This is a genomic window from Streptomyces sp. NPDC048565 (assembly GCF_040650935.1).
GTDB lineage: Bacteria > Actinomycetota > Actinomycetes > Streptomycetales > Streptomycetaceae > Streptomyces.
On record NZ_JBEZIH010000001.1, the window covers coordinates 1 to 115,343 of the forward strand.

General features: G+C 71.0%; 94 protein-coding genes, 3 tRNA genes and 2 pseudogenes (1 of these 99 running past the window's edge). 51 read left to right on the forward strand and 48 right to left on the reverse strand.

All coding sequences use genetic code 11. The features are described 5' to 3' along the window. Window positions 1-55: 55 nt before the first annotated feature. The 5 genes from clpX to AB0C75_RS00025 form a co-directional block, all read right to left on the reverse strand. Window positions 56-1,357, reverse strand: a complete 1,302-nt coding sequence (gene clpX, locus AB0C75_RS00005; protein ID WP_362885475.1) for an ATP-dependent Clp protease ATP-binding subunit ClpX — start codon at window positions 1,355-1,357, stop codon at window positions 56-58. Between the two features lie 156 nt (window positions 1,358-1,513). Next, on the reverse strand, window positions 1,514-2,197 hold the full coding sequence (locus tag AB0C75_RS00010) for an ATP-dependent Clp protease proteolytic subunit (protein ID WP_362886120.1): 684 nt from the start codon (window positions 2,195-2,197) through the stop codon (window positions 1,514-1,516). Between the two features lie 67 nt (window positions 2,198-2,264). Continuing rightward, window positions 2,265-2,870, reverse strand: a complete 606-nt coding sequence (locus AB0C75_RS00015) for an ATP-dependent Clp protease proteolytic subunit (protein WP_362886122.1) — start codon at window positions 2,868-2,870, stop codon at window positions 2,265-2,267. A gap of 273 nt (window positions 2,871-3,143) precedes the next feature. Continuing rightward, entirely contained in the window at window positions 3,144-4,577 is a 1,434-nt protein-coding gene (tig, locus tag AB0C75_RS00020; protein ID WP_362885476.1) for a trigger factor, read from the reverse strand. A 150-nt stretch (window positions 4,578-4,727) separates the two neighbouring features. Continuing rightward, a tRNA-Pro gene (locus AB0C75_RS00025) sits at window positions 4,728-4,804 on the reverse strand. Window positions 4,805-4,971: 167 nt separating this feature from the next. On the opposite strand from AB0C75_RS00025, the gene AB0C75_RS00030 reads away from it, so the two are divergent. Then, a tRNA-Gly gene (locus tag AB0C75_RS00030) sits at window positions 4,972-5,045 on the forward strand. Window positions 5,046-5,212: 167 nt separating this feature from the next. On the opposite strand, the gene AB0C75_RS00035 is transcribed toward AB0C75_RS00030, so the two are convergent. Continuing rightward, on the reverse strand, window positions 5,213-5,407 hold the full coding sequence (locus AB0C75_RS00035) for a hypothetical protein (protein ID WP_124276493.1): 195 nt from the start codon (window positions 5,405-5,407) through the stop codon (window positions 5,213-5,215). A 492-nt stretch (window positions 5,408-5,899) separates the two neighbouring features. Here AB0C75_RS00035 and AB0C75_RS00040 point away from each other — a divergent pair, with 492 nt between their 5' ends. Next, the gene (locus tag AB0C75_RS00040) at window positions 5,900-7,063 is read left to right on the forward strand and encodes an acyltransferase family protein (RefSeq protein ID WP_362885477.1); all 1,164 of its coding nucleotides are present in this window, start codon (window positions 5,900-5,902) and stop codon (window positions 7,061-7,063) included. A 48-nt stretch (window positions 7,064-7,111) separates the two neighbouring features. Here AB0C75_RS00040 and AB0C75_RS00045 read toward each other — a convergent pair whose 3' ends face one another. Beyond that, on the reverse strand, window positions 7,112-7,612 hold the full coding sequence (locus AB0C75_RS00045; protein WP_362885478.1) for an HD domain-containing protein: 501 nt from the start codon (window positions 7,610-7,612) through the stop codon (window positions 7,112-7,114). Between the two features lie 151 nt (window positions 7,613-7,763). Here AB0C75_RS00045 and AB0C75_RS00050 point away from each other — a divergent pair, with 151 nt between their 5' ends. Then, a complete protein-coding gene (locus AB0C75_RS00050; RefSeq protein ID WP_362885480.1) occupies window positions 7,764-8,942 on the forward strand; it encodes a cation:proton antiporter in 1,179 nt (392 codons plus the stop codon). Window positions 8,943-9,067: 125 nt separating this feature from the next. On the opposite strand, the gene AB0C75_RS00055 is transcribed toward AB0C75_RS00050, so the two are convergent. The 3 genes from AB0C75_RS00055 to AB0C75_RS00065 all read right to left on the reverse strand — a co-directional run bounded on the left by AB0C75_RS00055 (window position 9,068) and on the right by AB0C75_RS00065 (window position 11,679). After that, window positions 9,068-10,213 carry a PP2C family protein-serine/threonine phosphatase gene (locus tag AB0C75_RS00055; RefSeq protein ID WP_362885482.1) on the reverse strand — a complete coding sequence of 382 codons (1,146 nt, stop codon included), beginning with the start codon at window positions 10,211-10,213 and terminating at the stop codon, window positions 9,068-9,070. 84 nt (window positions 10,214-10,297) lie between these two features. Then, window positions 10,298-11,110 (reverse strand): DNA-formamidopyrimidine glycosylase family protein, encoded by an 813-nt coding sequence (locus tag AB0C75_RS00060; protein WP_362885484.1) that lies wholly within the window; start codon window positions 11,108-11,110, stop codon window positions 10,298-10,300. 80 nt (window positions 11,111-11,190) lie between these two features. Beyond that, a complete protein-coding gene (locus tag AB0C75_RS00065) occupies window positions 11,191-11,679 on the reverse strand; it encodes a ribose-5-phosphate isomerase (RefSeq protein WP_362885486.1) in 489 nt (162 codons plus the stop codon). Between the two features lie 247 nt (window positions 11,680-11,926). On the opposite strand from AB0C75_RS00065, the gene AB0C75_RS00070 reads away from it, so the two are divergent. Beyond that, on the forward strand, window positions 11,927-13,366 hold the full coding sequence (locus tag AB0C75_RS00070; protein ID WP_362885488.1) for an amino acid permease: 1,440 nt from the start codon (window positions 11,927-11,929) through the stop codon (window positions 13,364-13,366). Between the two features lie 103 nt (window positions 13,367-13,469). Continuing rightward, complete coding sequence (locus AB0C75_RS00075; protein WP_362885490.1) at window positions 13,470-14,786, forward strand: FAD-binding protein; 1,317 nt, start codon at window positions 13,470-13,472, stop codon at window positions 14,784-14,786. On the opposite strand, the gene AB0C75_RS00080 is transcribed toward AB0C75_RS00075, so the two are convergent. Continuing rightward, window positions 14,767-15,360 (reverse strand): biotin transporter BioY, encoded by a 594-nt coding sequence (locus AB0C75_RS00080; RefSeq protein ID WP_362885491.1) that lies wholly within the window; start codon window positions 15,358-15,360, stop codon window positions 14,767-14,769. The two genes, AB0C75_RS00075 and AB0C75_RS00080, sit on opposite strands and share 20 nt — an antisense overlap. A 262-nt stretch (window positions 15,361-15,622) precedes the next feature. Between AB0C75_RS00080 and AB0C75_RS00085 the strand changes: the two genes are divergently transcribed. Together AB0C75_RS00085 and AB0C75_RS00090 are read left to right on the forward strand one after the other, a co-directional pair. Then, window positions 15,623-17,020, forward strand: a complete 1,398-nt coding sequence (locus AB0C75_RS00085) for an amino acid permease (protein WP_362885493.1) — start codon at window positions 15,623-15,625, stop codon at window positions 17,018-17,020. 119 nt (window positions 17,021-17,139) lie between these two features. Beyond that, window positions 17,140-18,555: an amino acid permease gene (locus AB0C75_RS00090; RefSeq protein ID WP_362885495.1), complete on the forward strand. Its 1,416-nt coding sequence runs from the start codon at window positions 17,140-17,142 to the stop codon at window positions 18,553-18,555. A 19-nt stretch (window positions 18,556-18,574) separates the two neighbouring features. On the opposite strand, the gene AB0C75_RS00095 is transcribed toward AB0C75_RS00090, so the two are convergent. Further along, a complete protein-coding gene (locus AB0C75_RS00095) occupies window positions 18,575-19,540 on the reverse strand; it encodes a winged helix-turn-helix domain-containing protein (RefSeq protein WP_362885496.1) in 966 nt (321 codons plus the stop codon). Between the two features lie 60 nt (window positions 19,541-19,600). On the opposite strand from AB0C75_RS00095, the gene AB0C75_RS00100 reads away from it, so the two are divergent. Beyond that, entirely contained in the window at window positions 19,601-20,782 is a 1,182-nt protein-coding gene (locus AB0C75_RS00100) for an MFS transporter (protein WP_362885498.1), read from the forward strand. A 22-nt stretch (window positions 20,783-20,804) separates the two neighbouring features. Here AB0C75_RS00100 and AB0C75_RS00105 read toward each other — a convergent pair whose 3' ends face one another. Further along, window positions 20,805-21,878: a hypothetical protein gene (locus AB0C75_RS00105; RefSeq protein ID WP_362885500.1), complete on the reverse strand. Its 1,074-nt coding sequence runs from the start codon at window positions 21,876-21,878 to the stop codon at window positions 20,805-20,807. Window positions 21,879-21,937: 59 nt separating this feature from the next. Further along, window positions 21,938-22,393: a GNAT family N-acetyltransferase gene (locus AB0C75_RS00110; protein WP_362885502.1), complete on the reverse strand. Its 456-nt coding sequence runs from the start codon at window positions 22,391-22,393 to the stop codon at window positions 21,938-21,940. A gap of 146 nt (window positions 22,394-22,539) precedes the next feature. On the opposite strand from AB0C75_RS00110, the gene AB0C75_RS00115 reads away from it, so the two are divergent. Further along, on the forward strand, window positions 22,540-23,181 hold the full coding sequence (locus AB0C75_RS00115) for a superoxide dismutase (RefSeq protein WP_362885503.1): 642 nt from the start codon (window positions 22,540-22,542) through the stop codon (window positions 23,179-23,181). Between the two features lie 155 nt (window positions 23,182-23,336). Here the strand turns inward: AB0C75_RS00115 and AB0C75_RS00120 are convergent, their stop codons facing one another. Then, window positions 23,337-23,987, reverse strand: a complete 651-nt coding sequence (locus tag AB0C75_RS00120; RefSeq protein WP_362885504.1) for a DsbA family protein — start codon at window positions 23,985-23,987, stop codon at window positions 23,337-23,339. A 134-nt stretch (window positions 23,988-24,121) separates the two neighbouring features. Between AB0C75_RS00120 and pepN (AB0C75_RS00125) the strand changes: the two genes are divergently transcribed. The 4 genes from pepN (AB0C75_RS00125) to AB0C75_RS00140 all read left to right on the forward strand — a co-directional run bounded on the left by pepN (AB0C75_RS00125) (window position 24,122) and on the right by AB0C75_RS00140 (window position 32,579). Then, window positions 24,122-26,710 carry an aminopeptidase N gene (gene pepN, locus AB0C75_RS00125; protein ID WP_362885506.1) on the forward strand — a complete coding sequence of 863 codons (2,589 nt, stop codon included), beginning with the start codon at window positions 24,122-24,124 and terminating at the stop codon, window positions 26,708-26,710. Between the two features lie 171 nt (window positions 26,711-26,881). After that, window positions 26,882-27,889 (forward strand): hypothetical protein, encoded by a 1,008-nt coding sequence (locus tag AB0C75_RS00130; protein ID WP_362885508.1) that lies wholly within the window; start codon window positions 26,882-26,884, stop codon window positions 27,887-27,889. A gap of 165 nt (window positions 27,890-28,054) precedes the next feature. Next, entirely contained in the window at window positions 28,055-31,366 is a 3,312-nt protein-coding gene (locus AB0C75_RS00135) for a S8 family serine peptidase (protein WP_362885510.1), read from the forward strand. A gap of 184 nt (window positions 31,367-31,550) precedes the next feature. After that, on the forward strand, window positions 31,551-32,579 hold the full coding sequence (locus tag AB0C75_RS00140; RefSeq protein ID WP_362885511.1) for an aspartate-semialdehyde dehydrogenase: 1,029 nt from the start codon (window positions 31,551-31,553) through the stop codon (window positions 32,577-32,579). Between the two features lie 63 nt (window positions 32,580-32,642). Here the strand turns inward: AB0C75_RS00140 and AB0C75_RS00145 are convergent, their stop codons facing one another. Both AB0C75_RS00145 and AB0C75_RS00150 read right to left on the reverse strand, forming a co-directional pair. Continuing rightward, on the reverse strand, window positions 32,643-32,990 hold the full coding sequence (locus AB0C75_RS00145; protein ID WP_362885513.1) for a type II toxin-antitoxin system PemK/MazF family toxin: 348 nt from the start codon (window positions 32,988-32,990) through the stop codon (window positions 32,643-32,645). Then, a complete protein-coding gene (locus AB0C75_RS00150; protein WP_362885514.1) occupies window positions 32,977-33,207 on the reverse strand; it encodes a ribbon-helix-helix domain-containing protein in 231 nt (76 codons plus the stop codon). The genes AB0C75_RS00145 and AB0C75_RS00150 overlap by 14 nt, the downstream gene beginning before the upstream one ends. 134 nt (window positions 33,208-33,341) lie before the next feature. Between AB0C75_RS00150 and pepN (AB0C75_RS00155) the strand changes: the two genes are divergently transcribed. Then, entirely contained in the window at window positions 33,342-35,918 is a 2,577-nt protein-coding gene (pepN, locus tag AB0C75_RS00155; RefSeq protein ID WP_362885516.1) for an aminopeptidase N, read from the forward strand. A gap of 64 nt (window positions 35,919-35,982) precedes the next feature. Here the strand turns inward: pepN (AB0C75_RS00155) and alc are convergent, their stop codons facing one another. The 6 genes from alc to AB0C75_RS00185 form a co-directional block, all read right to left on the reverse strand. Continuing rightward, entirely contained in the window at window positions 35,983-37,173 is a 1,191-nt protein-coding gene (gene alc / locus AB0C75_RS00160; protein ID WP_362885518.1) for an allantoicase, read from the reverse strand. Between the two features lie 59 nt (window positions 37,174-37,232). After that, window positions 37,233-38,168, reverse strand: a complete 936-nt coding sequence (locus tag AB0C75_RS00165) for a LysR substrate-binding domain-containing protein (RefSeq protein ID WP_362885520.1) — start codon at window positions 38,166-38,168, stop codon at window positions 37,233-37,235. 84 nt (window positions 38,169-38,252) lie between these two features. Next, entirely contained in the window at window positions 38,253-38,465 is a 213-nt protein-coding gene (locus AB0C75_RS00170; protein ID WP_362886124.1) for a hypothetical protein, read from the reverse strand. Between the two features lie 38 nt (window positions 38,466-38,503). Then, entirely contained in the window at window positions 38,504-40,663 is a 2,160-nt protein-coding gene (gene malQ, locus AB0C75_RS00175; RefSeq protein ID WP_362885521.1) for a 4-alpha-glucanotransferase, read from the reverse strand. Next, complete coding sequence (locus AB0C75_RS00180) at window positions 40,664-40,933, reverse strand: hypothetical protein (RefSeq protein WP_362885523.1); 270 nt, start codon at window positions 40,931-40,933, stop codon at window positions 40,664-40,666. It lies immediately after the preceding gene. A 173-nt stretch (window positions 40,934-41,106) separates the two neighbouring features. Then, window positions 41,107-41,643 (reverse strand): HNH endonuclease, encoded by a 537-nt coding sequence (locus AB0C75_RS00185; protein WP_104785722.1) that lies wholly within the window; start codon window positions 41,641-41,643, stop codon window positions 41,107-41,109. Window positions 41,644-41,960: 317 nt separating this feature from the next. Here AB0C75_RS00185 and AB0C75_RS00190 point away from each other — a divergent pair, with 317 nt between their 5' ends. The 18 genes from AB0C75_RS00190 to AB0C75_RS00275 all read left to right on the forward strand — a co-directional run bounded on the left by AB0C75_RS00190 (window position 41,961) and on the right by AB0C75_RS00275 (window position 68,901). Further along, on the forward strand, window positions 41,961-43,022 hold the full coding sequence (locus AB0C75_RS00190) for a mechanosensitive ion channel family protein (protein WP_362885525.1): 1,062 nt from the start codon (window positions 41,961-41,963) through the stop codon (window positions 43,020-43,022). 162 nt (window positions 43,023-43,184) lie between these two features. Beyond that, a complete protein-coding gene (locus AB0C75_RS00195; protein ID WP_362885526.1) occupies window positions 43,185-44,345 on the forward strand; it encodes an ROK family transcriptional regulator in 1,161 nt (386 codons plus the stop codon). Between the two features lie 99 nt (window positions 44,346-44,444). After that, the gene (locus AB0C75_RS00200; protein WP_362886126.1) at window positions 44,445-45,785 is read left to right on the forward strand and encodes an ABC transporter substrate-binding protein; all 1,341 of its coding nucleotides are present in this window, start codon (window positions 44,445-44,447) and stop codon (window positions 45,783-45,785) included. A gap of 11 nt (window positions 45,786-45,796) precedes the next feature. Beyond that, on the forward strand, window positions 45,797-46,795 hold the full coding sequence (locus AB0C75_RS00205) for a sugar ABC transporter permease (protein WP_362885528.1): 999 nt from the start codon (window positions 45,797-45,799) through the stop codon (window positions 46,793-46,795). Between the two features lie 22 nt (window positions 46,796-46,817). Then, window positions 46,818-47,705, forward strand: a complete 888-nt coding sequence (locus AB0C75_RS00210) for a carbohydrate ABC transporter permease (RefSeq protein WP_362886128.1) — start codon at window positions 46,818-46,820, stop codon at window positions 47,703-47,705. Window positions 47,706-47,710: 5 nt separating this feature from the next. Continuing rightward, a complete protein-coding gene (locus AB0C75_RS00215) occupies window positions 47,711-48,976 on the forward strand; it encodes a 6-phospho-beta-glucosidase (RefSeq protein ID WP_362885529.1) in 1,266 nt (421 codons plus the stop codon). Further along, on the forward strand, window positions 48,967-49,935 hold the full coding sequence (locus AB0C75_RS00220; RefSeq protein ID WP_362885531.1) for a BadF/BadG/BcrA/BcrD ATPase family protein: 969 nt from the start codon (window positions 48,967-48,969) through the stop codon (window positions 49,933-49,935). Before AB0C75_RS00215 ends, AB0C75_RS00220 begins: the two co-directional genes overlap by 10 nt. A 294-nt stretch (window positions 49,936-50,229) precedes the next feature. Beyond that, window positions 50,230-51,621: a hypothetical protein gene (locus AB0C75_RS00225; protein WP_362885533.1), complete on the forward strand. Its 1,392-nt coding sequence runs from the start codon at window positions 50,230-50,232 to the stop codon at window positions 51,619-51,621. Between the two features lie 11 nt (window positions 51,622-51,632). Beyond that, window positions 51,633-52,661, forward strand: coding sequence for a glutamate ABC transporter substrate-binding protein (locus AB0C75_RS00230; RefSeq protein ID WP_362885534.1), 1,029 nt, complete (start codon window positions 51,633-51,635; stop codon window positions 52,659-52,661). A 59-nt stretch (window positions 52,662-52,720) separates the two neighbouring features. Further along, window positions 52,721-54,058, forward strand: a complete 1,338-nt coding sequence (locus AB0C75_RS00235; RefSeq protein WP_362885536.1) for a hypothetical protein — start codon at window positions 52,721-52,723, stop codon at window positions 54,056-54,058. Beyond that, window positions 54,055-56,820: a tetratricopeptide repeat protein gene (locus tag AB0C75_RS00240; protein ID WP_362885537.1), complete on the forward strand. Its 2,766-nt coding sequence runs from the start codon at window positions 54,055-54,057 to the stop codon at window positions 56,818-56,820. The genes AB0C75_RS00235 and AB0C75_RS00240 overlap by 4 nt, the downstream gene beginning before the upstream one ends. Window positions 56,821-56,822: 2 nt before the next feature. After that, entirely contained in the window at window positions 56,823-58,181 is a 1,359-nt protein-coding gene (locus AB0C75_RS00245) for a PP2C family serine/threonine-protein phosphatase (RefSeq protein ID WP_362885539.1), read from the forward strand. A gap of 166 nt (window positions 58,182-58,347) precedes the next feature. Beyond that, entirely contained in the window at window positions 58,348-59,709 is a 1,362-nt protein-coding gene (locus AB0C75_RS00250; protein WP_362885541.1) for a VWA domain-containing protein, read from the forward strand. A gap of 51 nt (window positions 59,710-59,760) precedes the next feature. Continuing rightward, window positions 59,761-61,206 carry an FHA domain-containing protein gene (locus AB0C75_RS00255; protein WP_362885542.1) on the forward strand — a complete coding sequence of 482 codons (1,446 nt, stop codon included), beginning with the start codon at window positions 59,761-59,763 and terminating at the stop codon, window positions 61,204-61,206. A gap of 74 nt (window positions 61,207-61,280) precedes the next feature. Continuing rightward, window positions 61,281-61,685 (forward strand): globin, encoded by a 405-nt coding sequence (locus AB0C75_RS00260; protein WP_362885544.1) that lies wholly within the window; start codon window positions 61,281-61,283, stop codon window positions 61,683-61,685. 160 nt (window positions 61,686-61,845) lie between these two features. After that, the gene (locus AB0C75_RS00265) at window positions 61,846-65,172 is read left to right on the forward strand and encodes an ABC transporter permease (RefSeq protein WP_362885546.1); all 3,327 of its coding nucleotides are present in this window, start codon (window positions 61,846-61,848) and stop codon (window positions 65,170-65,172) included. Window position 65,173: 1 nt separating this feature from the next. Continuing rightward, window positions 65,174-67,948: an FtsX-like permease family protein gene (locus tag AB0C75_RS00270; protein ID WP_362885548.1), complete on the forward strand. Its 2,775-nt coding sequence runs from the start codon at window positions 65,174-65,176 to the stop codon at window positions 67,946-67,948. Next, window positions 67,945-68,901 carry an ATP-binding cassette domain-containing protein gene (locus AB0C75_RS00275; protein ID WP_362885550.1) on the forward strand — a complete coding sequence of 319 codons (957 nt, stop codon included), beginning with the start codon at window positions 67,945-67,947 and terminating at the stop codon, window positions 68,899-68,901. Before AB0C75_RS00270 ends, AB0C75_RS00275 begins: the two co-directional genes overlap by 4 nt. Before the next feature lie 74 nt (window positions 68,902-68,975). Here AB0C75_RS00275 and AB0C75_RS00280 read toward each other — a convergent pair whose 3' ends face one another. From AB0C75_RS00280 to AB0C75_RS00310, 7 genes are all read right to left on the reverse strand, one after another. Beyond that, complete coding sequence (locus AB0C75_RS00280; protein WP_362885552.1) at window positions 68,976-69,674, reverse strand: hypothetical protein; 699 nt, start codon at window positions 69,672-69,674, stop codon at window positions 68,976-68,978. Further along, complete coding sequence (locus AB0C75_RS00285) at window positions 69,671-70,093, reverse strand: thioesterase family protein (protein WP_362885553.1); 423 nt, start codon at window positions 70,091-70,093, stop codon at window positions 69,671-69,673. The genes AB0C75_RS00280 and AB0C75_RS00285 overlap by 4 nt, the downstream gene beginning before the upstream one ends. A gap of 5 nt (window positions 70,094-70,098) precedes the next feature. Next, on the reverse strand, window positions 70,099-71,763 hold the full coding sequence (gene ettA, locus AB0C75_RS00290) for an energy-dependent translational throttle protein EttA (RefSeq protein ID WP_362885555.1): 1,665 nt from the start codon (window positions 71,761-71,763) through the stop codon (window positions 70,099-70,101). A 267-nt stretch (window positions 71,764-72,030) separates the two neighbouring features. Then, complete coding sequence (locus AB0C75_RS00295) at window positions 72,031-73,410, reverse strand: Cys-Gln thioester bond-forming surface protein (protein WP_362886130.1); 1,380 nt, start codon at window positions 73,408-73,410, stop codon at window positions 72,031-72,033. Between the two features lie 338 nt (window positions 73,411-73,748). Next, window positions 73,749-74,174 (reverse strand): single-stranded DNA-binding protein, encoded by a 426-nt coding sequence (locus AB0C75_RS00300; RefSeq protein ID WP_362885557.1) that lies wholly within the window; start codon window positions 74,172-74,174, stop codon window positions 73,749-73,751. Between the two features lie 91 nt (window positions 74,175-74,265). Then, on the reverse strand, window positions 74,266-76,263 hold the full coding sequence (locus AB0C75_RS00305; RefSeq protein WP_362885559.1) for a GTPase: 1,998 nt from the start codon (window positions 76,261-76,263) through the stop codon (window positions 74,266-74,268). Next, the gene (locus AB0C75_RS00310) at window positions 76,260-77,903 is read right to left on the reverse strand and encodes a dynamin family protein (protein ID WP_362885561.1); all 1,644 of its coding nucleotides are present in this window, start codon (window positions 77,901-77,903) and stop codon (window positions 76,260-76,262) included. The genes AB0C75_RS00305 and AB0C75_RS00310 overlap by 4 nt, the downstream gene beginning before the upstream one ends. 318 nt (window positions 77,904-78,221) lie before the next feature. On the opposite strand from AB0C75_RS00310, the gene AB0C75_RS00315 reads away from it, so the two are divergent. Continuing rightward, a tRNA-Arg gene (locus AB0C75_RS00315) sits at window positions 78,222-78,294 on the forward strand. A 156-nt stretch (window positions 78,295-78,450) separates the two neighbouring features. Here the strand turns inward: AB0C75_RS00315 and AB0C75_RS00320 are convergent. Both AB0C75_RS00320 and AB0C75_RS00325 read right to left on the reverse strand, forming a co-directional pair. Next, entirely contained in the window at window positions 78,451-78,900 is a 450-nt protein-coding gene (locus AB0C75_RS00320; protein ID WP_362885563.1) for a hypothetical protein, read from the reverse strand. Between the two features lie 193 nt (window positions 78,901-79,093). Further along, window positions 79,094-79,690 carry an NAD(P)H-dependent oxidoreductase gene (locus AB0C75_RS00325; protein ID WP_362886132.1) on the reverse strand — a complete coding sequence of 199 codons (597 nt, stop codon included), beginning with the start codon at window positions 79,688-79,690 and terminating at the stop codon, window positions 79,094-79,096. Window positions 79,691-79,802: 112 nt separating this feature from the next. Here AB0C75_RS00325 and AB0C75_RS00330 point away from each other — a divergent pair, with 112 nt between their 5' ends. The 8 genes from AB0C75_RS00330 to AB0C75_RS00365 all read left to right on the forward strand — a co-directional run bounded on the left by AB0C75_RS00330 (window position 79,803) and on the right by AB0C75_RS00365 (window position 88,166). Continuing rightward, window positions 79,803-80,642 (forward strand): helix-turn-helix transcriptional regulator, encoded by an 840-nt coding sequence (locus AB0C75_RS00330; protein ID WP_362885565.1) that lies wholly within the window; start codon window positions 79,803-79,805, stop codon window positions 80,640-80,642. Window positions 80,643-80,783: 141 nt separating this feature from the next. Continuing rightward, on the forward strand, window positions 80,784-82,073 hold the full coding sequence (locus AB0C75_RS00335; protein WP_362885567.1) for a phosphoribosyltransferase: 1,290 nt from the start codon (window positions 80,784-80,786) through the stop codon (window positions 82,071-82,073). Between the two features lie 87 nt (window positions 82,074-82,160). Further along, window positions 82,161-82,715, forward strand: a complete 555-nt coding sequence (locus AB0C75_RS00340) for a GNAT family N-acetyltransferase (RefSeq protein WP_362885569.1) — start codon at window positions 82,161-82,163, stop codon at window positions 82,713-82,715. A 282-nt stretch (window positions 82,716-82,997) separates the two neighbouring features. Beyond that, window positions 82,998-84,587, forward strand: a complete 1,590-nt coding sequence (locus tag AB0C75_RS00345) for a sugar ABC transporter ATP-binding protein (protein ID WP_362885571.1) — start codon at window positions 82,998-83,000, stop codon at window positions 84,585-84,587. Next, window positions 84,584-85,636: an ABC transporter permease gene (locus tag AB0C75_RS00350; protein ID WP_362885573.1), complete on the forward strand. Its 1,053-nt coding sequence runs from the start codon at window positions 84,584-84,586 to the stop codon at window positions 85,634-85,636. The genes AB0C75_RS00345 and AB0C75_RS00350 overlap by 4 nt, the downstream gene beginning before the upstream one ends. Continuing rightward, window positions 85,620-86,690 (forward strand): ABC transporter permease, encoded by a 1,071-nt coding sequence (locus tag AB0C75_RS00355; protein WP_362885575.1) that lies wholly within the window; start codon window positions 85,620-85,622, stop codon window positions 86,688-86,690. The genes AB0C75_RS00350 and AB0C75_RS00355 overlap by 17 nt, the downstream gene beginning before the upstream one ends. Window positions 86,691-86,748: 58 nt before the next feature. Further along, entirely contained in the window at window positions 86,749-87,834 is a 1,086-nt protein-coding gene (gene rhaS, locus AB0C75_RS00360) for a rhamnose ABC transporter substrate-binding protein (RefSeq protein ID WP_362885577.1), read from the forward strand. 17 nt (window positions 87,835-87,851) lie between these two features. Beyond that, window positions 87,852-88,166, forward strand: a complete 315-nt coding sequence (locus tag AB0C75_RS00365; protein ID WP_362885579.1) for an L-rhamnose mutarotase — start codon at window positions 87,852-87,854, stop codon at window positions 88,164-88,166. Window positions 88,167-88,234: 68 nt separating this feature from the next. Here the strand turns inward: AB0C75_RS00365 and AB0C75_RS00370 are convergent, their stop codons facing one another. The 4 genes from AB0C75_RS00370 to AB0C75_RS00385 all read right to left on the reverse strand — a co-directional run bounded on the left by AB0C75_RS00370 (window position 88,235) and on the right by AB0C75_RS00385 (window position 94,338). Continuing rightward, window positions 88,235-89,428: a hypothetical protein gene (locus AB0C75_RS00370; protein WP_362885581.1), complete on the reverse strand. Its 1,194-nt coding sequence runs from the start codon at window positions 89,426-89,428 to the stop codon at window positions 88,235-88,237. A gap of 61 nt (window positions 89,429-89,489) precedes the next feature. Next, a complete protein-coding gene (locus AB0C75_RS00375) occupies window positions 89,490-90,446 on the reverse strand; it encodes an STM4015 family protein (RefSeq protein ID WP_362885583.1) in 957 nt (318 codons plus the stop codon). Window positions 90,447-90,526: 80 nt separating this feature from the next. Further along, window positions 90,527-91,414, reverse strand: a complete 888-nt coding sequence (locus AB0C75_RS00380; protein ID WP_362885585.1) for an ABC transporter permease — start codon at window positions 91,412-91,414, stop codon at window positions 90,527-90,529. Further along, the gene (locus AB0C75_RS00385; RefSeq protein WP_362885587.1) at window positions 91,411-94,338 is read right to left on the reverse strand and encodes an alpha/beta fold hydrolase; all 2,928 of its coding nucleotides are present in this window, start codon (window positions 94,336-94,338) and stop codon (window positions 91,411-91,413) included. Before AB0C75_RS00385 ends, AB0C75_RS00380 begins: the two co-directional genes overlap by 4 nt. Before the next feature lie 359 nt (window positions 94,339-94,697). Here AB0C75_RS00385 and AB0C75_RS00390 point away from each other — a divergent pair, with 359 nt between their 5' ends. Beyond that, window positions 94,698-95,696, forward strand: coding sequence for a hypothetical protein (locus tag AB0C75_RS00390; protein ID WP_362885588.1), 999 nt, complete (start codon window positions 94,698-94,700; stop codon window positions 95,694-95,696). A 227-nt stretch (window positions 95,697-95,923) separates the two neighbouring features. On the opposite strand, the gene AB0C75_RS00395 is transcribed toward AB0C75_RS00390, so the two are convergent. Further along, window positions 95,924-96,541, reverse strand: a complete 618-nt coding sequence (locus AB0C75_RS00395) for a DUF4291 domain-containing protein (RefSeq protein WP_362885590.1) — start codon at window positions 96,539-96,541, stop codon at window positions 95,924-95,926. Window positions 96,542-96,589: 48 nt separating this feature from the next. Further along, window positions 96,590-96,799, reverse strand: coding sequence for a DUF397 domain-containing protein (locus tag AB0C75_RS00400; RefSeq protein WP_362885592.1), 210 nt, complete (start codon window positions 96,797-96,799; stop codon window positions 96,590-96,592). A gap of 113 nt (window positions 96,800-96,912) precedes the next feature. Here AB0C75_RS00400 and AB0C75_RS00405 point away from each other — a divergent pair. From AB0C75_RS00405 to AB0C75_RS00415, 3 genes and pseudogenes are all read left to right on the forward strand, one after another. Beyond that, window positions 96,913-97,212 (forward strand): annotated as a pseudogene (locus tag AB0C75_RS00405) (hypothetical protein); the annotation flags it as partial. An 11-nt stretch (window positions 97,213-97,223) separates the two neighbouring features. Next, the gene (locus tag AB0C75_RS00410; protein WP_362885594.1) at window positions 97,224-97,697 is read left to right on the forward strand and encodes an SUKH-3 domain-containing protein; all 474 of its coding nucleotides are present in this window, start codon (window positions 97,224-97,226) and stop codon (window positions 97,695-97,697) included. Between the two features lie 136 nt (window positions 97,698-97,833). Continuing rightward, complete coding sequence (locus AB0C75_RS00415) at window positions 97,834-98,799, forward strand: hypothetical protein (protein WP_362885596.1); 966 nt, start codon at window positions 97,834-97,836, stop codon at window positions 98,797-98,799. A gap of 283 nt (window positions 98,800-99,082) precedes the next feature. On the opposite strand, the pseudogene AB0C75_RS00420 reads toward AB0C75_RS00415, so the two are convergent. After that, window positions 99,083-99,370, reverse strand: a pseudogene (locus AB0C75_RS00420) (DUF4291 family protein); the annotation flags it as partial. 90 nt (window positions 99,371-99,460) lie between these two features. Here AB0C75_RS00420 and AB0C75_RS00425 point away from each other — a divergent pair. Then, a complete protein-coding gene (locus AB0C75_RS00425; protein WP_362885597.1) occupies window positions 99,461-100,150 on the forward strand; it encodes a helix-turn-helix domain-containing protein in 690 nt (229 codons plus the stop codon). Next, window positions 100,147-101,463 carry an MFS transporter gene (locus tag AB0C75_RS00430; RefSeq protein WP_362885599.1) on the forward strand — a complete coding sequence of 439 codons (1,317 nt, stop codon included), beginning with the start codon at window positions 100,147-100,149 and terminating at the stop codon, window positions 101,461-101,463. Before AB0C75_RS00425 ends, AB0C75_RS00430 begins: the two co-directional genes overlap by 4 nt. 149 nt (window positions 101,464-101,612) lie before the next feature. On the opposite strand, the gene AB0C75_RS00435 is transcribed toward AB0C75_RS00430, so the two are convergent. The 6 genes from AB0C75_RS00435 to iolC are packed head-to-tail and all read right to left on the reverse strand — an operon-like array spanning window position 101,613 to window position 109,015. Next, complete coding sequence (locus tag AB0C75_RS00435) at window positions 101,613-102,653, reverse strand: aminoglycoside phosphotransferase family protein (protein ID WP_362885600.1); 1,041 nt, start codon at window positions 102,651-102,653, stop codon at window positions 101,613-101,615. 40 nt (window positions 102,654-102,693) lie between these two features. Further along, on the reverse strand, window positions 102,694-104,193 hold the full coding sequence (locus AB0C75_RS00440; RefSeq protein ID WP_362885602.1) for a CoA-acylating methylmalonate-semialdehyde dehydrogenase: 1,500 nt from the start codon (window positions 104,191-104,193) through the stop codon (window positions 102,694-102,696). A 13-nt stretch (window positions 104,194-104,206) separates the two neighbouring features. After that, complete coding sequence (iolD, locus tag AB0C75_RS00445; protein WP_362885605.1) at window positions 104,207-106,123, reverse strand: 3D-(3,5/4)-trihydroxycyclohexane-1,2-dione acylhydrolase (decyclizing); 1,917 nt, start codon at window positions 106,121-106,123, stop codon at window positions 104,207-104,209. Continuing rightward, a complete protein-coding gene (iolB, locus tag AB0C75_RS00450) occupies window positions 106,120-107,004 on the reverse strand; it encodes a 5-deoxy-glucuronate isomerase (RefSeq protein ID WP_362885607.1) in 885 nt (294 codons plus the stop codon). The genes iolD and iolB overlap by 4 nt, the downstream gene beginning before the upstream one ends. Before the next feature lie 47 nt (window positions 107,005-107,051). Then, window positions 107,052-107,939 (reverse strand): deoxyribose-phosphate aldolase, encoded by an 888-nt coding sequence (locus tag AB0C75_RS00455; RefSeq protein WP_362885609.1) that lies wholly within the window; start codon window positions 107,937-107,939, stop codon window positions 107,052-107,054. Next, entirely contained in the window at window positions 107,936-109,015 is a 1,080-nt protein-coding gene (iolC, locus tag AB0C75_RS00460; protein ID WP_362885611.1) for a 5-dehydro-2-deoxygluconokinase, read from the reverse strand. The genes AB0C75_RS00455 and iolC overlap by 4 nt, the downstream gene beginning before the upstream one ends. A 134-nt stretch (window positions 109,016-109,149) precedes the next feature. Here iolC and AB0C75_RS00465 point away from each other — a divergent pair, with 134 nt between their 5' ends. Next, window positions 109,150-110,076 carry a sugar phosphate isomerase/epimerase gene (locus AB0C75_RS00465; RefSeq protein ID WP_362885612.1) on the forward strand — a complete coding sequence of 309 codons (927 nt, stop codon included), beginning with the start codon at window positions 109,150-109,152 and terminating at the stop codon, window positions 110,074-110,076. Window positions 110,077-110,212: 136 nt separating this feature from the next. Further along, window positions 110,213-110,404 (forward strand): MerR family transcriptional regulator, encoded by a 192-nt coding sequence (locus AB0C75_RS00470; RefSeq protein WP_362885614.1) that lies wholly within the window; start codon window positions 110,213-110,215, stop codon window positions 110,402-110,404. 57 nt (window positions 110,405-110,461) lie between these two features. Here the strand turns inward: AB0C75_RS00470 and AB0C75_RS00475 are convergent, their stop codons facing one another. Continuing rightward, window positions 110,462-111,517 carry a zinc-dependent alcohol dehydrogenase family protein gene (locus AB0C75_RS00475; protein WP_362885616.1) on the reverse strand — a complete coding sequence of 352 codons (1,056 nt, stop codon included), beginning with the start codon at window positions 111,515-111,517 and terminating at the stop codon, window positions 110,462-110,464. Window positions 111,518-111,636: 119 nt separating this feature from the next. Here AB0C75_RS00475 and AB0C75_RS00480 point away from each other — a divergent pair, with 119 nt between their 5' ends. Both AB0C75_RS00480 and AB0C75_RS00485 read left to right on the forward strand, forming a co-directional pair. Beyond that, complete coding sequence (locus AB0C75_RS00480) at window positions 111,637-111,852, forward strand: heavy-metal-associated domain-containing protein (protein WP_362885617.1); 216 nt, start codon at window positions 111,637-111,639, stop codon at window positions 111,850-111,852. 814 nt (window positions 111,853-112,666) lie between these two features. After that, window positions 112,667-113,560: an alpha/beta fold hydrolase gene (locus tag AB0C75_RS00485; protein WP_362885619.1), complete on the forward strand. Its 894-nt coding sequence runs from the start codon at window positions 112,667-112,669 to the stop codon at window positions 113,558-113,560. A gap of 192 nt (window positions 113,561-113,752) precedes the next feature. Here the strand turns inward: AB0C75_RS00485 and AB0C75_RS00490 are convergent, their stop codons facing one another. Both AB0C75_RS00490 and AB0C75_RS00495 read right to left on the reverse strand, forming a co-directional pair. Continuing rightward, a complete protein-coding gene (locus AB0C75_RS00490) occupies window positions 113,753-115,051 on the reverse strand; it encodes a citrate synthase (protein ID WP_031092133.1) in 1,299 nt (432 codons plus the stop codon). Window positions 115,052-115,248: 197 nt separating this feature from the next. After that, a protein-coding gene (locus AB0C75_RS00495) for an ATP-dependent RecD-like DNA helicase (protein ID WP_362886134.1) crosses the window boundary here: on the reverse strand, window positions 115,249-115,343 show its end. It continues 2,137 nt past the right edge of the window; the window shows 95 of its 2,232 coding nt (coding positions 2,138-2,232); the start codon falls outside the window, past its right edge — the gene reads right to left on this strand; its stop codon occupies window positions 115,249-115,251.

Below are 115,343 nucleotides of genomic sequence, written 5' to 3' on the forward strand. Positions count from 1 at the left end.
GCGGCCCCCCGCCGCGGGCCGCCCCCCCCCCTCTCGCGTATGCGGGGTGCTGCCGCTACGCGGACTTCTCGTGGCGGCCGTCGTCGTCGTTCTTGCCGATCGTGCGCGGCTCACGCGGGACCAGGGTCGGGTTGACGTTGTTGCGGACGACGTCCGGGGTGATGACGACGCGGGCCACGTCCTTGCGGGACGGGACGTCGTACATCACGGACTGCAGGACCTCTTCCATGATGGCGCGCAGACCACGCGCTCCCGTCTGGCGGAGGATCGCCTGGTCGGCGATGGCCTCGAGCGCCTCGCGCTCGAAGTCCAGCTCCACACCGTCGAGTTCGAACAGTCGTTGGTACTGCTTCACCAAGGCGTTACGCGGCTCGACCAGGATCTGGAGCAGTGCCTCGCGGTCCAGGTTGTGGACCGAGGTCAGCACCGGGAGGCGGCCGATGAACTCGGGGATCATCCCGAACTTCACCAGGTCCTCCGGCATGACCTCCTGGAACTGGTCGCTCGCCTGGATCTCCACCTTGGAGCGGATCGTGGCCCCGAAGCCGATGCCCTTGGCGCCGGCCCGCGACTCGATGATCTTCTCCAGGCCCGAGAAGGCACCGCCCACGATGAACAGCACGTTCGTCGTGTCGATCTGGATGAACTCCTGGTGCGGGTGCTTCCGTCCGCCCTGCGGCGGTACGGAGGCGGTGGTGCCCTCCAGGATCTTCAGCAGGGCCTGCTGGACGCCCTCGCCCGATACGTCGCGCGTGATCGACGGGTTCTCGCTCTTGCGGGCGACCTTGTCGATCTCGTCGATGTAGATGATGCCGGTCTCGGCCTTCTTGACGTCGTAGTCGGCGGCCTGGATCAGCTTCAGCAGGATGTTCTCGACGTCCTCACCGACATAGCCGGCCTCCGTCAGCGCCGTCGCGTCCGCGATCGCGAACGGGACGTTGAGCATCCGGGCCAGCGTCTGCGCGAGGAGCGTCTTGCCCGAGCCGGTGGGGCCCAGCAGCAGGATGTTGGACTTGGCCAGCTCGATGGCGTCGTCACGATTCGCGCCGCCGCCGTTCTCCCCGGCCTGGACCCGCTTGTAGTGGTTGTACACAGCGACCGAGAGGGCCTTCTTCGCGGGCTCCTGCCCGACGACGTACCCCTCGAGGAACTCGTAGATCTCGCGCGGCTTGGGGAGCTCCTCCCACCGCACCTCGGAGGTCTCTGCGAGCTCCTCCTCGATGATCTCGTTGCAGAGATCGATGCACTCGTCGCAGATGTACACACCGGGTCCCGCGATGAGCTTCTTCACCTGCTTCTGGCTCTTTCCGCAGAACGAGCACTTGAGCAGGTCGCCGCCATCTCCGATGCGTGCCACGAGGTGCTTCCCCTTCGCCTGGGAGCAGCCTGGTTCAGCGGCTCCTGGTGCCTCTATCCGACGGTACCTTGCCTGGCCCCCCGTTCGGGCCCCCCTTGGCACGGTTCACACGGCCGAGGCCGTGCGGGTGGACTGTGCCAAGGGGAAAGACCGACGTCAGACGGACGCGCCTGCGGTGGTCTTACGGGTGGACACGATCTGGTCCACCAGACCGTACGCGAGTGCGTCGTCGGCGGTAAGGATCTTGTCGCGCTCGATGTCCTCGCTGATCTTCTCCAGCGGGGTCGTGGAGTGCCTGGCCAGCATCTCCTCGAGCTGGGTGCGCATCCGCAGGATCTCGTTGGCCGCGATCTCCAGGTCGGAGAGCTGCTCACGGCCGGTCTGCGAGGACGGCTGGTGGATCAGCACACGGGCGTGCGGGAGCGCCATGCGCTTGCCCGGGGTGCCGGCAGCCAGCAGGACGGCGGCGGCGGAGGCGGCCTGGCCCATGCAGACCGTCTGGATGTCCGGCTTCACGAACTGCATCGTGTCGTAGATCGCGGTGAGCGCGGTGAACGAGCCGCCGGGGCTGTTGATGTAGATCGAGATGTCACGGTCCGGGTCCATCGACTCCAGGCACAGCAGCTGCGCCATGACGTCGTTGGCCGAGGCGTCGTCGATCTGGACGCCGAGGAAGATCACGCGCTCCTCGAAGAGCTTCGCGTACGGGTCGTACTCACGCGTGCCCTGCGAGGTCCGCTCCACGAAACGGGGGACGATGTAGCGGTTGTCCACCTGCGGGCCGGTGTAGAGGCCGCTCGCTGAGGCGCCGGAGAGGTTGTTCATGTGGGTGTTCACCATCCTGGTGGCGTTCATGTGGGCTGGAGGTCTCGGCGTACGAGAGGGTGCGGGGTGGTGCACGCCCGGATCAGGCGCCGGTGCCGCCGCCGCCCGGGATGCCCGACGCGGCCGAGATGATCTCGTCGATGAGGCCGTACTCCTTGGCCTCTTCCGCGGAGTACCAGCGGTCGCGGTCGCCGTCGCGGATGATCGTCTCCACGGTCTGGCCGGAGTGGTGGGCGGTGATCTCCGCCATTCGCGTCTTCGTGCGGAGCAGGTACTTCGCCTGGATCTTGATGTCCGACGCCGTACCGCCGATGCCGGCCGAACCCTGGTGCATGAGGATGTCGGTGTTCGGGAGCGCGAAGCGCTTGCCCGCCGTGCCACCGGTGAGCAGGAACTGGCCCATCGAGGCCGCCATGCCCATACCGATGGTGATCACGTCGTTCGGGATGTACTGCATGGTGTCGTAGACCGCCATGCCTGCCGTCACCGAGCCGCCGGGGCTGTTGATGTAGAGGTAGATGTCCTTGTCGGGTTCCGCGGCAAGGAGCAGAAGCTGTGCGGTGATCTTGTTGGCGATGTCATCGTCGACCTGCTGACCGAGGAAGATGATGCGTTCGCCGAGCAGTCGGCTGTAGACCTGGTCACCGAGGCCTCCACCGAGGGACGGCTCTCCGGCGGCGTAGGGCATCAGATTCGTCACGTATCCACCTGCTCGTCTCTGACGGCTCCGGCCGTCTCAGCGTCTTCGTACCGGGGTGGGCCGGGACTACCCGACCCTTCCTCTTCATGGACCCTAACGCGCAGGTGGGACAACGCCATCCCGCTTCCCCAACTGTTCGCTGGGAGCGCAAGGTGAGCAGCGGGCACAAGGGTTCCCGAGGGCGGGCCGACACGACGACGGGCCCCGGACATCAGCGTCCGGGGCCCGTCGTGCGGATCAGATCAACGAGCGGAGCGAGGCTCAGGCCTCGTTCTTCTCGTCCTTCTTCTCGTCGGCGGCGTCGGTGGCACCCTCGACGGCCTCGGCCGTCTCGGTGGCCTCGTCCGCTGCGCCTGCTGCGTCTGCTGCCTCTGCCGCGTCTTCATCGTCTTCGAGCTCGACGACCTCACCATTGGTGTCGACGACCTTGGCGGCCTCGACGACGACGGCGAGCGCCTTGCCGCGGGCGACCTCGCCGACGAGCATCGGCACCTGGCCGCCTTCGACGACGGCCTGGGCGAACTGGTCGGGGCTCATACCGGAGGACTGCGCGCGCCGCATGAGGTGCTCGGTGAGCTCCTCCTGGTTGACGTTCAGCTTCTCCTTGTTGACGAGCTCGTCCAGGATGAACTGGGTCTTGATGCCCTTGATTGCCTGCTCGGAGGTCTCGTTCTCGAACTCCTCCAGGGTCTTGCCCTGGATCTCGAGGTACTTCTCGAGGTCGAGACCCATCTGGCCGAGCTGGTGGTGCTCCAGGTTGTGCTTGCGGGTCTGGACCTCGTCCGCGAGAAGCTTCTCGGGGATCGGGACCTCGGCCAGCTTGAGCAGCTCCTCGAGCACACGCTCCTGGGCCTGGGTGGCCTGGTCGTACTGCTTGGTGCTCTCCAGGCGCTTGCGACTGTCCTCGCGGACCTCGGCGAGCGTGTCGAACTCGCTCGCCATCTGTGCGAAGTCGTCGTCCAGCTCAGGCAGTTCGCGGGAGGCGACGGCGGTGACCTTGACGGTGACCTCCGCCTCCTTACCCTCGGCGGAGCCGCCCTTCAGCTCGGAGGTGAAGGTGGCCTCGCCACCTGCCTCCAGGCCGGTCACGGCCTCGTCGATGCCTTCGAGGAGCTCGCCGGAGCCGATGGTGTACGAGACACCGGCGGCCACGCCGTCCTCAAGGATCTCTCCGTCGACCTTGGCTTCCAGGTCGATGGTCACGACGTCGCCGTCGGCGGCGGCGCGCTCGACCGGGTTGGTCGAGGCGAAGCGCTCACGGAGCTGCTCCACGGCCTTGTCGACGTCTTCGTCGCTGACTTCGAGTGCGTCCACGGTGACCTCGATACCGGAGTAGTCCGGAATCTCGATCTCGGGACGGACATCCACCTCGGCGGTGAAGGCCAGCAGGTCGCCGTCCTTGAGCTCGGTGATGTCAACCTCGGGCTGGCCCAGAACGTTGAGCTCACCCTCGTTGACAGCCTCGGTGTAGAACTTCGGGAGGGCGTCGTTGACGGCCTCCTCCAGAACAGCACCACGGCCGAACCGCTGGTCGATGACGCGGTTGGGGATCTTGCCCTTACGGAAGCCCTTCACCGTGACCTGCTGGTTGATCTTCTTGTACGCCGCGTCGAGGCTGTCCTTGAGCTCCTCGAAGGGCACCTCGATGCTGAGCCGAACCCGAGTCGGGTTCAGGGTCTCCACGGCGCTCTTCACGGTTCGGTCTCCTTGGTGGCTGACTTCTTGGGGTTCTGCTGGGCCGCCGAGAGGCGGCTTCGCGGATCGAGCCCGGTACATCAGACACACGGGCACGCAATTTGCATAGTAACGGCAAGGGGGAGGACTCCCACAATGCGATCTTGCTGGTGGTCGGGGTGGCCGGATTCGAACCGACGACCTTCCGCTCCCAAAGCGGACGCGCTACCAAGCTGCGCCACACCCCGTCGGTGCGACACGTAGGGTACATGCAGAAGCGCACCACGTCGGCCGTTTCGCGGAGGGGGGCCCGGGGACCGCCATGGGGGCACACCGATACGGGTGTGCGCGCACCTCCCCCGACCCGCTACGATGCTGTGCGTACCGCGGTCCACGGACCTGCGGTGCGGTGCTTGCGGGCGTAGCTCAATGGTAGAGCCCTAGTCTTCCAAACTAGCTACGCGGGTTCGATTCCCGTCGCCCGCTCCAACGGCTCAGGGCCGGGCGGAGGTTTTCCTCCGCCCGGCCCTGAAGCGTTTCCGGGGTCCCCGCCCATCGATCCGTCTTCCCGTGCGCGGACGCGCGGCCCGTGCGCGGACGCGCGGAACGAGCCCGGCCCGGCTACGGAGCCGCCGGGCCGGGCTTCGGGGTGTCCCTCAGAAGCTGATCTGGTTGATCGTGTCGGCTATCGAGTTCATGAATCTGTTGATCGAGGGCGCCATGCCGGTCGAGGCCAGGAAGAAGCCGAAGAGCACGGCGACGACCGCCGGGCCTCCCTTGATGGATCCACCGCGGATCAGCACCACCAGGACGATCCCCAGCATCAGCACCACAGACAGTGAAATGGCCACGACTGATCACACCCTTGGTCGGTCCGCCTTGCCGGCCCGGTGGCGTGCGACCAGCACACCTCCGTCGCTTCCATCGTGCCACCAACTCCCCTGTGCCTGCTGCCGGGTGATGAAGAGACATGACCGGATCGCGCCATCCTCGCGCCCGCGTACCCCCCGCGCGCACCGTGGCGTGATCCGGCGCACGCAGGGGCAGGGGCGGTGCAGGGGCGCGGGCCGGACCTAAAACTGTGCGCCTGCTGTGCGCAGGGCAGTTCGCATATCGATCGATGTGACCGTTTCCATATCCCCACACTTCATTCACGGCGATTCGCCGGACGTTCGTGCGATGAAATTCACTCCCCTCAACCGCCCGCCGATATGCCCCATTTAAGACGGATGAATCACTACGTAACGGGCGGTTTTCGACGGTTTCATTTTCGAATGGCCGGGAACACGCGATATCCCTTGAGAGTTTTACGCGTACGGATCGACGGGTCTAAGGTGCATGAGATGTCTAAAGCTCCCAGCGAAATCCAGAGGGCCCCGATCACCCCGGAGAGCCGGGAGTCGGAGCCAAGACACGAGCAGGTCCTGACCGGCACGGATGCCCCCTCCCCCGCCGCCGAGGCCGCTCCGGCCGGTGGTGCGGCACCCAAGCCGGCCAAGCACCGTGACGCGTACTTCGACAATGTGAAGTACCTCGCGATCGTGCTCGTCGCCGTGGCCCACGCCTGGGAGCCGGTGATGGACGGCAGCCGCACGACGCGCGCGCTGTACATGGTCGTGTACACGTTCCACATGCCGGCGTTCATCCTGGTGTCGGGCTACTTCTCGCGGTCGTTCGACATGAGTTCGGCCAAGGTGAAGCGCCTCATCACCGGGGTCGTCGTGCCCTACGTGCTCTTCGAGACCGCGTACTCGCTCTTCAGGCGGTACGCCGGCGGCGTGGACGACACACCCATCACCCTGCTCGACCCGCTGTTCCTCACCTGGTTCCTGATCGCCCTGTTCATCTGGCGGGTCACCACACCGATCTGGCAGTCGCTGCGCCACCCGCTGCCGATCGCCCTCGCGATCGCCGCGCTGGCCTCGCTGACGCCGGACATCGGCGACGACCTGGACCTGCAGCGCGTCTGCCAGCTCCTGCCGTTCTTCGTGCTCGGCCTGCTGCTGAAGCCCGAGCACTTCCAGCTGGTGCGCCGCCGTGAGGTGCGGATGCTGGCGATTCCGCTGGTCGCCGGGGCGCTGGTCTTCGCCTACTGGACGGCGCCGCGCATGCAGCTCGGCTGGTTCTACCGCAGCAACAGCGCCCAGGAGATGGACTTCCAGTGGTGGACGGGTCCCGTGATGACCCTGGCCATGTTCGGCTGCGCACTGCTGCTCACGATCGCCTTCCTGGCCTGGGTCCCGCGCCGCCCCATGTGGTTCACCGTGCTGGGCGCCGGGACGATCTGCGGCTACCTGCTGCACGGCTTCCTGGTGAAGGGCGCTTCCTACGCGGGCCTGTTCGACCGCTACGAGTGGCTCTCGGGCCCCCTGGGCCTGATCGTCGTGTCCGTCACCGCGGCCGTCGTCGTGACCCTGCTGTGCACCCCGCCGGTCCGCCGCGCCCTGCGCTTCGCGACCGAGCCGGACATGAGCTGGGCGTTCCGCCGGAACCCCGCCAAGCGCTGAGCCTGTCCGGATCGGCCCCTCCCGCCGGAGGCCGGCCCCCTCGGGACGTCAGCCGTCCGCGGGGTTGGCTTGATCCCGCCGTTCGGTGGGCCCGACTCCCCCGTCGAGCCCCAACAGGCCGCGCACCTGCGCATACTTCGCGGTCAGCCGGGTACGGGTCGCCGGTTCCAGGACCGCGAGCCGTTCCGGGTCCGCGTTGTGCGCCAGATCCGACTCCTTGATCAACAGCGCCCCGGGCGTGGCGAGAATCCGCCCGGTGTACGCGACGAGGTCCTCGCCGTCCCGCTTGGTGACGGCGAGGACCATTTCCTTTACCCGCAGGGGAAGCGGGGCCTCCTCCAGCCACTGCCGTGACAGCGCGCCGTCCTCGATCGCGTCGTGCAGCCAGGCGGCCGCCCTCTGCTGCTCGCTGCCGCCCCGGATCCGTACGCCCTCGGCCACCGCGGCCAGATGTTCCGCGTACGGGCGCCCCGCCTTGTCGGTCTGCCGGCGATGGGCCTCGCGGGCGATCGCCTCCACCTGGGGCAGCGTCAGATCCGGGCTCGTCATGGGCCGACCGTACCCCCCGCGGAGCGACATTTCGACGGGTCAACAGATGCACCCCGAATCGTTCGGTAAACTAATTACTGACGATTCCTTGACGCACTCTTGACCGAACGAAGGAGACGGGCTCATCGGACACGCAGACACGCTCATCGCCATGGGGGGCGCCTTCCTCGCCGCCGCCGTCCTCGCCCGCCTCGGCGGCCGTATCGGGCTGCCGACCATCCCCCTGTTCATCCTCGCCGGGATCCTGCTCGGCGCACACACGCCCGGGGTCGTTCTTCTCGACGACCCGCACGACCTCGAGATGCTCTCCGCACTCGGTCTTGTGCTGCTGCTCTTCTACCTGGGGCTCGAGTTCCACCTCGACGACCTCAAAGCGGGCGGCCGCAAGATGGTGCTCGCGGGCACCGTCTATCTGATCCTCAACGTCGGCGCCGGCCTCGGCTTCGGCTTCGTCCTGGGCTGGGGCAACTCCGAGGCGCTGGTGCTCGCCGGTGTGATCGGCATCTCGTCCTCGGCGATCGTCACGAAGATCCTGGTCGACACGAAGCGGCTCAACAGCCCGGAGACCAAGCCGATCCTCGGCATCATCGTCGTCGACGACGTCTTCCTCGCCCTCTATCTGGCCGCCCTGCAGCCGATCCTGTCGCAGTCCGACGGTCTCGGCGCCGCCCTGCGGGACGGTGGCAAAGCCTTCGGCTTCCTGTTGCTGCTGGCTCTCATGGCCCGTTTCGGCATCAAGTTCATCAGCAAGCTGATCAACACACGGGATGACGAGCTGCTGGTCATCTCCTTCCTCGGCGCCGCTGTCTTCGTGGCCGGTGTCTCCGAGTGGTTCGGGGTCGCGGACGCGATCGGGGCCTTCATGGTCGGTCTGATGCTCGGCAGCACGAGCTCGGGCGACCGCATCATGAAGCTGGTCCACCCGCTGCGGGACGCCTTCGGCGCGATCTTCTTCTTCGCCTTCGGACTCTCCATCAACCCGGGCGACCTGCCGAGCGTGATGTGGCCGGTGCTGATAGCGGTCGCGCTGACCGTGGCGATGAACGTGCTCTCCGGCCTGTTCTCGGCACGGGTGTACGGCTTCGGCCCCCTGCCCGCGGCGAACATCTCCACCACGCTGATGGCCCGGGGTGAGTTCGCGCTCATCCTGGCCACCATGGCGGCGGGTGCGGGACTGGACGAACGGCTCTCCCCGTTCATCGCCGGATATGTGCTCGTGCTCGCGGTCCTCGCACCACTGGCCGCCGGACGCTCGCACTGGCTCGCCCGGATCCTGCCCGGAGGGCGGGCGAAGGACGAGGAACAGGAGAAAGTGTCGGTCGCGGCGTGATGCCGCCCGGCTCGGGTGCGGGGCGATCGTCCCGCACCCGGCACCGGGCCCTTTCACGTTGTGGTGACGTGAGGCCCTTGCCTTGACGTCAGTGCGGTTTCCACCGCTTTCGTACGATTCCCGATTCAGGCCCGACGGGACAGCAGCAGGAGCGCGCGGTCGTCGTTGACGTCCTTCGCGCAGGCCTCGATCAGATGCCAGGCCGCTCCCTCGAAGCCCGTCGCGACATACCGGTCGGCCTCGCCGGTCAGCCGGTCGATGCCGTCGGCGATGTCCCGGTCGGACGCCTCCACCAGCCCGTCCGTGAAGAGCATCAGGACGTCCCCGGGCTCCAGCGAGCCCTTCACCGCGTCGAAGTCCGCCCCGTCGTACACCCCGAGCAGCGGGCCGTCGGCGGCCTTCTCCTCCCACCGGCCGCTGCCCGCGTGCAGTTGCAGCGCGGGGGGATGACCGGCGGAGAGGATCTCGTAGTCACCGGATTCCAGGTCCAGGACGAGATGGATCGAGGTGGCGAAGCCCTCGTCCCAGTCCTGGCGCAGCAGATAGCCGTTGGCCGCGGGCAGGAAGCCGTGCGGGGGCAGGGAGCCGAGGAGACCGCCGAAGGCCCCGGACAGCAGCAGGGCGCGGGAACCGGCGTCCATGCCCTTGCCCGAGACGTCGGTGAGCACGACCTCCAGGGTGCGTCCGCCGTTGGTACGGGCGGCCACGACGAAGTCGCCGGAGAAGGACTGGCCGCCGGCCGGGCGGAGCGCCATCTCGCGGTGCCAGCCACCGGGCAGCCGTGGCAGGGCGCTCTGGACCCGGATCCGCTCACGCAGGTCGAAGAGCATCGTGCCGCCGCGTCGCCACGGCACCCCGACCCTGGCCCTGAACTGGGCGAGGACCAGCCCGAAGAAGCCGCAGGCCGCGACGGTCAGGACGGTGCCCGGTGTGACCCTGGCAGGCCCTTCCGCGTAGGGGCCGAGGGCGATGGACTCCACGATCAGAGCGGCGGCCGCGGCCGCGTAGAGCCCCAGCAGACTGGCCGGCCGCAGCAGCAGACCGCCGGCGACGATCGGCAGGGCGAGGGCGGTCGGTGAGGACCAGACGGGGTTGAGCAGGGTGGTGCAGGTGATGACGGGTACGAGGACCAGCAGACCGACCAGGGCTATCCAGTCGGACCCGTCACCACGGAAGTAGTCGACGCCGGACCTGCGCAGCGCGATGCGCGCCCGGTGCGCTGATCTCCGCCACCGGGCGGTGTAGCTGTCTGCTCCTCTGCGACGGGCCATTGCCGGGACCTTATCCACCCGGCGGCCTCCGGTGCAGGGGGGCCCGGTGACAATATGTTCGAAACGCGTGCCCGGAACCCGGAATTACGTGGAGGGCTGGCAGGCCGGGCACCAGAAGAGGTTGCGGGCCGCCAGGCCTGCGGTGCGGATCTCGGTGCCGCAGATGTGGCAGGCCTGCCTGGCCCGGCGGTAGACGTACACCTCGCCGCCGTGGTCGTCGACCCGCGGGGGCCTGCCCATGGCCTCCGGGAGGTGTTCGGGGCGGACCGTGTCGATGCGGTTGTTCCGTACGCCCTCGCGCATGAGGGCGCCGAGGTCGGCCCAGATCGCGTCCCACTCGCCCCGGTCGAGGTCCATGCCCGGGCGGTAGGGGTCGATTCCGTGCCGGAAGAGGACCTCGGCGCGGTAGACGTTGCCGACACCGGAGACGACCTTCTGGTCCATCAGCAGGGCGGCGACCGTGACACGGCTGCGGGAGATCCGCTGCCAGGCCCGCTCGCCGTCCTCGTCGGAGCGCAGCGGGTCAGGGCCGAGGCGGTCGTGTATCGCGCGCTTCTCGGGCCCGGTGATCAGGGCGCACGTGGTGGGGCCGCGCAGGTCGGCGTGGTGGGCGTCGTTGAGCAGGCGCAGCCGGACCGTGTCGGTGGGCGGCGGCGCCGGGGCCGCACCGAAGCCGAGCTTGCCGAAGAGGCCGAGGTGGATGTGGACCCAGGCCGATCCCTCGAAGCCGAGGAAGAGGTGCTTGCCGTGCGCGTCGACGCCGGTGAAGGTCCGGCCGTCCAGCAGCGCCGCGCTCTCGGAGAACTTGCCCTGGGGGCTGCTCACCCGCACGGGCCGGCCGGCGAACCGCTCGTGGTGGTCCGCGGCGAGGCGGTGGATCGTATGCCCCTCGGGCACGGCATGTCTCCTGGTCACGTCACGCGCTTGTGCCGCCGGGCGTACGGCTCCGGCGGCACGAGGAACGCGGGTGGGGCCGGTCAGCCCTGCTGCGGGTGGTGGGCCGGGATCGGGGGGAGCTCGCCGGTGCTCTCGTACTCCGAGAGCATCTCGATGCGGCGGGTGTGGCGTGCCTCGCCGGAGTACGGGGTGGCGAGGAAGATCTCGACGAACTTGGTGGACTCCTCCACCGTGTGCATCCGGCCGCCGATGGCCACCACGTTGGCGTTGTTGTGCTCACGGCCGAGTGCGGCGGTCTGCTCGCTCCAGGCGAGTGCGGCGCGGACGCCCTTGACCTTGTTCGCGGCGATCTGCTCGCCGTTGCCCGAGCCGCCGATGACGATCCCGAGGCTCGCCTCGTCCGCGGCCGTCCGCTCCGCGGCGCGGAGGCAGAACGGCGGGTAGTCGTCCTCGGCGTCGTAGATGTGGGGTCCGCAGTCGACCGCCTCGTGGCCGTGGGTGGTGAGCCACTCGACGAGGTGGTTCTTCAGTTCGAAGCCGGCATGGTCGGAGCCGAGGTACACGCGCATGGTGCGAAGTGTGGCACGGACAGGGCGGGGTAATCGTCAGCGGGGTCGGGACCCACCGGGCGTTCCGGGGATCCGGTTCAGGTCCGGGCCTGTGCGCGGTGCCACAAGGGCAACGATCAGGTCAAAGACCGGAAGAGGGGGTTCCGATCCAGGTGTCGACCGGGCTTGAATGCGTGGCCTTGCCTCGGCGGTACCCCCGCCGAGGCAACACCGACACACGTGATCAGAAAACGTAAGGATTCGATCCATGACGTCGCAGTCGACGCTGACCGGCCCGGGCCAACAGCCCGGCGAGCCGGGCAAGCCGGGCTCCCCGGACGGCCTTCAGGCCGGCCTCAAGAACCGCCATCTCTCGATGATCGCCATCGGCGGCGTGATCGGAGCGGGCCTCTTCGTCGGCTCGGGCGCCGGCATCGCCGCCGCGGGGCCGGCCATTCTCCTGTCGTACGCGCTGGTCGGCCTGATGGTCGTCTTTGTCATGCGAATGCTCGGCGAGATGGCCGTCGCCCGGCCGAGCTCCGGTTCCTTCTCCGCCTACGCCGACCAGGCCCTGGGCCGCTGGGCCGGCTTCTCCATCGGCTGGCTGTACTGGTTCTTCTGGGTCGTGGTGCTCGCCGTCGAGGCCACGGCGGGCGCCAAGATCCTGGAGAGCTGGATACCGGGCGTTCCGCAGTGGGCGTGGGCCCTGATCGTCATGGTGGTGCTGACGGCGACCAATCTGGTCTCCGTCGGCTCGTACGGCGAGTTCGAGTTCTGGTTCGCCGGGATCAAAGTCGTGGCGATCGGCGCGTTCGTCATCGTCGGTCTGCTCGCCGTGTTCGGCGTCCTGCCGGGTGCGGACAACGCGGGGTCGGGTCTCGCCCATCTCACGGACGCCGGCGGATTCTTCCCGGAGGGGCCGGGGGCCATCCTCACGGGTGTGCTGATGGTCGTCTTCTCATTCATGGGCAGCGAGATCGTGACACTGGCGGCCGGTGAGTCCGAGAACCCGCAGCGCGCCGTCTCCCGGGCGACCAACAGCGTGATCTGGCGTATCGCCATCTTCTACCTGGGCTCGATCTTCGTGGTCCTCACCCTGCTGCCGTGGAACGACCCCTCGATCGTCAAGGACGGTTCGTACGTCGCCGCGCTGAACGCCATCGGTATCCCGCACGCCGGCCAGGTCATGGACGTCATCGTGCTGACGGCCGTGCTGTCCTGTCTCAACTCCGGCCTCTACACGGCCTCGCGCATGGCCTTCTCGCTGGGACAGCGCGGAGACGCGCCCAAGGTCTTCGCCCGGGTGAACGGGCGGGGTGTGCCGCAGGCGGCGATCCTCTCGTCCGTCGTGTTCGGCTTCGTCGCGGTGTTCTTCAACTACCAGTGGCCCGACACGGTGTTCGCGTTCCTGCTGAACTCCTCCGGCGCGGTCGCCCTCTTCGTGTGGCTGGTGATCTGCTTCACCCAACTGCGGATGCGCGGCATCATCCTGCGCGAGTCCCCCGAGAAGCTCGTCGTACGGATGTGGCTCTTCCCGTATCTGACCTGGGCGACGATCGCGATGATCTCCTTCGTCCTGGTCTACATGCTGACCGATGACGACGGACGCGAGCAGGTGCTGCTCTCGCTGCTGGTCGCTGCGCTCGTGGTGGCCGTCTCGCTGGTGCGTGAGGCCCGCGGCAGGAAGGCCGCGGCGCCGGTCGAGTGACCGCCGCACATACCTGACGGCAGATGTCAGGTTTACCCGGAAGGCTCTCCCTCGTCCCGAGATCTCGTCCCGTGATCCCGCGAGCGAACGGAGAGCCTTCCCCATGACCGCCATCCCCGCAGTCGACAGCTTCCAGACCGGCTTCGCCATCCGCCCCGACCTCCTGGTGGAGGCTTCGAGCGCCGAGGACGTCAGGGCCGCGGTGCGGGACGCCGCGGCCCGCGGTCTGTCCGTCGCCGCGCACGCGACGGGGCACGGGCTGCCGGGCCCCGTCGAGGGCGGGGTACTGATCCGTACCCGCCGGATGGACACCGTGCGGGTCGATCCGGAGCGCCGCACCGCGCGTATCGGGGCGGGCGCGACCTGGGCCTCGGTCGTCGCCGCCGCGGCCCCGCACGGGCTCGCCCCGCTGAACGGCTCGTCGCCGGGTGTGGGCGCCGTCTCGTACACACTGGGCGGTGGACTCGGCATCCTGGCCCGGGAGTTCGGCTACGCCGCCGACCACGTCCGCTCGCTCGATGTGGTGACGGCCGACGGGGTGGCGCGCCATGTCACCCCGGACAGCGAGCCGGACCTGTTCTGGGGACTGCGCGGCGGCGGCCACCGCCTTGGCATCGTGACGGAGCTGGAGATCGGCCTGGTGGCCGTGGAGCGGCTGTACGGCGGCTCGCTGGCCTTCGACGGAGACAGGGCCCCCGAGGTGCTGCGGCGTTACCTGGAGTGGACGCGGACCGTGCCGGAGACCTGCACCTCCTCGCTCGCGGCGCTGAGCTACCCCGACATGCCGCAGCTGCCCGAGCCGCTGCGCGGGCGGTACGTGGTCTCGGTGCGGGTCGCCTTCACCGGGTCGGCGGCGGACGGCGAGGCCCTGGTGGCGCCGCTGCGGGCGATCGGGCCCGCGCTCTCCGATTCGCTGCGGGAGATGCCGTACACCGAGAGCCACACCATCCACAGCGACCCGCCGTTCCCGCACGCCTACTACGGCGAGGGCCTGATGCTCCGCGACCTGGACGCGGGGGCTGCGGCGAGGGCACTGGAGCTGACCGGCCCGAAGGCCCCGACCATGACGGTCGTCCAGCTCAACCACCTGGGCGGCGCCCTGGCCGCACCGCCCGCCGTGGACAGCGCAGTGCCCTACCGGGAGGCGGGCTTCCTGCTGCGGCTGCTGTCACCGCTGGACGGTACGGACGTCTCCTCGGTACGGGCGCTGTACGTGAAGGTGGCCGGGGAGACCGCGCCGTACGCCCTGGGCCGCTCGCTGAACTTCGCCTTCGGCGGCGGGGATCCGGCACGGACCCGTCAGGACCTGCACGAGCCCCGGACACGCGAGAGGCTCGCCGGTCTGGTGTCGCGTCACGACCCGGCGAGCCTCTTCGGTGGTGCCTACGGCATCGACGGCGTCAGCCGCGGCGCCCGATGAGCTTCCAGGAGGCCGGCAGCGCGCCCATGGCCAGTACGGCCTTGAGGGCGTCGCCGATCAGGAACGGCACCAGGCCGGCGGCGACGGCGGCGCCCATCGACATACCCGTGGAGAGCGCCAGGTAGGGCACGCCGACCGCGTAGATGACGAGGGATCCGGCCACCATCGTGCCCGCGGTGCGCAGGACGGAGCGGTCACCGCCGCGGCGGGCGAGGCCGCCGACGACCGTGGCGGCGAGCAGCATGCCGAGGACGTAGCCGAACGACGCCCCGCCGGGGCCCGAGCTGCCCTCGGAGAACCACGGCATGCCGGCCATGCCGACGAGCGCGTACACGGCGAGCGAGAGGAATCCCCGGCGGGCGCCGAGCGCGGTGCCGATGAGCAGCGCGGCGAAGGTCTGGCCCGTGACGGGGACCGGGGAGCCGGGGACGGGCACGGCGATCTGGGCCGCGATGCCGGTGAGGGCGGCACCGCCGACGACCAGCGCCGTGTCCACGGCGTAGCGGTGCCGGACTGCGGGCAGCAGGTCGGCGAGGACCGCTCCGGAACGGACGGGGGCGGCAGCAGTACTCATCGGGACTCCGCGGGTGAGGTCGGCAGGCAAGGACGGGCTGAGGGTGACGTTAGCCGACTGAATATCCCTCGATCACCATCAGCGGCCCACAAACCGGTGGTTGGGGGTTTGGTCGGGTTCACACAAAGAGCATCACGCAATCACTCCCCGGGGTGATGCTGGTCACGAAGGTGGGCGTGTGTGCCGTCCTCGGTTCGGGCGGAGGGGGCGCAGCGTGAGACTGTAGGTTCCCCATAAATGATCCGAGAGTGACCCGCAGCTCATGCACGACGCGCCCCCCACGCACTCCCCCGCACGGTCCGAGCCCCTGGCCCACGGTCTGAAGCAGCGCCATCTGACGATGCTCGGTCTGGGCGGGGTGATCGGCGCGGGCCTCTTCGTCGGGTCGGGCGCCGGGATCGCGGTCGCCGGGCCCGCCGTCGTCGTCTCGTATCTGATCGCCGGCGCGCTCGCGATGCTGGTGATGCGGATGCTCGGCGAGATGTCGGCGGCGATGCCCGCGTCGGGTTCGTTCTCCGTCCACGCGGAGCGCGCTCTGGGCCGCTGGGCGGGCTTCGCTGTGGGCTGGCTCTACTGGTTCATGCTGGTGGTGGTGCTCGCCGTGGAGGCGACGGCCGCCGCGCAGATCGCCCACGCCTGGGTGCCTGCGGTGGATCAGTGGCTCTGGGTGCTGCTGTTCATGGTGGTGTTCACCGTGACCAACCTGACGGCCGTGAAGAACTTCGGCGAATTCGAGTTCTGGTTCGCCGCGCTCAAGGTGGCCGCGATCGTGGCCTTCCTGGTCCTCGGACTGCTGGCCGTGTTCGGGGTCCTCCCGGACACCGGCCCGGTGGGCCTGACCAACCTCACCGGGCAGGGCGGTTTCCTGCCGAACGGCTGGGACGGCGTGGTCTCCGGTGTGCTCACGGTGGTGTTCGCCTTCGGCGGCCTGGAGGTCGTGACGATCGCGGCGGCCGAGACCGACGATCCCGCGCGCGCGGTGGGACGTGCGGTGCGCAGCGCGGTGGTGCGCATCCTCTTCTTCTACGTCGGTTCGATGCTCGTGATCGTGACCGTGCTGCCGTGGACCGCTCAGCAGGCCGGGCTCAGCCCGTACGTGAAGGTCCTGGACTCGGTCGGGGTGCCTTCGGCCGGGCAGATCATGAACATCGTGGTGTTCGTGGCGCTGCTCTCGGCGCTCAACGCCAATCTGTACGGCGCGTCCCGGATGATCTTCTCGCTGGCCGAGCGCGGTGAGGCGCCGCGCGGGCTGCTGAAGGTGCCGGTCGGGCAGGGCGGCGGGGGCGGGGTGCCGCGCCGGGCGGTGCTGGCCTCGGTCGCCTTCGGCTTCGTCTCCGTACTGCTCAATCTGGAGTGGCCCGACACCGTCTTCCTCTACATGCTCAACTCGGTCGGGGCGGTCCTGCTGTTCGTCTGGGGCCTGATCGCGGCTTCACAGCTACGGCTGCGGCGCCGGCTGGAGCGCGAGGCACCGGACGCCCTGACGCTGCGGATGTGGTGCTTCCCGTATCTGACGTGGGTGGCCCTGGCCGGTCTGGTGGGCGTCCTGCTGCTGATGCTCACCGATGACACGGCCCGTCCACAGGTGCTGTGGTCGGCGGGGGCCACCGCGCTCGTGCTGCTCGTGGCGGGGGTACGGGAGTTGCGCGCGAAGCCGTAGGCGGACGCGCACCATGCGTGAGCCCGGTGACCGCATAGCGGACAGCGGTTCCCCGTCGCCGGAGCTCATGGCCAGACTGTGGGCCATCCCCCTGTCCCGACCAGTGAACAGAGCTGTCCATGTCCCGGACCTCCGCGCCGCCCCCCACGGACGCGACCGCCCCCGCGGCCGACTCCGCGCTCACCCACGGCCTCAAGCAGCGCCATCTGTCGATGATCGCCCTGGGCGGGGTGATCGGGGCCGGACTGTTCGTCGGCTCGGGTGCGGGCATCGCAGCTGCCGGTCCCTCGATCGTCATCGCGTACGGCGTCTCCGGGCTGCTGGTCATGTTCGTCATGCGGATGCTCGGCGAGATGTCCGCGGCCAACCCCGCGTCCGGCTCCTTCTCCGTCCACGCGGAACGGGCGATCGGGCCGTGGGCCGGCTTCACCGCCGGGTGGTCGTTCTGGGTGCTGCTCTGTGTCGCCGTCGGCCTTGAGGGCATCGGCGCCGCGCAGATCGTCACGGGCTGGCTGCCCGGCACGCCGGAGTGGGCCTGGGTCGCCCTGTTCATGATGATCTTCCTCGGCACGAATCTCGCCGCCGTCAAGAACTTCGGTGAGTTCGAGTTCTGGTTCGCCGCGCTCAAGGTCATCGCGATCACGCTCTTCCTGGTGCTGGGCGTCCTCGCGATCCTGGGCGTGCTGCCCGGCACCGACTCCCCCGGCACCTCGAATCTCACCGGGGACGGCGGCTTCATGCCGCACGGCTCCGAGGGCCTCATCATCGGCCTGCTCGCCTCGGTCTTCGCGTACGGCGGCCTGGAGACCGTCACGATCGCGGCGGCCGAGTCCGAGAACCCGGTGCGGGGCGTCGCCATGGCGGTGCGTACGGCGATGTGGCGCATCGCCGTCTTCTACATCGGCTCGATGGCGGTCATCGTGACGCTCGTGCCGTGGGACGACCCCACGGTCGCCGAGGTCGGCCCCTTCTACGCGATGCTCGACCACCTCGGCATCGGCGGCGCCGCGGAGATCATGAACGTGGTCATCCTGGTCGCCCTGCTCTCCGCGATGAACGCCAACATCTACGGCTCCTCGCGCATGGCCTGCTCCCTGGTCGCCCGAGGCCAGGGACCGAAGCTGCTCGGCAAGGTCTCGTCGGGCGTCCCGCGCAACGCGGTGCTCGCCTCATCGGTCTTCGGCTTCCTGTGCGTGCTGCTCAGCTACTGGCGTCCCGAGGACGTCTTCCCCTGGCTCCTCAACATGATCGGCGCGGTGATCCTTGTCGTCTGGATCTTCATCGCCGTCTCCCAGCTGATCCTGCGCAGGCGGACGGAGCGCGAGTCCCCGGACCGGCTCGTCGTACGGATGTGGCTCTTCCCCGGCCTGACGATCGCGGCACTGGCGGCCATGACCGGCATCTTCGTCCTGATGCTGCGCCAGCCCGACACCCGCGACCAGCTCCTGGCGACGGGCGCCCTGACGGCGGTGCTGATCGTGGCCGGCGTGGTGCGGCAGAAGCGCGCGGAGCGCGGCGCCCCGGCCCGGAACTGAACCCGCGGGCAGCCGGGCCTCAGCGGGGCTGAGCTCGCAGGAGCACCTCGCCTGCCTCCGTACGGAAGTAGAGGACCGCGCGTCCCGACCTGCGGCGCCCCGCCAGCCCCGCGTCATGCAGCACCTTCAGATGGCGGCCGACCGAGCCCAGGCCCTGGCCGGTGAGTGCCACCAGCTCGGTGGTGCTCCTGGGGTGGTCGAGCAGCACGAGCACCCCTGCCCGTGCGGGCCCCAGCAGCCGGCCGAGGCTGTCGGGGACCGCGGGCCGGTCCGCGTCCGACAGGGTTCCGGAGCAGGCGTACACGACGGCGTACCGCTGCGCCGCCGCATCCCAGGAGACCCAGCCCTGGCGGGGTGTGACAGGCACGAACACCAGTCGTACGCCGGCGAGTTCACGCGGCGGGTAGTCACGCGGGTTGACCTGGAGCCGGCTGCCGCCCAGCCAGCGCATACCCGGCCTCATCTTCTCCAGCGTGTCGGCCCAGCCACCCTGGCTGAGCTGTCCCGCGCGCGCCACGATGTCGGCCTCGATGCTCCGGCGCCGGCGCGGCCAGTCCGGGGCCACGACGCGCTCCCACACCCATTCCAGCAGGTCGGCGGCCTTCTGCGGCAGGTCGGGACGGCGGAGCAGCGCCGGGAGCCGGCCGCCGGCGGAAACCTCCAGGTCGGCGAGGGCGCTGTCGGGGGACGTCTCGCGCACCAGGACCAGGTCCTGGGCGAACGTGGTTCCGCCGGTGGGCGTCGGGGTGAGGAAGTCCGCGTTCCAGTGGCCGCCGAGACCGGTCCGTACGAGCTGCACGGTGACGGGATCGTCGGCGAGCCGCTCCAGGTAGGCGGGCCTGTGCGCGTCGAACCAGGCTCGTTCCGCGGGGTTCGTGGCCGCTCCGCACTCCAGGAACTGCAGGGTCGCGGTGGCCTCGGCCAGTTCCGACACGATGAACCTGCCGGCGGCCAGGGTGTCCGCGTTGATCTGCCACCAGCCCATGGTTTCGCCTCCGTGCGAAACAGTAACGGCCGTGCGCGCCCCTGGCCGAGACTCCCCGGCATGCTCACCTACCGGGAAGTGTTCCGCGTGCCGCAGTTCGGGCCCCTCTTCGCGACGAGCGCCTTGCAGGGTGCCGCCTCGACGACGAGCGGGCTGGCCCTGGGTGTCCTCGTCTTCACCACGACCGGGTCGCCGCTGCTCTCCGCGCTGTCCATGTTCGGCGCCTCCCTGGCCCAGCTGGTCGGTGCGACCCTGCTGATGTCGGCGGCCGACCGGCTCCCGCCGCGTGGCGCGCTGAGCTGCGCGGCACTCGCCTTCGGCATCGGCACGGCTGTCCTGGCCCTGCCCGGGCTGCCGCTGCCGCTGGTCTTCGCGATCGTCCTGGGCGAGGGAGCCGTCGCGGCGGTCGTGGGCGGGGTGCGGTACGGACTGCTCAACGAGGTGCTGCCCAGGGACGCGTATCTGCTGGGCCGTTCGGTCCTCAACATGAGCGCGGGTGCCACGCAGATCTGCGGCTACGCGGCCGGTGGCGTCCTGGTCGCGGTGCTGTCCCCGCGCGGCACGCTGCTCGTCGCCGCTGCCCTGTACGCCGCCGGGGCCTCGGCAGCCTGGTTCGGCCTCGCACGCCGTCCGCCCCGGGCGGGCGGACGGCCGTCGGTGGGCGAGACCTGGCGGACCAACGCGCTGCTGTGGTCATCGGCGCCGCGGCGGCGCGTGTACCTCTCGCTCTGGCTGCCGAACGGGCTTGTCGTCGGCTGCGAGTCGCTCTTCGTGCCCTACCGGCCGGACCGGGCCGGGCTGCTCTTCGCCTGCGCGGCGCTGGGAATGCTGGCCGGGGACACGGTGATGGGCCGCTTCGTGCCGACGCGTCGGCGGGGCCGGCTGGGCACGCCGCTGCTCCTGCTGCTGGCGGCGCCGTACCTGCTGTTCGCGCTGCGGCCCGCGCTGCCCCTGGCCCTGGTGATCGCGGCTGTCGCCTCGACCGGTTTCGCGGCGAGCCTGCTGTTCCAGGAACGCCTGATGGCGCTGACACCGGACGCCATGACGGGCCAGGCCCTCGGCCTGCACTCCTCCGGGATGCTCGCCATGCAGGGCGTGGCGGCCGCGCTCGCGGGCGCGGCCGCCCAGTGGTCATCCCCCGCGACGGCGATCGCCCTGATGGCGGCCGCCTCGATCGCGGTCACCCTGTCACTCGCACCGGGGCTGCGGCGCGACGGTCATCGCGCCGCTGTCGCCGCCTAGTCGCCGCCGCCGCTGTCACCGCCTAGTCGCCGCCACCGCCACCGCCGCTGTCACCGCCGCCACCCTCACCTCCGCCGTCGCCTCCGCCGGAGTCACCTCCGTCGCCGCCGTCCGCGCCCCAGCCGTCGCCGCCGCCGGGTTCGTTGTCGTTGCTGTCGTTGCCGAGGTTGCTGAACCAGGGGCGGTCCCAGTCCGTGTCGGCGGCGATCGGCTCGCCCCCGCTCGACGGCGACCGCTCCGCCCGGAAGCGTGCCGTGCCCGTCGTGTCGCCTATCCCGAAGGCGACGGCGAAGGCGTGGGCCATCACGGCGTCCAGCGGGTCGGGGCTCTCGTGGCGGACCGGGGACAGCGGACGCAGCACGGTGTCCGGCTCGTGGGCAGGCCGGCGCGGCGGCCTGCCCAGCAGGGCGACGCGGTGGTCGCCGCGCAGCAGCCATGAGCTCGTCGTGTTCTCCCGCCGCAGCACCCAGTGCGCTCCGGGCAGCCGCACCTCCACCGTGCTCTTCGACTTGCGCATCTTCTTGGTGAGGGTGAGCTCGGCCGTGGTGTCGCCGACGGTCAGCCGGAGGCCCTTGGACGGGCCGGAGGCGTCGCGCCGGAAGCCGCGGGGAGCGCGTATCCGTACGGCGGGGGCCTGTGGGCCCCAGACGTCCACGCGCACCAGGCGCCGGTCCACGGCCACGGCGACCGGCCCTGCGGGGCCCGGCACGATCCGGCGGGCGATCCACAGCGGTACGCCCTCCGCATCGGCGCGTGCGGCCAGTGCTGCCACCTGCTCGGGGCCACCGCAGCGGCGTACCGCCAGCTCTCCCAGCGCGCGGGCGAACTCCGCCGCCTGACGCGCCTTCACCGGGGTGGCGGTGCCGGTGATCCGGGTCACGGGGACCGTTCCCGCACCCTCGGGGAGCCGGTCGAGCGGGCGCTCGGCCCCGCCGCCTCCCAGCCAGCATCCGCGCCGGTACGCCTCGGCCATGGCGCCGAGGTTCAGCTCGGACAGCGGTGTGGTCCTGCCGCCTCTGCGGTAGTGCTCATCGGTCAGCTCCACGGTCTGCGCCAGTGGATTCCAGGACCGTTCGCCGTACAGCGCCTGGCTCACGACATCCCCCTCGTACGTATGCGGCTCGGCAGAGGACACACCTTCACACATCGCCGCCCTCAGGTCAGATCCAGCTCCAGGAGGGGCAGTTCCCGGCCCGGTACGGAGCCCGAGGGGGTCACCCCGATCCGGACCGCGCCCATCGCGGTGTAGAAGGGTTCGGCGTTGGGGTCCGCGTCGATGGTGAGCGCCTCGAAGCCGAGCCGGCGCGCCTGCGCCACCGCATGCTCGAACAGGAGCCTGCCGACGCCCTGCCCGATGGTGTCCGGGTCGACGAACATCATGCCGACGGCACCCACCGGCGGGTCGCCGTCCAGCATGGTGAAGCCCAGGAGCCCGCCGTCCCGCTCCGCCACCGCCGTACGCCGGGCGGTCACATCGGCGGGCCGGACCGCGAGTTCTTCACGGCACGCCGCGAGGAACGCCTCGTCGTAGCCCCAGTACGCCTTCGATCTCAGGGCCAGCGCGGTCAGCGCGGCGGCCTCATCGGGGCGCCCCGCCCGTACGTACGTCATCGTCGTCTCCCCCTCCGTCCGCGGCGTCCTCCCGACACCAGGAGCCTAGGACCAAGGACTGATCACCTCCGTGGCTTCCTCCTGCTAGCCTGCAATTGCGACAGAGTTGCAATAACAACCAGGTAGCAGTTGGAGGGTTCGAACCCATGGCCACGTACACGCTTCCGGAACTCCCGTACGACTACGCGGCGCTCGAACCGGTCATCAATCCGCAGATCGTCGAGCTCCATCACGACAAGCACCACGCCGCGTACGTCAAGGGTGCGAACGACACCCTGGAGCAGCTGGAAGAGGCCCGCGACAAGGAGGCCTGGGGTGCGATCAACGGCCTCCAGAAGAACCTGGCCTTTCATCTCTCCGGCCACATCCTGCACTCGATCTACTGGCACAACATGACCGGCGACGGCGGTGGCGAGCCCCTCGCCGCGGACGGTGTGGGCGATCTGGCCGGCGCCATCGCGGAGTCCTTCGGTTCGTACGCCGGCTTCAAGTCGCAGCTGACGAAGGCCGCGGCCACCACGCAGGGCTCCGGCTGGGGCGTCCTCGCGTACGAGCCGGTCAGCGGCAGGCTGATCGTCGAGCAGGTCTACGACCACCAGGGCAACGTCGGGCAGGGCTCGGTGCCGATCCTGGTGTTCGACGCCTGGGAGCACGCCTTCTACCTCCAGTACAAGAACCAGAAGGTGGACTTCATCGAGGCCATGTGGCGCGTCGTCAACTGGCAGGACGTGGCGCGGCGCTACGCCGCCGCCAAGGAGCGCGCGGACGTGCTGCTGCTCACCCCCTGACGTCGCGGGAGAGACCCGAGCGTCCTGCCTCGTGATCGTCTTCTCAACCTTCACCGGGCAGGCGGAACAACGGAGAGCCCCCGCGAGGACATGACTCGCGGGGGCTCCCCCATACCCGTGTGCGCCGGGCGCAGGCCCGCGGCGAAGACGCGTGATCAGTCGAAGACGGGGCCCTGCGTGCGGGTCCGCTTGAGCTCGTAGAAGCCGGGGATCGACGCCACCAGCAGCGTGCCGTCCCAGAGCTTCGCCGCCTCCTCGCCCTTCGGGGCGGGGGTGACCACCGGGCCGAAGAAGGCGATCTGCTCGCCGTCGGCGCCGGGCACCGCGATGACCGGGGTGCCGACGTCCTGGCCGACCTTGTCGATGCCCTCCTGGTGGGAGGCGCGCAGCTCCTTGTCGTACGCGTCGGAGTCGGCGTACTCCAGGAGATCGGCCGGCAGGCCGACCTCCGCCAGCGCGCCCGCGATGGCCTCGCGGGTGGGGCCCTCGCCGTTGTTGTGGAAACGGGTACCGAGCGCCGTGTAGAGCGGGCCGACGATCTCGTCGCCGTGCTTCTGCTGGGCGGCGATGACGACACGGACCGGCGCCCAGGCCTGGGTGGTCATCATCTCCCGGTACTCCTCGGGCATCTCGTCGAGCCTGGGCTCGTTGAGCACGGCGAGGCTCATCACATGCCAGCGGACCTCGACATCGCGGACCTTCTCCACCTCCAGCATCCAGCGGGAGGTCATCCAGGCCCAGGGACAGAGCGGATCGAACCAGAAATCGGCCGGAACCTTGCCGGCGGCCGTGCTGTTCTCGGGCATGTCTCTCCTCATGAGGTCGGTGAAGCACCTGTGAGCCGGAACACCACGGGGCCCTCCCGCCATTCCCGGGCGCGGGTGCGGATCGCCGCATGGGAGGATCAAAGGTCTGAGATCGAGACACATAGGAGTGCTCCGTGCCCGGTGAGAACCTGTCCCGCGACGAGGCCCGCGAGAGGGCCGAGCTGCTGACCGTCGACGGTTACGAGGTCGCCCTCGACCTCCGCTCCGCCGTCGGTGAGCCCGACGGGGGCGACGACGCCGGTCCGCGCACCTTCCGCTCGCGGACCACGATCCGCTTCCGCGCCGCCCGCGCGGGGGCCTCGACCTTCGCCGATCTGCTGGCCCCGTCCGTGGACACGGTCACGCTCAACGGCAAGGACCTGGACCCCGCGACCGTCTTCGACGGCACCCGCATCGCGCTGGACGGCCTCGCCTCCGGCGAGAACGTCCTGGTGGTCGACGCGCGGTGCGCGTACAGCCGGACCGGTGAGGGCATGCACCGCTTCGTCGACCCGGAGGACGGCGAGGTCTACCTCTACACGCAGTACGAGCCGGCCGACGCACGCCGCGTCTTCGCCAACTTCGAGCAGCCCGACCTCAAGGCGCCCTACCGCTTCGAGGTGACGGCGCCCGAGGGCTGGCGGGTCTGGTCCAACGGCGCGGAGGAGTCGCAGGAGGGCGAGGTCCACCGGTTCGCGGAGACGCTGCCGATCTCGACGTACATCACGGTCGTCGTCGCCGGGCCGTACCACTACGTGAGCGACCACTACTCCCGTACGTTCGACGACGGCTCGAAGCTGGAGATCCCGCTCGGCGCGATGTGCCGCAAGGGTCTCGCGCGCTACTTCGACGCGGACGACGTCTTCCTGCTCACCAAGCAGGGCCTGGACTTCTTCCACGACAACTTCGACTACCCGTACCCCTTCGGGAAGTACGACCAGGCGTTCGTGCCGGAGTACAACCTCGGCGCGATGGAGAACCCGGGCCTGGTCACCTTCCGCGAGGAGTACATCTACCGCGGAAAGGTCACCTCGGCGTCCTACGAGCGCCGCGCCAACGTCATCCTGCACGAGATGGCGCACATGTGGTTCGGCGACCTGGTCACCATGCGGTGGTGGGACGACCTGTGGCTGAAGGAGTCCTTCGCCGACTTCATGGGGGCGTTCTCGATGGTGGAGGCGACCCGCTTCACCAACGGCTGGATCACCTTCGCCAACAACCGCAAGTCCTGGGCCTACCGCGCCGACCAGCTGCCGTCCACGCACCCGATCACGGCCGACATCCGTGACCTGGAGGACGCCAAGCTGAACTTCGACGGCATCACGTACGCCAAGGGCGCTTCCGTGCTCAAGCAGCTCGTGGCGTACGTCGGCCGGGACGCGTTCCTGGAGGGCGCCCGCCGCTACTTCAAGCAGCACGCCTTCGGCAACACCCGGCTGGGCGACCTGCTCTCGGTGCTGGCCGAGACCTCGGGGCGCGACATGTCGGCCTGGTCGCAGGCGTGGCTGCAGACGGCGGGGGTCAACGTCCTGACGCCGGTCGTGACCTACGACGGTGAGGGCAGGATCGCTGAGCTCGCCGTGACCCAGGAGGCCGCCGCCTCCCACCCGGAGCTGCGGCCGCACCGGATCGCGGTGGGTCTGTACCGGCTCTCCCCGGAGGGCGCGCTGGAGCGCTACGCCCGCGCGGAGACGGATGTCGCCGGTGTGCGCACCGTGGTCACGGAGCTGGCAGGCAGCGAGAAGCCCGATCTGGTCCTGGTCAACGACGACGACCTGACGTACTGCAAGGTCCGCCCCGACGAGGGGTCCCTGGCCACCCTGCGCGAGCACCTCGGTGACATCACCGACCCGCTGGCACGTGCGCTGTGCTGGTCCTCCCTCTGGAACCTGACGCGGGACGCGCTGCTGCCCGCGCGGGACTTCGTCGCGCTGGTCCTCGCGCACGCCGGCCGGGAGAGCGACATCGGTGTCCTGCAGATGCTGCACTCCTGGGCGCAGTCCGCGCTGGTGCACTACGCCGCGCCGGCCTGGCGCGATGAGGGCGGCCGGGCGCTGGCCGAAGGCGCGCTCACGGAGCTGCGGCGCGCCGAGCCCGGCAGCCAGCACCAGCTGACGTGGGCCCGGTTCTTCGCCGCCGTCGCGGCGTCGGACGCGGACTTCCAGCTGCTGGGAGAGCTGCTCGACGGCTCGGCCGTGATCGAGGGCCTGGACGTCGACCAGGAGCTGCGGTGGGCCTTCCTGTCCCCGCTGGTCTCGCACGGCAGGGCCGACGAGGCGGCCGTGGACGCCGAGCTGGCCAGGGACGACACGGCGTCCGGCAAGCGGCACCATGTGCGGTGCCTGGCCTCACGCCCCTCGGCGGCGGTCAAGGCGCAGGCGTGGGCGGCGGTCGTGGAGTCGGACAAGCTCTCCAACGCACTGGCCGGGGCGACCATCGCCGGCTTCGGACAGCCCTCGCAGCGGGAGCTGCTGGCGCCGTACACGGCGTCGTACTTCGAGGCGATCGAGCGGGTCTGGGCCGAGCGGTCCATCCAGATCGGCATGGACGTGGTCAAGGGCCTGTTCCCCGGGCTTCAGGACGACCCCGCGACCCTCACCGCGACGGACGCGTGGCTGACCTCGCACCCGGACGCGGCACCGGCGCTGCGGCGGCTGGTCATCGAGGCGCGGGACGACCTGGCGCGGGCGCTGCGGGGTCAGGAGCGCGACGCGACGGCGTGAGATTCCAGCGCGCGCCCCGCACACACGTGCGGGGCGTGCGCCGCACAATCCCTGTCGCGACCACCCTTTTCGGCACTCGAACTGTCGTGCTTTAGGGCGGCGTTGTCCTGGAATGTCGACGGCCGTGTAACACGGGTTATCGCACGACCTGACTGCGGAAACCTCCCCGGCATGAACCGGAACACCCCGCTGTCCCCGCGCCCCGTCCAAGACGCCACCCACCGCGTGCAGTCCTCCGCCCAGTTGCGCGCCCACGGTGTGTCCGCCGCACAGACCGCGGCCCAGTGCCTGCCGGGCGGCCCGTGGCAGCAGCTGCTCCCCGGCGTGTATCTGCTGCACCCGGGGCCGCCCACGCACCACGACCGGGTGCGCGGCGCCCTGCTGTACGCCGGGCGGCCCCCGTCCGGAGCCCGCAGGACGGTCCCGGCCCAGTCGGGCCCCGGCTACGGCGAGGCCATGGTCACGGGACTGGCGGCGCTGGCCCTGTACGGCTTCGCCTCGGCGCCCCCGGTGATCGCGCTGCACCGGATCGACGTACTGGTGCCCCGCACCAGGCGGTTGCGCTCCACCCGGTTCGTCCAGGTGACCCGGGCGGCGGTGATGCCCCGGCCGCAGCGCCGTCGCGGGGTGCCGCTGGCCCCGGTGGAGCGGGCACTCGCCGACGCGGTGGCCTCGCTCACCGATGCCTCGACGGTGCGCCGGATCCTCACGGAGGCGGTGCGCGGCGGGTACTGCGAACCCGCCTCCGTCGTACGGGAGCTGAACGAGGCCAAGCTGCTGGGCCGCGCCCATGTGGTGGACGCCGTGGAGGAGTTGCTCGTCGAGGGGCGCGCGAGGGCGGAGGACCGGCTGTACGAGATGGTGCGCGCCCACCGGCTGCCCCAGCCGCTGTGGAACGTGGAGCTGGCCCTGCCGGGCGGCAGCTTCCTTGGAGGGGTGGACGCCTACTGGCCCGAGCAGGCGGTCGCGCTCGAACTGGGCGCCCGCTCACCCCGGGAGGAGCATGTCTCCTACGCCGCCGAGCGGGAGTATCTGGAGAGGCTCGGGGTGACGGTGGTGCGGGTGACTCCGAAGCAGCTGCGCGACTCCACGGCACAGCTGTCGGTGGTGCTGCGTACGGCGATGATGGCTGCCGAGGACCGTGAGCCGGCCGCCTGTCTGGTGGTCCTGCCCCGGTGACCGGTGGCCCCTCCCCGGGTGAGTGGCGCAATACCCCACGTGGCGGATCTACGCCATGTCACTTTCTCGTCCCCGCCAAGTCTCCACAAACCCTGGTCATTTACGAAAGGCTGAGCGGTCATCGGGTACCGAATTCCGGACTCTCTCTTTCTTTCACAAGCAGGGATGCTGATGACCAAGGATTCCCCCAGCTCCATACCCGGGGCCAGACGCGCGGCGCGCATCGCGGCCGCAACCGGACTGGCGGCCGCTCTGGCCGCCTCCGGCGCCGCTCCCGTCTTCGCCGCCGAGGCCACGTCGCCTCCCCCGGTGAAGCCCGTCGCCGCTAGCGCGAAGGGAGACAAGCTGGGCGAGGCCGACGCCGATCTGCTGGCGAAGGCCGAGGCCAAGGGCGAGAAGAACATCACGATGATGGTCGCCACCACGCCCGGCACGACCAAGAAGGTCGCCGAGCAGCTGGACGCCGTCAAGGGGTCCGTGCTCGGGCAGACGTACGACAAGCTCGGCTACGTCCGGGCGACCGTGCCGACCGCGACCGCCGACGCCACCATCAAGGCGACGCAGAAGCTGTCGGCCGTCCAGGGCATCGATCTCAAGCAGGAGATCAAGCTGGACGACCCGACGCCCGCGGGCGACCGGGCCACGGGGGCCAAGAAGAAGACGAAGGCCACGGGCAGTTACCCGGCGCCGAACAAGAAGACCCCGGCGAAGAACCCGTACAACCCGTCCTTCGAGACGGGCGCGGTCGACTTCGTGAAGCAGCACCCGAAGGCCGACGGCCGCGGGATCACCATCGGTGTCCTGGACGCCGGTGTCGACCTCGGTCACCCCGCGCTGCAGAAGACCACCACGGGCGAGCGCAAGATCGTCGACTGGGTGACGGCCACCGACCCGGTCAGCGACGGCGACGGCACCTGGCTGCGGATGGACCAGGCCGTGACCGGCCCGACGTTCACGGCCGACGGCACGACGTACTCCGCGCCGGAGGGCTCGTACCGCTTCAGCATCTTCAAGGAGTCCGCCACCCGTGGCGGCGACATGGCGGGCGACCTCAACCGCGACGGTGACACCACCGACCGGTGGGGCGTCCTCTACGACCCGGTCACCGGCACCACCCGGGTCGACCTGAACGGCAACGCCGACTTCGGCGACGACACCGTCCTGAAGCCGTACAAGGAGAAGCACCAGGTCTCCTACTTCGGTACGGACGACCCGCGGACCGACGTCGTCGAGCGCATCCCGTTCGTCGTCGAGACCCGCAAGGACGTCGTCGTCGACGCGGACGGCACCACGTCCGACTACGTCAACATCGGCGTCATCCAGAGCGAGCACGGCACGCACGTCGCGGGCATCACCGCGGCCAACGGCCTGTTCGGCGGCGCGATGGACGGTGCGGCGCCCGGCGCCAAGATCGTCTCGTCGCGCGCCTGCACCTGGTCCGGCGGCTGCACCAACATCGCGCTGACCGAGGGCATGATCGACCTCGTCGTCAACCGCGGCGTCGACGTCGTCAACATGTCGATCGGTGGCCTGCCGCCCCTCAACGACGGCAACAACGCCCGCGCCGAGCTCTACAAGCGGCTCATCGACATCTACGGCGTCCAGCTGGTCATCTCGGCCGGCAACGACGGCCCGGGTGTCAACACCATCGGTGACCCCGGCCTCGCCGACCACGTCATCTCGGTCGGCGCGTCCATCTCCAAGGAGACCTGGGCCGCCGACTACGGCTCGAACGTCACCAAGAAGTACGACATGCTGCCCTTCTCCTCGCGCGGTCCGCGTGAGGACGGCGGCTTCGCGCCGATCCTGACGGCCCCCGGCGCCTCCATCAACTCCACCCAGACCTGGCTGCCCGGCGCGCCGGTCGCGGAGGCGGGCTACTCGCTCCCCGCCGGCTACTCCATGCTGCAGGGCACATCGATGGCCTCACCGCAGGCCGCCGGCGCGACTGCGCTGCTGCTGTCCGCCGCGAAGCAGAAGCACATCGAGCTGCCCCCTGCCGATCTGCGGACCGCGCTGACCAGCACCGCCACCCACATCGATGGTGTGCCCGCGCACGCCCAGGGGTCCGGTCTGATCAACATCGTCGGCGCCTGGAAGCAGATCGCGAAGAAGGGCACCCCGGCGCACGAGTACACGGTGAAGGCCCCGGTCGACACCGCGATCGACGAAGCGCTGAAGACCCCGGGCTTCGGCACCGGCGTGTACGACCGTGAGGGCGGCCTGAAGGCCGGCCAGAAGAAGTCGTACGACGTCACCGTCACCCGCACCACGGGCCCGGACAAGGCCGTGAAGCACAAGCTGTCCTGGAAGAACGACGACGGCACCTTCACCCTGAGCGGCTCGGGCACCGTCTCGCTGCCGCTCGGCAAGCCGGTGACCGTCAAGGTCCAGGCGAAGCCCCGCACGGCGGGCGTCCACAGCGCGATCCTCCAGGTGGACGACGCCAAGACCAGCGGCGTCGACCAGCAGATCCTGAACACGGTGATCGTCTCCAAGGAGCTGGCGAAGCCGGACTACGCGTTCTCGACGACCGGATCGGTGCAGCGCAACGGCACCACGTCGTACTTCCTGAACGTCCCGGAGGGCGCCCAGACCCTCGAAGTCGCGATGAGCGCCCTGCGCTCGGGCAGCCAGACGCGGTTCATCTCCATCCACCCCTACGGGGTCGAGGTGGAGGACAGCTCCACGACCTACTGCTACCCGAACTACGAGAACCCGGCCAACACCTGCGCGCCCGACACCCGCTCCTACCAGGCCCCGCAGCCGGGCGTCTGGGAGATCGAGGTCGAGTCCCGCCGTACGTCGCCGCTGCTCGACAACCCGTACAAGCTGGATGTCTCGCTGCTCGGCGCCTCCTTCGACCCGGCGGTGCAGACCATCCCCGAGGCGAAGATCGGCACCCCGGCCGCGGTGGACTGGACGGTCACCAACAACGCGGGCGGTCTGGAGGGCACCCTGAAGGGCGGCTCGCTGGGCTCGGCCGACGTGGACCGCCCGTCGATCTCCACGGGCGGGGAGAACACGAAGACGGTCACCATCGGTGAGGGTGTCGAGAAGCTGGACATCGCCGTGGGCAACACCGATGACGCCAACGCCGACATCGACCTGTACGTCCTCAAGGACGACGTGGAGGTCGGCGCGTCGACGACGGCGGGCTCGGAGGAGTCGGTCAGCCTGGTGAACCCGAAGGCAGGCACCTACACCGTCGTCATCGACGGCTACTCGGTCCCGGCGGGGACCACCGAGTACGACTACCGCGACGTGTACTACTCCGCGTCGCTCGGTGAGATCAAGGTCGACGAGTCCGAGGCCGTGAACCTGGCCAACGGTGAGTCCACCCAGGTCGGGGCCGAGGTCGTCGTCGCGGGAGAGGCCCCCGAGGGCCGGCAGTTCTTCGGCGAGGTCCAGCTGGTGAACGCCCGCGGCACCGCGGCGGGCACCGGCAGCGTCGTGATCGAGAAGGTCACGCCGTAACCGGTACGGCTGTGTGATCCGCGCGACACGCGCGGACGGTGGGGCGGGCGCCCGCAAGGGCTCCCGCCCCACTCCCCTGTCCGGGCACCGTCCGCCTGCCGGACAATGGATTGGACAACGAAGCCCGGGACATAAGCATCATGGAACGGCAACCGTGCCTGTTCGCATCTGTGAGGGAGTTCCAGTGAAGGTCGGAATCGTCGGCGCCACCGGTCAGGTCGGCACAGTCATGCGCAGGATCCTGGCCGAGCGGAAGTTCCCCGTCGCCGAACTGCGGCTCTTCGCCTCCGCGCGCTCCGCCGGCTCCATCCTCACGTACGAGGGCACGGACATCACGGTGGAGGACGCCTCCACCGCGGACTACACCGGTCTGGACATCGTCCTGTTCTCCGCCGGTGGCGCGACCTCGAAGGCGCTGGCCGAGAAGGTCGCCTCGCAGGGCCCCGTGGTGATCGACAACTCCTCCGCCTGGCGCAAGGACCCCGAGGTCCCGCTGGTGGTCTCCGAGGTCAACGCACACGCGATCAAGAACCGCCCCAAGGGCATCATCGCCAACCCGAACTGCACCACGATGGCCGCCATGCCCGTGCTGCGCCCCCTGCACGACGAGGCGCAGCTCGACGCGCTGACCGTCGCCACCTACCAGGCGGTGTCGGGCTCCGGTGTCGCCGGTGTCGCGGAACTGCACGGCCAGGCGTCCAAGGTCGTCGCCGAAGCGGACAAGCTGACGCACGACGGCGGCGCGGTGGACTTCCCCGAGCCCGCCGTCTACAAGCGTCCGATCGCCTTCAACGTGCTGCCGCTCGCCGGCTCGATCGTCGACGACGGCTCCTTCGAGACCGACGAGGAGCAGAAGCTCCGCAACGAGTCCCGCAAGATCCTGGAGATCCCGGAGCTCAAGGTGTCCGGCACCTGCGTCCGGGTCCCCGTCTTCTCCGGCCACTCCCTCCAGATCAACGCCCGCTTCGCCCGCCCGATCAGCGTCGAGCGCGCCTACGAGCTGCTGAAGGACGCCGAGGGCGTCGAGCTCTCCGAGATCCCGACGCCGCTCCAGGCGGCCGGCAAGGACGCCTCCTACGTGGGCCGCGTCCGCGTCGACGAGACCGTCGAGCACGGCCTCGCACTGTTCGTCTCCAACGACAACCTGCGCAAGGGCGCCGCGCTGAACGCGGTCCAGATCGCGGAGCTGGTGGCGACGGAGCTCAAGGGCTGACCCGGCCGCACGAACGACGAAGGGGTGGCCACCGGATTCCGGTGGCCACCCCTTCGTCGTGCCTCAAAGGGCGAGGTGCCTGCGCAGGGCGGTGTCGATTTCCGTCATGCGCTGGCGCGGGACGCTACCCACCTGCCGCCTGAACCGCTCCCCAGCCATCGCACGAACCTGCTCACACTGCACCTTTGAGTCTTTCGGCAAACCGCTCTCCCCGGCGTGCAGCAGCACCTGAAACGGGTAGATCCGAGAAACATTCGAGGTCAGCGGCACGACAGTGATCACTCCGCGCCCGGACCGCGCCACCACGGCGTTCGCCCCGTCGTTGGAGACGATCACCGAGGGACGAGCCTTGTTGGCCTCACTGCCACGCACAGGCTCGTAGTCGACCAAATAGATGTCACCGCGCTTCATCGGCGATCCCGTCACCTGAGAACCGGTCCCAGAACTCGGCATCCTCGCTCGCGTCCCACTCGGCGAAGGCCGCATCGTAATCAGCCTCCAAATTGGCGGAGCGCAGGGACTCGATGGCGGCGTGTATCACCGCGGACCGGGAATCCGCCTCGGTCTTCGCCGCGTACTCGTCGACAAAAGCGACATCCTCCTGCGGCAAGCTCACGCTGATCTTCATGTCGCCATCCTACCAGCGGTAGGAATTCCATGGCTACCCCAAGTATCGGATCCGTCATACCGGGAAGTGGCAGCACCCGCACCCGCGCCGCGTGGAAGGATGACCAAAACGTCACACACCAAGGAGATGACCGCGTGCCTGGCACGAATCTGACCCGCGAAGAGGCACAGGAGCGGGCGCGCCTGCTGACCGTGGACGCGTACGAGATCGATCTCGACCTCTCCGGAGCGCAGGAGGGAGGCACCTACAGGTCCGTCACCACCGTGCGCTTCGACTCCGCCGATGCCGGTGCGGAGACCTTCATCGACCTGATCGCCCCCGCGGTGCACGCCGTCGTGCTGAACGGCAAGGACCTGGACGTCGCCTCCGCCTTCCGGGACTCCCGGATCGCGCTGAAGCACCTCCAGGCCGGCACCAACGAGCTGAAGGTCGTCGCCGACTGCTCGTACACCAACACCGGTGAAGGGCTGCACCGCTTCGTCGACCCCGTCGACGAGCAGGCCTACCTCTACACGCAGTTCGAGGTCCCGGACGCCCGCCGGGTGTTCGCCAGCTTCGAGCAGCCCGACCTGAAGGCAACCTTCCGCTTCACCGTGAAGGCGCCGTCGGGCTGGACCGTGATCTCCAACTCCCCGGCGCCCGAGCCGGTGGACGACGTCTGGGCCTTCGAGCCGACGCCGCGCCTCTCCACGTACGTCACGGCCCTGATCGCCGGTCCGTACCACGCGGTGCACAGCACCTACGAGAAGGACGGCCAGGTGGTTCCGCTCGGCATCTACTGCCGTCCCTCGCTCGCCGAGTACCTCGACGCGGACGACATCTTCGCGGTCACCCGGCAGGGCTTCGACTGGTTCCAGGAGAAGTTCGACTACCCGTACCCCTTCGCCAAGTACGACCAGCTCTTCGTCCCGGAGTTCAACGCGGGCGCGATGGAGAACGCCGGCGCGGTCACCATCCGCGACCAGTACGTCTTCCGCTCCAAGGTGACGGACGCGGCCTACGAGGTGCGGGCCGCGACGATCCTCCACGAGCTGGCCCACATGTGGTTCGGCGACCTGGTCACCATGGAGTGGTGGAACGACCTCTGGCTGAACGAGTCGTTCGCCACGTTCGCCGAGGCCGCCTGCCAGGCGTACGCCGAGGGCTCGAAGTGGCCGCACTCCTGGACCACCTTCGCCAACTCGATGAAGACGTGGGCCTACCGCCAGGACCAGCTGCCCTCGACGCACCCGATCATGGCGGACATCAGCGACCTGGACGACGTCCTGGTCAACTTCGACGGAATCACGTACGCGAAGGGCGCCTCGGTGCTCAAGCAGCTCGTGGCGTACGTCGGCATGGACGAGTTCTTCAAGGGTGTGCAGGCGTACTTCAAGGCGCACGCGTACGGCAACACGCGCCTGGCGGACCTGCTGGGCGCCCTGGAGGAGACCTCGGGCCGGGACCTGAAGGCCTGGTCGACGGCGTGGCTGGAGACGGCCGGGATCAACGTCCTGCGCCCCGAGATCGAGACGGACGAGGCGGGCCTGCTCACCTCCGTCACCGTCCTCCAGGAGGCCCCGGCGCTGCCCGCCGGTGCCAAGGGCGAGCCGACGCTGCGTCCGCACCGGATCGCGATCGGCTTCTACGACCTGGACGGCGACGGCCGGCTCGTCCGCACGAACCGCATCGAGCTGGACGTCGAGGGCGAGCGCACCACCGTCCCGCTCCCGGCAGGCACCGCGCGCCCCGCGGTGCTCCTGCTCAACGACGACGACCTGTCGTACGCGAAGGTCCGGCTCGACGAGGAGTCCCTGCGGGTCGTCACCGAGCACCTGGGTGACTTCACCGAGTCCCTGCCGCGCGCCCTGTGCTGGGCGTCCGCCTGGGACATGACGCGGGACGGGGAGCTCGCCACCCGCGACTACCTGGAGCTGGTCCTCTCGGGCATCGGCAAGGAGTCCGACATCGGCGTGGTCCAGTCGCTGCACCGCCAGGTGAAGCTGGCCGTGGACCTGTACACGGCACCGCAGTGGCGTGAGACGGGTCTGGCCCGGTGGACGGAGGCGACGCTGGCGCACCTGCGCGCGGCGGAGCCGGGCAGCGACCACCAGCTGGCCTGGGCCCGAGCCTTCGCGGCGACGGCCCGCACCCCGCTCCAGCTGGACCTGCTCCAGGCCCTGCTGAACGGCACCGATGAGATCGAGGGCCTGTCCGTCGACACGGAGCTGCGCTGGGCGTTCGTGCAGCGTCTCGCCGCGTCGGGCCTCATCGACGAGGAGGAGATCGCCGCCGAGTACGAGCGCGACAGGACGGCAGCGGGTGAGCGCCACGCGGCGTCCGCACGCGCGGCCCAGCCATCCGAGGAGGCGAAGGCCGAGGCATGGGCGTCGGCCGTCGAGTCGGACAAGCTGCCGAACTCCCTCCAGGAGGCGGTCATCGGCGGCTTCGTGCAGACCGATCAGCGTGAGCTGCTTGCCCCGTACACGGAGAAGTACTTCACGGCGGTCAAGGGCGTCTGGGACGCACGCAGTCACGAGATGGCCCAGCAGGTCGCGGTCGGCCTGTTCCCGGCCCTCCAGGTCTCGCAGGAGACCCTGGACGCCACGGACGCCTGGCTGGACTCGGCGCAGCCGAGTGCCGCGCTGCGCCGGCTGGTGTCGGAGTCACGCTCGGGCGTGGAGCGCGCGCTGAAGGCCCAGGCGGCGGACGCGGCAGCGGCCACCGCGTAGCGGAACGGGCACGTCGAGGGGGCGTCTCCTTCGGGAGGCGCCCCCTTCGCGGCGCGCGGGTGCGTCAGGCGCCGGACTCCTGGTGGCGGCGGGTCAGTTCGGCCGTTCCGGCCTCCGTCAGGGAGCCGTGGAGGCGCATCCTGGCCACGCCGCCGTCGGGGTAGGCGTCCAGGCGTACGTGGGTGACCACGGCCTCGGCGTCCAGGACGAAGCGGTGCACGGTGTCGGGCTGGAGCCGGGTGCGGGGCAGGATCTCGAACCAGTCGCCGCTCCCGCCGTCGCGGCCCTGGAGGCCGATCCAGCCTGCGGCGTTGCCCTTGAGGTAGGCGGTGTCGATCTCGACCGCGCGCACCGCGCCCTGCGCGGGCAGCCGGAAGCGCACCCAGTCGTTGGTGTCGCGGACCCGGCGGCGGCGGTTCTCCCAGCCGTCGTCCATCTTGCGGGAGGTGCCGGGCAGGATGATCTGGGCCGGCGAGGAGTAGAAGCGGTCCGAGGCGTCCTCGTACGTCCCGCCGTTCAGGATCGAGATCAGGTCGACGGTGCCCAGCGCCGCGAGCCAGGCCGGGTCGGGGACGACCTCGCCGTGGACGCGGAGGCGGGCGATGCCGCCGTCGGGGTGCTGGCGGATCCGCAGGTGGGTGTAGCGGCGGCCGCCCGTGACCTTGAAGCCGTTGGCAGCGTGGCCGCGCACGGGCGACGGCGGCACCAGCTCCTCCCACTTCACGTCGTCGGCGAGCAGCTCGCCCGGCCCGGGGGTACCCGCCACGGCGGTCGCCTGGACGGAGACCCGCTGCGGGTAGTTGCCACGGAAGTGGGCGGTGTCGACGACCACGCCGCGGATGATCCCGGGCGCGCCCAGCCGGACGATCGCCCAGTCGTGGTCCTCGGGTGCGGGGAAGGGGTGAGCGGCGTCGGCGCCCCGGCGGCGGCGGGTCTCCCAGCCGTCCATGATCTTTCCCTTGTGGCCGAAGCGCTCGGGGTCGAAGACGGCGGGTTCGCGGATCAGGAGGTTCTCGCGCTCGGCGAAGAACTCGTCGTTCGCCGCGATCACGCCCGCGCCGAGGCGGCGGTCCGCGAGATCGACCAGCCCGGTGAAGGGGAAGTCGCCCGTCCGGTAGTCGGCGTAGGGGTCACCGCCGCCGTAGGGGGCCGCGTCGTTGGCGTGCGGATCGGCGGCGTGCGGATCGGCGGCGTGCGGGTCGGCGGCGTGCTGGGCAGTGGTGTCGGGCTCCGTCTGGTTCTTGTCGGTGGGCATGTCCCCACTGTGCCGACGCGGCACCGATCAGGTCCATCGAAAGTTCTCGTACGGTTCTTTCAGCTCTGCTGAACGGTCGACTCGGCTGAACGGTCCGCCGCCTCCTTCAGCGCGGCCAGCACCCGCGCGACCGCCGGACCGCTCTCCGCCCCCTGCCGCACCGCCGCGATCACATGGCGGCAGGGCCGGTCCTCCGTCAGGACGCGCATCGCCACCCCGTCGCGCGGCCGGTCGGAGGCCGAGACCATCCGGGGGATCAGGGCGACGCCCATGCCCGCCCGCACCATGGCGAGGATCGCCGTCCAGCCGGCGGCGCTGTGGGCCTGCTCGGGGACGAAGCCCGCGGCCTCGCACGCGGCGGTGGTGATCTCCGACCACGGGCCTGACCCTCCGTAGATCCAGGCCTCCCCGGACAGGTCGGCCAGCCGCAGGGCGGGCGCCCCGGCGAGGCGGTGGCCGGCGGGCAGCGCCACGTCCAGCGGGTCGGCCAGGAGCGGCAGCAGCGTGAAGCGTGGGTCCCGTGCGGTCGGGGCGTGCGCCGCCAGGGACAGCGCCAGGTCCACCTCACCGGCCGACAGCAGCTCGTAGGCCTGGGCTGCCTCCGCCTCCCGTACGCGCACCTGGGGGCCGGGCCGGTCACCGGCCTCCAGGAGACGCACGGCCGGTACGACGAGGGCGGGCACGGCGGTCGAGAAGGCGCCGACCCGCACCTGGCCCGCCTCGCCCCGCAGATAGCCGGTCAGCTCGGCGTCGGCGCGCTCCAGCTGGGCGAAGACCGCCTCGGCATGGCGCAGCACGAGATGCGCGGCGTCGGTGAGCCGGACGCGGCGCCCCTGCGCCTCGAGCAGCGGCACACCGAGCTGCCTGGCGAGGTTGGTGAGCTGCTGCGAGACGGCCGACGGCGTCATGAGAAGGGCCTCGGCCGTGGCGGTGACCGTGCCCCGGTCGCGCAGGGTGCGCAGGATGCGGAGCTTCTTGACGTCCCACTCGGTCATGGCCGCAACCTACCCGGAGCCCGGAGCCTGACATGCCGGTGCGCCGCCGGTACGTCGTACCGGCGGCGCACTCGGGAAAGCCTGCTAGGCCTGCTTCTTGGACTTGTCGAGGACCATGACGAGTCCGGCGATCACCAGGAACAGGACGATCGGGATCGCGACGTAGAGGCCGAGGGTCTCCAGCACACTCAGGCCCGGACCCGGGTCGTCACCGTCGTCGCGGGTGAGCGCGAGCGCCGGGGACGACATGAGCAGCATCATCAGCGTCGTACCGGCCGCAACGGCGCCGGCGCGCATAGCGTTCTTCTTGTCCACGGTGCAAACGTAGCGAACGCCTACGAGGGGCGCGCGCCCGGGGGTGCCGTACGGGCCTCCCGGCCCTCGGCCAGGACGGCCATGAGGCTGTGCAGCCGGGGCGAGTCGGTGATGTCCTCCAGCGTGACGGGGTGGCCTTCCGCATCGGCGACGGGCAGGCGCCAGTTGGGGTACTGGTCCCAGGTCCCCGGGATGTTCTGCGGGCGGCGGTCGCCCACCGTGTCCGGGAGCCACACCCCCACCATCCGGGCCGGGGTGCTCCGCAGGAAGCGGTGCACGGCGCGGACGGCGGCCTCCTCGTCTCCGTCACCCTCGGGCAGCAACTGGAGCCGGGCCAGGCAGCCCAGCCACTCGGCGGTGTCGGCGGCGTCCTCCGCCAGCTCCTGCTCCAGGCCCCGGGTGAGCAGCCCGAGTTGATGGCGGAGCGTCACATGCTCCCCCGTCAGCCGGGCGGCGGTGGACGGCAGGTCGTGGGTGGTCGCCGTGGCCACGCAGCCCTGCCGCCACTCCTCGGGGGCGAGCGGCCGCCTGGTGCCCTCCCAGTCGCGCTCGAACCAGAGCACGGAGGTGCCGAGCACCCCGCGCCGGGCGAGCGCCTCGCGTACGCCGGGCTCGACGGTGCCGAGGTCCTCCCCTATGACGACGGCACCGGCCCGGTGCGCCTCGAGGACGAGCACGGCGAGCATCGCCTCGGCGTCCTGGCTGACGTACGTGCCCTCGGTGGGTGGGTGCCCGTCGGGCACCCACCAGAGCCGGAAGAGGCCCATGACGTGGTCGATGCGCAGCGCCCCGGCGTGGGCGAGCAGGCCGCGCAGCAGGCGGCGGTAGGGCGCGTACCCGGAGGCCGCGAGGGCGTCGGGGCGCCAGGGAGGCAGCCCCCAGTCCTGGCCGTGTGCGTTGAAGGCGTCGGGGGGCGCGCCGACGGAGATGCCGTGCGCGAAGGCGTCCTGCTGGGCCCAGGTGTCGGCGCCGTCAGGATGGACACCGACGGCGAGGTCGTGGACGATCCCGACGGCCATCCCCGACTCCCGCGCGGCGCTCTGCGCGGCGGCGAGCTGGGTGTCGGTGAGCCAGGCGAGCCGGCAGTGGAAGTCGACGCGGTCCAGCAGGTCGGTGCGGGCGCGGGCGCTCCCCGGCGAGCGGGGGTCCCGCAGCCCTTCGGGCCACGCGCGCCACTGAGGGCCGTGCACCTCGGCCAGGGCGCACCACAGGGCGTGGTCCTCCAGGGCCTGCCCCTGCTCGGCCAGGAAGTCGCAGTAGGCGGCGCGGCGGCCGGGGGTCAGGGGAACCTCGTGGACGATCTCCAGGGCCTGCTTCTTGAGCGCCCAGACGGCGTCCCGGTCGATCAGCGCGCCCTTGTTCAGGACGTCGTCGCGCAGGGCCGCCGCCTCCTGGCGCAGGTCGTCCAGGGCCGCCCTGCCGGGCTCGGCGACATGGCCGTACTCAGGGACGGACTCGATGTGCAGATGGACGGGGTCCGGGAAGCGGCGCGAGGAGGGGCGGTAGGGGGACGGGTCGGTCGGGCTGCCGGGTACGGCCGCGTGCAGCGGGTTGACCTGGACGAATCCGCTCCCCTGGGTGCGTCCCGCCCAGGCGGCGAGGTCGGCCAGGTCCGCGAGGTCGCCCATGCCCCAGGAGCGTGCGGAGAGCATCGAGTAGAGCTGGACGAGGAAACCGTGGGTGCGGGCGGGCGGCTGGGGCACCCGGTCCGGGGCGACAACCAGCGTGGCGGTGACGTGGTGGTGGTCCGGGGTGCGGACGGTCAGCCGGTGGACGCCCAGCGGGGGTTCGGTCCACCAGGAGGGCGTCCGCGGCGCGTCAGGAGCTGTGGCCGTGTCCGGGGCCGGAGCGGGCAGCACCCGCATGGGCCGGGGCGGCGGGGCACCGGTGGTGCCGGGCTCCGGGTCGACCGTCAGGAGAGCGCCGGGCGGCAGTGCGGCGAGCGGGGCCGGCAGCGGCTCTCCCGACCAGATCACCACCGTCGGCGGGAGCAGTCGGGAGGCCGCCGCCGATTCGGCTGCGACGAGTGATCTCCCTACTTCCGCGGGGGTGGCGGCGTCGACACCCAGCGCGGCGAGCACAGCGGTGACCGTGTCGTCGGGGACGGACACCGTGACATCCGCGGACGGGGAGAAGGAGGTGGCGACGCCGTGCAGTGCGGCGAGCCGGGACAAGCCCATTCAGACTCCTGGGGACTCCATGCCCCCTGCGGTGCCAGGTGCCGTCGGCTCGCTGGTCAGAGGGGCGACGGCGGCGAGCGGTGGCTCGCTCGTGAGGGGTGTGGCGTCGGCGAGCGGGGGCTCGCTGGTGAGCGGTGCGCTGTCGGCGAAGGCGGACTCACCGGTCAGCTGGGCGACGTCGGCGAGCGGCAGCTCACTGATCATCGGAGGGGTCGGGCTCGGCACCTGTTTGGAGCGGGCGGAGAGCAGAAGCTGCGCGGTAGCGGGCATGGTGGCCTCCTGGCCATGGACAACAGGACACAGCAGGCCTACCCAGCGGGCGCGGGAGCAGGCGTGGACGTGACATAGGCGTTATGACAACGAGCCCAACGTGCCGTGGGTCACACTTCGTTCCCCGATGCGTCGGGTATGGACCGTTTTCAGCCACTCGGCGGCACGGTCGCTCAGGCGGAGACGCCGTCGATCCGAGCCATCACGTCGTCCGCGCCGAACGGCTGCAGATAGGGCAGCCAGCGCGGATCCCGGTGCCCCGTCCCGATGATCCGCCAGGCGAGACCGCTGGGCGGCGCCGGCTGGTGGCGCAGCCGCCAGCCCAGCTCGGGCAGATGGCGGTCCGCCTTGACGTGGTTGCAGCGGCGGCAGGCCGCCACCACGTTGTCCCAGGCGTGCTGCCCGCCCCGACTGCGCGGGATGACGTGGTCGACGCTGGTCGCGGCGGCCCCGCAGTACATGCAGCGGCCACCGTCCCTCGCGAAGAGCGCCCGGCGCGTGAGCGGGACGGGCCCCCGGTAGGGGACCCGTACGAACCGTTTGAGGCGGACGACGCTGGGGGCCGGCACGGCGCGGGTGGCGCTGTGCATGAAGGCGCCGGACTCCTCGAGGCAGATGGCCTTGTTCTCGAGGACGAGGACGAGTGCGCGGCGGAGCGGTACGACGCCGAGCGGCTCGTACGAAGCGTTGAGAACCAGGACGTGCGGCACGGTGGATGCCTCCTTGTACGCCGGCGACGCGTGGCTCGCGCCGGGACGATCCGGTCTCAGTCTCCCCTCATGCCTGGTCCGAGCGCCACCACGTGCGGGTAACGGGCCGGAAGGATTTTCCTCACCCGCGGGCCGCCCGCAGGTGCCCGGACGCACCGGAACAGGTGCTTCAGCAGGCCGCGCACCCCGTTGTGGGATCGGCCACACCCCGCGTATCGCCGAGTGAGACGTGCCTCTCCCCCTTCCGCGGCAACGAACCGCTCCCCCTGCTTCGTTAGTCTGGTTGGTCTGTTGTCACCCGTACGGAGGTCCCCGTCGTGTCCCTGTCCGCCCTCCTGGCCGCGGCCCCGTCACCCGGAGCCGCCGGCTCTCTGGACGAAGCCGCCGAGCGGGCCGGGAATGCCGCAGGCTGGGTCGAGGAGAACTGGTCCATCTGGCTGAACACCGGCCTCCGCATCATTCTCATCGCCGCCATCGCCATCGTGCTGCGCTATCTGCTCCGGCGGGCCCTGACCAACCTCATCGACCGGATGAACCGCAGCGCCCAGGCGGTGGAGGGAACGGCACTCGGCGGCCTGCTGGTCAACGCGGAGCGCCGCCGGCAGCGTTCGGAAGCCATCGGCTCGGTGCTCCGCTCGGTCACATCGTTCCTGATCCTGGGCACCGCGGCCCTGATGATCCTGGGCGCCTTCCAGATCAATCTGGCCCCTCTGCTGGCCTCGGCGGGGGTCGCCGGGGTGGCGTTGGGCTTCGGTGCGCGCAACCTCGTCACCGACTTCCTCTCGGGCGTCTTCATGATCCTGGAGGACCAGTACGGCGTCGGAGACCACATCGACGCGGGTGTCGCATCCGGTGAGGTCATCGAGGTCGGCCTGCGGGTCACGAAGCTCCGCGGCGAAAACGGCGCGATCTGGTACGTACGCAACGGCGAGGTGAAGCGGATCGGCAACCTCAGCCAGGGCTGGTCCACGGCCGGTGTCGACGTCACGGTCCGCCCGACGGAGGACGTCGGTCGGCTCCGGGAGGCGATCAACGGCGCCGGCGAGACCATGACCAAGGAAGAGCCCTGGTCGGAGCAACTGTGGGGCCCCGTGGAGGTGCTCGGCCTGGACGCCGTGCTGCTCGACTCGATGACCATGCGGGTCACGGCCAAGACCATGCCGGGCAAGGCGGTCGGCATCGAGCGCGAGCTGCGCCTGCGCATCAAGCTGGCGCTGGACGAGGCCGGGATCGCGATGATCACCACGCCCGTCCAGGCCGAAGGGGGGTCCGCCGCCGACCCGTCGGCGGCCGTGGCGGCCCCGTCGGCGTACGCATCGGCGACGTCGCCGCAGTCGCTGGCCGCGACCCCGATACCGCCGGCCGGCCTGACGAAGTGACCGGCGGAAGTACCCGGCACAGATGACCGGCAGACTTCACAGCGCCCCCGCAGGTAACGCTTTGGTTGCCTCGGGGGCGCTTCCCATTGACGGCTCCATGACGCGGTCATACCTTCCTCTCACCGATAGGAAAGTTTCCTAACAGAGGCAGGCGCGTCGCTCATGGCCGGATCCACACCAGGCACCCCCAGCGTTCTGCGGGCCATGAACGACCGGGCGGCGCTCGATCTCCTGGTCACCCAGGGCCCCCTCACCCGCACGCGCATCGGCGAGCTGACCGGGCTCTCCAAGCCCACCGCCTCCCAGTTGCTCGCGCGTCTGGAGGAAGCGGGCCTGGTGCGCTCGACAGGCAGCCAGAGCGGACGCCCCGGACCCAACGCCGTGCTCTACGAGATCGATCCGTCGGCCGCCCATGTCGCGGCGCTCTCGGTGGGACCCACCGGCATCGACGCCGTCGTCGCCGACATCACCGGCACGGTGGTGGGCTCCTGCCGCGTGGAGGCCGACGCGGTCGCCGAGGACGTACGTCACCGCACCGCCCAGCTCGTCGCCGAGGCCGTGGACGGTGCGCTGCGCCCCACCGGTCTCGGCCATGACGACCTCGCCGCCGTGGTGGTGGGCACACCGGGGGCGATCGACCCGCACACCGGGCAGCTGCGCTACGCGCCCCATCTGCCCGGCTGGCACTCCCGCACCCTGCTCGCCGACCTCGCCGAGGTGGTCGGCAGGCCGGTCGTCATCGAGAACGACGTCAACCTCGCCGCCGTCGCCGAGCAGTACGAGGGCGCGGCACAGGACCACGACCACTTCGTGCTCGCCTGGCTCGACGAGGGCGTGGGCGCCGCGATCGTGCTGGGCGGCACCCTCCTGCGCGGCGCCACCGGCGGCGCGGGGGAGATCGGCTACATGCCGCTGCCCGGCGCCCCGCTCGCCCGGGGCGGGGCGGCCGCCTGGGCCGGACCCGACGCGGGGGGCGGCTTCCAGAGCCAGGTCTCCTCCCCCGCCGTGCGCGGCCTCGCCGGAGGCAGGACGCTGGCCGAAGCGCTCGCCGACGAGACCGTGCGCGCGGAGGTCGCCCGCAGGCTGGCCGCCGGGCTCGCCTCCGTGGTCGCGGTCGTCGATCCCGAGCTGGTCGTCCTCTCCGGGCTCGTGGCCCAGGCCGGCGGCGAGGAGCTCCGCACCCGGGTCGAGGCCGAGATGACGGGCCTCGCACTGCCCAGACCGCTGCTCCGGATCAGCGACATCAAGGGTGACCCGATCCTGACCGGCGCGCTGCGGACCGCCCTCGCCCAGGCACGCGACACCACCTTCGACACGGCCTGACCCACCCCCCACGCCGCACCGTGCCGCCCGTGACCGGGCGGCGCGTACGGCACCCCCATGCCCACACGCACCCCCGCCGCGAAGGAAGAAGAGTCCGCCATGGCGCTACGACGCATACGTACCCGCGTGCCCCTGGCGCTCGGGGCAGCAGCTCTGCTGCTGTCCGGCTGCGCGAACCCGAGCACCGGCAGCGACACCGACGACCCCACGCAGCCGGTCACGCTGAAGTTCTGGCACGGCTGGTCGGCTCCCGGCGAGGTCGAGGCGATCGACGAGAACATCGCCCGGTTCGAGAAGCTCCACCCCAATATCCACGTCGAATCCACCGGCAATGTCAGCGACGAGACGATCAACCAGGCGCTGCGGGCCGGCGGCGGCGACGCACCCGACGTCGTCACCTCGTTCACCACCAACAACGTCGGCCAGTACTGCTCCTCCGGCATGTGGGCGGATCTCGACCCGTTCTTCGAGAAGAGCGGGATCGACAAGACGAAGGTCTTCCCGAAGACCCTGCTGGACTACACGCGGTACGAGGGCGTGCAGTGCGCGAACCCCCTGCTCGCCGACGCCTTCGGCATGTACTACAACAAGGACGCCTTCGCGGAGGCCGGCATCGGCCGGCCCCCGCGCACCATGTCCGAGATGAAGGCCGACGCGGTCAAGCTGACGCGGAAGAAGAAGGACGGCTCGCTCGAACGCGTCGGCTTCATGCCGAACTTCCAGCTCTACCAGAACTCCCCCGACCGGATGTTCGCGCAGTGGGGCCCGGAGTACTTCGACTCCGAGGGCAGGGCGAAGCTCGCCGACGAGCCCAGGACCGAGCAGTTCTTCACCACCATGCGCTCACTCTCCGACGCGCAGGGCGGCTACCACGCCATGGAGCGGCTCCGGGCCACCTTCGGGGACGAGATGTCGTCCCAGAACGGCTTCCTGACCGGCAAGCTCGCCATGCACCTGGACGGTGAGTGGCGCGGGCTGATGCTCGACGAGGCCAAGGCCGACTTCGACTGGGGCGTCGCCCCGCTGCCGGTCCCCGACGACCAGGCGGACACCTACGGGCGCGGGTATCTGACCGGCACCGTGGCCGGTATCGCGCACAGCAGCCGGCACCAGAACGCGGCGTGGGAGCTGGTGAAGTACCTGACGCTCGACACCGAGCCGGTCGTCCGCTTCGCCAACGCGATCCACAACGTGCCGTCCACCTTCGACGCCCTCAAGTCACCGGATCTGGACGCCGATCCCGCCTTCCGCGCCTTCATCAGGATCGCGCAGAACCCGCACAGCCAGGCGGTTCCGCCCTCCAACAACGGCGGTCAGTACATCACCTCGCTCATCGACTTCTCGCAGTCCGTCGAAGCGGGCAGGACCACGGACCTGCACGGGGCGCTGAAGAAACTCGACGAGCAGATCGACGCCGACAACCTCCAGTCGGAAAACTGAGGAGCCGAGTCATGGCACTGTCCCTCTCCACCTCGGCGAAGTCCGCCGGGCGGGCGACCGAACCGGCGCCCCGAGACTCCCCCCTGCGGCGCAAGCGGAACCGCGAGCGGCTGCGTAATCTGGGCTTCCTCTCCCCCTGGCTTGTGGGCTTCTCGGTCTTCTTCGGCTACCCGCTGATCGCGACCGTCTACTTCTCGTTCATGCACTACAACCAGATCAAGGCCCCCACCTTCGTCGGGCTGCGGAACTGGCGGTACGTGCTGGAACAGATGCCGCTGTTCGGCCCCGCGCTGTGGAACACCCTGTGGCTGGTCGTCGTGATGGTCACGCTGCGCGTGGTGTTCGGACTCGGCATCGGCCTGCTGATCACGAAGATCAAGACGGGGGTCGGGCTCTTCCGCACCGCGTTCTACATCCCGTATCTGGCCCCGCCGGTCGCCGCCACCGTCGCCTTCGTCTTCCTCCTCAACCCGTCCACAGGGCCGGTCGACACGGTGCTGTCGTGGGTCGGTCTGCACGGCCCCAGCTGGTTCAACGACCCGAACTGGTCGAAGCCCTCGCTGGTGCTGCTCTCCCTGTGGGGCATCGGCGACCTGATGGTCATCTTCATGGCCTCGCTGCTGGACGTGCCGAAGGAGCAGTACGAGGCCGCCGACCTGGACGGTGCGGGCGCCTGGTCGAAGTTCCGCTACGTCACCTGGCCGGCCATCACCCCGATCGTGCTGTTCGCCGTCGTCACGGGCGTCGTGCAGACGATGCAGTACTACACGCAGGCCCTCGTCGCCGGGAAGCTCGCGTCGGGCGTCTCCATCGGCCCCGGCACGGTGATCCAGCCCGGGTATCCGGACCACTCCACCCTGACGGTGCCGCAGCTCGTGTACTCGATGGGCTTCCAGAACTTCAACACCGGTGCCGCGTGCGTCCTCTCCCTCGTGCTCTTCGCCATCGCCATGGCCGTCACCCTTCTGCTGATGCGCAAGAGCGTCGGCCTCATCCCGGCGGAGGACTGACATGACCGTTACCACCACCCCGATGACCGAGCCGGACACCGTCCTGCCGAGCCGCCCCAGCGGTCGGGACGCCGCCAGGCACCGCCGTAAGCGCGTCCTGAACTGGATCGCCGTCCACGCGGTGGCCGTCGCGCTCGCCCTGTTCTTCGTCCTGCCGTTCGTCTTCATCCTCCTCACCTCGGTGATGAGCGACGGACAGGCGATGAGCGGCGACCTGTGGCCGGACTCCTGGAACTGGTCGAACTACTCGACCGTCTTCCACACCCCGGGATTCCTCGACTGGTGGCGCAACTCGCTGATGTACGCGGTGCTGGGCACCGTGTTCACGGTGTGTTCGTCGGTGCCGGTGGCCTACGCGCTGGCCAAGTTCCGCTTCCGTGGCCGGCGTACGGCGATGATCCTCGTCATCTCCACCATGATGCTGCCGCCGCAGGTCATCATCATCCCGATGTACCTGGTGTGGGCGCAGCAGTTCCACCTCTCCGGCTCGCTGTGGCCGCTCATCATCCCCATGGCGTTCGGCGACGCCTACTCGATCTTCCTGCTGCGGCAGTTCCTGCTGACCATTCCGCAGGAGTACATCGAATCGGCGAAGGTCGACGGATGCGGTGAGTTCCGCACCCTGCTGAAGATCGTCGTGCCGATGGCGAAGCCGGGCATCGCGGCCATCGCGCTCTTCCAGTTCTTCTACTGCTGGAACGACTACTTCGGCCCGCAGATCTACGCCGCGCAGAATCCGGGCGCCTGGACCCTGAGCTACGGCCTCGAGTCCTTCAAGAGCGCCCACGCGGTCAACTGGAACCTGACGATGGCCGCGACGCTGCTCGTCATGGCGCCGGTCATCATCGTGTTCTTCTTCGCACAGAAGGCCTTCGTAGAAGGCGTCACCCTCACCGGAGTAAAGGGCTGAGAAGCATGAAGCTCGCAGTAGTTGGCGGCGGGTCCACCTACACCCCCGAACTGATCGACGGTTTCGCGCGGCTGCGGGACACCCTGCCGGTCGAGGAGCTCGTGCTCGTCGACCCGGCGGCCGACCGGCTGGAGCTGGTCGGCGGCCTGGCGCGGCGGATCTTCGCCAAGCAGGGCCACCCCGGCCGGATCGTCACGACCTCCGACCTGGACGCCGGGGTCGCCGGAGCCGACGCGGTGCTGCTCCAGCTCCGCGTCGGCGGGCAGGCAGCCCGCAACCAGGACGAGACCTGGCCGCTGGAGTGCGGCTGCGTCGGCCAGGAGACCACCGGGGCGGGCGGCCTCGCCAAGGCGCTGCGCACGGTCCCGGTCGTCCTCGACATCGCCGAGCGGGTACGCCGTACCAACCCCGACGCCTGGATCATCGACTTCACCAACCCGGTCGGGATCGTCACCCGGGCGCTGCTCCAGGCCGGGCACAAGGCCGTCGGCCTGTGCAACGTGGCGATCGGCTTCCAGCGCAAGTTCGCCGCGCTGCTCGACGTCACACCGGGCGAGGTGCACCTCGACCATGTCGGGCTCAACCATCTGACGTGGGAGCTCGGTGTGCGCCTGGGAGGCCCTGACGGGGAGAACCTCCTGCCGAAGCTGCTGGCGGAGCACGGCGACACCATCGCGGGCGATCTGCGCATGCCGCGTCGGATCGTCGACCGGCTCGGCGTCGTCCCCTCCTACTACCTGCGGTACTTCTACGCGCACGACGAGGTCGTACGGGAGCTCGGCACGAAGCCGTCCCGGGCGGCCGAGGTCGCCGCGATGGAGAAGGAACTCCTGACGATGTACGGCGATCCGGCGCTCGACGAGAAGCCCGCGCTCCTGGGCAAGCGCGGCGGCGCCTTCTACTCGGAGGCTGCCGTGGACCTCGCGGCCTCGCTCCTCGGCGGGAACGGCTCACCGGTGCAGGTGGTCAACACGTACAACAACGGGACGCTGCCCTTCCTGCCGGACGACGCGGTGATCGAGGTCCAGGCGCGGGTCGACGGCACCGGTGCGACGCCGCTCGCCGTGCCCCCGCTCGACCCGCTGTACTCCGGGCTGATCGGACACGTCACCGCGTACGAGGACCTGGCCCTGGAGGCCGCGCTGCACGGCGGCCGCGACCGGGTGTTCAAGGCCCTGATGGCTAATCCGCTGATCGGCCAGTTCGAGTACGCCGAGGCGCTCACCGACAAGCTGATCGCGCACAACCGGGAGCACCTGGCGTGGGCCTGACCGCACATGTGCTCGCGATCGACGCGGGCAACAGCAAGACCGACGTGGCCGTGATCGGTGCCGACGGCAGTGTGCTGGCCACCGCGCGCGGTGGCGGTTTCCAGCCGCCGGCCGTGGGGGTCGAGGCGGCCGTGGACGGACTGGCCGATGCGGTGCTGCCCGCGCTCGCGGGGGCCGGGGCCGTCGGCGTCGACCATGTCTCCGCCTGTCTGTCCAACGCCGATCTCCCGGTCGAGGAACGGGAGTTGACGGACGCCCTGCTGGCCAGGGGCTGGGGCGGCACGGTGGAGGTGCGCAACGACACCTTCGCGATACTGCGCGCGGGCGTCGACGAGCCCCGGGGCGTGGCCGTGGTGTGCGGCGCGGGGATCAACTGCGTCGGCATGCGGCCGGACGGCGCGACGGCCCGCTTCCCCGCGATCGGCCGGATCTCCGGTGACTGGGGCGGCGGTTCGGGGCTCGCCGAGGAGGCGATGTGGTTCGCGGCGCGGGCCGAGGACGGCCGCGGTGAGCCGACCGAGCTGGTGCGCACCCTGCCGGGCCACTTCGGGCTCGACTCGATGTACGCGCTGATCGAGGCCCTGCACCGGGGGCACATCCCCTACGCCCGCCGGCACGAGCTGACACCGGTGCTGTTCGCCACCGGCGCGGCGGGCGACCGTGTGGCGCGCGCCCTGGTGGACCGGCTCGGCGACGAGGTCGTGGCGATGGCGTCCGTCGCGCTGACCCGGCTGGATCTGCTGGAGGAGGAGGTGCCGGTGGTGCTGGGGGGCAGCGTGCTGGCGGCCCGTCACCCCGCCCTGGACGACCGGATCGCTGAGCTCCTGGCCGAACGCGCCCCGAAGGCGGTGGTCCGGGTCGTCTCGGCGCCGCCGGTCCTGGGCGCCGCGCTCCTGGGCCTGGACCGCACGGGCGCCGCTCCGGCGACGTACGGGAGGCTGCGGGCGCGGTACGCCTGAGAACCCGTGCCCTCCGGGCGTCCCGTGGCCGTGCCGCGCGGGACGCCCCTCGTGTGCGGGAACCGATCAGCTGCCTTGAACGTGTTCATGAGGGGGAGATCAGTCTGTCGAAGGGCCCACCCGCCGGACCGCCTTGATCGCGTGCGCTCATCCTGATCGAATACGGGGGACGGCGCGGGATCCGGGCATTCCTGGTGGACTTGAGTCCCTCTGGGGCCATACTTCTGGCCAGGACCAGTAGCCCCCCGATCGGCCGGGGGGCCGGGCCGTCGTCATGACCGAGGGGGAGGTCGAGTGACATACCCGCCGAACGGGACCGCGCTGCGGGAGCCCGGGCCGGACCAGTCGTCCGCGCCCGTGACCGTGCCCGCGCAGCGCCGTGGTGTCCCGTCCGTGGCTGTCGAGCGGCTGCGTGCCGCGGCGACGACCGAGCCGGGCAGGCTGCGCATCATCGGCGCCGCCCTGGCTCTGCTGGTCGTGGTGTTCGGAGGGGTGACCTTCCTGGAGATCTCCGGGCGGGCCGCCTCCGCCGACGCGGTGGTGACCCGCAGTCAGCCGCTGAGCGCGGACGCCGCGAGCATCTACCGTTCACTGGCCGACGCGGACACGATGGCGGCGAGCGGCTTCCTGGCCGGGGCCCAGGAGCCCAAGGACGTGCACGACCAGTACGAGAGGGACATCAAGGAGGCCTCCCGGCTGCTGGTGACGGCCGCGGCGAGCGCCGACGAGTCGACCTCGTCGCGCGAGGAGATCACCACACTGGGTCAGCTGCTTCCCGAGTACACGGGCCTGATCGAGCGGGCCAGGGCCAACAACCGGCAGGGGCTGCCGCTCGGCGGCGCCTACCTCAGGTACGCCAACCAGAAGATGTCCAACGACATCCTCCCGGCGGCCGAGCGGCTGTACACCGCGGAGACCGGCCGGCTCGGCACCGACTCGGCCGACGCGCAGAAGTGGCCCTTCGTCTCGCTGGCCGCCGGAATCGTGGTGCTGGCCGCGCTGGTGTGGATGCAGCGGCGCAACTACCGTCGCACGAACCGCGTCTTCAACCACGGGCTGCTCGCGGCGACGGCCGCGGCCACGGTGCTGCTGCTGTGGCTGGCCGTCGGGCACACGGTGGCCAGGACGGAGCTGCACGGGGCGATGGTGCACGGCCAGGAGTCACTCGACGTCCTCAACAAGGCCAGGATCAACTCGCTGAAGGCACGCGCCAACGAGAACCTCACACTGGTCGCCCGGGGCGCGGTCCTCACCGCGGACGGCACGCATGACAAGTACGAGACCGACTACAGCGCGGGGATGAAGGCGCTCGGCGCGCAGCTCACCACCGCGAAGAAGCTCGCCGGTGACGACTCCCTGGGGAGCGAGCCGTTGGAGGCCGCCATGACCAGCGTGTCCGAGTGGCAGGACCGTCACAAGCTGGCCCGGCAGACGGACGACCGGGGCGACTACGACAGTGCGCTGCTTCAGATCATCGACCCGAAGAACTCCACGGGTGAGTCCTTCGGGAAGGTCGACGACGCGCTGGAGACGGCCCTCGCCCATGAGCAGGACGAGTTCGACGCGGCGGCCGAGGACGGACGCGGGGCGCTGGGCGGGCTGCCGGTCGGTGCCGCCGTCCTCGCCGTACTGGGCGCGGCCGCGGCGGTGGTCGGGGTCAACCGCAGGCTCTCGGAGTACCGGTGAGGGGACGAGCGATGACCAGGGCGAAGGGCTGGGCCGCGCGCGGCAGGCTGCGTGGCTGGGGCGGTGTGACAGGCATGGCGGTGGCCTGCGCCGTCACGGCCTCGCTCACCCTGCTGCCGCTGACGCACAGCGAGGGGTCCGCGGCCGGTCTTGCGGCCGGCCCCGGCGCCACCTCCGCGGTGCCCGCCAGGACCGCGGAGTGCAAGGACCCGGAAGCGAGCCTGGAGCCGTCGAACGCCGACGGCCCGAGCATCGAGAAGATCAAGAAGCGCGGGAAGCTGATAGCCGGTGTCGACCAGAACAGCTTCCAGTGGGGTTACCGCAATCCGGAGTCCGGATCGGGCAAGCTCGAAGGCTTCGACATCGATCTGGTGCGGGCCATCGCGCAGAACATCCTCGGCGACCGTGACGCGGTGATCTTCCGCGCCATTCCCACCAACCAGCGCATCGCCGCGCTGGAGCACGACCAGGTCGACGTCGTCGTGCGCACGATGACGATCACCTGCGAGCGCGCGAAGCAGGTCTCCTTCTCCACGGCCTACTTCCAGGCGGGGCAGCAGGTCCTGGCCCCGAAGGAGTCCAGGATCGACGGCTACAACGAGTCGCTCAAGGGCAAGCGGGTCTGCACGGCGGAGGGTTCGACGGCGTACGACGCGCTGGACGCGAAGTCCTTCGGCGCGGTCTTCAAGGACGAGCACGACGGCACCGAGCTGGACGAGGACCAGCTGACCGTCCCCAACCAGCTGGACTGCCTGGTGCGGCTGCAGCTCGGCGAGGTCGACGCCGTGGTCACCGACAACGCGCTGGCGGCGGGCCAGGCGGCCCAGGACCCGGCGGTGGAGCTCAAGGGCGACGGGCCGTTCACCACCGAGTACTACGGCGTCGCCGCGAAGCTCGGCGCCGACGACCTGGTCGCCCGGGTCAACCAGGTGCTGGTCGAGTACCGCCAGGGCGGCGCGAGCAGCCCCTGGATGAAGTCGTACCAGGCGTGGCTCGCGGAGGGGCTGCCCGGCATAAAGGGGCCCCCCGCTCCCCAGTAACGCAGCAACTGAACCTGTCCGGGCCCTGGGGTCCGGCGGCCGATACGGAGAGGTGATCGATGGGCGTGGCGGGATCCTTCCCCGGCTTCGCGGGGAGGCCCCCCGGCCCGGTCATGGACCGGGACGAGGCGGACCGTGCGCTGGCCCGGCTCGGCGCGGAGCACGAGGCCATCGAGACCTCGCTCCTCGCCCTGCAGGACCACGCGGGCCGCCGGCTCCTGGAGGGCGCCGACCTGACCGGCGTCACCAAGGAACGCTGGGCCGCGACCGAGCAGTCGGTCACCCTGCTCTGGGGGTACTTCGACGCCTACGCGGGCACGCTCGCCAGGGCCCGGGAGATCCGGGCCGGGCGCCGCTACCCCGGCAAGGACGACCTGGCGGCTCTCACCGACATCCTGCGCGGTGACAGCGTGACCGTCGCGAACCCGGGTGCGGTCAGCCCGGGGCCCTCCACCGGTGGTCCGGCCCGGCTCTCCGAGCGGTTCACGCTGGAGGAGCTGGTCGCCCGGATGAACGACCTGTACGCCCGCTCGCTGGACATGGTGGTCGCCGCCGACTCCGTGTGGTCGGCGCTGCCCGCCCGGATAGACCTGCTCGCCGCGGAGCTGCGCCGTACGCGTTCCCTGGCGCACTCCGTCGGCGTACGCCCCGGGGAGCACCCGGCCGGGGACGACCTGGAGTCGATCACCGAGGAGCTGACCACACTGCGCGTGCAGGTGATCTCCGACCCGCTGGCGTTCTGGCTGCCGGGCCCCGGCAGCGCGGCACCCGGCGGCGGGCGCCCCGACACCTCGCGCTACGACCGGGCGGCCCGCGCCCTGGAGGACGTACGGCGGGAGATCGAGGCGGTGCTCGACGTCCGGCAGGACGCCGAACAGCGCCTGGTCCAGCTGCGTGACGTGCTGTCCCGCGCGGACCGTACGCTCGCGGAGGCGCGTTCCGCGCGCGGCGAGGTGCTGGCGAAGATCGCCGCCTCCGAGGTGCCGGCGGTCAGCGGCCCGCCGACCGCCCTCCAGGAGCGCCTGGCCACCGCGTCCGGCTACCGCAGGCACGCCCAGTGGAACCGGCTTTCGCCGCTGCTGGACTCGCTGGAGCGGGAGGCCGAGGACGAACTGCTGCGCGCCCGGGAGTCGCTGACGTCCGTCACCGCACCGCTCGCGGTCCGCGCGGAGCTGCGCGGCAGACTGGACGCGTACAAGGCGAAGGTGGCCCGGCACGGCCTGGCCGAGGACCCGCTCCTCATCGAGCGGTACGACGCGGCCCGCCGGATGCTGTGGAGCGCACCGTGCGATCTGCGCGTCGCCGAACAGGCGGTCCTGCGCTACCAGCAGGCCGCCACGGATCTGCTGACACCGCGCCGTCGGGGCGAGCACGACGGACAGGGGGAGACATCATGAGTACGCAGTGCCAGCGCCCCACGTGCGAGGGCTCCTACGAGGACATGGGCGGCGGCGAGCTGTACTGCGACACCTGCGGCCTCGCGCCGGTGGTGTCGCCGACGGGCATGGTGAGTTCACCGCCCACCGGCATCGCGGGCGGCGGCAGGTCGCCCGGCAGCCGGGGAAGCGGCAGCACATCGCAGCGGACCGGTTCGCAGGCGTCGGCCCGCTCCTCGTCCCGCTCGTCGACCTCACGGCGTTCGGTCTCCGGAAGGCTCTCCCGCGCTCTGACGGGCAGTTCCACGTCCCGCTCGGTCTCGGTGCGCTCGTCGGGCGTCTCGACGGGTTCGTCCTCAGGTCGCGGCAGGCTGGGCGCGGGCCTGGTGCTCGTCCCCGACGTGCCGCGCCCCGACCCGAACACCGCGGTCATGGAGAACCCCGAGGTCCCCGAGCGGAAGCGGTTCTGCTCGCGTTCCGACTGCGGTGCGCCGGTGGGCCGGGCCCGTGGGGAGCAGCCGGGCCGCACCGAGGGATTCTGCACCAAGTGCGGGCACCCCTACTCCTTCGTGCCCAAGCTGAACAGCGGCGACATCGTGCACGGGCAGTACGAGGTGGTGGGCTGCCTGGCGCACGGCGGGCTCGGCTGGGTCTATCTCGCCGTGGACCGGGCGGTCTCCGACCGCTGGGTGGTCCTCAAGGGCCTGCTGGACACCGGGGACCAGGACGCCATGGCGGCGGCCATCTCCGAGCGGCGCTTCCTCGCGGAGATCGAGCACTCCAACATCGTCCGCATCTACAACTTCGTGGAACATCTGGACCAGCGCACCGGGTCGCTCGACGGCTACATCGTGATGGAGTACGTCGGCGGGAAGTCCCTCAAGGAGATCGCCAACGAGCGCCGCGCACCGGACGGGAAGCGGGATCCGCTGCCGGTCGAACAGGCCTGCGCGTACGGGATCGAGGCGCTGGAGGCGCTCGGCCACCTGCACAGCCGCAACGTGCTGTACTGCGACTTCAAGGTCGACAACGCCATCCAGACCGAGGACCAGCTCAAGCTCATCGACATGGGAGCGGTCCGCAGGATGGACGACGACGAGTCGGCCATCTACGGCACCGTCGGTTACCAGGCGCCCGAGGTGGCCGAGGCCGGCCCGTCCGTCGCCTCCGACGTCTACACGGTCGCGCGGACGCTCGCCGTGCTGACCTTCGACTTCCAGGGGTACACGAACGTCTTCGTGGACTCGCTTCCCGACCCGGACAACATCGAGGTGTTCCGGAGATACGAGTCCTTCTACCGGCTGCTCGTGCGCGCCACGGACCCGGATCCGGCCCGCCGCTTCTCCTCGGCGTCCGAGATGGCCGAGCAGCTGACGGGAGTGCTGCGGGAGGTCGTCGCACTACAGACGGGGCGTCCGCGGCCTGCGCTCTCGACCCTGTTCGGCACGGAGATGCGCGTGACGGACACGGCGTTGTTCGCCGAGCTGACCGGCGAGGTGTCGGGGCTCGGTGTCCGGAGGGCGCCGTCGGGCGGCACGGGACGCTTCGCGCGCCGGCGCGGGGCGGCAGCCGCACCGCTTCCGGCCCCCGCCCCGGGTACCGCGCCCGCCCTCCCGCCCGCACCGCGGGCAGCGGCGATCGGCGCCGGTCCGCTGCACGCGCCCGACACCCATGTGCGGGGCGGCACCGGAAGCGCAGCCCCCCAGGGCACGGGCGGTGCGGTGGCCTACCCCCAGCAGTACCCGCAGCCCCTGGCGAGCGTTCCCGCACCGCGTACCGCGCCTCCCGGCCCCGGGGTGCCCCCGGCCGGGTACCAGGCCGGTGTGCCCCGGCTCGCCGCGTTCGACGCCAGGGCCACCTCGCTGGCCCTGCCGGTCCCCCGGGTCGACCCGAACGACCCCAACGCCGGTTTCCTCGCCGGGGTGATGGCCTCGGCGCCCCTGGAGCTGATCGCCGCCCTGCACTCCGTGCCCGCCGCTTCGCTGGAGACCCGGCTGCGGGAGCTGCGTGCCCGGCTGGAGATGAGCGAACTCGACTCCGCCGTGCGGGCGCTGACGACGCTGGAGACCCAGCACCCGGAAGACTGGCGGGTCGTCTGGTACCGGGGAATCACCTCGCTGGTGACCGGTGACAACGAGAACGCCGCACTGTCCTTCGACGCGGTCTACGACGCCTTCCCCGGCGAGCCCGCGCCCAAGCTCGCGCTGGGTGTCTGCGCGGAGGTGCTGGGGCAGCTGGACAACGCCGCGGAGTACTACCGCCTGGTGTGGGCGACCGACCCGAGCTTCGTCAGCTCGGCCTTCGGCCTTGCCCGGGTGCAGATCGCCGCGGGCGACAGACCCGGGGCGGTACGCACCCTGGAGTCCGTGCCCGAGTCGTCGATCCACTACACGGCGGCCAGGGTCGCCGCGGTGCGGGCCAGGCTCCGTGAGCGGGCACCGCACGATCCGCTGATCGACGATCTGTCGGCCGCCGCCGACCAGGTGACCGCACTCCAGGACTACGGTCTGGACGCGGTGAGACGTGAACTGCTGTCGACCGAGGTACTGGGCACCGCACTCGACTGGGTACTCTCCGGTAGTCCCACGGCTCAGCCGCCGGCTCAGCCCTCTCCCGCAGCCGTGGGCCCGCGGACGGTGCTGGGCAGCGAACTGGACGAGCGGGGCCTCAGGTTCGGCCTGGAGCGCTCGTACCGGATACTCGCCCGGCTCGCGCAGCGGGGCGACGAGAGGATCGAACTGGTGGAGCGGGCCAACCGTCTCCGCCCCCGGACCTGGGTGTGAAGATGTCACAGATCCACCAGAAGGCCTCCTTGCCGGGGTGCCCCAGCTGTGAGGAACCGCTGGAGTCGGGCGACCTGTTCTGCGGCGCCTGCGGTTACGACCTCTCGGCCGTGCCGACGCCGCCCGGTGACCGTCCGACGGTCGCCATCACGGTGCCCGCGCAGGGCCCGGGGGCGGCCGGCGCGGACGGTGCGGTGGAGTGGCCGCCCGCATCCGAGACGGACAGCTCCGACCTGCCTGCGCCCACGCACCGCCCGGCCGACCTGCCGGGCGTGGACTCGGGCGGCAAGCCCCTGCCGGCCGAGGACGGTCCCGCGGTGCGCCACGACGAGCCGGACGCCCCGGAGGGCGCCGACCAGGGCGGCACGGGCGACTTCGAGCTGGCCGCCCCCGATCCCCGTACCGCGGAGCACGCCGCCGCGGGCACCGCACCGGCCGGCGGCAAGGTCTGTGTGGCCTGCCGCTCGGGCCATGTGGACACCGACGGCTACTGCGAGAACTGCGGCCATGCCCAGCCCCGCGAGCGCGACCACATGGAGCAGGAGCTCGGCTCGGTGGCCGCGGTCAGTGACCGTGGCCTGCGCCACCACCGCAACGAGGACGCGTTCGCCGTGTCCTCCACCGCCCTGCCGGACGGCTCACCGGCCGTCGTCGCCATCGTGTGCGACGGCGTCTCGTCGGCGACCCGGCCCGACGAGGCCTCGGCCGCAGCGGCGAGCGCCGCCAACGAGTCGCTGCTGGAGTCACTGCCGCACGGCACGCATCCGCAGCAGGCGATGCACGAGGCGATCCTGGCCGCCTCCGAGGCCGTCAACGCCCTGGCGCAGGAGCCGGGTCAGGCGTTGGAGCACGACCAGCACCGCCATCAGAACGCCCCTGCCTGCACCCTGGTCGGCGCGATCATGGCGGGCGGGCTGCTGGTCGTCGGCTGGGTCGGCGACAGCCGTGTCTACTGGGTCCCCGAGGACCGCTCCCACTCACCGGTCCGGCTCACGGAGGACGACTCCTGGGCCGCGCAGATGGTGGCGACCGGCCTGATGAACGAGGCGGAGGCGTACGCCGACGAGCGCGCCCACGCCATCACGGGCTGGCTCGGCGCCGACGCGTACGAACTGGAGCCGCACACCTCGTCCTTCAAACCGGACCGCCCCGGTCTGGTGGTGGTCTGCACCGACGGCCTGTGGAACTACGCGGAGGCCCCGGCCCAGATGGCCGCGGCGATGCCGCCCGACGCCTACGAACGGCCGCTGCACGGCGCCCAGGCGCTGGTCGGTCACGCGCTCGACGGCGGGGGCCACGACAACGTAACAGTGGCGCTGCTGCCGTTCGCCGTGACGGCTCCAGGGGCAGGATCGGCCTGAACCGTGCCCGGTGCGTCCGCGCGCCGGGCGGCGTCGCGCCCTGTGATCCCGTGCCCGTCCCGGGCCCCGTGCCCGTCCCGTGCGCCGTGCCCGCTTCCCACGCCCTGAACTCTGTCCGTACACCTGTCTTCGTCTGACATACGTGGAGCATCGAGGAGCCGATCAGATGGCCAACTTCTCCAAGTCCAGCGTGCCGCAGTTCTCCGTCGAGGTGTACCAGAACGAATATCTGCCCGAGGGTGGCCGCGACGTCAACGCGATCGTCACCGTCACGTCCACGGGCGGGGGAACGACCGGCGGCGTGCCGCTGGCCGGCCGGGCCCCGGTGGACGCCGGGACCCCTGTGCAGTCGACGAACGCCGCCGTGGTGCTCATGGTCGACTGTTCGGGCTCGATGGACTACCCGCCGACGAAGATGCGCAACGCGCGCGACGCGACGGCGGCGGCCATCGACACCCTGCGTGACGGCACGCTGTTCGCCGTGGTCGCGGGAACGCACGTGGCCAAGGACGTGTACCCGGGTGACGGGCGGCTGGCGACGGCCGACCCGGGGACCAAGGCCCAGGCGAAGCAGTCCCTGCGCCGGCTGAGCGCGGGCGGTGGCACCGCGATCGGGACCTGGCTGCGGCTGGCCGACCGGCTGCTCGGGGCCGCCGATGTGGACATACGGCACGGCATCCTCCTCACCGACGGGCGCAACGAGCACGAGTCCCCGGAGGATCTGCGGGCCGCCCTGGATTCCTGTGCGGGCCGGTTCACCTGTGACGCGAGGGGTGTCGGCACCGACTGGGAGGTGAAAGAAGTCACAGCGATCGCCTCCGCGCTGCTCGGCACCGCGGACATCGTCGCCGATCCCGCGGGCCTCGCCGCGGACTTCACACAGATGATGGAGAACGCGATGGGCAAGGAGGTCGCGGACGTGGTCCTGCGGCTCTGGACGCCCGTCGGTGTGGAGATCGTCTTCGTCAAGCAGGTCGCTCCCACGGTCGCCGAACTGACCGGCCGCCGCACCGAGGCGGGACCGCGCGCCGGTGACTACCCGACCGGCTCCTGGGGCGACGAGTCCCGGGACTACCACGTGTGCGTCAGGGTTCCGGAGGCCGGAGTCGGCCAGGAGATGCTGGCGGCCCGGGTCTCGCTGATCCTGCCTCCCCCGTCCGGCGGCGGCTCCCCGCAGACCCTCTCCCAGGGTCTCGTACGGGCGGTGTGGACGGACGACATGGCCGCGTCCACCTCGATCAACCCGCAGGTGGCGCACTACACAGGACAGGCCGAACTGGCGCAAGTCATCCAACAGGGCCTCGATGCACGTAAATCGGGTGACTCGGACGGCGCGACAGCCAAACTGGGCCGTGCGGTGCAGCTCGCATCGGCCTCCGGAAACGCGGATACTGCGAAACTGCTTTCGAAGGTGGTCGACGTTGTCGACGCGGCGACCGGTACTGTGCGACTGAAAGCGAGGGTCGCGGAAGCGGACGAGATGACACTCGAAACGCGCTCGACCAAGACAGTTCGCGTCAAGAAGTAGCGACACGCATGGCGGCCTCCGGGCCGGACGAGGAGAGGGGGAAGCGCCGACATGCCGACCTGCCCGAACGGACACCAGTCGGGTTCCGAGGACTGGTGCGAGGTCTGCGGACACCGCATGGCCGGGACGGGCGCGCCCGCGGGCGCTGTCCCGCCGCCGCCTCCCCCGCCGCCCGCTCCCGGTTACGGCTACCCGGGGCCCGGCTCCGGGGGGCCGGCCGCCCAGGCCGAGCTCTGCCCGCAGTGCCGTACGCCGCGTGAGGCGATGGCGCCGTACTGCGAGGAGTGCCGTTGGAACTTCCTCACCAACACGGCGACGTCGTACACCCCGCTGGCCCCGCAGGGCGGCCCGGGAGGCGGCGCGAACGGTCCGGCGCCCGGCCTGAATCTGCCGCCCGGCTTCCAGTCGCAGCAGGGCCCTCCCCCGCAGCAGCAGCGGGACTCCTTCGAATACCAGGGCTCCCGGCCTTCGCAGGTGAACCGGGGGGCCGAGCCGCTCTCGCCCGAGCAGGGCGGCCGCCCGGGTCCGCCGGCGCCCCCGCCCCCGCCCTCCTTCCAGCAGGGGCCGCCGCCTCCGCCGTCGTTCCAGCAGCAGTCGCCGTCCCCGTTCGAGTCCCAGGGGCCGCAGCACGGCCCTGGACCGCAGGGGCAGAACCCGCAGGGCCCCGGGCCGCAGGGTCCCGGGCCGCAGGGCCACGGTCAGGGTCCCGGGCCGCAGAGCCACGGTCAGCAGGGCCCCGGTCAGGGTCCCGGCCCGCAGGGCGGTCCGCCGTCGCCGTTCGAGCCGCAGCGGCAGGGGCCGCCTCCCCCGCAGGCGTTCCAGCAGCAGTCCGCACCGCCCGCGCCCACCGCACCTCAGCCGCCGCAGCAGCCGCGGACCGGTGAGGACGACGACTGGATGCTGCCGCCGCCCTCGCGACAGCAGCAGCACCCGCAGGCCTTCCAGGAGGGCCCGCAGCCGCAACAGGCACCTCTGGCGCCCCAGCCCCCCCAGGGATCGCAGCCGTCGCAGGCATCCCAGCCGCCGCAGCAGCAGTTTCCCGGTCAGGGCCCAGGTCAGGGCCCCGCCCAGGGCGGACCGGCCCAGGGTCCCGGCAGCTGGACGGCTGTCATCGGCCCGGACCGCGACTACTTCCTGGCGATGATGCAGCGCAGCGGCCCCGAGGCGACCGGGCTCAACCTGCCCGCGTACTCCCCGGAGCAGCACCTTCCGCTCACCGGCAACCAGATCACCATCGGCCGCCGCCGGCACAGCACCGGCGAGTCCCCCGACGTCGATCTCGCCGTACCGCCGGAGGACCCGGGTGTCTCGCACCAGCACGCCGTACTGGTGCAGCAGCCGGACGGCACCTGGGCCGTCGTCGACCAGAACTCCACCAACGGCACCACGCTCAACGGTGCCGAGGACCCGATCCAGCCCTATGTCCCCGTCCCGCTCCAGGACGGCGACCAGGTGCACGTGGGTGCCTGGACGACGATCACCGTCCGCCGCGACTGACCGCTCACGTACCGGCCGAGGTCAGGAGTCCTAGGACTCCTGACCTCGGCCGGTGCGTCTGCGACGATGGACGGGTGACAGAGATTCCGCGCGACACGCTTCAGGAGCAGACCTTCTACGAGCAGGTCGGCGGCGAGGAGACCTTCCGGCGCCTGGTCCACCGCTTCTACCAGGGCGTCGCGGACGACCCGCTGCTGCGGCCGATGTACCCGGAGGCCGATCTCGGCCCAGCCGAGGAACGGTTCACGCTGTTCCTCATGCAGTACTGGGGCGGACCGCGCACCTACAGCGACCAGCGGGGTCATCCCCGGCTGCGGATGCGGCACGCGCCGTTCCAGGTGGACAGGGCGGCGCACGACGCCTGGCTCGGCCACATGCGGGTCGCCCTCGACGAGCTGGAGCTTTCCCCCGAGCACGAGCGGCAGTTGTGGGACTACCTCACCTACGCGGCCGCCTCCATGATCAACACAGCGGGCTGAATCCCGCTCCGAGCCCCTGTGCGGAATCCGGTGCTCCACCGCCGCATAACGGTCACGATCCCATCAAGTGCGCGCGCAAGCGGTTTCCAGGAGCCTGTGCACTCTGACAGCATCCGGTACACGCCGGGGGGCGTGCGGCTGCTGAGGTTCGGGGGATCAGGTGACGGAGTTCGTCCTTCTGCGGGTGCGTGCGCACCGGCTCCTCCTCGCCGCAGCCGTCCTGGCCGTGCTCCTCACCACCTGTGTGCTGGCCGCGCTCACCGCCTTCTCGGGCTCCATGGGCGACGCGGCCCTGCGGCACACGCTCACGCACCGCTCCGCCGCGCAGGCCTCCCTGTTCGTCTCCGCCGATGTGGACCGCGAGCAGCGGGACGAGGCCGACGCCCTGGTGCGCCGGGCTGCCCGGGACACCTTCGACGGGCTGCCGGCGACCGTGCGAAAGCTGGAGAGCTCGGGCCCCTACGCCCTGCCGCGTGACCTCCAGGCACCCGCCGCGCAGCGCGACGAGCCCGATCTGACGCATCTGGCCTCGCTCGACCGCAGCCGGATCCGCCTCACCTCGGGGCGGATGCCGGACGCCGGCGCGGGGGGCGCGAAGGAGCGTGTGCAGGTGGCGCTGCCGCGCGCCGCCGCCGAGGCGCTGAAGCTGAAGCCTGGCTCCCGTCTCACCCTCACCGACCGGCTGAAGGAGACGCCGCTGCCGGTGGAGATCACCGGCCTGTACGAGGCGTCCGACCTCCAGGACCCGTACTGGCAGCTGGATCCGCTCGGCGGGCGCGGCGCCCGCAAGGTCGTCTTCACCACCTACGGGCCGCTGCTGGCCGACCCCGCCGTGCTCGCTTCGGACCGGGTCAGCGCCGGTGCGATGTCCTGGCTGGCCGCCGCCGACTTCCGTACGGTGACGACCGGCAGGACCGAGGCCCTGCACCGGGCGTCGACGGACGGGCCGAAGACGTTGTCCGAGTCCCCGGTCTTCGGGGCCGGGGCCACGGTGCGGACCTCGCTGCCCACCGTCATCGACCAGATCGAGCGGGCGCTGCTGGTGTCCCGCTCCACCATCATGATCGTCGCCGTGCAGCTGGTGCTGCTCGCCGGATACGCCCTGCTGCTCGTGGCCCGGCTGCTGAGCAGCGAGCGTGGCGGCGAGACCGAACTGCTGCGGGCCAGGGGCGGATCCAGGGGCCGGATCGCCTCGCTGGCCGCGATCGAGGCGCTGCTGCTCGCGATACCGGCCGCCGTCGTCGCGCCGCTGCTCGCCGGTCCGCTGACCCGGCTGCTGGCGGCCCGCAGCGAGCTCGGCCGGATCGGGCTGCGGCTCGAGGGCGGAGCGGACGGCACGGTCTGGCTGGTGGCGGGCGCCGTCGCGCTGGCGTGCGCCCTCGCCGTGGTCGCGCCGGCACTGGCCGCGGGTGCGGGAGCCCGCCGTGGTGGCCGGGCGGCTTCGCTGCCCACGCCGGTGCGCGCGGGCGCCGACATCGCGTTGCTGCTGGTCGCCGCAGTGGCGTACTGGCAGCTGGACCGGCAGACCGGGGCGTCCGGCAGCGGCGCGCTCAGCGGCGACCGGCAGGGCCGGCTCGGCATCGACCCGCTGCTGGTCGCCGCGCCCGCGCTCGCCCTGCTCGCCGGCACGGTCCTGACGCTACGTCTGCTGCCGCCCGCCGCCCGGCTCGCCGAGCGCCGTGCGGCGGGCGGCCGGGGGCTTTTCACCGCCCTGGCGGGCTGGCAGTTCAGCCGCCGGCCGCTGCGGGGCGCGGGTCCTGTGCTGCTGCTGGTCCTGTCGGTCGCGATGGGCATGCTGGCCATCGGCCAGAGTGCGTCCTGGGACCGTTCGCAGGGTGACCAGGCGGACTTCAGGTCGGGCGCCTCGGTCCGCATGGTGGGCGCCCTGTCGGGCGACCCGGCGAAGGCCGCCCCCTACACGGATCTGCCGGGCGTACGGGAGGCGGCTCCGGCCTTCCGTACGACAGCCGATCTGTCCGCCGGCCGGACGGCCGAGGTGCTGGCCCTGGACACCGCGCACGCGGACGAGCGGATGCTGATGCGTGACGACCTCTCCGACAGTTCCCCGCAGCAGCTGTTCGACGCGATAGCCCCGCCGCGGACCGCGCGGACCGGGGTCGTCCTGCCCGAGGGCAGTGAACAGGTGCGGTTCGATCTGCGGGTCCGTGACACGTCGGCGCCCGGCGGGAAGGCGACGCCCGGTTCGACGGCGCTGGTCAGCGTGCTGCTCGAGGACCGCTACGGCATCGGGTACCGGATCGGGGCCGGCACCGTGCCCGTCGACGGGCGCCCGCACACCGCGTCCTTCCCGGTGTCGGCAGCGGGCCGGCTGGCGGTGACCGGCTTCGAGCTGGACAGTGAGGCGCCCGCGGGCCGCGCCGAGACGCGCCTGGTCTCCGTGACCGGGCTCAGGACGCTCACCACCGGGGGCGACGAGCAGCGGGTCCCCGCTTCGGACGGGGTGCGCTGGCAGGCGGGGGTGGCCACCTCGTCGGCCGGGGATGAACAGGCCGGAGAGAAACCTCAGGCGGTGAAGGGCTCAGGCGCGTCACCGTCCTTCCGTTACGCGACCGGCCAGGCCCGGTCGGCCGACGCCTTCGACGACGCCCCGGTCGACACCCTGCGGATCACCGCGGCCCGCCCGGCTGCCCCCGCGCTGAAGGCGGTGGCCACCGACGCGTATCTGACGTACGCGGGCGCGAAGACGGGTCAGCAGATCGACCTCACACTGGGCGGCAGTACGGTCCGGGTGAAGCTGGTGAAGTCGGTGCGGCAGCTCCCGGCCACCGGCCCCGAGGCGGGGGCAGGCGCGGCCGACGACGTATCGGCGGAGGCGTCCACGAAGCCCGGCGGCAGCCTGCTGCTGGATCTGAGGGCGGTGTCGGAGGTGCTGGCCCACCGGGCGGGCGCCACCCTCGCGCCCACCGAGTGGTGGCTGAGCACCGCACCAGGCGGCGGCCCGGAGGTGGCGGCGGAACTGCGCGCGCTGCCCGGCACCGATCCGGCGCAGGTGCGGGTGCGTGACGAGGTGGCGCGGGAGCTGGCGGACGACCCGCTGGGAGCGGGGCCGCAGTCCGCGCTGCTGGCTGTCGCGGTGGTGGCCGCCGCGCTCGCCGCCGTCGGATTCGCGGTCGGCCTCGTGGGCTCGGGGCGCGAACGGGCCACCGAATTCGCCGTGCTGCGTGCGCTGGGCGCGTCCCGCCGCCGGCTGGCGCGGATGGCCGCCGCCGAGCAGGGTGTCCTGATCGCGCTCGCGCTGCTGATCGGGTTCGCCCTCGGGGCGGTGCTCACCCGGGCCGTCGTACCGCTCGTCGTGCTGACCGGGCAGGCCACCAGGCCGGTGCCGGATGTGCTGGTCCTGCTGCCGGCCGGGCAGGTCGCGGTCCTGCTCGCCTCGGTCGCGGCGCTGCCGCTGCTGTTCGTCGCCGCGATCACACTGCGCCGGGCCGACCCGGCGGTGTCGCTGCGCCACCAGGGGGACAACTGACATGAACGCCGCCAAGATCCCGGCCGCCTGCGCCCCTTGGGTGCGTACACGGCTGCGCACCGCCCCCGGTGTCTCCGCCGCCCTCGCGGTCCTGGTGTTCCTGACCGCCTTCCTCGCCGCCGCGTTCCCGCGTTCCGTGGACGCGTACGAGACGAAGGCGCTGCGTCATGACGTCACGGCCACGCAGCCGGGACAGAGCGTGCTCGATGTGTCCACGCCCCCGCCCTCTCTCGCGGCGCCCCGCACGGCGCGCGAGCAGGTCATGCGGGAGGCGCCGCGCGCCGAGGCCGGGCGCGCACTGGTGAAGGGCCTCCCCGCCCCCGTGCGGGCCGATCTCCCGCTGTCCTCCTACGGGGTGCACACCACGAAGCCGATCACCGCGGAGGAACCCTGGCTGCCCCGCCCCGACGCGATGCCCCCGCAGCTGCACTACGCCGTCCCCTCGGCACTCGACGAGCACAGCGAACTCGCCGCCGGGCGCTGGCCCGCCGCACACGGCAAGGTGACCTCCAGAACCGGTGAGGTGGAGGCTGCCGTCACCGAGGAGACCGCGGCGGAGCTGAAGATGAAGCCGGGCTCCAGGATCCGGGTGCCCACGCAGAACGGGAAGCCGCTGACCGTACGCATCACGGGCCTGGTCACCCCGCTGCACCCGAAGAGCGGCTACTGGTCGGTCGACCCCCTCTACCGCGCCCCGTCCCTGGTCCCCGACCCCGGTTCCCCGACGCCCGTCCTCTACTGGACGGGGACGCTGCTCCTGGCTCCCGGCACCGGCCCTGTGCTGCTGGAGACGACGGGCGAACCCGAGCTGTACTGGCGCATCGCGCCTGACCCCTCCGGGCTCACAGCGGCCGACGTCCCCCGTCTGCGGGACGCCGTAGCCTCGCTGGAGAACGGCCCGGAGCTGCTGAAGCTGCGCGACGTGGTGGGCCCCAACGGGGCGCTCACCACGGACCTGGACGCGATCCTCGACTCCTACACACAGATGCGTGCCGCCATCGGCCCCGTCGTCACGGTGGCCGCCGTGGGGATCGGCGCGGTGGCCGCCGTCGTCCTGCTGATGACGGGCGGTCTGATCAGCGCGCGCCGCCACCACGAACTGGCCCTGCTGCGTTCCCGCGGCGGCTCGCTGCGAGGCATCGGCGGGCGGCTGCTCGCCGAGACGGCGGTGGCGGTGCTGCCCGCCGCGGCGCTCGGGCTGCTGGCGGCCGTCCTCCTCGTGCGCGAGGCCCGCCTGTTGCCCGCCGTGGTGGGCGCAGCCGCCGTCGGGGGGCTCGTCTGCCTGGTCCTTCCGCTGCGTACGGCCCTGCACCACCGCACGCCGCTGCTGCACGGCGCACGCGAGGACCTGGTGGACGCCAGACCCACCCGGCGCCGTACGGTCGCCGAGCTGACTCTGCTCGTCCTGGCCGTCGGCGCGGTCGCGGCGCTGCGCCGCCGTGGCACGACGACGGGCTCGGACGCCGATCTGCTGGTCAGTGCCGCGCCCGTCCTGGTGGGGCTGATCGCCGCGCTGGTTCTCGTACGGCTGTATCCGCTGCCGCTGCGGCTGGCGGCCCGCCCGGTGGCGCGGCTGCGCGGAGCGGTCGGCTTCCTCTCGCTGGCCCGCGCGGGGCGGACCTCGTCCGGCGGCACGCTGCCGCTGCTCGCCCTGCTGATCGCGCTCACCACCGCGGCGTTCGGCGGCTCGGTGCTCGCGGGAGTCGCGGACGCCCGCGACGAAGCGGCGCTGCGGGCCGTCGGCGCGGATGCCCGGATCAGCGCGGAGGGCCGGGCCACCGCCCCGGTCACCGACGGCTTCGTCCGCCAGGTACGGGCGGTGGACGGCGCCGAGGGCGTCACGGCCGTGCGTATCGAGTACGGGACGCCGCTGGCCGCCGCCCACGACGTCACATCGGACACGAAGCGCGCGACGCTGCTGGGCGTCGAACCCGAGTCGTACGCGGCGCTGGCGCGCGACACCGGCCTCCCGGCCTTCCCCGTGACGGCGCTGAGGAACGGGCCGGGGCAGGACACGGTCCTTCCGGCGATCGTCTCGCCCGCCGTCGCTGAGCGGCTCGGGAAGCAGCCGCACACGATCCGGTCGCAGGCCGGCAATGTCGAGGTGCGGGTCGCCGGGGTGCTCACGCGCACCTCCGCGGTGGGCGACGCGGAGTTCCTGATCGTCGACGCGCGGCGGCTCGCCCTGCCGGATCCCACGACGCTGCTGGTCACCGGCCCCTCGCTCGACGGCCGGCAACTGCGGGCCGCCGCGCGCGAGGCGGGTCCCGGCTTCGAGGTGGGGCTGCGCTCAGCGGAGCGCGAGAAGTTCGTGGACACCCCGATGCAGTCGGGCGCCGAACAGATCTACGCGGCGGCTGTCGTGGCGGGCGCCGGATACGCGCTGCTCGCCCTGCTGCTGTCCCTGCTGCAGACCGCCCCGGAGCGCACCACGCTCCTGGCCAGGCTGCGCACCATGGGGCTCACGACGCGGCAGGGCAGGCGGCTGCTCGCGTTCGAGGCGATGCCGCAGGCGCTGCTGGCCGCGCTCGGCGGGCTCCTCGTCGGCTGGGCGACCATCGCCCTGCTGGCCCCCGGCGTCGATCTGGGCGCGCTGGCTCTGGCCGGCGGCGACCCCACGACGCCGCACACCGCCGCGCTACGGGCCGACCCGTGGTCGCTGGCGCTCCCGGCGGCCGGTGTGGTCGTCCTCGCCGCCGCCGTGGCCGGCGTCCAGGCGTGGTGGGCGAGCCGCCGAGGATCGATCAAGGAACTCAGGGCAGGAGACACCCGGTGACATCATCGACAGAGACCACCCTGGCGGAGCTCGAACGACGGGCCGCGGCACGCCGTGACCGGCCCTCGTACGGGCACGACGCCCTGATCGCCTGCGACCGTCTGGTGCGTATCTTCTCCACGGACGGGGTGGAGGTGCAGGCCCTCCAGGGGCTCGATCTGCTGGTCACCGAGGGCGAGTTGATGGCCCTGGTCGGCGCGTCGGGCAGCGGGAAGTCGACCCTGATGAACGTCCTGGCGGGCCTGGACGTGCCCACGGCCGGGTCGGCGAAGGTGGCGGGCCGCGACCTGCTCGCGATGGGGCAGAAGGAGCGGCTGCACTACCGCCGCGACGTCGTCGGCTTCGTCTGGCAGCAGACCTCCCGCAATCTGCTGTCGTATCTGACCGCCGTACAGAACATCACGCTGCCCATGCAGCTGCGCGGCGGCGGCCGGAACCGCGAACGGGCCGCGCGGGCCGAGTCGTTGCTGGAGATGCTGGATGTCGCGGACTGCCGCGACCGCCGCCCCGCCCAGATGTCCGGCGGCCAGCAGCAGCGGGTGGCTATCGCGGTGGCCCTGGCCAACAACCCCTCGGTGCTGCTCGCCGACGAACCGACCGGTGAGCTGGACTCCGCGACGGGTGAGCAGGTGTTCGCCGCGTTCCGCCGGGCCAACGAGGAGCTCGGCACCACGATCGTCATCGTCACCCACGACCAGGCGGTGGCGAGCGAGGTGCGCCGCACGGTCGCGATCCGCGACGGCCGTACGTCCTCCGAGGTGCTGCGGCGCACCGAGGTGGACGAGGCGACGGGCCAGGAGTCCCAGGTGGCGCGGGAGTACGCGATGCTCGACCGGGCGGGCCGGCTGCAACTGCCCGCCGACTACACGGAGGCGCTGGGGATGGAGCACCGGGTGATGCTGGAGCTGGAGCAGGACCACATCGGGGTGTGGCCCGACGCTCCGAAGGAGTAGATCCTGGCGGCTCGGGTCGGGCCCTTCCGTCCTGGCGGCTCGGGTCGCGGACCCTTCCGTCCTGGCGGCTCGGGTCAGGCCCGTCCGACCGTCACGGCGAGCGTGCCGAGGCCGCCGCCGCCCGTGCCCCGCAGGGCGATCGAGCCGAACGGGGTGCGCAGCCGCAGCCAGGCGCCCGCCGTGAGCAGTGCCACGGGGAAGTCGGGTGCGGGGCGCAGGAAGCCCAGGGACTGGGCGGCGTGGACCGCGCGCAGCGGAAGCTCCGTGCCGCCGACCGTCCTGGACCAGATGTCGCGGCCGATCAGGTCGCGTTCCGCACGGGTGCGCCGGTCCTCGGGCAGCGCGGCGTCACGGGCCCGGAATTCGGCCACGGCGTCGGCGAGCTGGGTACGCAGGCTTACGGGGTCGGGCAGCCCGGGGTGCTCCTGCCAGCCGCCGCGCGGCGGCAGCATCCCGGCCCACGGAGGCCCGGTGACAGGTTCGGGCAGGGCGCTCACACCGGCCGCTTCGTCGGTCCCGTCCGTGTCCAGGGCTTCGAGGAGCTCACCGGCGGACACCGTGACGTCGAAGTCGTGGGACCCGGCCAGCCGGGCCGTTCGGATGGCGAGAACCTCGAAGGACGGCGGCCTGCCGAAGACGGCCAGCGCACCGCCGCCCGCCTGGAGGCGGACGGCGGCGGCACGGTCGTAGTGCAGCAGCCTGCCGAGGAAGGCGGCGAGATCGGCCGCCTCCCTCGCGTCGGCGAACCGCGGCGACCGTACAGGCACTGTCATGCGACGGCCGGCTCCTGATCGAAGTACTCCTGGAGGAAGAGCCTTTCCTCGGCGGTGATTCGCCGGGGCCGCTCCTCGGCCAGGTTGTAGGGGACGACGACCGTCGACGCCCGTACGTACACCTGCTCGGGGTCCTTGACCTCGTAGGCGATCGTCAGGGACGCCGCGCTGATCTTCGTGACCCAGGACTCGATGGTCACCGGCGCGTGCCGGTGGACCAGCGGGCGCACGTAGTCGATCTCGTGCCGGGCCACGACGGACCCGCCGGCGAAGGACGGCGAGCCGTCCCCCGGCGCGAGACGGAACATGAAGTCGATGCGCGCCTCCTCCAGGTAGCGGAGGAAGACCACGTTGTTCACGTGACCGAAGGCGTCCATGTCCGACCAGCGCAGGGGGCAGCTGTAGATATGACGGGCCAACTCGATCAGCCTCGCGTGAGCTTCTTGTACGTGGCACGGTGCGGGCGGGCCGCGTCCGCGCCGAGACGCTCGATCTTGTTCTTCTCGTACGACTCGAAGTTGCCCTCGAACCAGTACCACTTGGAGTCGCCCTCGTACGCCAGGATGTGCGTGGCGACGCGGTCGAGGAACCAGCGGTCGTGGGAGATGACCACGGCCGCACCGGGGAACTCCAGCAGCGCGTTCTCGAGCGAGGACAGGGTCTCGACGTCGAGGTCGTTGGTGGGCTCGTCGAGGAGCAGCAGGTTGCCGCCCTCCTTGAGCGTCAGCGCCAGGTTGAGGCGGTTGCGCTCACCACCGGAGAGGACACCGGCCGGCTTCTGCTGGTCCGGGCCCTTGAAGCCGAACGCGGAGACGTAGGCCCGCGAGGGCATCTCGACCTGGCCGACGTTGATGTAGTCCAGCTCGTCCGAGACGACGGCCCAGAGGGTCTTCTTCGGGTCGATGTTGGCGCGGGACTGGTCGACGTAGGAGATCTTGACCGTGTCGCCGACCTTGATGGCGCCGGAGTCGGGGGTCTCCAGGCCCTGGATCATCTTGAACAGCGTGGTCTTGCCCGCGCCGTTCGGACCGATGACGCCGACGATGCCGTTGCGCGGGAGCGTGAACGACAGGTCGTCGATGAGGACCTTGTCGCCGAAGGCCTTGGAGAGGTTCTCGACCTCGACGACGATGGAACCGAGCCGCGGGCCCGGCGGGATCTGGATCTCCTCGAAGTCCAGCTTCCGCATCTTGTCCGCCTCGGCCGCCATCTCCTCGTAACGGGCTAGACGGGACTTGGACTTGGTCTGCCGGCCCTTGGCGTTGGAGCGGACCCACTCCAGCTCTTCCTTGAGCCGCTTCTGACGCTTCTCGTCCTTGCGGCCCTCGACCTTGAGGCGGGTGGCCTTCTTGTCGAGGTAGGTGGAGTAGTTGCCCTCGTAGGCGATGGCGCGGCCGCGGTCGAGTTCGAGGATCCACTCGGCGACGTTGTTCAGGAAGTACCGGTCGTGAGTGACGGCGATGACACAGCCCGCGTACTTCGAGAGGTGCTGCTCCAGCCAGTTCACCGACTCGGCGTCGAGGTGGTTGGTGGGCTCGTCGAGGAGGAGCAGGTCCGGGGCCTCGATCAGCAGCTTGCAGAGCGCCACACGGCGCTTCTCGCCACCGGAGAGGTTGTTGACGGGCCAGTCGCCGGGCGGGCAGCCCAGGGCGTCCATGGCCTGCTCCAACTGGGCGTCGAGGTCCCAGGCGTTGGCGTGGTCCAGGTCCTCCTGGAGCTTGCCCATCTCGTCCATGAGCGCGTCGGAGTAGTCCGTCGCCATGAGCTCGGCGACCTCGTTGAAGCGCTTCAGCTTGCCCATGATCTCGGCGGCGCCGTCCTGGACGTTCTCCAGGACGGTCTTGTTCTCGTCGAGCTCCGGCTCCTGCATGAGGATGCCGACGCTGAAGCCGGGCGAGATGAACGCGTCACCGTTGGACGGCTGCTCCAGGCCCGCCATGATCTTCAGCACCGTGGACTTACCGGCGCCGTTGGGCCCCACGACACCGATCTTCGCGCCGGGCAGGAAGTTCAGGGTGACGTCATCGAGAATCACCTTGTCGCCGTGCGCCTTGCGCGTCTTGCGCATGGTGTAGATGAACTCAGCCAAGAGAAACCGTCCGGCAGCAATAGAGGTGTGGGCAGATACACCCATCTTGCCTGACGTCCGCGCCCGGACGGAAACCAGTCCGGTCCCCGGAACACTCCCGAGCCCGCTCCAGGACCGCTCCCGGGTCTCTGCCGGGCCGCTCCCGGGCCGCTCCCGGGCCGCTCCCGGAACGCCAGGAGCCCGGTACGGATCTCCGTACCGGGCTCCTCACCGGCGCCTTCGCGCTGCCGCCGGTGCTCAGTCACTCCGCGCAGTCACTCCGCGCAGTCACTCACCGCTGTCCTGAGGCCTCTTCCTGCGGAGCAGGAAGACCGCGCCGCCGCCGAGGACGACGAGGGCGATGGCGACACCCGCGATGACCGGGGTGGCGCTGGAGCCACCGGTCTCGGCGAGGCCGCCCTCGGTGCCGGTGGAGCTGTCGCCGGTCTGTGCGGGCACGGGCTCGGAGCCACTCTGGGTGGTGATCTCGTCACCGGAGCCGGGGGCGCCGGCGGTCACGCAGTCCAGGACTCCCTTGAAGTTCTTGCTGAAGCCGCCGGGGCCGGTGATCGTGAAGTCGTACGCCTGGTCCTCGGCGACCGGGATCGTCACCGTGCGGGTCTCACCCGCCGCGATGGTGTGCTCGGCGCCGGCCAGCTCGAAGGTGAACGCCTCGTCGCCCTTGTTGCTCGCCGTGATGTCCACGCCGCCCTTGGCGCAGTTCTTCCGCGCGGTGAGCGCGGGGACCGCGCCCTTCTCCGCCCAGGTGGCACTCGCCGTCGCGGTGACCGTGGACTCGCTGGAGCCGGCGAGGATCATGGTCTGGCTCTTGGTCAGCCCGGCGAAGACCCGGCCGACGGGCACGGACGTGGTGGCCTGGACGGTCAGCGAGGCGGATCCGTCCGCGGCGTCCTCGGGGATGTCGAAGTAGAGGCCGGTGCCGTCGGCCGCCTCGGTGACGGGCTTGCCGTCCTTGTCCGTGACCTTGACCCCGCCCGCGGCGGCGTCCACGGGAGGAGTCACCGAGACCTGGCCCGCGTCGGTGCGCACGGTGACCGGGCCGACCCGCTCACCGGCCTTGCCGGAGACCGCGGCGGGCTCCAGCGCCACGGAGGCCTTGGGCTCGGCGACGCTCTGGGCCGTCTCCTGGAGCCAGTCGGCCAGCTTCTCCGCGTGCCCGTCCTTGGCCTCGACATCGGCGTCGTCCGAGAAGCGCCAGATCGCGACCTGGGTGCCGGCCGCCGCCGTCTTCGCGGTGAGCGTGCCCGCGCCTGACTCGTCGGCCAGCTGAGCGAGGTCGTCGACCTGCGGGTAGGAGTGCTGCAGGATCCAGCGGATCTTACCGGCGTTCCCGTTGGAGCCGAGCGAGGTCTGGTCCCAGGGGGTCTCCAGGTACTTCGCCCGGTCCTGGGTGGGGTTGTGGATGTCGATGCAGTACGTCTTCAGCTGGCCGCCGCCGTCGACGCCCAGCTCGAAGAGGCCGGCGGGCAGCTCCTGCTTCGTGGCCGCCTCACCGCCCTGGCCGCCGCTGCGGAGAACCGCGGTGTCGTACGTCTTCAGCCCGTCCAGTACGGCGGTCGCCCCGCCCTGGTGCTGACCCGTCTCGTCCGCCGTGGCGGCGGTCGCACCGACGAGGCTTCCCGCGGCGGCCAGTCCGGTGACCAGCATCGCGGCGGCCACCCTGACGAGGCCACGGCCCCGCCCCGCTCCGGCCGACCCGGGTCGATGGCCTCTACTCCTGCTCCGGCTCCGGCTCCCTATGGAGCCCTCCGTCGCCGCGGTCGACGACGAAGTGGATGCTGAAGACACAGAAAACACAGAATTCCCCTCCGGGCGAGACCTTCACGCATGAGGCGCGTGGTGGAGGTGTCTCGCCAGCAGACTCAAGTGCCGCATGAGTACTGGGGAATCGTAAGGAGCGAGCCGAGGGGAATCCCCCGTCATGCCGTCAGATAAGCATTCCGACTCGTAATCGTTATGGCTCTGTTCGGCGAGCCCCCTCCCCTTCAGGACATCGGTGCCATTTCCGTGGCCGGTTTCTGACGATGCGTAGGCGCCGTCAGGGTCGGGTCGGCTCTGACCACCCGCCGGAACGCCGCCGTTCCCCTGGTCAGGTCGTGTCCCACCGCCAGGGCGTCGATGTCCACGGAGGTCTTCCACACCCCGTCCCGCTCCTCCTCGCGCACCTTCAGACGACCGTGCACGACCAGTGGTTCTCCCACCGAGACCGAACCGGACAGATTCGCCGCGAGTGTCCGCCGCGCCCACACGGTGTAGAAACTCGTGCGGCCGTCCGTCCAGGCCTGCTGCGCCCGGTCCCACCGCCGGGGCGTCACCGCCAGACGGAATCTCGCTGTCGGTCCTGTCGCCGTGTCCCGGAAGTCCACCGCTGTCGCGGCGTTTCCCACCAGCGTCACCAAGGTCTCGTTCATTTCCGGCCCCCCGATTCCTGTCCGGTGCGTCCGCCCGAACCACTGTGAACCATGCTGGACGGAGACCGGGAATCCCGCTGAGGCCTGTGGACTACCCGCCGGTTGTGGACAACTCCGTCACCGCCACGTACCGCTCCCGCACCTCGCGGTAGCGCGCCAGCTCCGCCGCCACCGGGTCGAGCACCCTGACCCTGCCGCACCCGGCGGCGGCCTCGCGGAGCCGCCGTTCCGCCTCCTGCCCGTACCGGCGTGCGGGCCCCCGTGCCGCGGCCGCGCAGGACCACTCGACGAGCGGCCCGCCGACCACTCCGGCCAGCATGAGCAGGGCCGGAGTGAGCAGACCGGGTTCGAGCACGCCGACGATCTGGCCGAGCAGCCACAGCCCGCCGAAGATCTGGAGCAGCGTCATCGAAGCCTGCGCGAGCACCGCGGCGGGCCACCACGCCGGGCGGGGCGGCCTGGCACCACGGCCCCCCACGGCCCCGCCCGCCTTTCCCGCGGAACCGGAACCGGAACCCTGCACACCGGGCCCTCGTACGTCAGGATCCCGTACGCCGGGCCCTTGCACGCCGCGCCCTTGCACGCTGCGACCGGCCGACGCGGACCCCGTGTCCCCGCCACCCCCGCGACCCCGACCGCCACCGGCTCCGGCCTGCGCGTTCCGCGACAGGTCGTCCAGCGCCTCCGGCAGCCCCTTCGCCCCGCTCACCGCCGTCTCGCGCACGGCCTGCGCCCATGGCGTGGGCAGCCCGTCCACCGCGTCGTCCGCCAGCTTCCGCACCGCCTGCTCCACGCGCTGCCGTGCCGTGAGCTCCTCCTCCGGCGGCGCCAGCACCTGCGCCATCAGGTCAAGGCCGCCGCCCAGCTGCCGGGTGGACTCGTACCAGCGCCAGAGCCGCAGCCAGGGCGTCCCGCAGGCCCGGCCCGCGTTCCTGCGCCACTCACGCTCAGCAGCCTGCCCCGCCGCGGCCGCTCCGACGGCCTCCGCGAGCCGGTCCGTGAACTCCTCCCGGGCCCGCTCACCGAGCCCGGGCCGCCCGTCGGCGACGTACACGGTCCTGAGCCTGGCGGCGGCCGCGTCCACGTCGGCGGAGAGCCTGCGCGTCGCCGCCGTACGGGCCTGGACGAACCTGCCGAGCAGCTCGCGCAGGTCTCCCACCCCGGTCCCGCTCAGCGCGGACAGGGACATGACGGTGGCGCCGGGCTCGCCGTGCTCCCCCACCGCCATGCCGTCCTCGTCGAGCAGCCGGCGCAGATCGTCCAGGACCAGGTCGGCGGCCTCACCGGCCAGCCGGTCGATCTGGTTGAGCACGACGAAGGAGACCTCGGCGTGCCCTGCCAGCGGTCGCAGATAGCGTTCGTGCAGGGCCGCGTCGGCGTACTTCTCCGGGTCGACGACCCAGATCACCGCGTCGACAAGACCCAGCACCCGGTCCACCTGTTCCCGGTGGCCGGTCGCCGCCGAGTCGTGGTCGGGCAGGTCCACCAGGACGAGCCCCTGCAACGCCTCGTCGGTCGCCGTGCCGCCCTGCACCGGCCTGCGGCGGAGCCGGCCCGGGATGGCCAGCCGGTCGAGCAGACCGGCGGCGCCGTCGGTCCAGCTGCAGGCGATCGGGGCCGAGGTCGTCGGCCTGCGCAGCCCGGTGTCGGAGATCTGGACGCCCGCGAGCGCGTTGAAGAGGGTGGACTTCCCGCTGCCGGTCGCCCCCGCGATGGCCACGACCGTGTGCCGGGAGGAGAGCCGCTGGCGGGCGGACGCCTCGTCGAGCACCCGGCCCGCCTCGGCGAGGGTGCCGCCTTCCAGCCTGGCGCGGGAGAGCCCGACCAGTTCACGCAGCGCGTCCAGTCTCGGCCGCAGGGGGCTGCCCGGCAGCCCGTACGCCTCGACCTGGGGCCCCGCCTCATCGGCCCCGGGGGCCTCCGCGCTCTCCTGTTCGGCCTCGGCCTCGGCCTCGGCGGCCCGGCGCGCGATGAGCCCGTCGTCCCAGCGGCGGCCGTCCTTCAGGTCCCCCCGTTCCGCCTCCCCCTGCTCTCTCTGTTCTCCCCTGCCCGGCCCGTGGTCCCGGCCCTGGTCAGTGACGGCAGTCATCGCTGCCACCTCTCCTTCTGCAGTACGGACAGCGCGGCGATGAGTTCGGCCTGCGGCTCGGGGGCGACGTCGAGGGCGTCCAGGGGGGCGAGCCGCCGGTCGCGCTCGCCCTGCATGACCTGGTCCAGGCAGTCGGTGAGCAGCGCCCCGCCCTTGTCGCGCAGGCGCAAAGCGCCCTGGGCTCCGATGCGTTCGGCGAGCTGCTCCCCGGCGCTCCGGGCACGGCGTCCGCCGAGGAGCGCGGCGGCCAGCAGCGCCGCCACCGTCTCGGCGTCCGGTGCGGCATTGCGTTCGAGCAGCCGTGCCTCCTCCTCGGCGAGCTCCTCCAGGACCCGCCGCCAGCGGCGTACGGCCATACCGATCCGGCCCTGGATGTCCTCGGCGGGCCCCCACCCGCCGGCCTCGCGACCGGCGTCCTCGAAGCGGAAGATCCCGGCAGCGGCCTCGCGCTGCCAGGTCGTACGGATCTGCTCGTCGGAGGCCGCGACGGCGCACTGGAGCAGGGCCACCAGGCTCTCCACGAGCGCGTCCAGCAATTCACCCGCCGTGCTGTAGAGCGGATATCCGCGCCACCGGGTGCGGGCGCCGCCGGCCAGCACGGCGCCGTTCCTGAGGCGCCGCCTGACCCGCGACAGCTCCTTCCCGTACGCCTCCTCGACCACGCCGGTCAGCCGCACGGCCGCTGCGTACTGCGCGGCGACGGCCCCGGCCAGCTCGGGCATCCGTACGTTGAGCGAGTCGATGGCCCCGGACGCCGTACGCTCCACGGCCTGCTGACGGGCCGCCGGATCCTGCGCCCGGTGGGTGAGCCAGGCCCGCAGCGGTGCGACGGCCGTGGTGGGGAGCAGCCCGCTGCCGCCGCCCGCGGACTCGGGCAGCTCGGGAATGGTGAAGCGGGGCACCTCGCCAAGGCCCGCCCGGGTGAGCAGGGCGGCGTACTGCCGTGACACCTCGGCGATCACCTGGTGCGGGACCCGGTCCAGGACGGTGACCAGGGAGGCGTCGTACTCCTTGGCGGTACGCAGCAGATGCCACGGCACGGCGTCGGCGTACCGGGAGGCGGTGGTCACCATGACCCACACATCGGCGGCGCAGATGAGTTCGGCGGCCAGGACCCGGTTCCGTACGACGAGCGAGTCGATGTCGGGGGCGTCCAGGAGCGCGAGCCCCCGGGGCAGGGTGGCCGCGGTCTCCACACGCAGCACGGTGTCGTCCCCGTCCCCCTCGGCCCCGATGTGGTCGAGCCCGTCCGGGTCCGCGGCCTGGCCCGGGGGCAGCCACACCCGGGTGAGCTGCGGCAGCACCCGCACCCCTGCGAACCAGTGGTGGTCGTCCGGGTGGCAGACGAGTACGGGGGTCCGCGTGGTCGGGCGCAGCACACCGGCCTCACTGACCCGGCACCCCACCAGCGAATTGACGAGCGTCGACTTGCCCGCGCCGGTGGATCCCCCGATCACCGCGAGCAGCGGCGCCTCGGGATCCTTGAGACGCGGTACGAGGTAGTCGTCGAGCTGGGCGAGCAGTTCGGTCCGCGTCTGCCGGGCGCGCGGGGCGCCCGGCAGCGGAAGTGGAAGACGCACGGCAGCGACACGGTCGCGCAGGGCGGAAAGTGCGTCGATGAGCTGGGGCCGTACATCCATGGTTACCACATGCGAAGAATGCCCAATTTTGGCGCCTTTTTGAAGCGTATAGGCCCCTCTGCGCGGCGGATCCATCCCGGGAGACAGAGGGGACGAGTGGGGCGCAGGCATAACGAGTGCACAACACCCGTGGCGGGAGACGTCAAAAGCGATGCATGAATCGCACCCACCTGCGATTATCAGTTCGCTTCACTGAACCTCCACATCGTGCCACGCAGGTGAAGCAACCGGGACGAGGCGATCGGAGCCCTATCCTTGTCCCCGCAAGGTCACGGATGGCTTGAACCAATGCCTTCCGGGGCAGCAGGCCGACACCCGGCCCCCGTAGCTCAGTGGATAGAGCAGGCGCCTTCTAAGCGCTTGGCCGCAGGTTCGAGTCCTGCCGGGGGCGCACAGCGCACCACGTTGAGGCCCTCCGACCCGGGGGGCCTCTTCACTGCTCACCGGCACGCTAGCGAGGCCGCGGTAGTGAACGTGTAAGCGCCGGACCGCCCTCGGGTAGCCGTGAGGGCGGTCCGGCGCTGTCGCGTCACCGGCGGTCAGACGATCACTTCTGGACCGGCGGGCAGGTGCCGGTGTCCGCGCCGATGGAGTTGATCTCCGCGTTGGAACGCGAGTCACCGGCGTAATTGATCTGATTCGTGCACTTCAGGTCCATCGCCTGCCCGTCCGACGCCCCGTCGGACTTCTGGACCGGCGGACAGGTGCCCGTGTCCGCACCAATGGAGTTGATCTCCGCGTTGGAACGCGAGTCACCGGCGTAATCGAGCTGATCCGTGCACTTCGTGTCGGACTTGGCGGACGTGCCCGACGACTTGCCCTCAGCCGCCTCGGACGCCGCCTCGGACGTGGCCTCGGACTTCGACGTGCCCACCGCCGCCGATGAGCTGCTCGCGGAAGTGGGTGCGTTGTCGGCACCGTCGGTGCCGCATGCCGTCAGCGCCAGGCCGAGGGCGACTGCCGTCATGGTCAGTACCGAGATCTTCCGAGTGCGCATACTGATCGCCTGTCCTTCGCGTGGGGGCCGCTCCGGGGAGCGGGCGCGTGAGCCGGGGGCCCGTCCGTGTCGTTCTATCCCCTCAGACCGTCGGTACGGCTGCTCCCGTTGCACCTTGATCGTCCTCAGGACACGTTCGTGACATGGCAGTGGCAGCGTCGTGAATTCCGCGTCCCTTCACCGGCCCCCGCCGTCACGCCGGATACGGATTGGCCTCCCGCGCCGTCCGCAGGGCGCCCGCCCACCAGGCCAGCTGCTCCAGCAGTGTCCTGGCGTACCCGGGGGCCCCGGGGTCGAGGGGCCGGCCGTCCTCCCACGCCGTGTAGTAGTTCGGGAAGGCGAGGCCGTCCCGGATCGTCACGGCGTGCAGCTCGGTCAGCACGTTCTCCAGGTGCAGCACCGCATGCCGGCCACCCGCCGCCCCTCCGTAACTGACGAAGGCGACGGGCTTGGCCGTCCACTGGGTGAAGTGCCAGTCGATGGCCGCCTTCAGGGACGCGGGGTAGCTGTGGTTGTACTCCGGCGAGATGACGACGAACGCGTCGGCGCCCTCCAGCGCGGACGTCAGCGGCGCCATCCCGGCCGGGCGGGGGTAGTCGTCGCCGGCGTACTTCGGCGAGGCGGCGGGCAGCTCCAACGGGATGTCGACATCGGCGAGATCGACGACGTCCACATCGAAAGCGCCGTGCTCACCGGCCTGTTCGGCGACCCAGGAGGCCACGACCGGGCCGAACCGTCCCTCACGGACGCTTCCGACGAGGATCACCAGCTTGTACGTGTTGTTGTCCATGCGCACCACCGTCGGCCAGGACCGGGGCTCCAGCCAGACCGTGCCCAGACCGGCCCCCACAGGGCCATGCTGGGCCCTCGGCGGTCCGGGGCGACCGCCATATCCTCGAAGCATGGGGACACCGTTGGGAGATTTCATCCGGGCCAAGCGCGACAGTATCCAGCCGCAGTCGCTGGGCCTGCCGGACCACGGCCGCCGCAGGGCGCCGGGGTTGCGGCGCTCGGATCTCGCCGGGCGGGCCGGCATCAGCGTGGAGTATCTGACCCGCCTGGAACAGGGCCGTGACCGCAACCCCTCCGTCGCGGTGGTGAACGCGATCGCCGACGCGCTCAGCCTCGACTCGTCCGAGCGCAGCCACCTGCGCTACCTCACGAAGATCACCGGCGGCGAGTGCACCGCCCACACCCGGCCCGCCCCACCGCCGCGCGAGCTCCGCCCCTCGGTCCTGGAGACGCTCAGCCTCCTCGAACCGGGCATCGCGATGGTGACCAACCGGCTGGGCGACGTCCTCGCCCGTACCAGCGCGTTCGAGGCGGTGACGAGCGGGAGCGGGCTGCTCGACAGCGGCGCCCCGAACCTCACCCACTATGTCTTCACCGACCCCCGCGCCCGGACGTTCTTCGCCGACTGGGACGCCGTCGCGGACGAGCAGGCCTTCGACCTCTGGCTCGGCCCTTCCGTCGAGGACTTCGAGTGGTTCACCGCGGAGCTCGCCTCCGCCGCCGGCGACGACTTCACCCGCCGCATGAACCGTCATGAGGTACCGCGGCGCGGGGTCCTGCGCCTCGACCATCCCTCGGGGTGCGGGCTCCGGCTGCGGCGCGAGACGCTCGACCTCCCGTCGGACTCCCAGCAGCTGGTCGTCCTCCTCCCCGCGGACGAGGCGACGACCCAGGCCGTGGACCGGCTCCGCGGTCTGCCGCCGCACGGCCACCTCCGGGCCATCTCGTAACACCGGCACCCGCCCCACCGCCGGTGAAGGCCCCGGTGCGCCGGTTGCCCCCGACTTGCCCGACCGGCGCACATGCGGTTGCGTCGAAGGCGGGGGTACGCGTGTGCGTTCCGCTCTTCCCTCGGTTGGAGGTGAACCCCCGTGTTGTTCACCGACCGCACGGATGCCGGGCGGCGGCTCGCCGTGGCACTGCGGCACCTGGAGCGGCGAGATCGCGATCCCGTCGTACTGGGGTTGCCGCGCGGCGGGGTCCCGGTGGCGTACGAGGTGGCGCAGGCTCTCGGCGCCCCGCTCGATGTGATCGTGGTCCGCAAGCTCGGGGTTCCCCACCACCCGGAGCTGGGGTTCGGCGCCATCGGCGAGGACGGGGCCCGGGTCATCAGCGACGAGATCGTCCGCCGCACCGGGGTCGGTGACGAGGACCTCGCGTCCGTCGAGCGCGCCGAGGAGGCGGAGCTCCTGCGACGGGCGGGTACGTACCGGGAGGGCCGCCCGCGCCTGCCGCTGAAGGGGCGCACGGTGGTCGTCGTGGACGACGGGGTCGCCACCGGAGCGACCGCGAGGGCCGCCTGCCAGGTGGTACGGGCGCAGGGTGCCGCCCATGTCGTGCTGGCCGTGCCCGTCGCTTCACCGGATGTCGCGGCCAGGCTGCGCGAGGACGTCGACGAAGTCGTCTGCCTCTCCACCCCGCATCTCTTCTCCGCCGTGGGTGAGTGGTACCGGGACTTCTCCCAGACCTCCGACGAGGAGGTCGTCTCCCTGCTGGCGCGGGCCGCAGGAGGTGCCGCCACGGCCGAGGAGGTCGAGGTGGACGCGGGCGGGGTCCCGCTCTCCGGGGACCTCACGCTGCCCGGTGACGCGCGGGCGCTCGTGGTGTTCGCCCACGGGTCGGGCAGCAGCCGCAGCAGCCCGCGCAACCGGGCGGTCGCCAGGGCGCTGAACCGCGCCGGCCTGGGCACCCTGCTCTTCGACCTGCTGACGCCCGGGGAAGAGGTCTACCGCGCCAACGTCTTCGACATCGGCCTGCTGGCCGGGCGGCTGGCGGACACCACCCGCTGGGTGCGCCGCCGCGTGCCGCTCCCGGTCGGCACCTTCGGCGCGAGTACGGGTGCTGCCGCAGCGCTGCGGGCCGCCTCCGCGTCGGACTCGGGTGTGGGCGCCGTGGTCTCCCGTGGCGGGCGCCCCGATCTGGCCGGGGCCGATCTGTCCACGGTACGGGCGCCCACCCTGCTGATCGTGGGCGGCGCGGACACCACGGTGATCGACCTCAACCGGCAGGCGCAGGCGGCGCTGCACTGCGAGAACCGGCTGGCGATAGTCCCGGGCGCCACGCACCTGTTCGAGGAGCCGGGCGCCCTGGAACGGGTCGCGGATCTGGCCCGGGACTGGTTCACCACGCATCTGGTGCGGCCGGCTGAGCCCCACGGCTGAGGCCGGGCCGGCTGAACCCCGCCGCACACCGGCGTCGGCGCGCCTATCCTGACCGGGAGCGGTCCAGGGGCGGGGAGTGGTGCGGTCATGCGGGTCCGGCTGGTCGAGAGCGCGGGCCTGCCCGCGTACGCCGAGGGGATCAGCCGGGCGTACGCGGACGTGTTCTCCGGCCCACCGTGGAACGAGGACCCCTCGGCGGGCGCGCTGTACCTCGAGCGGCTCGCCGCCGACACCGCGCGCCCCGGGTTCACCGCCGCGCTGGCCCTGGACGGCGACACCGTCGGCGGCTTCGCCACCGCCTGGACGACGCCCGGCACCTTCCCCACCGACCGCAGCTACGGCCACGTCGCCGGTGCGCTCGGGCCCGACCGCACCGCGGAGTGGCTGTGCGGCGCGCTGGAGGTCGACGAGCTGGCCGTCACCCCCGACGCGCGGGGCACCGGGCTGGGCGCTGCCCTGCTGTCGGCGGTCACCGCGGCCCACCCGGACGGGCGGTGCTGGCTGCTCACGTCCGTACACGCCGATACGGCGCTGCGCTTCTACCGGCGCGCGGGCTGGCACCGGGTCCCGGTGCCGGTGCCCGGCAGGGCGGGGCTCGTGGTGCTCCTCGGGCCGCGCCATCCCGCAGCCGCCCGCCTCTGACACGCCGCGCGCGCGTGGAGGGGCCGAAGCAGGAGCGATACGCGACCGTTATGTGAATCGATTCAAGCGTCTCGGAAGATAGTGGTCCGCCCCGAAGGCTGTCAAGAGCGCCTACCCACTCCCCCCATTTGGGTCGCACCTTGCCCCTTTTCCTGGAACTCCCCGCCATCAACCCATTGACGGCGCCCGCAATCCCCGTTTAGCTTCCGAGCAACCTCATTGAAACCTTTCACACCTTTCACGGCGGGTGGAGCGGAACAGTCCCTCCGCTGAGGAGCTCCCATGAACCAGTCCGCCCCGGACCCGGCAGGACCGGGCCAGGCAGATCCGGGCCAGGCAGCAGATCCGGACCCGGCAGACCCGGCCCCGGTGGCCCCGGTCCTGGCCCTGAAGGGCGTGAGCAAGTCCTTCGGCGCCGTACGGGCCCTTCAGGACGTGTCCCTGCGGCTGTTCCCCGGCGAGGCCCACGCACTCGCGGGTGAGAACGGCGCGGGCAAGTCGACGCTGATCAAGGCACTCGCCGGGGTGCACCGCCCGGACAGCGGCGAGGTGCTCCTCGACGGCCGGCCCGTCGTCTTCCACGGCCCGGCCGACGCCCGCGACGCCGGCATCGCCGTCATCTACCAGGAGCCGACGCTCTTCCCCGACCTGTCCATCGCCGAGAACATCTTCATGGGCCGTCAGCCCCGGCGGTCCCTGGGCAGGATCGACCGCAGAGCCGTGCACGACACCACGGCCGGACTGATGCGGAGGCTCGGCGTCGACCTGGCACCCGACCGCCCGGCCCGCGGCCTTTCGATCGCCGACCAGCAGATCGTCGAGATCGCCAAGGCGCTCTCCTTCGACGCCCGCGTCCTGATCATGGACGAACCGACGGCCGCCCTGACCGGCAGCGAGACCGCCAGGCTGTTCTCCGTCGTCCGGACGCTGCGCTCCGAGGGTGCGGCGGTGCTGTTCATCTCGCACCGCCTCGACGAGATCTTCGAACTGTGCCAGCGCGTCACGACCCTGCGCGACGGCCGGTGGATCTCCTCCGAGCCGCTGGAGGGGCTCACCGAGGACGACCTGGTGCGCAGGATGGTCGGCCGTGACCTCGACGACCTCTACCCCAAGCAGGACGCGGAGACCGGCGACGTCGCCCTGTCCGTGCACCGGCTGACCCGTGAGGGCGTGTTCCGCGACGTGTCCTTCGACGTCCGCCGCGGCGAGATCGTCGCGCTCGCCGGGCTCGTCGGCGCCGGACGCACGGAGGTCGCCCAGGCCGTCTTCGGTGTCGACCGCGCCGACGCGGGCGAGGTGAGGGTGGCCGGCACGGTGCTGCGCCCCGGTTCGCCGACCGCAGCGATGGACGCCGGGCTCGCGCTCGTACCCGAGGACCGGCGCCAGCGCGGACTGGTCATGGATATGTCCATCGAGCGCAACATCGGCCTCACCGGGCTGGCCGAGGTCCGCAAGCGCGGACTCGTCAGCCGGGCGCTGGAGCACGAGCGGGCCGCCGACTGGGCGGTGCGGCTCCAGCTCAAGTACAACCGGCTGGCGGACACCGTGGGCGTGCTGTCCGGCGGCAACCAGCAGAAGGTCGTGCTGGCCAAGTGGCTGGCGACCGGCCCCGCCGTACTGATCGTCGACGAGCCGACCCGTGGGATCGATGTCGGCACCAAGGCCGAGGTCCACCGGCTGCTCTCCGCGCTCGCCGCAGACGGCCTCGCCGTACTCATGATCTCCTCCGACCTTCCGGAGGTCATCGGCATGGCCGACCGGGTGCTCGTGATGCACGAGGGCCGGCTGGTCGCCGAGATCCCGCGCGCGAGCGCCACCGAGGAGTCGGTCATGGCCGCGGCCACCGGACGCAACGAGAGGGCGGCGGCATGACCAGCACCATCGAGAGCCCCCCTGACGCCTCGAAACCTCCGGAGCGCAGCGCCTCCTCGCTCGTGGACACGGTCTTCCGGGCGCGGGAGATCTCCATCGCGGGGGCGCTGGCCCTGCTGATCCTCGGCACCTACCTCGCCAACCCGCGCTTCCTGTCCGACCAGGGCATCAAGGATTTGCTGCTCAACGCGTCGATCCTGGTGCTGCTCGCGGTCGGTCAGTCCGCCGTCGTGATCACCCGCAACATCGACCTGTCGGTCGGCTCCGTCGTCGGTCTGTCCGCCTTCGCCTGCGGCGAGTTCGTCTCCGGCAGCGACCACGGTGTGCTGAGCGTGATGCTGCTCGGCATCGCCATCGGCGTCGTCTGCGGCCTGGTCTCCGGCGCCCTCGTCAGCTTCGGCAGGGTCCCCGCGCTCGTGGTGACCCTGGGCATGCTCTACATCATCCAGGGCGTCGACTACTGGTGGGCCAAGGGCGAGCAGATCAGCGCATCCGATGTTCCGGACGCGGTCCTGGGCCTGGGCAGCGGCAGCGTGCTGGGCGTCCCGTACCTGCCGCTGATCGCGCTGGTCCTGCTGGCGGCGACGGCGTACTTCCTGCGCGGCTACCGCTCGGGGCGCGAGCTGTACGCCATCGGGTCGAGCCCCGAGGCCGCCCGGCTCGCCGGCATCCCGATCCGCCGCCGCATCCTCGCCGCCTACGCCTTCTCCGGGGCCGTCGCCGGATTCGCCGGGGCCCTGTGGCTGGCCCGCTTCGGCACCGTCGTCGCGGACAACGCGCACGGCTGGGAACTGACCGTCGTCAGCGCGGTCGTCGTCGGCGGCGTCGCGATCACCGGCGGCACCGGCACCGTCTGGGGCGCCGCGCTCGGGGCCCTGCTGCTCACCACCATCGGCAGTGTCCTGGTCGTGCTGAAGGTGGACGCCTTCTGGCAGGGCGCCATCACCGGTGCGCTCCTCCTGCTGGCCATCAGCGTCGACCGGATCGTGAACCTGCGGATGACCGCCGCACTGAGGAGGAGGAACGCCCGTCATGACCATGGCGCCTGACACCAAGACGGCTCCCACGCCGCGGGCCGCGACGAAGCCCTCCCTCGTGCGCGCCCTGGCACTGCGCTGGGACACCGCGGTCGGTGTCCTGCTGGTGGCGGTCCTCGTCGTCGGCCTCGCGAGCACGGAGGGCTTCGGTTCCGGCGAGAACCTCGCGTTCGCCTTCAACGACATCGCCGAAGTCGCCATCATCGCCCTGCCGATGACCCTCCTGGTCGTCGCCGGGCAGGTCGACCTGTCGGTGGCCTCCATGCTGGGCCTCGGCAGCGCGCTGACCGGTGCGCTCTGGGACGCCGGCTGGGCCTTCGAGACGATCGTGCCGGTGGTGCTGCTGGTGGGCGTCGCCGGAGGCCTCCTCAACGGCTGGCTGGTCACCAAGGTCGGACTGCCGTCCCTCGCCGTCACCATCGGCACCCTGGCGCTCTACCGGGGCCTGGCATCGGTGGCGCTCGGCAGCGACGCGGTGACGGACTTCCCACAGGTCTACGCGGACTGGGCGGTCGACACCACGACCGTCCCCGGCACCTTCCTCACCTACCCGGTGCTGCTCTTCATCGTGCTGGCCGTGGTCACCGCCGTGGTGCTGCACGCCACGGGTCTCGGCCGTTCGCTCTTCGCGATCGGCGCCCAGGAGGAGGCCGCGTACTTCGCCGGCATCCGGGTCAAGCGGATCAAGCTGCTGCTCTTCGTCGTGACCGGGCTGTTCTCCGCCTTCGCGGGCATCATCTTCACCCTGCGCTACGGAAGTGCCCGCGCCGACAACGGACTCGGCTTCGAGATGCTCGTCATCGCGTCCGTCCTGCTCGGCGGCATCGACTTCGACGGCGGAAAGGGCACGCTCTTCGGGGCGGTCGCCGGAGTCCTGCTGATCGGCCTCCTGAAGAACCTGCTCACGCTCAACGACATCGCCAACGAGGTGCAGGTCATCGTGACCGGGCTGCTGCTCGTGGCGTCCGTACTGACCCCACGGGTCATCGCCACCGTCGTCGAACGCCGGCACAGGCGGGCCGCGAACACCCCCGCGGCCCCGTCGTCGTCGCGCGTGGCGCCGTAACGCCGTAACGCCCCTTGCCCGTACCTCGCCCGTACCTCTCCGAAAGGCACACGCCGCCATGATGCTCCGCAATGCCGCTGGGCGCCGCGCCGTCGCGACCGCAGCCACCGCCGTCTCTCTCGCCCTCGCCCTCACCGCCTGTGGAGGCACCACGAAGGACAGCAAGGAGAGCGGGGGCGCGAAGGCCGCAGGCTCCGCGAAGGCCGACCCGGACGCCCCGCTGAAGAAGGGCCTGAAGCTCGCCTTCCTGCCCAAGCAGATCAACAACCCGTACGAGAAGATCGTCGACGAGGCGGGTATCGCGGCCGCGAAGGAGTACGGCGGCACAGGCAAGGAGGTCGGCCCGTCCGACGCGAGCGCCTCCTCGCAGGTCTCCTACATCAACACCCTGATCCAGCAGCGCCAGGACGCCATCCTCCTCGCGGCGAACGACCCGAACGCGGTGTGCGGCCCGCTGAAGCAGGCCATGAAGAAGGACATCAAGGTCGTCGCCTACGACTCCGACACGGCGAAGGACTGTCGTCAGCTCTTCATCAACCAGGCGAGCTCCGAGGAGATCGGCCGCAGCCTGGTCCAGCACCTCGGCGAGCAGCTCGACTTCAAGGGCAAGGTCGCGATCCTGTCGGCCACCCAGAACGCGACGAACCAGAACACCTGGATCGACTACATGAAGGAGGAGCTGAAGCTCCCCAAGTACAAGGACATGAAGCTGGTCAAGGTCGCGTACGGCGACGACGCCGACCAGAAGTCCTTCCAGCAGACGCAGGGCCTCATGCAGGCCTACCCCGACCTCAAGGGCATCATCTCCCCCACGACGGTCGGCATCGCGGCCGCGGCACGCTATCTGAGCGACTCCTCGTACAAGGGCAGGGTCGTGCTCAACGGGCTCGGCACGCCGAACCAGATGCGCAAGTACGTCAAGGACGGCACCGTCGAGCAGTTCTCGCTCTGGAACCCGGAGGAGCTCGGCTACCTCGGCTCGTACGCGGCCGCCGCGTTGGCGTCGGGGCAGATCAGCGGTGCGGAGGGCGAGAAGTTCAAGGCGGGCAAGCTCGGTGAGTACACCATCGGCAAGGACGGCGAGGTCATCCTGGGCGAGCCGACCGTCTTCGACTCCAAGAACATCGACAAGTTCGACTTCTGACCGGAGGGGCCGGCTCCATGCAGCGCGTCTGCTTTCTGCTGAAGGTCCGTGAGGACCGCAAGGACGAGTACCGCGAGCGCCACACGGCGGTGTGGCCCGACATGCTCGCCGCTCTGTCGGAGGCGGGCTGGCACAACTACTCGCTGTTCCTGCGGGAGGACGGCCTGCTGGTCGGCTATCTGGAGACGGAGGACTTCGACGCGGCCCGGGACGCGATGGCGGCGACCGAGGTCAACGCACGGTGGCAGCGGGACATGGCCGGGTTCTTCGAGCAGCCGGAGGCCGCCGACGAAGCCATGATCCCGCTGACGGAGGTGTTCCACCTGGCGTGACGGGCGTTCCGCCGTACGTATGCCCGGTGTCCGCCCCGGCCGTCCGTGACAGCCGGGGCGGACGCACGTCAGGACGCGGCCCTCGCACCTCGTACGTCCGGGTACTCCACCTCGTCGGGGAGCGTGAAGCCGAGCTCGGTCAGCCGGGCCGCGACGTCCGCCGGGCTCCGGCCCGTCAGGCTCGCGCTGCGCAGGACCTTCTCCAGGTGGACGTTGTCCAGGTACGAGCGGTCGAGGGTGTCCAGCAGCCTGATGTCCGCCTCGTCGGCGGTCTCGGGCAGCTTCGCGTTCCGGTGCAGCCAGTGGCCCAGTTCGGTCAGCCGCGCGGTGATCTCCGCCGGGCTGCGCTCCGTGACGAGGGACGCGCGCAGGATGTGCTCCATCCGCAGTCCGACGACCGTGTTCCGGTCCAGCCAGGGTCGGCAGCCGTCGAGATTCGCGCTGAGGATGACGAAGTCCTCGTCCTCCGGGTTCTCGGGCACCGATCCGCCCAGCCCTTCGAGCCCCAGCGCCTTCAGCCGGTCCACGAGGTCCGCGGGGCGCCGTCCCGTCTTCCTGGCGACGTCGAGGACATGCCCCAGGGGCGGCTCCATGTACCTGCCGAACCAGCGGGCACCGGCTGTGTCACCCGCCGTGAGCAGCAGTTCGTCGTCGGCTTCGGGGGTGTACGGCAGCTTCAGGCCGAGCGAGGCCAGCCGGACGGCGGCTGCGTGCGGGCTGCAGGACACGTAGTCGGCCGCCTCCAGCACATGGTCGGCGGAGACCTCGTCGCCCCAGTCGAGCCACTCGCCGTCCCCCCGGCCGTCGGTGCGGGTCAGCATGACGTCACGGGGGTCAGGGGTCTCGGGGAGCGGCCCGCTGCCGCCGAGCCGGTAGCCGAGGGCGGTCAGCCGGCGCCCGATGTCGGCGGGGGCGCGCCCGGTGTGCTCCGCGGTCTCCAGCACCTGGCGCAGGGAGACGGGCGCGGCGACGTCGATCCAGCGGTGCAGCCACTTGTCGTGGCTCTCCCTCCTGGTCAGGGCGGCGTCGTCGAGGGCCACGGCCTCGGGGAGCGGGGAGCCCGCGTCCTGGACATCGGCGTAGCCCATGGCGGTCAGCCGCGCGACGACCTGCGCGGGGCTACGTCCCAGCAGGGCGGCGGCGTACAGAACATGTCCGTACGGGACCTGCTCGCCGGGTTCCAGCACGGGTCGCTCCCCGTTCAGATCACGGCTGGTGAGCAGGGCCTCTTCCGGGTCGTGGGTGGTGGCGGCATCGGTCATCGTGCGGGCCTTTCCTCTGCGACTGGGCGAGCGGGTACGGGGCGGGCAACGGGGACGGTGGTCATTCGGCGGCCGCGACGTACCTGCCGGACCGCCCGTCCCAGTCGTCGTCGTCCTCTTCTTCCGCTTCTTCCTCCTCCTGTCTGTCGGTGAGGTTCACACGCACCCCCTGCGGCTCCAGCTCCGTCCAGATCCGCAGCATCATGTCCTCGCTGAGGTAGTGGTGCGAGAGGTCGAGCTCCCGCAGGTGGGCCAGCGACTGCCCGCTCAGCAGCGCCTCCGCCCCCTCGTCGCCGAGGGTGCCCATCGACAGGCTCAGCGAGGTGAGTCCGCCCACGACCGGCGCGGAGGCCAGGGCCGCGGCCAGCTCGTCCTGCACCGGACTGTTCTGCAGCCCCAGGTGGCGCAGCGCGGGCTTGCCGGTGCAGGCGAACAGCGGGGCCAGGTCCTCGGCCCTCGTTCCGCCGCCGTACCAGTCGTCGCCCAGCCACAGTTCGAGGTGCTCCAGCGAGGGCAGGGACGCGGCGGCGATCTGGGCCACCGCCTCGCGGGGCAGCCCACCCGATTCGACGCGCAGCACCCGGAGTCCTTCGTGGCCCGTCACCGGGAATTCCAGGCCGTCCCCGCCCCTCATGGCCAGCTCCCGCAGCCCGGGGAACGCCTCCAGAAGCTCCGTGAGACCGCCAAGTTCGATCGTAGAGATCATCGCCTCCTCGTCCACGAGATCGCCGAGGAACAGTGCTTCGAGTGCGGGGAACCGGGACCGCAGGGCGAGCAGTTCGTCCGGGCTGCCCCCACCCCAGGGATTGCCGAAGATCAGCGCCCGTATCTTCTCCAGTTCGACCGACTCGGTGAACCGCTTCCAGTAGGAGGAGGAGTCCTCGTCGCTCGGGTACCGGCCGCAGTGGAGGCGCCAGGCCACGGCGTCCGCGTCCGGAAGATCCACGGGGTTCGCGTACGGCGGGAAGGTGAAGGCCGGCAGTCCGTGGAACTGCTCGACATGCTGGACATAGGACAAGACGGTGACTCCTGACAGTCCGTTCGACGGCGGTCGATGTGTTCTATCAGCAGCCACCGACAGAGGCGGGAGGCCCCAGGTCAGGACACGATGTCCTTACGGCTGAACCCCCGGAAGGCCAGCGCGAACAGGATCAGGGCGTAGGCCACCGACACCGCGGCGCCCTTCACCATCCCGCCCCATTCCAGGTTGGGCTGGAGGGCGTCGGCCCAGGCGAACTGCCAGTGCGCGGGCAGGAATTCGCGCCAGGTACCGAGCGCGGTGACGGCGTCCAGGACATTGCCGACGATGGTCAGTCCGACCGCGCCGCCCACCGCGCCGAGCGGGGCGTCCGTCTTCGTCGACAGCCAGAACGCCAGCCCGGCTGTGACGAGTTGGGACACGAAGACGAAGGCGACGACGAGCGCCAGGCGCGGCAGGGTGTCCGTGGTGGCGAGCGCGCCCCCGGTGGGCAGCTTCAGCGGCCCCCAGCCGTACGCCGCTGCTCCCGCGCCCAGGGCGACGAGCGGCAGCAGCACCATCGCGGCGAGGCTGAAGCCGAGCGCCACGACGAGCTTGCTCCACAGCAGCCTGGCCCGTGGCACGGGGGCCGCGAGCAGGTAGCGCAGGGATGACCAGCTGGCCTCGGAGGCCACGGTGTCCCCGCAGAACAGCGCGACCGGCACCACGAGCAGGAAGCCGGCGGAGACGAAGAGACAGGTCGCCGCGAAGTTCGCCGCGGACTCCGTCGCGACGTCCATGAGGTTGATCCGCGAACCGGCCCCGGCGCCCCCTTCGCCGCCGCCGGGGGTGCCGCCGACCGCGAAGGCGATGATCAGGATGAACGGCAGGGCCGCCAGCACCCCGCCCATCAGCAGGGTGCGGCGCCTGCGCAGCTGCCTCATCGCCTCCACGCGCAGCGGCAGGGTGCGACGCGGGTGGTAGCCGGGGGCGTCGGCGAGGGCCTGGAGCTCTGTTGCGGAACTCATGCGGATCCTTGGGAGATGAGGGTGAGGAACGCGTCCTCCAGGCGGCGGTGCGGCCCGACACCCGTCACCGGCACGTCGAGGCGCACGAGTTCGGCGACCAGTTGGGCGGTGGTGGCGCCGTCGAGGCGGACCAGAAGACCGTTGCCTTCGTCCAGGCCGACGGCGGAGCCGATGCCCGGGAGAGCGGCCACCTTGCCCACGAGCGCGTCGGTCATCTCGGCGTCCGTGCTGACGAGCAGCATGTCGCCCGCTCCGGTGATCTCCGCGACAGGACCGGCCTGGACGAGTCGGCCACGGTCCATGACCACCAGGTGGGTGCAGGACTGTTCGACCTCGGAGAGGAGGTGACTGGAGACGATCACGGTCCGGCCGCCGGCCGCGTACCGGATCATCACGTCCCGCATCTCACGGATCTGGGGCGGGTCGAGGCCGTTGGTCGGTTCGTCGAGGATGAGGAGGTCCGGCATGCCGAGCATGGCCTGGGCGATGGCGAGACGCTGCCGCATGCCCTGGGAGTAGGTGCGCACGGCGCGGGCCAGGGCATCGCCCAGTCCGGCGATCTCCAGGGCCTCGTCGATGTGGGAGTCGGCGGCCGGCCGGCCGGTGGCCTGCCAGTACAGCTCCAGGTTGGAGCGGCCCGACAGGTGCGGGAGGAAGCCGGCGCCCTCGACGAAGGACCCGACCCGGGAGAGCACGGGGGCGCCCGGCCGGATGGCGTGGCCGAAGACGCGGATCTCACCGGCGTCGGGCGTGATGAGCCCCATCAGCATGCGCAGGGTGGTGGTCTTGCCGGCGCCGTTCGGGCCGAGGAGGCCGAGCACCTGCCCCTTCTCGACGCGGAAGCCCAGGTCGCGCACCGCGTACCTGTCGGAAGACTTGGCGTACCTCTTGGACAGCCCGGTGATCTCCAGCGGCACCCCGGTCAGCGCCGGGTCGGGTGCCGGGGTGGTGGTGCGCCGGCGCCCGGTGAGCAGGAGGGCGGCGGCGATGACGAGCGCGGCGGCCGGGAGCCCCCAGGTCCACCAGGGCAGAGTGGCCGCGGCGGTCTTCACCGCGGGTGCGGTGGGCACGGTCAGCGCCCCGTCGAGGGAGACGGTGTACGTCGCGGGCTCGGCGGGTGAGGCGTAGGCGAGGTCGGTCGCGGAGAGCACGAGGCGCAGGCGGTGGCCCGCGTCGACCTCGTGGTCGACGGCGGGCAGCTTCAGTTCGAGCGGCTTGCCCTGCTCATCGGGGGTGATCCGGTAGGGCGAGACGAGCTGCGAGGGCAGCACCTGCTGCTTCCCGTCCGGCGACACGTCGTAGACCTTGCCGAACAGCACGGCGTCACCGTGGTCCGCCGTCACGTTCACACGGGCGGTGGGCGAACCGGTGATGTGTACGGCGCTGTCCAGCGGGGCGGACTCGTAACGCGCGTACTGCCCGGGGAAGTCGAGGGAGAGCCCGACGCCGACCGAGGACAGCTGGGAGAGCCCGCCGCCGATGCCGGGGAGGGCGGAGACGGAGGGCGGGCTTGCCCCGGCGGGGTTGCGGAAGGTCTGGGTCAGACCGTCCGAGGGCGCCTCCTGCGCCCCACGGGTCGCGGGCGCGCCCTGGGCCCCACCGGTCGCCGCGTCGCCGCCCTGTTGCCCGCCGCTTGCCGCGTCGCCCCGACCCGCGTCGCCCCGACCCGCGTCGCCCCGACCCGCGTCGCCCTGGCCCGCGTCGCCCTGGCCCGCGTCGCCCTGGCCTGCGCCGTCCTGTTCCCCGGCAGCGGATCCGTCCTCGTCCGCGCCGCCGGTGGTCGTGTCCAGTCCGCCTCCCGTCGCGGGAGGCTGCCCCGCGCCGGTGAGGGCGATCTTCCGTCCGCCGCTGCTCAGCCCGGGGTAGGTGGCGCTGCTCGCGCCGCGCTTCAGGGCGGCACCGTCGGTGGAGTCGACGCCGCCGGTCCGGGTCACACGGAACCCCGGTCCGGTGTCGGCGCCCTTGTCCTCCTTCAGATACCGGTCGAACCAGTCACCGACCCGGCCCTGGATGCGCTCGCCCTCGTCGTCCCCTCCGTCGTGCCCACCCGCGATCCAGTCGACGGACACGGGCGCGCCGTTGGCCTTGATGGCCTTGGCCATGGTGTCGGCCTGGCCGAGGGGGAACAGCGAGTCGCTCTGCCCCTGGAGGATGAGCGCGGGCACGTCGATGCGGTCGGAGACGGCCTCGGGGGAACGTTCCGTCAGGAGCTTCCGCGCGGCCGCGTCCGGCTTCCCGCTGACGGCGACCCGCTCGTACATGTCGCACAGCTGCTTCTGGAACCTCTCGCAGCCCCCGCCGGAGGAGACGAAGATCCCGGCCCAGAGTTTCTTGAGGACCCCGTCCGGGAAGAGCGCGTCGGCGAGGTTCCAGTAGCTGATCACCGGTGCGATGGCGTCGACCCGGTCGTCGTACCCGGCGGCGAGCAGCGACACGGCACCGCCGTACGAAGCGCCGGTGACACCGACGCGCGGGTCGCCCTTCGCGTCGAGCTCCACCTCCGGCCGGTCCGCCAGCCAGTCGATGAGCCCGGACACGTCCTTGACCTCGGCGTCCGGGGCGTTGAGCGTGATCTCACCGCCCGTCATCCCGAATCCGCGGGCGGACCACGTCATGACGGCGTACCCGTCGGCGGCCAGCTTCTCGGCCTGGGCGCGCACATCGTCCTTGCTGCCGCCGAAACCGTGCCCGATGAGGACGGCCGGCCGTCGTTGCGTGCCCCCGGACGTGAAGTACGAGGTGTCGACCGACACCCCGTTCATCTTCAGCATCCGGTCCTGCCGGTGCACGGGCGGGACACTGTCGTCGGCGACGGCGGTCCAGGTCCCGGCCCCCGCGAGCACGGCGAGGGCGGCGACGACCGCGGCCCACCGCCCTGGGGTACGGGGCAGCCGGCGCCGCCACCGGGAAGTCGGTTCATCCATGACTCGACCCTAAACGGAGCGCCCGGTGCCACAGGCTGCCGCCAGGGGGAACTCCCCGGCCTCCCTGAGAGGTACAGCACGGTCCGCCCGTACTCCGCATGCGGTACGCCGCCCCGCACGAAAGACCCGTATGCGACGGCCGTATCGAAGGCCGGTATCCAGACTCCAGGGAAGGCGGGCAGGCGGTGACCGCCTGACAGCGCACACCTGGGGCGCTGCCGCGCGCCGAAAGACCGATCGAGTGACGCACGGGGCACACCAGCTGCCCGCAGGTCTGCCTCATCGCCTCTCCTCGCAGCTCGGCGCACCCCGCAGACTGCTTTCTTGAGGTGTGTCCGATGTGTTGAGGAGAGTGTCCCGTGCGCGCACACGACAAGGAAATCGACCAGGCCGGGGGACGGCCGACACGGGCCCGTCCGGCCCGTCACGCGGACACCGGGGCATACGGCGGGCTGCGGGCTCTGCAGCGCGCGGCCGGTAACGCCGCCGTCGCGCGGGCGATCTCGGAGGACCAGCAGGACGCGCACGGTGAACAAGCCTCTGCGGTGCGGCGAGACACCCCGGTGCACGACGCGCTGCGCCCTCCCCGCTCGCCCGCACACGGGGGCACCCACGCTCCGCATGTCCAGCGGGCCGAGGGTGACGACCTGCGCGGGGCGAAGAGTCCCGAACAGATCGTCGCCGCCCTCAAGAAGTCGGGGCACTCGGATGACGACGCCTGGGATCTCATGCGCCACATGACCTCCCAGCAGTTCGCGGCCGGTGAAGGGCAGAGCGAGTTCAACATCCTCGACCACATCAAGGACGCCTCAAGCCTGAGAATCCCCCCGGTCAAGAAGAGGATGGCTGAGGGTCTGATGAGCAAGCGGTGGACGATCCGCCATTACACCGGATCCGACCCGTCGAGCCCCCCGGGCTTCTCGGACATCGCGTCGACGTACGACAACGCGGCCGCCGGCAAGGCGGGCGACCACACGAACGTCGCGGACTGGCGCTCTCTCGGCAACATCAAGTTCACGTTCTACCTGGTGGCGGTGGACGGCCAGGTGCCCGCGCGTAACTGGCTGAACGACACCCACTGGTACGCCGAGTGGGATCTCGACAGCATCCCCCAGTGCTGGGTCTCCCCTGACCTGCTGGAGAAGATGAACAAGCCCATGGACGCCGACGGGGCGCGCACGACGATGCAAGGTGTCAAGGCGTTCCGCGGTTCCGGCTCGGAGCTCAAGGCACTGCTGGCAGCCAGTGCCTTCGGTAGCGGCAACGACCCGGTCACCGCCGTGGACAACGCGATCGGCGGCGCGTTCGAGCTCAAGGTCCCGGGCGGTCTGCCGGTGACGGAGTGGAAGAAGAAGTGACCGATGGCCGGCCGGTACGCCCGGGGCCGCGCCCCGCCAGGAAGGCGGCGGCCACGGTCGGCGCGGCCCACCAGGGACTCACCAGGCTCAGCCCCCCGCACACGGCCACCGCCGCAGGCACCAGGACGGCCGCCACACGGTCCCCGCTCACGTTCCCGCGCGGGATCAGGTTCGGTTTCACCGGCCCGACGGTACGGAACCCGGGGCCCGCCCGGCACTGCCGAAAGTCAGGGTCGTAGCCCGGAGTCCGGGGCCACCGGGCGAGGAGCGCCGAGATCGAGCGGTGTCTCCACGGGCAGCAGGGCGGCGGCCCTGTCCCGCTCCCCCGCCCGAACCGCCTCGTGCACCGCACGGGCCAGGGGCGTGACATCGCGTACGGACACGGTCCACTCGTCCGCGTACCGCCGGGCGGCTTCCCCGGAGAGCCCGAGCTGGAGGGACCGGTACGGAAGCGCGTTTAGATCCAGATCGCGCTCGGGATCCCACTGGACACGCGCGGGAGCGCACCGCAGCGCCCGCTTCCACGCGCCCTGGTCCTCGTGCACGTCACGTACGTAGTGGGAGAGTTCGGCGTTCTCCAGCGCCCAGGCGAAGCCGTCGCGGGTGATCTCGACGGCGAGCACGGTCTCCTGGCCCTCCTTCGTGCCCCAGCCGCAGCGGTACATCATCCACAGGAAGCTCGGCTTGATCCACGTCATGCGGTCGCGCTTCCAGGCCGGCGGAAAGCGCCCGTCGCGGGCGGCGGGCAGCCCGATGGCCGGTGGGTAGGCCTGATACACGGTGACGGTGGAGTCCGTGTGCTGCGCGCGGATCTCGTAACGGGGCGGGTGTGTCCGGTCGTTCATACGCCCCAGGATGCGGGCCCTCGACACATCACAGCACCTGGTTTTCCCCTACGCCCCCGCGCCGACGCCCCCGATGAAAGCGGACCACGCATCGGCCCCGAACACGAGCATCGGGCCGTCGGGCACTTTGCTGTCACGGACGGGCAGCCCACCGGGGAACCCGTCAGCGACTTCCACGCAGTCGCCGCCCTGCCCGTTGCTGTAGCTGGACTTGCGCCAATCGACGGCGCCGGGAGCGGATCGGAAGTCCGGGGTCACAGTACTTCTCCTCAACGGTGGCACGGATCAGGTCGAGAGACGCCTGAGGTGGAAGCGCAATGGCATGCAAGTGGTCGAAAGCCAGGGAGAATTCGGCCACTGCCCCGGCCTGCACTCTCCTCCCTGCTGCCGAAGCGCGACGGAAGACGCCCATCTCCGGGGCCGGCGTCCTGCGTCCGATGTGGGGCATCGGGAACCGGTCCCCGGCCGGCGAACCGGCCGTCAACATCGCACGGCTCTGGGTGGAGTTCATGCCGTTCCTGGAGCCGGGCGGACAAGCCTCGGTACGGCTTGCCCCTCTCGATCCCTCGCAGTGGCAGCACCTTGAGCCGGGCCAGGTGATCACCATGTACGAGGACCGGTCCGTGGCAGGCACGGCGGTTGTCCTGGAAGTCGTCACGGCACACAGGTAGGTGAGGGCAGCGTGCTCATTCTTTCCACAATCGAAGAAGTAGACGCCTGGCTGGCAGAGGCCGGGTGGTACCCGGGGCGCGACGTCGGGAAGGAGGCGTCCGAAACGGTTGAGGCCGTCGTCGAGCGATATCGGTCCTACGGCGTGGAGATGGAACCTTCCGATCCTGCTCTCGCTTTCATCCGGGAGCACGCGTTCCTTCGGGCCGTCATCGACACCGCGCCAGAAAATTTCGCCATTTTCACACCGCATCTGGTTTTCAAGGGAGATGCCGAGGAAATCTCCGAGCTCGCCGTAGACCTCGGCGTGCAGATTTTTCCGGTGGGGTACGACACCTATGACGGTTCCACCCTGCTCATGGACACGAACGGGCGCTTCTTCTGCTCGCATCACACGGGGGCGTATTACCTCGGGCCCGAAAAATACGAGGCAATGATGAGCCTCATGAGCGGTGATATGGAAGACGCGGAGAACTGCTTTGTCTGACCTTGTTCCTGGATCGGCGGCGTCGCCCATGACCCGCAGCACCCCGCCACGCCCCCTCGACGTAGAAGCTGTTTTCCCTGCCCTGGCAGCCCACCGACGCACAGCCACACGCCTGCACCCCCGCCACAGCTCTCCCGTGGCCCAGGAAAGCTCGGTGGCGGGCCCTCTGCTCTGGCCGGCCGACGAACCGTGGCCGGTGTGCACGGCCGTACACCCGAAGGGCACGGGTCACCTGCTCGCCGACGTACGGCTGCGCCGTCGGGTCCAGGAGGACGCACGGGGGCGGGAGCGCACGGAAGAGGAACAGCGCCTGCTCGACAGCATGAGCGAGGGCAACCACGTCCCGGGCCTCCACGACGACGCCCCGTCGCCGATGCTGGCCGTAGCCCAGTTGTACGCACGAGAGATTCCGGATCTCGTGGGACCGGAGGGGCACGATCTGCTGCAGGTCTTCTGGTGCCCCTTCGAGGCGCACGGCGACGACCGCACCATCGACGTCGTGCTGAAGTGGCGGCACTCGGCCGATGTCGGCGCCGTACTGTCACCGCAACCCGAACCTCCGGTGGCCGGTCGCGCCGAATGCGTGCCGACCACGTGCGTCGTACACCCGGAACAGGTCGTGGAGCACGAGTACATCGGGCTGCTGGACGAAGAGCTCCAGGAAGGGATCGCCGAGTGGGAGGAAGAGCTCCTCGACGAGGATGAGGAGAACGACTCCTCCTCACCAGGGAGCTACGCGACGTACGAGGAATACGCGGCGGCGATGGCCGCGGCCCGGGCCACGGAACCGGAAGAGGTCGACTACATGAACGACCTGTCGATCGCACCCGGTTGGAAGGTCGGAGGCTTCGCCTCCTGGCATCTGACGGACCCCGCCCCGGTCGACTGCGGGATGTGCGGGGCAGCGATGCCGCCCCTGCTCACCGTGGACAAGTGGGAGTGCGACGGGGCCTCACGCAGCTGGCTGCCGATCGAGGACCGGGACGCCGACAACGACCCAAGCGTCATCGACCCGACTGATGTCTACCTCGGCCGCGGCCTGATGCGCGTACACACCTGCCCGACCGATCCCACCCACCCGCACCGCCTCAGCTTCCAGTAGCGCGCCCCCGCGTGTCGGATGCCTGGAGGGCCGCCGTTCCGGCACCGGCCGCACCGTAGGAGCCGCCGGTGCCCGTCGTCCGTGGTCATGTCATCGATGAGCCCGGACACATCCTTGACCTCGCCGTCGGGAGCGTTGAGCGTGATCTCGCCGGTCGTCCTCCCGAATCCACGGGCGGACCAGGTCATGACGGCGTATCCGTCGGCGGCCGGAGTTGTACGGGGTGTCGACCGACACCCCGTACATCTTCATCATCCGGTCCTGCCGGTGCACGTGCGGTAACTCACGGGGTGGTGGGCACCGGGCGAGGGGCGCTGAGACCGAGCGGTGTCTCCACGGGCAGCAGGGCGGCGGCCTCCTCCCGCTCCCCCGCCCGAACGGCCGCGTGCACCTCACGGGCCAGGGGCGTGACATCGCGTACGGACACGGTCCACTCGTCCGCGTACCGCCGGGCGGCTTCCCCGGAGAACCCGAGCTGGAGGGACCGGTACGGAAGCGCGTTCAGATCCAGGTCACGCTCGGGATCCCACTGGACACGCGCGGGAGCGGACCGCAGCGCCCGCTTCCACGCGCCCTGGCCCGGTCGTGTCACGGCACCCGGTTTTCACCTCACAGACGTGAGAGTTGACTCTCATAAATCATGAGAGGAGACTCTCACGCCATGGCCTCCCATAACCGCCTCGGCGATATCGAGATCACTGACCCCCAAGCCATGCGGGCTCTGGCACATCCGGTGCGGCTGGCGATCCTTGACCACCTCCACCGGCACGGGCCCGCGACCGCGACGCAACTCGCGCCCGACGTGGGAGCGACCCCGTCGGTGACCAGTTGGCATCTGCGTCACCTGGCGAGCTTCGGCCTGGTCCGCGACAGTGAGCCGGGCCCGGACCGGCGCCAGCGACGGTGGGAGGCCGTGGCACGCGGCTTCCGGTTCGAGGCACCGCAGGACCCGGCCGACGAAGAAGGCAGGGCAGCCGCGCGGGTGCTGTCGCAGCAGATGTTCCTGCGCCATGCGGACCTCCCGAGCCAGTGGGCAGCCGAGGTCGAGCCGGCGCTCGATCCGGTATGGCGCAGGCTGGCCGGGCTGGCCAACACCCGCGTCGTCGTTTCGGCTGAGGAACTCGCCGCCATCGAGGACGGGATCGAGCGCGTTCTCGCGCCGTACGTGACACGCGACCCGGCCGAGCGGCCCACCGACGGCCGCGCCGTCCGGCTGTTGCGCTACGTCCTGCCGGAAGGTGCCGAGGAGCAGACCGGGCAGGGCGAGCAGGCCGAGCAGGCCGAGCAGGGCGAGCAGGCCGAGCAGGCCGAGCAGGGCGAGCAGGCCGAGCAGGCCGAGCAGGCATCGTGAACAGCCCGGGCCCGACCGCCGCGATATCGCTGTGGCGGGATCAACGGTTCCGCCGCTTCTGGGCCGGCCAGTCGGCCTCACAGTTCGGCGACAGGATCACCGAACTGGCCCTGCCCCTGATCGCCATCAGCACCTTGAACGCCTCGGCCAACCAGGTCGCGTGGCTGACCGCACTGATCTGGACCCCGAATCTGCTCGCCATCCTTCTGGGGGCATGGGTCGACCACCGATCCAGCAAGCGCCGCCTGATGGTCCTTGCCGACCTGGTGCGCGCCGCAGTACTGCTCAGCGTCCCGGCCGCGTATCTGTTGGGGGCGGTGACGCTGGGGCAGCTGTACGCGGTGGCGCTGCTGATGGGTGCGGCAGGGGTGCTGTTCAACACCGCCTATCCACCGTTCTTCGTGCGCCTCGTGCCGCAGGCGTCCTACGTCGACGCGAACAGCAAGCTCAGCGCCAGCCGGTCGGCATCGTATGTCGCCGGCCCGGCCATCGGTGGCGCACTGGTCCAGGCGCTGACCGCCCCCGTCACCATCGTCGTGGATGCCCTGACCTTCCTGGTGTCAGCGTTCCTGGTCGGTCGGGTATCGGTCGACGAACCGCCCGCCGCACCCGGCGACGCGGCGGCGACCTCACTGTTGCGTCGTGCCCGGGAGGGAATGTCGTTCGTCGTCCGTCACCAGGTGCTACGGGCGTCCCTCGGATGCGCGGCGACCGTCAACTTCTTCACCTTTGTCGCCGGCAGCGGGCTGATCGTGCTGTTCGCCAACCGGAGCCTCGGATTGTCGGCGGGTGTGATCGGCCTCGCGTTCGGGCTCGGCGCGACCGGTTCGCTCCTCGGCGCGGTGTCCGCGCCGAGGATCTCGCGACGGTTCGGCGTGGGGCGCAGCATCGTCGTCGGCGCGGTGCTGTTCCCGGCGCCGATCGCCATTGCCGCCGCCGCAGGTGGCCCGCTCTGGCTCCGTGCCGGCGCGTTGGCCGCGGCCCAGTGCCTGTCCGGCTTCGGAGTCATGCTGTTCGACGTCAACCTCAACTCCCTCCAGGCTTCCGTGATCCCGGACGGCATGCGCAGCCGCGTGGCCGGTGCGTACAGCACGATCAACTACGGCATACGGCCGGTCGGCGCCATCGTGGGAGGGCTGCTCGCCACCTTCGTCGGTCTGAGGACGACCCTCCTCATCGCCGCTGTCGGCGGAGCCCTGTCACTGCTCTGGCTACTTCCCTCACCGATACCTCGCATCCGCTCCCTGGCTCCGGACAGCGCTGCGGACACGCCTGTTGACGCGGACGACGAAAGTCGCCCGGTGCCGCGCTGATCCGCCGGGCTGCGGCGATGGCCTGCCGGGCCCGTGGACTTCGGCCATTCGTGCGGCCTTCACCGGCCGAGCCCCTGGCCATCTGGGCATACCGGACCGGGCCTACCGTTCCTCGCTGCCGGACGGCATCGGCGCGGGTTCCCGGATACCTAAGGACGCCGTTCCGGCACCGGACGGACCGTAGGCCACCGGTCCAGCACGGTACGGCGCAAGTCCGCCGCGAGAGCTCCGAGATGCCGCAGGTCCCCGTCGTCCGAGGTCATGGCGGCGACCACCCCGAGCCGGTGGGCGAGGCGTTGGCGGGCGGTGGCCGTGCCCCAGGTCCAGTCCTCGTCCGGGACGCGCGCCAGGTGGTCGGTGGTGGAGCGGTGGGCGCGCTGGACCAGGGCGTCGCCCCGGATCAGCCAGCCCGCGCAGGCGTCGGCGAGGCCGGTGTCCGGGAGCGGGGCGCCGGTCTCGGTGTGCCAGGCCGTGCGGTAGGCGGTCTCCGCCCGTTCCAGCAGGGGGCCGGCCGCCCTCGTGACGCACCAGCAGGTCGGGAACCCGATGCGGAGGTAGGCGAGTTCCATCAGGCCGCTGCCCAGGGACGCCTGCTCGAAGTCGATGAACCTGACGCCGTCCGGGGTGTGCAGGTCGTTGCCGGGGCACGGGTCGCCGTGGAGCAGGGCGGTGCCCTCCGCCCGGTCGAGGTGCTCCACGAGGGCGCCGAGCTCGTCCCGTACTCCCGGTGGCGCGTAGACGCCGAGGGCGTCGGCCAGGGTGAGGAAGGAGGTGACGTCGGCGCCGGTCGGGCCCTGCCAGCGGGGCAGCGCTTCCGTGTCGCCGGGTCCGGCGGTGGCGTGCAGCCTCGCGAGGGTGGCCGCGTAGTCGACGATCCAGTCGGCGGACGGCCGCCGGTGGTCGAGGTGTTCGAGGACGAGGACCCGCTCGGCCGGGTCGGTGCCGAGGAGCGCGGGCACGACCGGGGTGCCGGACGCCCGGCCGGCGATGCGCAGGGCGGCCACTTCGCGGGCGTACCGTTCGTCGGCCTCGGGGCCCGCCACCAGGTGTTTCAGCACGGCCGGGCGCCCGGACAGCTCGATGCGCCAGACCTTGGAACGGGGGCTGCTCTCCAGGACGGAGGGATGTGCGGGCGGGCCCAGGCGAGCCCTCAGGGTCTCGCCGAACGGAAGCTGCGACGCCGTCTCCATGCGGTCAGTCTTCCATTCGGCGAGCCTCGCGTCCCCTGTGTCAGTGGTTGCGCGGGAAACCGAGGTCGACGCCGGCCGGGGCGTCGGCCGGGTCGGGCCAGCGGGTGGTGACGACCTTGCCCCGGGTGTAGAAGTGCACGCCGTCGTTGCCGTAGATGTGGTGGTCCCCGAAGAGGGAGTCCTTCCAGCCGCCGAAGGAGTGGTAGCCGACCGGCACCGGGATCGGGACGTTGACGCCGACCATGCCGGCCTCGATCTCCAGCTGGAAGCGGCGCGCCGCCCCGCCGTCGCGGGTGAAGATCGCGGTGCCGTTACCGAAGGGCGAGGCGTTCATGAGGGCCACGCCGTCCTCGTACGTGTCGACGCGCAGGACGCACAGGACAGGGCCGAAGATCTCGTCGCGGTAGGCGTCGGAGTCCGTGGAGACGTTGTCCAGGAGGGAAAGGCCGATCCAGTGGCCGTCCTCGTAGCCGTCGACCGTGTGGCCCGTCCCGTCGAGTACGACGTCGGCGCCCTGCGCGGCGGCCCCGGTGACGTAGGAGGCGACCTTGTCGCGGTGCGCGGCGGTGATCAGCGGGCCCATCTCGGATGCGGGGTCCGTGCCGGGGCCGATCGTGATCTTCTCGGCGCGCTCACGAATCTTCGCCACCAGCTCGTCCGCGACGGAACGCACGGCCACGACCGCGGAGATGGCCATGCAGCGCTCACCGGCGGAGCCGTACGCGGCCGAGACCGCGGCGTCGGCCGCGGCGTCCAGGTCGGCGTCGGGGAGGACCAGCATGTGGTTCTTCGCCCCGCCGAGGGCCTGGACCCGCTTGCCGTTGGCGGAGGCGGTGGCGTGGATGTACCGGGCGATCGGGGTGGAGCCGACGAAGGAGACGGCGGCGACGTCGGGGTGGGCGAGCAGCCCGTCCACGGCGACCTTGTCGCCGTGCAGGACGTTCAGCACACCGTCGGGCAGCCCCGCCTCGGCGGCGAGCTCGGCCAGCAGGTTGGCGGCCGACGGGTCCTTCTCGCTGGGCTTGAGGACGAAGGTGTTGCCGCACGCGACGGCCAGCGGGAACATCCACATCGGCACCATGGCCGGGAAGTTGAAGGGGGTGATGCCCGCGACGACGCCGACCGGCTGCCGGATCGAGGAGACGTCGACCCGGCTGGAGACCTGGGTCGACAGCTCACCCTTGAGCTGGGTGGTGATGCCGCAGGCCAGCTCGACGATCTCCAGGCCGCGGGCGACCTCGCCCAGCGCGTCGGAGTGCACCTTGCCGTGCTCGGCGGTGATCAGCGCGGCGATCTCGTCGCGGTGGGCGTCCAGCAGGGCGCGGTAGCGGAAGAGGACTGCGGTACGCGCGGACAGCGACGAGGTGCCCCAGGTCGCGTACGCGGCCTTCGCGGCGGAGACGGCTGCGTCGACCTCCTCAGTGGAGGCGAGCGCCACCTGGGTGGTGACGGCGCCGGTCGCCGGGTCGGTGACCGGACCGTGGTTGCCCGACGTGCCCTCGACGGCCTTGCCACCGATCCAGTGGTTGACGGTCTTCATGACGGGGTCTCCTTCACAGGTGGCGGCGTCGGGCTGCGGACTGCCGGTCGTACTCTTTCCTGGCCTCGACCGCAGACGGGCGGGTCGCGGTTTCGGCTACCGGAACATCCCACCACGCCTGTGCGGGCGGCGGCCCCGACACTGTGTCTGCCGTTTCGGTCTCGACGTAGACACAAGTGGGGCGGTCCGCGCCGCGCGCCTCGGCCAGCGCCCGGCGCAGCTCCCCCACCGACCCGGCGCGCAGGACGTCCATCCCGAGGGACGCCGCGTTGGCTGCCAGGTCGACGGGCAGCGGGGCGCCGGTGAACGCCCCGCCCTCGGCGCGGTGCCGGTAGGCGGTGCCGAAGCGTTCGGCGCCGACGGACTCGGAGAGGCCGCCGATGGAGGCGTATCCGTGGTTCTGGAGGATGACCAGCTTGACGGGCAGGCACTCCTGCACCGCGGTGACGATCTCGGTGGGGTTCATCAGATACGTGCCGTCGCCGACGAGCGCCCACACGGGCCTGCCGGGCGCGGCCAGCTGGACGCCGAGGGCGGCGGGGATCTCGTATCCCATGCAGGAGTAGCCGTATTCGACGTGGTACTGGTGCGGGGAGCGGGCCCTCCACAGCTTGTGGAGGTCGCCGGGCAGTGAGCCCGCCGCGTTGATCAGGATGTCGTCCTCGGTGACCAGCTCGTCCAGCAGCCCGAGCACCTGCGTCTGGGTGGGGCGGGCGTCCGGGTCGCCGGTGGCGAAGGCCGCGTCGACGCGCTGCTCCCAGCGGTCCTTGGCCTCGGTGTACGCGCTCTCGTAGGCCAGGTCGACACGGTGTCCGCGGGCACCGAGGGCCTCGCAGAGCGCTTCGATCGCCGTACGGGCGTCCGCGACCAGAGGGAGGGCGGCCAGCTTGTGCGCGTCGAAGCCGGTGATGTTGAGGTTGAGGAAGCGGACGGCCGGATCGGCGAAGAGGGTGCCGGAGGCGGTCGTGAAGTCGGTGTAGCGGGTGCCGATTCCGATCACCAGGTCGGCCTCGCGGGCGAGGTCGTCGGCGGTGGCGGTCCCCGTGCTCCCGATGCCGCCCACGTCGGCGGGGTGGTCGTGGCGCAGCGAACCCTTGCCGGCCTGCGTGGAGGCGACCGGGATACGGGTGGCGGCGGCGAACGCGGCGAGGGTCTCCTCGGCACCGCTGTGGTGGACGCCGCCACCGGCGACGATCAGCGGACGGCGCGCGGTGCGCACGGCACGGACGGCCTGTTCGAGTTCGTACGGGTCGGGGGCCGGCCTGCGTACGTTCCAGACGCGCGTCGCGAAGAACTCCGCCGGCCAGTCGTACGCCTCGGCCTGCACGTCCTGCGGCAGTGCGAGGGTGACCGCGCCCGTCTCCGCCGGGTCGGCGAGCGTCCGCATCGCCTGGAGGGCGGCCGGGATCAGCGCCTCGGGTCGGGTGACCCGGTCGAAGTAACGGGAGACGGGGCGCAGGCAGTCGTTGACCGATACGTCGCCCGTGTGGGGCACTTCGAGCTGCTGGAGCACGGGGTCGGCGGGGCGGGTGGCGAAGGTGTCGCCCGGCAGGAGCAGCACAGGGAGGTGGTTGACGGTGGCGAGCGCGGCACCGGTGACGAGGTTGGTGGCGCCGGGGCCGATGGAGGTGGTGACGGCATGCGCACGGAGCCGGCCCGACTGGCGGGCGTACCCGACGGCGGCGTGCACCATGGCCTGCTCGCTGCGGCCCTGGAGATACGGCATCGCGGGGCCCGCTTCGACGAGCGCCTGCCCGATACCCGCGACGTTGCCGTGGCCGAAGATGCCCCAGGTGGCGTTGATCAGACGGTGTCGGCGGCCGTCGCGCTCGGTGTACTGGCGGGCGAGGAACGCGATGAGCGCCTGGGCGGTGGTGAGCCTGCGGGTGGCACCGGGGGCGGCTGCGGGTGTGGTCGGCGGAGTCGTCACCCGGCGGCCTCCGCACCGTTGAGGGGGAGCCGCGGATCGACGGGCTGTGCGGGCCAGGTGTCGCGGATCCAGCGGTGGTCGGGGTGGTCGCGGATCAGCCACTCGCGCTGCTCGCCCGGGCCGGCCATCACGTTCAGGTAGTACAGGGTGCGGCCGGGCGGGGCGATGGACGGGCCGTGCCAGCCGTCGGGGATGAGGACGGCGTCACCCGTGGCGACCTCGGCCAGGACGTCCGTACCTCCGGTACGGGACGGCGACACGCGGTGGTAGCCGAGGCCGTCGCCCTCGACCTCGAAGTAGTAGATCTCCTCGAGCACCGACTCGGTGCCGGGGTGGTGCTCGTCGTGCTTATGCGGCGGGTAGGAGGACCAGTTGCCGCCGGGGGTGAGGACCTCGACGGCGATGAGCCGGTCGCAGTCGAAGGTGTCGGCCGCGGCGAAGTTGTTCACCTGGCGCGAGCAGGCGCCGGCGCCGCGGAGCTCCACCGGTACCTCCGGCGCGGGGCCGTAGCGAGCGGGGAGTCGTCGCTCGCACTTCGCTCCTGCCAGGGCGAAGCGGCCCCCTGCGCCGGAGGCGATCTGGGCGCGGGCGTCGCGTGGGACATAGGCGAAATCGGTCGCCGAGCTGAACACGTCTTCCCTGCCCAGCAGTTCGAAGATCTCACCTTCCGCTTGCACCGTACAGCCACCGGACAACGGCAGGACGATCCATTCACTCTCCCCGGTTACCAGAGTGTGAACACCACCTGGTTCGAGCTCCAGGACGCGCAGGCTCGACCGCTCCCACCCGGCGCGCTCCGGGTCGATGTCGAGGGCGTAGGGGCCTCGTCCGGCACGGCCGGCCCTGAGGTGGTGCCTGTGCTTCTCGTCGGGCGTCGTCATGGCTCCATCCCTACCCGTGGTCGTCGGTCGTCGCTCTCGTGCTCCGTTCACAGAAGTCCTACGGCCGTGTCGACGGCCCCCGCCACGTCGCCGTCGGGCGGATAGAGCAGCGACCGTCCGACCACAAGCCCCCGCACGGTCGGCAGTCGCAGCGCGCCGCGCCATTTCTCGTACGCCGTGTCGGGGTCCCCGGTGACCTCGCCGCCGAGGAGGACCGCGGGGAGGGTGGAGGCGCGCATCACCCGGTCCATGTCCTCGGGATCGTCGGTGACGGGGACCTTGAGCCAGGTGTACGCGGAGGTCCCGCCAAGACCCGAGGCGATGGCGATGGAGGTGGTGACGGCGGTGGCGCCCAGGTCCGTGCGGAGACCGCTCGGGGTGCGGTGGCAGAGGAACGGCTCGATGAAGACCGGCAGCCGGAGGGCGGCCATCTCGTCCACGGTACGCGCGGCGGTGTGCAGGGTGTCCAGGGAGCCCGGGTCGTCGTGGTCGATCCTCAGGAGGAGTTTGCCGGCGTCGTAGCCGTGGCGGGCGAGGTCGGCGGGGCGGTGGCCGGTGAAGCGGTCGTCGAGCTCGAAGGCGGCTCCCGCGAGGCCGCCTCGGTTCATGGAGCCGAGGACGACCTTGCCCTCCAGTGCGCCGAGGAGCAGCAGGTCCTCCAGGACGTCAGCGCCGGCGAGCACCCCGTCGACACCGGGGCGGGCGAGGGCGAGGCGGAGGCGTTCCAGCAGGTCGAAGCGGTCGGCCATGGCCAAGTCGTCGTCACCGACGGCGAGGGCGCCACGGGCCGGATGGTCCGCCGCGATGATCATCAGGCGTCCGGTGGGGCCGACGAGGGGGCGCCTGCGGCGGGCGGCCGCGGCCTCGGCGACGGCTTCGGGGTGGTGGACGCGGAGCCGGACGAGATCGGCGAGGCAGGCGGCGGGCGGGGTCACGGGGCGACTCCTGCGGGTGCTGCGGGTCCCGGGCCGGCTGCCTCGATCGCGCCGTCGGCGAGGGCCTGTTCGACCTCGTGCGGGTACGGCATCGCGGACGAACAGGCGAGGCGGGACGCGACGATGGCCCCGGCCGCGTTGGCGTAACGCATGACGTGGGCCGTGTCCCAGCCGGCGAGGAGGCCGTGGCAGAGGGCGCCGCCGAAGGCGTCCCCGGCGCCGAGACCGTTGACGACGTCCACCGGGAGGGGCGGGATCTCGGCGGTGGTGCCGTCGCGGTGGACGGCGAGGACTCCCTTGGGTCCCTGCTTGACGACGGCGAGTTCGGGCCCGGCGGCGAGCAGGGCGCGGGCCGCCGCGTGCGGTTCGCGCTCACCCGTGGCGATCTCGCACTCGCCGAGGTTGCCGACGGCGACGGTGGCGTGGGCGAGTGCCTCGCGGTAGTGGGCGCGGGCGGCGGCTTCGTCCGCCCCGGCCCTCTCCCCTTTCATGTCCCCGCCCCCGCCCCCGCCCCAGAACATGGGGCGCCAGTCGAGGTCGAAGACGGTGACGCGCGGGGCCCCCGAATCCTCCGATGCCGGTGCCGATGCCCCTGCCGCGCTCCGGGCCCGGAGCGCGGTGAGGGTCGCGGTGCGGCTGGGTTCGGCGCACAGACCGGTGCCGGTCATCCAGAAGACCCGGGCGGCCCGCACCGCGTCCAGGTCGAGCTCCCCGGCGTGGATCTCCAGGTCGGGCGCCTTGGGCTGCCGGTAGAAGTAGAGGGGGAAGTCGTCCGGCGGGAAGATCTCGCAGAAGGTGACCGGGGTCGGGTACTCCGCCACGTCGCTCACCCACAGGTCGTCGACCCCGAACTCGCCCAGTGCCTGGTGGAGATAGTCGCCGAAGGGGTCGCGTCCGGTCCGGCTGATCAGCGCCGTACGCCGCCCCAGCCGGGCGGCCGCCACCGCCACGTTGGACGGCGAGCCGCCGAGGAACTTCGCGAAGGTCTCGACCCGGGCCAGCGGTACACCGGTCTGCAACGGGTAGATGTCCACCCCGAGGCGTCCCATGGTGATCACGTCGTACGGCTCAGGCATACGCATCCCTTCGACCCGGTACTCCGGCCGGTCCGCTCCCAGGTCTAGCCCTCGCCCGGAACCCTGTCAACACTTTGTCCGGACATTCGGACGAACCCTTGACACCCCTACCCGAGGACTGGAGGGTGGGCGATATGACCTCCTCCGTACCCTCCCCGGCCCGCATCCGCATCGGTTCGGCACCCGATTCCTGGGGGGTGTGGTTCCCCGACGATCCGCAGCAGGTGCCCTGGGAGCGATTCCTCGACGAGGTCTCCGAGGCGGGCTACGAGTGGATCGAGCTCGGCCCCTACGGCTATCTCCCGACCGAACCCGCCCGCCTCGCGGACGAGACCGCCCGCCGGAATCTCGCCGTCTCCGCGGGCACCGTCTTCACCGGATTGCACCACGGTCCGGCGGTCTGGGACCGGACCTGGGAGCATGTCGCGGGCATCGCGGCACTCACCCGGGCGATGGGCGCCGGGCATCTGGTGGTCATCCCGTCCTTCTGGCGGGACGACAAGACCGGCGAGGTGCTGGAGGACCGCACGCTCACCGCCGCGCAGTGGCGTGACCTCACCACCCAGACGGAGCGCCTGGCCCGCGAGGTGCGCGACCGCTACGGACTGCGGATCGTGGTGCACCCGCACGCCGACACGCACATCGACAGCGAGGAGAACGTCAACCGCTTCCTCGACGCCACCGACCCCGCCCTGGTCTCGCTCTGCCTCGACACCGGCCACTACGCGTACTGCGGCGGGGACAGTGTGAAGCTCATCAGGACCTACGGCGAACGGATCGGCTATCTGCACCTCAAGCAGGTCGACCCCGCGGTGCTCGCCGAAGTCGTGGCGGACGGAGTGCCGTTCGGCCCGGCCGTGGCGCGCGGCGTGATGTGCGAACCCCCGGGCGGGGTACCGGCACTGGAGCCCGTGCTGGACGCCGCGCGCGCCCTGGGCAGGGACCTGTTCGCCATCGTCGAGCAGGACATGTATCCCTGCCCGCCCGACAAGCCGCTGCCCATCGCACGCCGCACCCGTGAGTTCCTCCGCGCCTGCGGTCCCGCGCGGCCGTCCGCCTGAGCCTGAGTCACCCCCGCGTCACGTATGTCCGGATTCAGCTGAGCCCGTGTCACGGACTCACGACACCCCCACCCGGCCCCGCCCCTCTCTCGTTCACCGGAAAAGAGGCACACGGACGCACAGAGAGGTGTCATACATGACGGACGGAATACTCTGGTCGTACAAGGACATCGCGGCGCACATCCGGGTCCAGCCGGACACGATCCGCTCCTACCGCAAGCACGGTCTCCTTCCGCCTCCCGATGACGTCCGGGACGGGAAGCCGTTCTGGTACGTGGACACCGTCCTCGCGTGGATCGCGTCCCGGCCGGGCAACCGGGGCCGTTGAACACGCGGACCCGGCGGAGGGGTCAGGACCGGCGCGGAGGAATCCGGAACCGGGCACTCACCCACCCTTCGCCGGTTCGATGACGGTGACGCCCCCGGCCCCGGGGGCGTTCCCCATCGTGGCGAGGGCGGCCGGGGCGGCACCCAGGGCAAGGGTGGAGGTCACCAGCAGGTCCGGCCGCAGGGTGCCGGCCCGGACCATGTCCATCATCGGCGGGTAGTCGTGGGCGGCCATGCCGTGGCTGCCGAGAATCTCCAGTTCGAGGCCGATGACCCGCGCCATGGGTACGACGGGGTCACCGGCCGCCGACGGCAGCAGCCCGACCTGGACGTGCCGGCCCTGTCGGCGCAGGCTCCGTACCGAGGCGGCGCAGGTGACCGGGGAGCCCAGCGCGTCGAGCGACAGATGCGCACCACCGCCGGTCAGTTCGCGTACGGCCTCGTCCGCACCGGCGGGGTGCTCCGACGCGTCCACGCACGCGGACGCGCCGAAGGCCCGCGCCAGGTCCAGGGCCTGGCGCGAGATGTCGACCGCGACGACCCTGGCCCCGCAGGCCACCGCGATCATCACGGCCGACAGTCCGGCCCCGCCGCAGCCGTGCACGGCGACCCACTCCCCCGCAGCGACCCGGCCCTGTCCCACGACGGCCCGGAACGCGGTGGCGAACCGGCATCCGAGTCCGGCCGCAGTGACGGACGACAGCCCTTCGGGCACCGCGACCAGATTGACGTCGGCCTGCTCCAGCGCCACGAACTCCGCGAAGGAGCCCCAGTGGGTGAAGCCCGGCTGGGTCTGCCGCTCGCACACCTGCTGAGCGCCCGCCGCGCACGCCGAGCACCGGCCGCAGGCACAGACGAAGGGGACCGTGACCCGGTCGCCCGCACGCCAGTTGTGTACGCCGGGGCCCACCGCCTCGATCACTCCGGCCAGCTCGTGCCCCGGCACGTGCGGCAGGGCGATGTCCGGGTCGTGCCCCTTCCAGGCGTGCCAGTCGCTCCGGCACAGCCCCGTGGCCTCGACCCGGACCACGACTCCCCCGGCCGAGGGGGCGGGGTCCGGGAGGTCCCGGACGCGGGCCTCCCGCCCGAACTCCTCGAACACCACTGCCCGCATCAGCCCCGCCTCCCGATTTATACCCCCTAGGGGTATAGTTTTCCGTGTGGGCGGATGCGCCGGACTCCCCCGGCGCCCCACCCGCCACACTCACACATGTCTGCGAAGAGGAGAACGCCATGACCACCGAGACGGTGTACGAGGTGAAGGGCATGACCTGCGGCCACTGTGAAGGTGCGGTGAGCGAGGAGGTCTCCGGGATCGAGGGAGTGACCTCGGTGAAGGCGGAGGCGGCCACCGGGCGGGTGACCGTCGCGTCCGCCGCACCGCTCACCGACGAAGCCGTACGCGCGGCCGTGGACGAGGCGGGCTACGAGCTCGTGGGCCGCGCCTGAGGTCGCCCCGACTCCCGCTTCATGGAGATACCGAGGTGGCACCTGCCGCCATCCGCCCGCCGAGGCGTACTCTGTGGACCAGAAGGAGCAACCTCTCCCAGGCTTCCGGCTCCGGGGCGGCCACACCACCCTCACCGCGTTCGAGCTGTTCAGTAGCGTGATCGCGGGCGTGACGGGGGCGTTTCCACCGACCTCCGCCACGGCGGGGAGCCCGAGAGTTGCCCCCCTTCACATAATTTCCACAAAGAGACTTAGATCACACCGATTCAGGGGTAACCATCCGGGGGGTTGGTGAGTCTAAGAGTGCGATGCCAAGGATGTCTTGGGGGACGTCCGACGGAGTGTCTTGGGGGACGCTCCGGGCAAAGCGTTGGCCGGGGCACGTGCACCGGGGAGCTTTGAGCGGCCCTCCCGTGCGTACGTACCCCGGCAGTCGCACAGCAGGACCGAACTGAATACGCACCACCGAGGAACAAGGGAGTTCAGGCTCCCGCGCAGACGCCCGGCCGGATCCCGTGGGGGGAATCCGCTCCGGGATATGGGAAGCGCCCTGTCCGTCGACCCGTGGGGGGATCGGCAGACAGGGCGCTTCTCGCGTTCCGCACGAGGTGGCCGCGGGGTGGGGGACCTCCGGGAGGCCCGTCCCCCACGTGGGGGACGTTCAGGTGTCCACCGTGAGGTGACGCTTGCGGGACCCGGGATCCGTAGCGTTCCTGGCAACGGCGGAACACCGGCGGAGCAGGGAGAACAGCCTCTGCGACGCCGTCGCCCCACCGCATCCACCGCCCCCTTCCCGTCTTTCCCGGAGGACACCATGGCCCGCAGGATCACCACCACCGCCGTGACCGCACTGTGCTGCGTGGCGCTCGGCTCAGGTCTTGTGGCGTGCGACGAGATGACTCCCAAGGCGTCGGGATCGTCCTCGGCCTCACCCACGGACGCGAAGCCGTTCTCCGGGACGAAGAAGATCAGCGTCGAGGGGCATTCGGTGAACGTCTCCTGCTCCGGCGACGCGGTGGACGGAAAGCCCGTCGTCGTGATGATGGCCGGACTGGGTGACAAGCTGACCAAGATGGCCGACTTCCAGAAGAGCGTGAGCAAGGAGCACCGCGTCTGCTCCTTCGACCGTCTCGGCCAGGGTGCGAGCGACAAGCCGACCGGCCCTCAGACCGTCGCCGACAGCGGGAAGATCGTCACCGGTGTGCTCGACCAGGTCGCCGGCGAGAGCCCCGTCGTCCTGGCGGGACACTCGCTGGGCGGACTGCTGGCCGCCCGGTACGCCCCCGACCACCAGGACAAGGTCAAGGGCCTGGTCCTGATGGACGCCACATCGCCGACCACGACCGCCGACATCTCGGGTGTCATTCCCGCGTCGGCCGAGGCCCCGGCCGACGAGCTGCGGGCAGGGACCCTCGCGGTGAACAAGGGGGAGAACCCGGAGATGCTGATCCTCCCCGACGGCAAGGTCGCTTCCGCCGGAGACATCCCGGTGGAGGTCATCCAGCACGGGGTGCGCTACCTCGGCGAGGTGCCCACGTACGGAGACGACCTGGAGACGGTGTGGACCGAGGGCCAGCACAAGTGGCTCGGCGTCTCCACCGACTCCAAGCTCAGCACCGCCGAAAAGAGCGGCCACGAAATCTACGTCGACCGGCCCGACCTCGCCCTCAAGGCCGTCCAGAGCGTCACCGCCGAGGTCGCGGGCTGAGGACCGGCCACCCCGGACCGCGACGGACGGCCCCGCTCCCCCGGGTCGGACCCGGCCCGGAACGCCGAATCGCCCCGTACGCCGCGCTCGATGATCGAGCACGGCACGCGGGGCGAAGGCATGGGCCTCAGAAAAAAAGGGGCCCGGTGGTGCGAGCGGCTCCGCGAGGCGGAACCGGTGGGTGGTCGGGCGTCAGCGGCCCTCGACCGGGACGAAGTCGCGCAGGACCTCGCCGGTGTAGATCTGGCGCGGGCGGCCGATGCGGGATCCCGGCTCCTTGATCATCTCGTGCCACTGGGCGATCCAGCCGGGGAGCCGGCCGAGCGCGAACAGCACGGTGAACATCTCGGTCGGGAAGCCCATGGCGCGGTAGATCAGGCCCGTGTAGAAGTCCACGTTGGGGTAGAGGTTGCGCGAGACGAAGTACTCGTCGGAGAGCGCGTGCTCCTCCAGCTTGAGCGCGATGTCGAGCAGCTCGTCGGACTTTCCGAGCGACGACAGCACGTCGTGGGCGGCGGCCTTGATGATCTTGGCGCGCGGGTCGAACGACTTGTACACCCGGTGGCCGAAGCCCATCAGGCGGACGCCGTCCTCCTTGTTCTTCACCTTCTGGATGAAGGAGTCGACGTCGCCGCCGTTGGCCTGGATGCCCTCGAGCATCTCCAGGACCGACTGGTTGGCGCCACCGTGCAGGGGGCCCCACAGGGCCGAGATGCCGGCGGAGATCGAGGCGAACATGTTCGCCTGCGAGGAGCCGACCAGACGCACGGTGGAGGTCGAACAGTTCTGCTCGTGGTCCGCGTGCAGGATGAGCAGCTTCTCCAGCGCCGAGACGACGACCGGGTCCGGCACGTACTCCTGGGCCGGGACGGAGAAGGTCATCCGCAGGAAGTTCTCGACGTAGCCGAGGTCGTTGCGCGGGTAGACGAACGGGTGACCGATCGACTTCTTGTACGCGTACGCCGCGATCGTCGGGAGCTTGGCCAGCAGCCGGATCGTCGAGAGGTGGCGCTGCTCCTCGTCGAACGGATTGTGGCTGTCCTGGTAGAAGGTGGACAGCGCGCTGACGACCGAGGACAGCATGGCCATCGGGTGGGCGTCGCGCGGGAAGCCGTCGAAGAAACGCTTGACGTCCTCGTGCAGCAGCGTGTGCTGGGTGATCTCGTTCTTGAAGGCCGACAGCTCGTCGGCCTTGGGAAGGTCACCGTTGATCAGCGTGTACGCGACTTCGAGGAACGTCGAGCTCTCGGCGAGCTGCTCGATCGGATATCCGCGGTACCGCAGGATGCCCTGCTCGCCGTCGAGGTAGGTGATGGCGGATTTATACGCGGCCGTGTTGCCGTATCCGCTGTCCAGCGTGACCAGGCCCGTATTGGCCCGGAGCTTCCCGATATCGAAGCCCTTGTCGCCGACGGTGCTGTCGATCACCGGGTAGGTGTACTCGTCATCGCCGTACCGCAGTACTACAGCGTTGTTGGTGTGCTCGCTCACGTCATCCCTCACCGACGTAGTGCCTCTTCTTCGAGGTGCCCTGACTGTCTCCACCCTCCCCCATTTGGCGCAGGAGAGTGCACTCGGGGTCGTCCATTGGACCTACCGACGGCACTGAGTGCCGCCAACTTCCTCATCCTGCCCCCTCGCCTCCGGTTCCGGAAGGGCTCAGTGACGTATCCCACCGTTTTGATCGATCATTTTTCCGGGAAGTCTCCGGGCATCCTGCCGCGGAGCCGGAAATCCAGTGCCGTGCAGCGTCTGCCTGCGGAAACCGTGCGGACGGCCTGAC

Coding starts and splice junctions, on each gene's coding strand:
- AB0C75_RS00195 (WP_362885526.1), top strand. CDS start 43,185: ATGGCCGGATCCACACCAGGCACCCCCAGCGTTCTGCGGGCCATGAAC.
- AB0C75_RS00130 (WP_362885508.1), top strand. CDS start 26,882: ATGAACCGGAACACCCCGCTGTCCCCGCGCCCCGTCCAAGACGCCACC.
- AB0C75_RS00015 (WP_362886122.1), bottom strand. CDS start 2,870: ATGCCCTACGCCGCCGGAGAGCCGTCCCTCGGTGGAGGCCTCGGTGAC.
- AB0C75_RS00170 (WP_362886124.1), bottom strand. CDS start 38,465: ATGCGCGCCGGCGCCGTTGCGGCCGGTACGACGCTGATGATGCTGCTC.
- iolB (WP_362885607.1), bottom strand. CDS start 107,004: ATGACGACGCCCGACGAGAAGCACAGGCACCACCTCAGGGCCGGCCGT.
- AB0C75_RS00055 (WP_362885482.1), bottom strand. CDS start 10,213: ATGGCCCGTCGCAGAGGAGCAGACAGCTACACCGCCCGGTGGCGGAGA.
- AB0C75_RS00110 (WP_362885502.1), bottom strand. CDS start 22,393: ATGACGTACGTACGGGCGGGGCGCCCCGATGAGGCCGCCGCGCTGACC.
- AB0C75_RS00100 (WP_362885498.1), top strand. CDS start 19,601: ATGCTCACCTACCGGGAAGTGTTCCGCGTGCCGCAGTTCGGGCCCCTC.
- AB0C75_RS00270 (WP_362885548.1), top strand. CDS start 65,174: ATGAACGCCGCCAAGATCCCGGCCGCCTGCGCCCCTTGGGTGCGTACA.
- AB0C75_RS00235 (WP_362885536.1), top strand. CDS start 52,721: ATGGGCGTGGCGGGATCCTTCCCCGGCTTCGCGGGGAGGCCCCCCGGC.
- AB0C75_RS00330 (WP_362885565.1), top strand. CDS start 79,803: ATGGGGACACCGTTGGGAGATTTCATCCGGGCCAAGCGCGACAGTATC.
- AB0C75_RS00150 (WP_362885514.1), bottom strand. CDS start 33,207: ATGAAGATCAGCGTGAGCTTGCCGCAGGAGGATGTCGCTTTTGTCGAC.
- AB0C75_RS00145 (WP_362885513.1), bottom strand. CDS start 32,990: ATGAAGCGCGGTGACATCTATTTGGTCGACTACGAGCCTGTGCGTGGC.
- AB0C75_RS00470 (WP_362885614.1), top strand. CDS start 110,213: ATGACGGACGGAATACTCTGGTCGTACAAGGACATCGCGGCGCACATC.
- AB0C75_RS00075 (WP_362885490.1), top strand. CDS start 13,470: ATGACCGCCATCCCCGCAGTCGACAGCTTCCAGACCGGCTTCGCCATC.
- AB0C75_RS00465 (WP_362885612.1), top strand. CDS start 109,150: ATGACCTCCTCCGTACCCTCCCCGGCCCGCATCCGCATCGGTTCGGCA.
- AB0C75_RS00320 (WP_362885563.1), bottom strand. CDS start 78,900: ATGCGCACTCGGAAGATCTCGGTACTGACCATGACGGCAGTCGCCCTC.
- AB0C75_RS00070 (WP_362885488.1), top strand. CDS start 11,927: ATGACGTCGCAGTCGACGCTGACCGGCCCGGGCCAACAGCCCGGCGAG.
- alc (WP_362885518.1), bottom strand. CDS start 37,173: ATGCCCACCGACAAGAACCAGACGGAGCCCGACACCACTGCCCAGCAC.
- AB0C75_RS00350 (WP_362885573.1), top strand. CDS start 84,584: ATGACCAGCACCATCGAGAGCCCCCCTGACGCCTCGAAACCTCCGGAG.
- AB0C75_RS00200 (WP_362886126.1), top strand. CDS start 44,445: ATGGCGCTACGACGCATACGTACCCGCGTGCCCCTGGCGCTCGGGGCA.
- AB0C75_RS00395 (WP_362885590.1), bottom strand. CDS start 96,541: ATGAACGACCGGACACACCCGCCCCGTTACGAGATCCGCGCGCAGCAC.
- AB0C75_RS00440 (WP_362885602.1), bottom strand. CDS start 104,193: ATGAAGACCGTCAACCACTGGATCGGTGGCAAGGCCGTCGAGGGCACG.
- AB0C75_RS00240 (WP_362885537.1), top strand. CDS start 54,055: ATGAGTACGCAGTGCCAGCGCCCCACGTGCGAGGGCTCCTACGAGGAC.
- AB0C75_RS00205 (WP_362885528.1), top strand. CDS start 45,797: ATGGCACTGTCCCTCTCCACCTCGGCGAAGTCCGCCGGGCGGGCGACC.
- AB0C75_RS00345 (WP_362885571.1), top strand. CDS start 82,998: ATGAACCAGTCCGCCCCGGACCCGGCAGGACCGGGCCAGGCAGATCCG.
- AB0C75_RS00305 (WP_362885559.1), bottom strand. CDS start 76,263: ATGACTGCCGTCACTGACCAGGGCCGGGACCACGGGCCGGGCAGGGGA.
- AB0C75_RS00050 (WP_362885480.1), top strand. CDS start 7,764: ATGGGGGGCGCCTTCCTCGCCGCCGCCGTCCTCGCCCGCCTCGGCGGC.
- AB0C75_RS00280 (WP_362885552.1), bottom strand. CDS start 69,674: ATGACAGTGCCTGTACGGTCGCCGCGGTTCGCCGACGCGAGGGAGGCG.
- AB0C75_RS00080 (WP_362885491.1), bottom strand. CDS start 15,360: ATGAGTACTGCTGCCGCCCCCGTCCGTTCCGGAGCGGTCCTCGCCGAC.
- AB0C75_RS00250 (WP_362885541.1), top strand. CDS start 58,348: ATGGCCAACTTCTCCAAGTCCAGCGTGCCGCAGTTCTCCGTCGAGGTG.
- AB0C75_RS00295 (WP_362886130.1), bottom strand. CDS start 73,410: ATGCTGGTCACCGGACTGGCCGCCGCGGGAAGCCTCGTCGGTGCGACC.
- AB0C75_RS00115 (WP_362885503.1), top strand. CDS start 22,540: ATGGCCACGTACACGCTTCCGGAACTCCCGTACGACTACGCGGCGCTC.
- AB0C75_RS00010 (WP_362886120.1), bottom strand. CDS start 2,197: ATGGTGAACACCCACATGAACAACCTCTCCGGCGCCTCAGCGAGCGGC.
- malQ (WP_362885521.1), bottom strand. CDS start 40,663: ATGGGCTTGTCCCGGCTCGCCGCACTGCACGGCGTCGCCACCTCCTTC.
- AB0C75_RS00340 (WP_362885569.1), top strand. CDS start 82,161: ATGCGGGTCCGGCTGGTCGAGAGCGCGGGCCTGCCCGCGTACGCCGAG.
- AB0C75_RS00300 (WP_362885557.1), bottom strand. CDS start 74,174: ATGAACGAGACCTTGGTGACGCTGGTGGGAAACGCCGCGACAGCGGTG.
- AB0C75_RS00480 (WP_362885617.1), top strand. CDS start 111,637: ATGACCACCGAGACGGTGTACGAGGTGAAGGGCATGACCTGCGGCCAC.
- AB0C75_RS00475 (WP_362885616.1), bottom strand. CDS start 111,517: ATGCGGGCAGTGGTGTTCGAGGAGTTCGGGCGGGAGGCCCGCGTCCGG.
- AB0C75_RS00385 (WP_362885587.1), bottom strand. CDS start 94,338: ATGGATGAACCGACTTCCCGGTGGCGGCGCCGGCTGCCCCGTACCCCA.
- AB0C75_RS00215 (WP_362885529.1), top strand. CDS start 47,711: ATGAAGCTCGCAGTAGTTGGCGGCGGGTCCACCTACACCCCCGAACTG.
- AB0C75_RS00370 (WP_362885581.1), bottom strand. CDS start 89,428: ATGACCGATGCCGCCACCACCCACGACCCGGAAGAGGCCCTGCTCACC.
- AB0C75_RS00165 (WP_362885520.1), bottom strand. CDS start 38,168: ATGACCGAGTGGGACGTCAAGAAGCTCCGCATCCTGCGCACCCTGCGC.
- AB0C75_RS00485 (WP_362885619.1), top strand. CDS start 112,667: ATGGCCCGCAGGATCACCACCACCGCCGTGACCGCACTGTGCTGCGTG.
- AB0C75_RS00245 (WP_362885539.1), top strand. CDS start 56,823: ATGTCACAGATCCACCAGAAGGCCTCCTTGCCGGGGTGCCCCAGCTGT.
- AB0C75_RS00210 (WP_362886128.1), top strand. CDS start 46,818: ATGACCGAGCCGGACACCGTCCTGCCGAGCCGCCCCAGCGGTCGGGAC.
- AB0C75_RS00120 (WP_362885504.1), bottom strand. CDS start 23,987: ATGCCCGAGAACAGCACGGCCGCCGGCAAGGTTCCGGCCGATTTCTGG.
- AB0C75_RS00095 (WP_362885496.1), bottom strand. CDS start 19,540: ATGGGCTGGTGGCAGATCAACGCGGACACCCTGGCCGCCGGCAGGTTC.
- AB0C75_RS00310 (WP_362885561.1), bottom strand. CDS start 77,903: ATGGATGTACGGCCCCAGCTCATCGACGCACTTTCCGCCCTGCGCGAC.
- AB0C75_RS00380 (WP_362885585.1), bottom strand. CDS start 91,414: ATGAGTTCCGCAACAGAGCTCCAGGCCCTCGCCGACGCCCCCGGCTAC.
- AB0C75_RS00355 (WP_362885575.1), top strand. CDS start 85,620: ATGACCATGGCGCCTGACACCAAGACGGCTCCCACGCCGCGGGCCGCG.
- AB0C75_RS00425 (WP_362885597.1), top strand. CDS start 99,461: ATGGCCTCCCATAACCGCCTCGGCGATATCGAGATCACTGACCCCCAA.
- AB0C75_RS00230 (WP_362885534.1), top strand. CDS start 51,633: ATGACCAGGGCGAAGGGCTGGGCCGCGCGCGGCAGGCTGCGTGGCTGG.
- AB0C75_RS00255 (WP_362885542.1), top strand. CDS start 59,761: ATGCCGACCTGCCCGAACGGACACCAGTCGGGTTCCGAGGACTGGTGC.
- AB0C75_RS00045 (WP_362885478.1), bottom strand. CDS start 7,612: ATGACGAGCCCGGATCTGACGCTGCCCCAGGTGGAGGCGATCGCCCGC.
- AB0C75_RS00180 (WP_362885523.1), bottom strand. CDS start 40,933: ATGCCCGCTACCGCGCAGCTTCTGCTCTCCGCCCGCTCCAAACAGGTG.
- AB0C75_RS00435 (WP_362885600.1), bottom strand. CDS start 102,653: ATGGAGACGGCGTCGCAGCTTCCGTTCGGCGAGACCCTGAGGGCTCGC.
- AB0C75_RS00085 (WP_362885493.1), top strand. CDS start 15,623: ATGCACGACGCGCCCCCCACGCACTCCCCCGCACGGTCCGAGCCCCTG.
- AB0C75_RS00065 (WP_362885486.1), bottom strand. CDS start 11,679: ATGCGCGTGTACCTCGGCTCCGACCATGCCGGCTTCGAACTGAAGAAC.
- rhaS (WP_362885577.1), top strand. CDS start 86,749: ATGATGCTCCGCAATGCCGCTGGGCGCCGCGCCGTCGCGACCGCAGCC.
- AB0C75_RS00135 (WP_362885510.1), top strand. CDS start 28,055: ATGCTGATGACCAAGGATTCCCCCAGCTCCATACCCGGGGCCAGACGC.
- AB0C75_RS00365 (WP_362885579.1), top strand. CDS start 87,852: ATGCAGCGCGTCTGCTTTCTGCTGAAGGTCCGTGAGGACCGCAAGGAC.
- AB0C75_RS00090 (WP_362885495.1), top strand. CDS start 17,140: ATGTCCCGGACCTCCGCGCCGCCCCCCACGGACGCGACCGCCCCCGCG.
- AB0C75_RS00325 (WP_362886132.1), bottom strand. CDS start 79,690: ATGGACAACAACACGTACAAGCTGGTGATCCTCGTCGGAAGCGTCCGT.
- AB0C75_RS00040 (WP_362885477.1), top strand. CDS start 5,900: ATGTCTAAAGCTCCCAGCGAAATCCAGAGGGCCCCGATCACCCCGGAG.
- iolC (WP_362885611.1), bottom strand. CDS start 109,015: ATGCCTGAGCCGTACGACGTGATCACCATGGGACGCCTCGGGGTGGAC.